This is a genomic window from Streptomyces venezuelae (assembly GCF_008642315.1).
In the GTDB taxonomy this organism is placed as follows: Bacteria; Actinomycetota; Actinomycetes; order Streptomycetales; family Streptomycetaceae; genus Streptomyces; species Streptomyces venezuelae_D.
In genome coordinates this window covers 6539433-6654512 of sequence record NZ_CP029192.1, presented here as the reverse complement: position 1 = coordinate 6654512, position 115080 = coordinate 6539433, and the positions used below count along the sequence as shown (strand labels likewise).

General features: G+C 71.4%; 110 protein-coding genes and 1 riboswitch (2 of these 111 running past the window's edge). Of the genes, 39 read left to right on the top strand and 71 right to left on the bottom strand.

From position 1 onward, the window contains the following. Positions 1–147, bottom strand: the 5' portion of a protein-coding gene (locus DEJ48_RS29245) for a cold-shock protein (RefSeq protein WP_030362889.1). It extends 57 nt beyond the left edge of the window; only the first 147 of its 204 coding nucleotides appear in the window; it begins with the start codon at positions 145–147; its stop codon lies beyond the left edge, outside the window. A 288-nt stretch (positions 148–435) separates the two neighbouring features. On the opposite strand from DEJ48_RS29245, the gene DEJ48_RS29240 reads away from it, so the two are divergent. Beyond that, the gene (locus DEJ48_RS29240) at positions 436–1368 is read left to right on the top strand and encodes a tyrosine-protein phosphatase (protein WP_150219198.1); all 933 of its coding nucleotides are present in this window, start codon (positions 436–438) and stop codon (positions 1366–1368) included. On the opposite strand, the gene DEJ48_RS29235 is transcribed toward DEJ48_RS29240, so the two are convergent. Then, complete coding sequence (locus DEJ48_RS29235) at positions 1365–2099, bottom strand: VWA domain-containing protein (protein WP_150219197.1); 735 nt, start codon at positions 2097–2099, stop codon at positions 1365–1367. The two genes, DEJ48_RS29240 and DEJ48_RS29235, sit on opposite strands and share 4 nt — an antisense overlap. Positions 2100–2180: 81 nt before the next feature. Here DEJ48_RS29235 and DEJ48_RS29230 point away from each other — a divergent pair, with 81 nt between their 5' ends. Further along, positions 2181–2912, top strand: a complete 732-nt coding sequence (locus DEJ48_RS29230) for an SDR family NAD(P)-dependent oxidoreductase (protein WP_150219196.1) — start codon at positions 2181–2183, stop codon at positions 2910–2912. A 12-nt stretch (positions 2913–2924) separates the two neighbouring features. Here the strand turns inward: DEJ48_RS29230 and DEJ48_RS29225 are convergent, their stop codons facing one another. From DEJ48_RS29225 to DEJ48_RS29185, 9 genes are all read right to left on the bottom strand, one after another. Then, a complete protein-coding gene (locus DEJ48_RS29225; protein ID WP_150219195.1) occupies positions 2925–3281 on the bottom strand; it encodes a hypothetical protein in 357 nt (118 codons plus the stop codon). Positions 3282–3920: 639 nt separating this feature from the next. Continuing rightward, positions 3921–5024: a hypothetical protein gene (locus DEJ48_RS29220; RefSeq protein WP_150219194.1), complete on the bottom strand. Its 1104-nt coding sequence runs from the start codon at positions 5022–5024 to the stop codon at positions 3921–3923. 36 nt (positions 5025–5060) lie between these two features. Continuing rightward, positions 5061–5288 (bottom strand): hypothetical protein, encoded by a 228-nt coding sequence (locus DEJ48_RS29215; protein ID WP_150219193.1) that lies wholly within the window; start codon positions 5286–5288, stop codon positions 5061–5063. Positions 5289–5389: 101 nt separating this feature from the next. Beyond that, positions 5390–6223: a carbohydrate ABC transporter permease gene (locus DEJ48_RS29210; protein ID WP_150219192.1), complete on the bottom strand. Its 834-nt coding sequence runs from the start codon at positions 6221–6223 to the stop codon at positions 5390–5392. Next, positions 6220–7179, bottom strand: a complete 960-nt coding sequence (locus tag DEJ48_RS29205) for a carbohydrate ABC transporter permease (protein WP_150221469.1) — start codon at positions 7177–7179, stop codon at positions 6220–6222. Before DEJ48_RS29205 ends, DEJ48_RS29210 begins: the two co-directional genes overlap by 4 nt. Before the next feature lie 70 nt (positions 7180–7249). Further along, positions 7250–8551: a sugar ABC transporter substrate-binding protein gene (locus tag DEJ48_RS29200; protein WP_150219191.1), complete on the bottom strand. Its 1302-nt coding sequence runs from the start codon at positions 8549–8551 to the stop codon at positions 7250–7252. Positions 8552–8839: 288 nt separating this feature from the next. Beyond that, a complete protein-coding gene (locus DEJ48_RS29195) occupies positions 8840–10300 on the bottom strand; it encodes a glutamate synthase subunit beta (protein ID WP_150219190.1) in 1461 nt (486 codons plus the stop codon). Beyond that, entirely contained in the window at positions 10293–14867 is a 4575-nt protein-coding gene (gene gltB, locus DEJ48_RS29190) for a glutamate synthase large subunit (RefSeq protein ID WP_150219189.1), read from the bottom strand. Before gltB ends, DEJ48_RS29195 begins: the two co-directional genes overlap by 8 nt. Positions 14868–15174: 307 nt before the next feature. Further along, positions 15175–15906, bottom strand: a complete 732-nt coding sequence (locus tag DEJ48_RS29185; protein WP_150219188.1) for a VIT1/CCC1 transporter family protein — start codon at positions 15904–15906, stop codon at positions 15175–15177. Between the two features lie 294 nt (positions 15907–16200). Here DEJ48_RS29185 and DEJ48_RS29180 point away from each other — a divergent pair, with 294 nt between their 5' ends. The 8 genes from DEJ48_RS29180 to DEJ48_RS29150 are packed head-to-tail and all read left to right on the top strand — an operon-like array spanning position 16201 to position 24190. Next, the gene (locus DEJ48_RS29180; RefSeq protein ID WP_150219187.1) at positions 16201–17208 is read left to right on the top strand and encodes an ADP-ribosylglycohydrolase family protein; all 1008 of its coding nucleotides are present in this window, start codon (positions 16201–16203) and stop codon (positions 17206–17208) included. Then, positions 17205–18584, top strand: a complete 1380-nt coding sequence (locus DEJ48_RS29175; protein ID WP_411757493.1) for an ADP-ribosylglycohydrolase family protein — start codon at positions 17205–17207, stop codon at positions 18582–18584. Before DEJ48_RS29180 ends, DEJ48_RS29175 begins: the two co-directional genes overlap by 4 nt. Continuing rightward, positions 18532–19746, top strand: coding sequence for an ADP-ribosylglycohydrolase family protein (locus DEJ48_RS29170; RefSeq protein WP_190538072.1), 1215 nt, complete (start codon positions 18532–18534; stop codon positions 19744–19746). The genes DEJ48_RS29175 and DEJ48_RS29170 overlap by 53 nt, the downstream gene beginning before the upstream one ends. Then, positions 19743–21104: an ADP-ribosylglycohydrolase family protein gene (locus tag DEJ48_RS29165; RefSeq protein WP_150219185.1), complete on the top strand. Its 1362-nt coding sequence runs from the start codon at positions 19743–19745 to the stop codon at positions 21102–21104. Before DEJ48_RS29170 ends, DEJ48_RS29165 begins: the two co-directional genes overlap by 4 nt. Then, on the top strand, positions 21101–22012 hold the full coding sequence (gene rbsK / locus DEJ48_RS29160) for a ribokinase (RefSeq protein ID WP_150219184.1): 912 nt from the start codon (positions 21101–21103) through the stop codon (positions 22010–22012). The genes DEJ48_RS29165 and rbsK overlap by 4 nt, the downstream gene beginning before the upstream one ends. Next, positions 22009–23217: a CaiB/BaiF CoA transferase family protein gene (locus DEJ48_RS29155; protein ID WP_150219183.1), complete on the top strand. Its 1209-nt coding sequence runs from the start codon at positions 22009–22011 to the stop codon at positions 23215–23217. The genes rbsK and DEJ48_RS29155 overlap by 4 nt, the downstream gene beginning before the upstream one ends. After that, positions 23214–23360, top strand: a complete 147-nt coding sequence (locus DEJ48_RS39865; protein WP_190537667.1) for a hypothetical protein — start codon at positions 23214–23216, stop codon at positions 23358–23360. The genes DEJ48_RS29155 and DEJ48_RS39865 overlap by 4 nt, the downstream gene beginning before the upstream one ends. Next, a complete protein-coding gene (locus DEJ48_RS29150) occupies positions 23357–24190 on the top strand; it encodes an HpcH/HpaI aldolase/citrate lyase family protein (RefSeq protein ID WP_150219182.1) in 834 nt (277 codons plus the stop codon). The genes DEJ48_RS39865 and DEJ48_RS29150 overlap by 4 nt, the downstream gene beginning before the upstream one ends. Positions 24191–24272: 82 nt before the next feature. On the opposite strand, the gene lgt is transcribed toward DEJ48_RS29150, so the two are convergent. The 11 genes from lgt to hisI all read right to left on the bottom strand — a co-directional run bounded on the left by lgt (position 24273) and on the right by hisI (position 33061). Further along, positions 24273–25280, bottom strand: coding sequence for a prolipoprotein diacylglyceryl transferase (gene lgt, locus DEJ48_RS29145; protein WP_150219181.1), 1008 nt, complete (start codon positions 25278–25280; stop codon positions 24273–24275). A gap of 97 nt (positions 25281–25377) precedes the next feature. Further along, complete coding sequence (locus tag DEJ48_RS29140; protein WP_150219180.1) at positions 25378–26157, bottom strand: DsbA family protein; 780 nt, start codon at positions 26155–26157, stop codon at positions 25378–25380. Positions 26158–26234: 77 nt separating this feature from the next. Beyond that, entirely contained in the window at positions 26235–27050 is an 816-nt protein-coding gene (gene trpA / locus DEJ48_RS29135) for a tryptophan synthase subunit alpha (protein ID WP_150219179.1), read from the bottom strand. Next, a complete protein-coding gene (gene trpB / locus DEJ48_RS29130) occupies positions 27047–28333 on the bottom strand; it encodes a tryptophan synthase subunit beta (RefSeq protein ID WP_150219178.1) in 1287 nt (428 codons plus the stop codon). The genes trpA and trpB overlap by 4 nt, the downstream gene beginning before the upstream one ends. 151 nt (positions 28334–28484) lie before the next feature. Continuing rightward, entirely contained in the window at positions 28485–28631 is a 147-nt protein-coding gene (gene trpM, locus DEJ48_RS41120; RefSeq protein ID WP_399535074.1) for a tryptophan biosynthesis modulator TrpM, read from the bottom strand. Between the two features lie 8 nt (positions 28632–28639). Beyond that, positions 28640–29449: an indole-3-glycerol phosphate synthase TrpC gene (trpC, locus tag DEJ48_RS29125; protein ID WP_150166735.1), complete on the bottom strand. Its 810-nt coding sequence runs from the start codon at positions 29447–29449 to the stop codon at positions 28640–28642. 139 nt (positions 29450–29588) lie between these two features. Beyond that, the gene (locus DEJ48_RS29120) at positions 29589–30014 is read right to left on the bottom strand and encodes a DUF2752 domain-containing protein (RefSeq protein ID WP_150219177.1); all 426 of its coding nucleotides are present in this window, start codon (positions 30012–30014) and stop codon (positions 29589–29591) included. A gap of 146 nt (positions 30015–30160) precedes the next feature. Beyond that, positions 30161–30385 carry an HGxxPAAW family protein gene (locus DEJ48_RS29115; protein ID WP_150219176.1) on the bottom strand — a complete coding sequence of 75 codons (225 nt, stop codon included), beginning with the start codon at positions 30383–30385 and terminating at the stop codon, positions 30161–30163. A gap of 105 nt (positions 30386–30490) precedes the next feature. After that, on the bottom strand, positions 30491–31138 hold the full coding sequence (locus DEJ48_RS29110; RefSeq protein ID WP_150219175.1) for a TIGR02234 family membrane protein: 648 nt from the start codon (positions 31136–31138) through the stop codon (positions 30491–30493). A gap of 7 nt (positions 31139–31145) precedes the next feature. Further along, on the bottom strand, positions 31146–32654 hold the full coding sequence (locus DEJ48_RS29105; protein ID WP_150219174.1) for an anthranilate synthase component I: 1509 nt from the start codon (positions 32652–32654) through the stop codon (positions 31146–31148). 11 nt (positions 32655–32665) lie between these two features. Next, positions 32666–33061 (bottom strand): phosphoribosyl-AMP cyclohydrolase, encoded by a 396-nt coding sequence (gene hisI / locus DEJ48_RS29100; RefSeq protein WP_150219173.1) that lies wholly within the window; start codon positions 33059–33061, stop codon positions 32666–32668. An 81-nt stretch (positions 33062–33142) separates the two neighbouring features. Between hisI and DEJ48_RS29095 the strand changes: the two genes are divergently transcribed. Then, entirely contained in the window at positions 33143–33778 is a 636-nt protein-coding gene (locus tag DEJ48_RS29095; protein WP_150219172.1) for a TIGR03085 family metal-binding protein, read from the top strand. A gap of 21 nt (positions 33779–33799) precedes the next feature. Here the strand turns inward: DEJ48_RS29095 and DEJ48_RS29090 are convergent, their stop codons facing one another. The 10 genes from DEJ48_RS29090 to hisD all read right to left on the bottom strand — a co-directional run bounded on the left by DEJ48_RS29090 (position 33800) and on the right by hisD (position 41496). Then, complete coding sequence (locus DEJ48_RS29090) at positions 33800–35044, bottom strand: MFS transporter (RefSeq protein WP_223832241.1); 1245 nt, start codon at positions 35042–35044, stop codon at positions 33800–33802. A gap of 11 nt (positions 35045–35055) precedes the next feature. Next, positions 35056–35637 (bottom strand): ArsR/SmtB family transcription factor, encoded by a 582-nt coding sequence (locus tag DEJ48_RS29085; RefSeq protein ID WP_150219171.1) that lies wholly within the window; start codon positions 35635–35637, stop codon positions 35056–35058. A gap of 127 nt (positions 35638–35764) precedes the next feature. Then, positions 35765–36520 (bottom strand): imidazole glycerol phosphate synthase subunit HisF, encoded by a 756-nt coding sequence (gene hisF, locus DEJ48_RS29080; RefSeq protein ID WP_150219170.1) that lies wholly within the window; start codon positions 36518–36520, stop codon positions 35765–35767. Further along, positions 36517–36912, bottom strand: a complete 396-nt coding sequence (locus tag DEJ48_RS29075) for a RidA family protein (protein WP_150219169.1) — start codon at positions 36910–36912, stop codon at positions 36517–36519. Before DEJ48_RS29075 ends, hisF begins: the two co-directional genes overlap by 4 nt. Further along, positions 36909–37634, bottom strand: a complete 726-nt coding sequence (gene priA / locus DEJ48_RS29070; protein ID WP_150219168.1) for a bifunctional 1-(5-phosphoribosyl)-5-((5-phosphoribosylamino)methylideneamino)imidazole-4-carboxamide isomerase/phosphoribosylanthranilate isomerase PriA — start codon at positions 37632–37634, stop codon at positions 36909–36911. Before priA ends, DEJ48_RS29075 begins: the two co-directional genes overlap by 4 nt. Next, positions 37631–38272 carry an imidazole glycerol phosphate synthase subunit HisH gene (gene hisH / locus DEJ48_RS29065; protein ID WP_150219167.1) on the bottom strand — a complete coding sequence of 214 codons (642 nt, stop codon included), beginning with the start codon at positions 38270–38272 and terminating at the stop codon, positions 37631–37633. The genes priA and hisH overlap by 4 nt, the downstream gene beginning before the upstream one ends. 16 nt (positions 38273–38288) lie before the next feature. After that, positions 38289–38453: a hypothetical protein gene (locus DEJ48_RS39860; RefSeq protein WP_055563286.1), complete on the bottom strand. Its 165-nt coding sequence runs from the start codon at positions 38451–38453 to the stop codon at positions 38289–38291. A gap of 3 nt (positions 38454–38456) precedes the next feature. Next, positions 38457–39059, bottom strand: a complete 603-nt coding sequence (gene hisB, locus DEJ48_RS29060; RefSeq protein ID WP_055563285.1) for an imidazoleglycerol-phosphate dehydratase HisB — start codon at positions 39057–39059, stop codon at positions 38457–38459. Beyond that, positions 39056–40168 (bottom strand): histidinol-phosphate transaminase, encoded by a 1113-nt coding sequence (locus DEJ48_RS29055; protein WP_150219166.1) that lies wholly within the window; start codon positions 40166–40168, stop codon positions 39056–39058. Before DEJ48_RS29055 ends, hisB begins: the two co-directional genes overlap by 4 nt. Continuing rightward, positions 40165–41496, bottom strand: a complete 1332-nt coding sequence (gene hisD / locus DEJ48_RS29050; RefSeq protein ID WP_150219165.1) for a histidinol dehydrogenase — start codon at positions 41494–41496, stop codon at positions 40165–40167. Before hisD ends, DEJ48_RS29055 begins: the two co-directional genes overlap by 4 nt. A gap of 232 nt (positions 41497–41728) precedes the next feature. Here hisD and DEJ48_RS29045 point away from each other — a divergent pair, with 232 nt between their 5' ends. The 5 genes from DEJ48_RS29045 to DEJ48_RS40815 all read left to right on the top strand — a co-directional run bounded on the left by DEJ48_RS29045 (position 41729) and on the right by DEJ48_RS40815 (position 45842). Then, positions 41729–43243: an oxidoreductase gene (locus tag DEJ48_RS29045; protein WP_223832523.1), complete on the top strand. Its 1515-nt coding sequence runs from the start codon at positions 41729–41731 to the stop codon at positions 43241–43243. Between the two features lie 209 nt (positions 43244–43452). After that, positions 43453–44424: a hypothetical protein gene (locus tag DEJ48_RS29040; protein WP_150221466.1), complete on the top strand. Its 972-nt coding sequence runs from the start codon at positions 43453–43455 to the stop codon at positions 44422–44424. 2 nt (positions 44425–44426) lie between these two features. Next, positions 44427–45173, top strand: a complete 747-nt coding sequence (locus DEJ48_RS29035; RefSeq protein WP_150219163.1) for an LON peptidase substrate-binding domain-containing protein — start codon at positions 44427–44429, stop codon at positions 45171–45173. Positions 45174–45190: 17 nt separating this feature from the next. After that, positions 45191–45697, top strand: coding sequence for a Cys-tRNA(Pro) deacylase (gene ybaK, locus DEJ48_RS29030; RefSeq protein ID WP_150219162.1), 507 nt, complete (start codon positions 45191–45193; stop codon positions 45695–45697). Between the two features lie 22 nt (positions 45698–45719). Next, positions 45720–45842, top strand: coding sequence for a hypothetical protein (locus DEJ48_RS40815; RefSeq protein ID WP_263399466.1), 123 nt, complete (start codon positions 45720–45722; stop codon positions 45840–45842). Positions 45843–45869: 27 nt separating this feature from the next. Here the strand turns inward: DEJ48_RS40815 and DEJ48_RS29025 are convergent, their stop codons facing one another. The 4 genes from DEJ48_RS29025 to DEJ48_RS29010 all read right to left on the bottom strand — a co-directional run bounded on the left by DEJ48_RS29025 (position 45870) and on the right by DEJ48_RS29010 (position 49753). Next, entirely contained in the window at positions 45870–46517 is a 648-nt protein-coding gene (locus tag DEJ48_RS29025) for a DUF2567 domain-containing protein (protein ID WP_150219161.1), read from the bottom strand. Positions 46518–46551: 34 nt separating this feature from the next. After that, complete coding sequence (locus DEJ48_RS29020; protein ID WP_150219160.1) at positions 46552–47373, bottom strand: ABC transporter permease; 822 nt, start codon at positions 47371–47373, stop codon at positions 46552–46554. A gap of 43 nt (positions 47374–47416) precedes the next feature. Next, a complete protein-coding gene (locus DEJ48_RS29015; protein WP_190538067.1) occupies positions 47417–48379 on the bottom strand; it encodes an ABC transporter ATP-binding protein in 963 nt (320 codons plus the stop codon). A 135-nt stretch (positions 48380–48514) separates the two neighbouring features. Then, positions 48515–49753, bottom strand: coding sequence for an NYN domain-containing protein (locus DEJ48_RS29010; protein WP_150219158.1), 1239 nt, complete (start codon positions 49751–49753; stop codon positions 48515–48517). 337 nt (positions 49754–50090) lie between these two features. Between DEJ48_RS29010 and DEJ48_RS29005 the strand changes: the two genes are divergently transcribed. Then, positions 50091–50270 carry a hypothetical protein gene (locus tag DEJ48_RS29005; protein WP_150219157.1) on the top strand — a complete coding sequence of 60 codons (180 nt, stop codon included), beginning with the start codon at positions 50091–50093 and terminating at the stop codon, positions 50268–50270. A gap of 88 nt (positions 50271–50358) precedes the next feature. Here the strand turns inward: DEJ48_RS29005 and DEJ48_RS29000 are convergent, their stop codons facing one another. Further along, on the bottom strand, positions 50359–50604 hold the full coding sequence (locus DEJ48_RS29000; RefSeq protein ID WP_150219156.1) for a hypothetical protein: 246 nt from the start codon (positions 50602–50604) through the stop codon (positions 50359–50361). A gap of 98 nt (positions 50605–50702) precedes the next feature. Further along, positions 50703–54245 carry a DNA polymerase III subunit alpha gene (dnaE, locus tag DEJ48_RS28995; protein ID WP_150219155.1) on the bottom strand — a complete coding sequence of 1181 codons (3543 nt, stop codon included), beginning with the start codon at positions 54243–54245 and terminating at the stop codon, positions 50703–50705. 201 nt (positions 54246–54446) lie between these two features. Here dnaE and DEJ48_RS28990 point away from each other — a divergent pair, with 201 nt between their 5' ends. The 4 genes from DEJ48_RS28990 (at position 54447) to DEJ48_RS28975 (ending at position 59096) form a co-directional block, all read left to right on the top strand. After that, positions 54447–55775: a DUF2252 domain-containing protein gene (locus DEJ48_RS28990; protein WP_150219154.1), complete on the top strand. Its 1329-nt coding sequence runs from the start codon at positions 54447–54449 to the stop codon at positions 55773–55775. Positions 55776–55812: 37 nt separating this feature from the next. Beyond that, the gene (locus tag DEJ48_RS28985; RefSeq protein ID WP_150221465.1) at positions 55813–56499 is read left to right on the top strand and encodes a hypothetical protein; all 687 of its coding nucleotides are present in this window, start codon (positions 55813–55815) and stop codon (positions 56497–56499) included. A 43-nt stretch (positions 56500–56542) separates the two neighbouring features. After that, positions 56543–57343: a DsbA family protein gene (locus DEJ48_RS28980; RefSeq protein WP_150219153.1), complete on the top strand. Its 801-nt coding sequence runs from the start codon at positions 56543–56545 to the stop codon at positions 57341–57343. 91 nt (positions 57344–57434) lie between these two features. Beyond that, positions 57435–59096, top strand: a complete 1662-nt coding sequence (locus DEJ48_RS28975) for an alkaline phosphatase D family protein (protein ID WP_150219152.1) — start codon at positions 57435–57437, stop codon at positions 59094–59096. A 16-nt stretch (positions 59097–59112) separates the two neighbouring features. Here DEJ48_RS28975 and DEJ48_RS28970 read toward each other — a convergent pair whose 3' ends face one another. Next, a complete protein-coding gene (locus tag DEJ48_RS28970; RefSeq protein WP_150219151.1) occupies positions 59113–59682 on the bottom strand; it encodes a dienelactone hydrolase family protein in 570 nt (189 codons plus the stop codon). A 43-nt stretch (positions 59683–59725) separates the two neighbouring features. Between DEJ48_RS28970 and DEJ48_RS28965 the strand changes: the two genes are divergently transcribed. Beyond that, complete coding sequence (locus DEJ48_RS28965) at positions 59726–60823, top strand: mechanosensitive ion channel family protein (protein ID WP_150219150.1); 1098 nt, start codon at positions 59726–59728, stop codon at positions 60821–60823. A gap of 26 nt (positions 60824–60849) precedes the next feature. Here the strand turns inward: DEJ48_RS28965 and DEJ48_RS28960 are convergent, their stop codons facing one another. From DEJ48_RS28960 to DEJ48_RS28940, 5 genes are all read right to left on the bottom strand, one after another. Beyond that, on the bottom strand, positions 60850–62436 hold the full coding sequence (locus tag DEJ48_RS28960; protein ID WP_150219149.1) for a Na+/H+ antiporter: 1587 nt from the start codon (positions 62434–62436) through the stop codon (positions 60850–60852). Between the two features lie 92 nt (positions 62437–62528). Further along, a complete protein-coding gene (locus tag DEJ48_RS28955) occupies positions 62529–62996 on the bottom strand; it encodes a GNAT family N-acetyltransferase (RefSeq protein WP_150219148.1) in 468 nt (155 codons plus the stop codon). Continuing rightward, a complete protein-coding gene (locus DEJ48_RS28950) occupies positions 62993–63934 on the bottom strand; it encodes an RluA family pseudouridine synthase (protein ID WP_150219147.1) in 942 nt (313 codons plus the stop codon). Before DEJ48_RS28950 ends, DEJ48_RS28955 begins: the two co-directional genes overlap by 4 nt. Positions 63935–64006: 72 nt before the next feature. Beyond that, positions 64007–64678: a signal peptidase II gene (gene lspA, locus DEJ48_RS28945; RefSeq protein WP_150219146.1), complete on the bottom strand. Its 672-nt coding sequence runs from the start codon at positions 64676–64678 to the stop codon at positions 64007–64009. A 78-nt stretch (positions 64679–64756) separates the two neighbouring features. After that, entirely contained in the window at positions 64757–65890 is a 1134-nt protein-coding gene (locus DEJ48_RS28940) for a TraR/DksA family transcriptional regulator (RefSeq protein ID WP_150219145.1), read from the bottom strand. 593 nt (positions 65891–66483) lie between these two features. On the opposite strand from DEJ48_RS28940, the gene ileS reads away from it, so the two are divergent. Further along, complete coding sequence (ileS, locus tag DEJ48_RS28930; RefSeq protein ID WP_150219144.1) at positions 66484–69627, top strand: isoleucine--tRNA ligase; 3144 nt, start codon at positions 66484–66486, stop codon at positions 69625–69627. A 160-nt stretch (positions 69628–69787) separates the two neighbouring features. Here the strand turns inward: ileS and DEJ48_RS28925 are convergent, their stop codons facing one another. From DEJ48_RS28925 to rsmH, 16 genes are all read right to left on the bottom strand, one after another. Further along, a complete protein-coding gene (locus DEJ48_RS28925; RefSeq protein WP_190537660.1) occupies positions 69788–70888 on the bottom strand; it encodes a DivIVA domain-containing protein in 1101 nt (366 codons plus the stop codon). A gap of 58 nt (positions 70889–70946) precedes the next feature. Beyond that, positions 70947–71231, bottom strand: coding sequence for a YggT family protein (locus DEJ48_RS28920; RefSeq protein ID WP_150166801.1), 285 nt, complete (start codon positions 71229–71231; stop codon positions 70947–70949). A gap of 80 nt (positions 71232–71311) precedes the next feature. Beyond that, positions 71312–71947, bottom strand: a complete 636-nt coding sequence (locus DEJ48_RS28915) for a cell division protein SepF (RefSeq protein ID WP_150219143.1) — start codon at positions 71945–71947, stop codon at positions 71312–71314. A 124-nt stretch (positions 71948–72071) separates the two neighbouring features. Next, positions 72072–72791 carry a YggS family pyridoxal phosphate-dependent enzyme gene (locus tag DEJ48_RS28910; protein WP_150219142.1) on the bottom strand — a complete coding sequence of 240 codons (720 nt, stop codon included), beginning with the start codon at positions 72789–72791 and terminating at the stop codon, positions 72072–72074. 6 nt (positions 72792–72797) lie between these two features. Next, positions 72798–73508: a peptidoglycan editing factor PgeF gene (pgeF, locus tag DEJ48_RS28905; RefSeq protein WP_190537658.1), complete on the bottom strand. Its 711-nt coding sequence runs from the start codon at positions 73506–73508 to the stop codon at positions 72798–72800. A 17-nt stretch (positions 73509–73525) separates the two neighbouring features. Then, positions 73526–74755 (bottom strand): cell division protein FtsZ, encoded by a 1230-nt coding sequence (ftsZ, locus tag DEJ48_RS28900; RefSeq protein ID WP_150219140.1) that lies wholly within the window; start codon positions 74753–74755, stop codon positions 73526–73528. A 275-nt stretch (positions 74756–75030) separates the two neighbouring features. After that, positions 75031–75822 (bottom strand): cell division protein FtsQ/DivIB, encoded by a 792-nt coding sequence (locus DEJ48_RS28890; protein ID WP_150219138.1) that lies wholly within the window; start codon positions 75820–75822, stop codon positions 75031–75033. Positions 75823–75836: 14 nt separating this feature from the next. Further along, positions 75837–76931: an undecaprenyldiphospho-muramoylpentapeptide beta-N-acetylglucosaminyltransferase gene (murG, locus tag DEJ48_RS28885; protein ID WP_098241961.1), complete on the bottom strand. Its 1095-nt coding sequence runs from the start codon at positions 76929–76931 to the stop codon at positions 75837–75839. A 6-nt stretch (positions 76932–76937) separates the two neighbouring features. Beyond that, positions 76938–78233 (bottom strand): putative lipid II flippase FtsW, encoded by a 1296-nt coding sequence (gene ftsW / locus DEJ48_RS28880; RefSeq protein WP_411757550.1) that lies wholly within the window; start codon positions 78231–78233, stop codon positions 76938–76940. 64 nt (positions 78234–78297) lie between these two features. Further along, complete coding sequence (murD, locus tag DEJ48_RS28875) at positions 78298–79713, bottom strand: UDP-N-acetylmuramoyl-L-alanine--D-glutamate ligase (RefSeq protein ID WP_411757549.1); 1416 nt, start codon at positions 79711–79713, stop codon at positions 78298–78300. 5 nt (positions 79714–79718) lie between these two features. Continuing rightward, positions 79719–80789 (bottom strand): phospho-N-acetylmuramoyl-pentapeptide-transferase, encoded by a 1071-nt coding sequence (mraY, locus tag DEJ48_RS28870; RefSeq protein ID WP_055565239.1) that lies wholly within the window; start codon positions 80787–80789, stop codon positions 79719–79721. Then, positions 80786–82216 (bottom strand): UDP-N-acetylmuramoyl-tripeptide--D-alanyl-D-alanine ligase, encoded by a 1431-nt coding sequence (locus DEJ48_RS28865; protein ID WP_150219135.1) that lies wholly within the window; start codon positions 82214–82216, stop codon positions 80786–80788. The genes mraY and DEJ48_RS28865 overlap by 4 nt, the downstream gene beginning before the upstream one ends. A 4-nt stretch (positions 82217–82220) precedes the next feature. Further along, positions 82221–83873, bottom strand: a complete 1653-nt coding sequence (locus tag DEJ48_RS28860; protein ID WP_150219134.1) for a UDP-N-acetylmuramoyl-L-alanyl-D-glutamate--2,6-diaminopimelate ligase — start codon at positions 83871–83873, stop codon at positions 82221–82223. Between the two features lie 19 nt (positions 83874–83892). Beyond that, positions 83893–85857, bottom strand: coding sequence for a peptidoglycan D,D-transpeptidase FtsI family protein (locus DEJ48_RS28855; RefSeq protein ID WP_317850935.1), 1965 nt, complete (start codon positions 85855–85857; stop codon positions 83893–83895). 5 nt (positions 85858–85862) lie between these two features. After that, positions 85863–86459, bottom strand: a complete 597-nt coding sequence (locus tag DEJ48_RS28850; protein WP_150219132.1) for a septum formation initiator family protein — start codon at positions 86457–86459, stop codon at positions 85863–85865. A gap of 48 nt (positions 86460–86507) precedes the next feature. Continuing rightward, complete coding sequence (rsmH, locus tag DEJ48_RS28845; RefSeq protein WP_150219131.1) at positions 86508–87467, bottom strand: 16S rRNA (cytosine(1402)-N(4))-methyltransferase RsmH; 960 nt, start codon at positions 87465–87467, stop codon at positions 86508–86510. Between the two features lie 421 nt (positions 87468–87888). Here rsmH and DEJ48_RS28840 point away from each other — a divergent pair, with 421 nt between their 5' ends. The 4 genes from DEJ48_RS28840 to DEJ48_RS28825 all read left to right on the top strand — a co-directional run bounded on the left by DEJ48_RS28840 (position 87889) and on the right by DEJ48_RS28825 (position 93548). Beyond that, positions 87889–88443, top strand: coding sequence for a beta-class carbonic anhydrase (locus DEJ48_RS28840; RefSeq protein ID WP_190537653.1), 555 nt, complete (start codon positions 87889–87891; stop codon positions 88441–88443). Positions 88444–88682: 239 nt separating this feature from the next. Beyond that, positions 88683–89705, top strand: coding sequence for an AAA family ATPase (locus DEJ48_RS28835; RefSeq protein WP_150219129.1), 1023 nt, complete (start codon positions 88683–88685; stop codon positions 89703–89705). Then, positions 89705–91072, top strand: a complete 1368-nt coding sequence (locus tag DEJ48_RS28830) for a DUF58 domain-containing protein (protein ID WP_150219128.1) — start codon at positions 89705–89707, stop codon at positions 91070–91072. Before DEJ48_RS28835 ends, DEJ48_RS28830 begins: the two co-directional genes overlap by 1 nt. A 49-nt stretch (positions 91073–91121) precedes the next feature. Then, positions 91122–93548, top strand: coding sequence for a DUF3488 and DUF4129 domain-containing transglutaminase family protein (locus DEJ48_RS28825; protein ID WP_150219127.1), 2427 nt, complete (start codon positions 91122–91124; stop codon positions 93546–93548). A gap of 183 nt (positions 93549–93731) precedes the next feature. Here DEJ48_RS28825 and DEJ48_RS28820 read toward each other — a convergent pair whose 3' ends face one another. From DEJ48_RS28820 to DEJ48_RS28810, 3 genes are all read right to left on the bottom strand, one after another. Then, positions 93732–94145 (bottom strand): DUF3040 domain-containing protein, encoded by a 414-nt coding sequence (locus DEJ48_RS28820; protein WP_150166839.1) that lies wholly within the window; start codon positions 94143–94145, stop codon positions 93732–93734. Between the two features lie 275 nt (positions 94146–94420). Beyond that, on the bottom strand, positions 94421–95254 hold the full coding sequence (locus DEJ48_RS28815; protein ID WP_190537652.1) for a methyltransferase: 834 nt from the start codon (positions 95252–95254) through the stop codon (positions 94421–94423). A gap of 99 nt (positions 95255–95353) precedes the next feature. Continuing rightward, entirely contained in the window at positions 95354–95902 is a 549-nt protein-coding gene (locus DEJ48_RS28810) for an SAV_6107 family HEPN domain-containing protein (protein WP_150219126.1), read from the bottom strand. 187 nt (positions 95903–96089) lie between these two features. Between DEJ48_RS28810 and DEJ48_RS28805 the strand changes: the two genes are divergently transcribed. The 5 genes from DEJ48_RS28805 to DEJ48_RS28785 all read left to right on the top strand — a co-directional run bounded on the left by DEJ48_RS28805 (position 96090) and on the right by DEJ48_RS28785 (position 102197). Further along, complete coding sequence (locus DEJ48_RS28805) at positions 96090–96929, top strand: ATP-binding cassette domain-containing protein (protein WP_223832240.1); 840 nt, start codon at positions 96090–96092, stop codon at positions 96927–96929. After that, a complete protein-coding gene (locus tag DEJ48_RS28800; RefSeq protein ID WP_150219125.1) occupies positions 96901–98985 on the top strand; it encodes a YhgE/Pip domain-containing protein in 2085 nt (694 codons plus the stop codon). The genes DEJ48_RS28805 and DEJ48_RS28800 overlap by 29 nt, the downstream gene beginning before the upstream one ends. A 65-nt stretch (positions 98986–99050) precedes the next feature. Then, on the top strand, positions 99051–99671 hold the full coding sequence (locus tag DEJ48_RS28795) for a TetR/AcrR family transcriptional regulator (protein ID WP_150219124.1): 621 nt from the start codon (positions 99051–99053) through the stop codon (positions 99669–99671). A 365-nt stretch (positions 99672–100036) separates the two neighbouring features. Continuing rightward, entirely contained in the window at positions 100037–100651 is a 615-nt protein-coding gene (locus DEJ48_RS28790) for a DUF4126 domain-containing protein (protein WP_150219123.1), read from the top strand. 46 nt (positions 100652–100697) lie between these two features. Further along, a complete protein-coding gene (locus tag DEJ48_RS28785) occupies positions 100698–102197 on the top strand; it encodes a phytoene desaturase family protein (protein ID WP_150219122.1) in 1500 nt (499 codons plus the stop codon). Between the two features lie 7 nt (positions 102198–102204). Here the strand turns inward: DEJ48_RS28785 and DEJ48_RS28780 are convergent, their stop codons facing one another. From DEJ48_RS28780 to DEJ48_RS28760, 5 genes are all read right to left on the bottom strand, one after another. Further along, positions 102205–103092: a hypothetical protein gene (locus DEJ48_RS28780; protein WP_150219121.1), complete on the bottom strand. Its 888-nt coding sequence runs from the start codon at positions 103090–103092 to the stop codon at positions 102205–102207. 54 nt (positions 103093–103146) lie between these two features. Then, positions 103147–104064, bottom strand: a complete 918-nt coding sequence (metF, locus tag DEJ48_RS28775) for a methylenetetrahydrofolate reductase [NAD(P)H] (RefSeq protein WP_150219120.1) — start codon at positions 104062–104064, stop codon at positions 103147–103149. Between the two features lie 102 nt (positions 104065–104166). Then, on the bottom strand, positions 104167–104814 hold the full coding sequence (thiE, locus tag DEJ48_RS28770; RefSeq protein WP_150219119.1) for a thiamine phosphate synthase: 648 nt from the start codon (positions 104812–104814) through the stop codon (positions 104167–104169). A 36-nt stretch (positions 104815–104850) separates the two neighbouring features. After that, positions 104851–105216, bottom strand: coding sequence for an Rv2175c family DNA-binding protein (locus DEJ48_RS28765; RefSeq protein ID WP_150166859.1), 366 nt, complete (start codon positions 105214–105216; stop codon positions 104851–104853). Between the two features lie 63 nt (positions 105217–105279). Further along, a complete protein-coding gene (locus DEJ48_RS28760) occupies positions 105280–106443 on the bottom strand; it encodes an NAD(P)/FAD-dependent oxidoreductase (protein ID WP_263399487.1) in 1164 nt (387 codons plus the stop codon). 256 nt (positions 106444–106699) lie between these two features. Then, positions 106700–106813, top strand: a riboswitch (TPP riboswitch). Here DEJ48_RS28760 and thiO point away from each other — a divergent pair. From thiO to DEJ48_RS28730, 6 genes are all read left to right on the top strand, one after another. Further along, positions 106811–108025 carry a glycine oxidase ThiO gene (gene thiO / locus DEJ48_RS28755; protein WP_150219117.1) on the top strand — a complete coding sequence of 405 codons (1215 nt, stop codon included), beginning with the start codon at positions 106811–106813 and terminating at the stop codon, positions 108023–108025. Its footprint overlaps the riboswitch before it by 3 nt. Beyond that, positions 108022–108234, top strand: a complete 213-nt coding sequence (thiS, locus tag DEJ48_RS28750; protein ID WP_150219116.1) for a sulfur carrier protein ThiS — start codon at positions 108022–108024, stop codon at positions 108232–108234. Before thiO ends, thiS begins: the two co-directional genes overlap by 4 nt. A 5-nt stretch (positions 108235–108239) precedes the next feature. Next, on the top strand, positions 108240–109043 hold the full coding sequence (locus DEJ48_RS28745) for a thiazole synthase (protein WP_150219115.1): 804 nt from the start codon (positions 108240–108242) through the stop codon (positions 109041–109043). Positions 109044–109216: 173 nt separating this feature from the next. Beyond that, positions 109217–111193 carry a Stk1 family PASTA domain-containing Ser/Thr kinase gene (gene pknB, locus DEJ48_RS28740; protein ID WP_150219114.1) on the top strand — a complete coding sequence of 659 codons (1977 nt, stop codon included), beginning with the start codon at positions 109217–109219 and terminating at the stop codon, positions 111191–111193. Between the two features lie 84 nt (positions 111194–111277). Continuing rightward, a complete protein-coding gene (locus tag DEJ48_RS28735; RefSeq protein ID WP_150219113.1) occupies positions 111278–112192 on the top strand; it encodes a deoxyribonuclease IV in 915 nt (304 codons plus the stop codon). A 79-nt stretch (positions 112193–112271) separates the two neighbouring features. Continuing rightward, a complete protein-coding gene (locus tag DEJ48_RS28730; RefSeq protein WP_150219112.1) occupies positions 112272–112784 on the top strand; it encodes a DUF4396 domain-containing protein in 513 nt (170 codons plus the stop codon). A gap of 19 nt (positions 112785–112803) precedes the next feature. On the opposite strand, the gene DEJ48_RS28725 is transcribed toward DEJ48_RS28730, so the two are convergent. Further along, the gene (locus tag DEJ48_RS28725) at positions 112804–113436 is read right to left on the bottom strand and encodes a sulfite oxidase-like oxidoreductase (RefSeq protein ID WP_150219111.1); all 633 of its coding nucleotides are present in this window, start codon (positions 113434–113436) and stop codon (positions 112804–112806) included. A gap of 166 nt (positions 113437–113602) precedes the next feature. Between DEJ48_RS28725 and bfr the strand changes: the two genes are divergently transcribed. Next, positions 113603–114082 carry a bacterioferritin gene (bfr, locus tag DEJ48_RS28720; RefSeq protein ID WP_150219110.1) on the top strand — a complete coding sequence of 160 codons (480 nt, stop codon included), beginning with the start codon at positions 113603–113605 and terminating at the stop codon, positions 114080–114082. Between the two features lie 15 nt (positions 114083–114097). Here the strand turns inward: bfr and DEJ48_RS28715 are convergent, their stop codons facing one another. Both DEJ48_RS28715 and DEJ48_RS28710 read right to left on the bottom strand, forming a co-directional pair. Continuing rightward, complete coding sequence (locus DEJ48_RS28715; protein ID WP_150219109.1) at positions 114098–114364, bottom strand: bacterioferritin-associated ferredoxin; 267 nt, start codon at positions 114362–114364, stop codon at positions 114098–114100. A 136-nt stretch (positions 114365–114500) separates the two neighbouring features. Then, a protein-coding gene (locus DEJ48_RS28710) for a class II 3-deoxy-7-phosphoheptulonate synthase (protein ID WP_150219108.1) crosses the window boundary here: on the bottom strand, positions 114501–115080 show its 3' end. The gene runs 773 nt beyond the window's last position; 580 of the gene's 1353 nt are visible here — the last part of the coding sequence; its start codon lies beyond the right edge, outside the window — the gene reads right to left on this strand; its stop codon occupies positions 114501–114503.

Here is a 115080-nt window from a genome sequence, read left to right as displayed (position 1 = left end):
GGAGACCTTCTGGCCCTCGAGGAGCTCACGGAAGCCCGAGGACGCGATGTTCGAGTAGTGGGCGAAGACGTCGGGGCCGCCGCCGTCCTGCTCGATGAAGCCGAAGCCCTTTTCCGAGTTGAACCACTTAACGGTGCCGGTTGCCATGTCAATCTCCTCAACAGGGGCAGTGAATGGAGAAACACCGAATTGCGAATCTCCAGCGCTGCAATGACCCCCATACCGGAGAGAACCGGAAAAACAATAATGCGCCCTCGGAGCATTCCCGTCAGGCGCACATAAAGTTCATGGGTACCAAAACTGCAACACATAACCCTAACATGCTCACGGCCCCGCTCGCACGGCACCTCTTCGCGCACGCCCCTTCCCCCCTCAAGATCACATCGCTACCTTCGGCCAAACAATCGCTTGGTAGGCCGTTGGGAAGGCGAACCGATGCGTATCTCCCGTGCTCGTACCCGTACCGCAACCGGACTGGCGATCTCCGCGCTCGCCCTGGGCACGCTGCCCGCCTGGGCAGCCCCCTCGGAAGCCGCGGCGCCCACGGCGCCCCGCCACACGGCCGCCGCCTCCGTGGCCGCCGACCGCCAGATCCCCCTCCAGGGCGCGGTCAACGTCCGGGACGTCGGTGGATACCGGACGTACGACGGAGAGCGCGTCGGCGAAGGACGCGTCTTCCGCGCCGACGGCCTCAGCAAGCTCACCGACGCCGACCTCGGCACGGTCGCGAAGCTCGGCCTGACCAAGGTCATCGACTTCCGGGTGCCCGCCGAGGTGAGTTACGACGGGGTGGACCGGCTGCCCGCCGGGCTCTCCCCCACCTCGCGGCCGATCACCGACAACGGCCTGTTCACCCAGCTCCTCACCGCCATCGGCTCCCGGGACCCGGTCAAGCAGGAGGAGATGCTCGGCAACGGAAAGGCGGCCGCGTTCATGCGCGACGTCTACCGCACCTTCGTCACCGACGCCGCCAACCGCGCGCAGTTCGCGGCGACCCTGCGCGACATCGCCGCGAGCCGCTCGCCGCTGCTCTACCACTGCACCTCCGGCAAGGACCGCACCGGCTGGACGACGTACCTGCTGCTGCGTCTCGTGGGCGTCCCCGAGCGGACCGCCGCAGGCGACTACCTGGCCTCCAACACCTACCGGGCCGCGTACGACGCGAAGCTCCGCGAGGCGCTGAAGCAGGGCGGGCTGATGCAGAATCCGGACCTGATCATCCCGCTCCAGGAGGTCCGCGCCGACTACCTCGACACGGCCCTCACCGAGGCGACGCAGCGGTACGGCGGTTTCTCCGGCTATCTGGCCAAGGGACTCGGGCTCGACGCCCGCACGATCCTGCAACTGCGCGACCGCATGGTGGACTAGGGCCCCACGATCCCGTTCGCCCGCGCCGCGGCCAGCCACGCGGGGAACTCGCCCACGAGCCGGTCGTAGAGCTCGTCGTCCGGCACCGCGAGCGGGTCCTCCCCCACGTGGAAGAAGCCCGCGTTGTCCACCGGGCGCTTGGCGGGGACGGCCAGTTCGTCGAGCTTGCGCAGATAGTCGAACTGTTTGCTCGTCGGGTCGCCGAAGCCGATGAACTGCCAGAACAGGGGAAGCCTCGCCGCCTTGCACAGATAGCGCTCGGCGGCGAGCTTGTTGATGGGGCCTCCGTCGGTCTGGAAGACGACGAGGGCGGGCGCGGTGGAACCGCCGGCACAGCTGTCCACGTAGTGGTCGATCACGGCGTCCATCGCCAGGTGATAACTGGTCTTCCCCATGTGTCCGAGCCCGGCGACGATCTCGTCGACCCGGCCGCGGTGGTTGTCCAGCGCGATGTCCGTGACCGCGTCGACATCGGTCGAGAAGAAGACGGTGGGCACGACCCCGTCGTCGTCCAGGTGCGCGGAGAGGCCGAGAACGCGGTCGGCGAGCGCCTGGACGCTGCCGTCCTTGTAGTACGGCTTCATGGAACCGGAGTAGTCGACGACGAGGTAGACGGCGGCCCGCGCCCCGTCCAGGCCGTGTTTGCGCAGGGAGACCCCGGCGCTCTTGTACAGGCTGACCAGAGCCGGCGCCGAGTCCTCCACCTTGCGCAGACTGATCGCGGATCCCATGTCCCGCCCCGCCCTTCCACCTTGCACATATGACTGCTAGACACATGCCGATTCGGCACGTACGGACGTACGGAGGATGGCATGAACCACGGCCTGGACGGCAAGGTCGTCCTCATCACCGGGGCGGGCCGCGGGCAGGGGGCCGCGGAGGCGCGGCTCTTCGCGGCGGCCGGGGCGCGGGTCGTGGTGACGGACGTACGGGAGGAGGAGGGCCGCGAGGTCGCCGGATCCCTGGGCGGGCAGGGGCTGTTCGTACGTCACGACGTCACGGGCGCGGAGAGCTGGGCGTCGGCCGTGGCGGGGGCGCTCGGTGCGTTCGGGCGGCTCGACGTCCTGGTGAACAACGCCGCGCTGTGGCGGACGGCGTCCGTGGAGGACGAGACGTACGAGAACTTCGAGACCCTGATCCGGGTCAATCTCCTGGGGCCGTTCCTGGGCATCCAGGCGGTGCTGCCCGCGCTGAGGGAGGCGGGCGGCGGGTCGGTCGTGAACGTGTCGTCGACGGCGGGGCTCGTCGGCATTCCTGGGCACGCGGCGTACGGGTCGACGAAGTTCGGTCTTCGGGGGCTGACCCGCTCCGCCGCACTGGACCTGGCGAAGTACCGGGTGCGGGTCAACTCCGTGCATCCGGGGGCGGTCGACACCCCGATGATCTCCGCCGCCTCCGCCGGGCGGGACTGGTCGCATCTGCCGCTCGGCAGGATGGGCCGCCCGGAGGAGGTCGGGGAGCTGGTGCTGTTCCTCGCGTCGGACGCGTCGTCGTACGTCACGGGGGCGGAGTTCACCGTGGACGGCGGGTCGACGACGGGGTGAGGGCCCTTTGGCTCAGTGGCGGTCGGTGAAGTACACCGAGCGCAGCTTGAGGCGGTCCGTGGCGGGGTGCCCGTGCGGGCGCAGCGTCCAGGAGTCGCCGGTGCAGTCCGACTCGGTGAACACCATCACCCAGGTGTCGGTGTCGTTGTGCGGGGCGAACGCGGGCGCGGAGGCGTCCGGGTCGGCGACCTCGGCGAGCGTGACGCAACCGGGGCTCTCCGGGTCGTGGAGGGTGGCCGACTGAGGCGTGCCGTCGGGTCCTGTGAACTTGTAGGAGAAGTCGCCGTCGGCGGCGGTCGCGGAGGTCGGCAGGGTGACGACGAGGGCGAGCGCGCCGAGGGTGGCGGCGAGGGTGTGGCGGAGGCGCATGGATTCCGTTTCCGTGTGGCGCCGGACGCGGGGGGCGTCCGGTGGCGGGGTGGTGCCGGACCCGTCGGTGGGTGACGGGCCCGGCACGGCTCTCCCCGTCCGGTGCGCCGGGCATGCGCGGTGTCACCCGCGCGGGGCCGCGGAATCGATCCGGCAGCCGCCGGTCGGCCTACCGTGGGGGCTCTTCCGGGTGCGGGTGCGTCGTGGCTGGTCGCGCAGTTCCCCGCGCCCCTGAGGTAGGGCCCGCCTGCCCGCGATGACCGGCCGGGCCAGGTACGCCTCTGTCCGCCGGCGAGCCGACGCATTCGAGTGCGGCTGCGTCGTGGCCGGGCGCGCAGTTCCCCGCGCCCCTGAGGCACGACCCGCCTGCCCGCGATGACCCCCTAGGCCGACCCCGCCTCTGTCCGCCGACCAGCCGACGCATTCGAGTGCGGCTGCGTCGTGGCCGGGCGCGCAGTTCCCCGCGCCCCTGAGGTGGGGCCCGCCTGCCCGCGATGACCCCCTAGGCCGACCCCGCCTCTGTCCGCCGGCGAGCCGACGCATTCGAGTGCGGGTGCGTCGTGGCCGGGCGCGCAGTTCCCCGCGCCCCTGAGGTGGGGCCCGCCTGCCCGCGATGATCTGTAGGCCCTGAGGGGGTCTCTACGGCTCCGGATGGTCCTGGAATGCCGGTAGCGCGAAGATGCGGGTCTTCGCGGCGTCGTCCATCAGCTCTACGAGTGGCATGACCAGGTCCCAGAGGTCCTGTTTGTCGACCTCGCGGGCCAGGGCGTCCAGGTCGGGGGCGGGCAGTGTGCCCGCTGTGTCGGCGACGGTCTTGCGGGAGTCGGCCGGCAGCGCGTGCACGAGGGGCAGGAACTCCGCCCACAGGGCCGTGGCGACGACCGCGCGGACCAGGCCGCCCAGGACGTCCTCGCCTCGTAGCGACGGCAGTTCGGCCACTGTGCGTCGTTCTTCCGGGTCGAGCAGGGCGACCAAGGGCAGCAGGGACTCCCACAGGTCCTGCTCCGCCACCGTGCGGACGAGCGTGTCCAGGTGGTCTTGCGGCTGGGCCGCGGTGAGCGAGGCGATGCGGGCGCGTTGGGCGCCGGTCACCATGCCTGCGACAGCCAGTGCTTCGGGCCACAGGCCCTGTGCGGACGCGGAGGCGATGATCGATGCCAGGCGTTCCTCGCCCAGGAGGTCGATGATGTGGCCGAGCCGTTCGGGGGCGTCGATCACGTATCCCGTGCCGAGCACGGCCGCGTCGTCGACCTGCGGCAGGATGCGGCGCAGCGCGGCGTCGGAAAGGTGGCCGACGAAGCGGCCCATCGTGAGGTGGTCGCCGCGTTCGGCGAGGGCGACGGCGATGCGGACGACCAGGTTCTCGTCGAGGCGGGTCACGATGCCCTCGATGCGGCGCGGATCGAGATGGGCGCAGGACTCGGCGGTGAACGTCACCGGGAGTTTCTCGATGATGTCGGCGGCGCGTGCGGGTTCGAGGCGTCCGGCGACGGCGGCGGCCAGGCGCGGGCCGAGGGCTTTCTGGGAGATGGCGGCCGCGACTCCGGCGGGCACGAGCTTGGTCGCCGACGCGATGCGGTCGAGCATCTCGGGGGCCCGGTCGAAGAGGGCCGCGACGGTCTGGGTGCGGAAGCGGCGTACGTCCTCGACGGGGAGGTCCTGGAGGAAGGTGAGAGTGCCGGGTTCGACGTCGAGCAGGTGGGCGATCTTCAGGGTCTCGGCCTTGCCGCGCAGCTTGTCCATGCTGACTCCTGACTCCTGGCTTCTCGCGTTGCCCGGCTAGCGGAAGAGGATGCGGCGGACAGGGCCGCGGGCGAGGGCGGGCACGAGTTTGAGTGCCTCCTCGGCCGCCTCGCTGAGTCCCGCGGCGCGGCTCTCGCGCTGCCGCTCCAGTGCGTCGGCCAGCACCGCGAGCTGCTGGGGGGCCAGCCGCTCGAAGGCCGGTGGTGGCGCGTCACGCAGTGCGGAGCCGAGTCGCTCGTACGGTGCCCGTGCTTCGGTGCTCACTTCGCCTCCCGGAAGGGCGTGTCGGCCGGGTACGGAACCAGAGAGTGGCGCCGCTTTGACTAATAGTCAATAGCGGCGCCACTCCGGCGGCGGAGCATGCCTCAGCCCTTGACCGCTCCCGCCGCCAGGCCCGAGCCGAGCTTCCGGTGGACGATCACGAAGAAGATCATCACCGGCACGGTCACCAGCGTGGAGCTGGCCATGACCGGACCCCAGGCCGTGGAGTTCTCACCGAAGAACTGGTAGATGCCCACGGCCGCCGTGTACTTGTCGCTGCCCTTCATGAACGTGTACGCGAACACGAACTCGTTCCACGCCGTGATGAACGCGAAGATGGACGTGGCGACGAGCCCCGGGGCGACCAGGGGCAGCAGCACCGACCAGAACATCCGCGGCCAGGACGCCCCGTCGATGTACGCGGCCTCCTCGACCTCCTTGGGGACGGTGGCGACGAAGCCGCGCAGCGTCCAGATCGCGAAGGGGAGCGAGAGGGCGATGTAGACGATGCTCAGGCCGAGCAGGGAGTTGAGCATGTCGTAGTCCCGCATCTGGATGAAGAGCGGGATGACGAGCGCCTCCAGCGGCACCATCTGCACGATCAGGATCATGATCAGCACGGAGGTGCGGAAGCGGAACTTGAACCGGGCCACCGCGATGGCGGCGAAGAGCGAGAGCAGCGCGGCCGCGACGATCGTGGTGAGGCCGACGATCGCCGAGTTCATCAGGTACGTGCCGAAGTTGCCCTTGTCGAAGACGAACTCGAAGTGCTCGAAGCTGATGCCGCTGGGCAGGACGTCCGAGCCGCGCAGCGACGCCTTCGGGTCGAGCGCCGTGGAGACCATCCAGTAGACCGGGAACAGGGTGAAGAGGAGGAGCCCGACGACCGCGGCCGGCAGGCCGATGCGCGAGGCGAGCGTGGTGCGGCGGGTCGTCACAGGTCCTCCTCCCCCTGGCGGAACAGCGTGCGGATGTAGACGACGGTGATGATCAGGAGCAGCACGGTCAGCAGGACCGCGGCCGCGGCGCCCGTGCCGTAGTCGTTCTTGGCGAAGGCCTGGATGTACGAGAAGACGCCCAGGTTGTAGACCTCTTCGTTGGAGCCGTCGCCGCCGGGTTGCAGGTACACCTGGGTGAAGACCTTGAAGTCCCAGATCGTGGAGAGGATGGTCACCACGAGGAAGACGGGCTTGATGGTCGGCACGGTGATGTTCCAGAACCGCTGCCAGGCGTTGGCACCGTCCAGTTCCCCGGCTTCGTAGAGCTCCTTGGGGATCGTCAGCAGTCCCGCGAAGACGGTGATGGCGACGAACGGGAAACCGTGGTGGATGACGTTGAGCGTGGCGATGGCATAGAACGGGACGCGCTCGGTGAACCAGTTGGTGGTCTCCGGGTCGATCAGGCCGACCGATCCCGCGATCTGGCTGACCATGCCGTCCTGCGGCTGGAAGAGCCAGATCCACACGTACGTGCCCGTCACCGCCGGCATGGCCCAGGCGGCGAGGATCGCGATGGAGCAGATCATCCGCCAGGTGGCGCCGAGGCGGTTGAGGAGCAGTGCGACGAGGGTGCCGAGCGCGACGGTGAGGCCGACGCAGGCGAAGGCGAAGAAGACGGTGTTGGGCAGGACGGTCTTCCACAGCAGGCTGCTGGTGAGCAGGTCGCTGTAGTGGTCGAAGCCGGTGAACGTGGCCTCGCCGCCGCCGAACTTGACCTTGTAGTCCTGCAGGGAGAGTTTGCCGACCTGGATCAGCGGCCACAGGAGCAGGCCCGCGAGGACCACGAGGGAGGGCGCGAGGAGGAGCCAGGGGCGGGTGAGGGTGATGAGCTTCTTGCGACGGCGGGCCGATTCGGCGGCGCCGTCGGGCTGCCGGGGGCCGCGGGGGGCCGGGATCTTCTTCGGCCCCCCGCTGACGAGCGTGTCTTTCACGGTAAGTCCTTCACAGTGCCGAACTCGCCCTTTTCTACTCGTCCTTGGCGAAGATCGCGTCCATGTCCTTGGCCGCCTTGTCCGCGGCTTCCTTCACGGACGCCTTGCCGGTGAGGATCGACTGGACCATGCCGGGGATGACCTTGGAGGCCTGGATCTCGCCGTACGACTTCGTCTTCGGGACGGTCGCGCCGGCTTCCAGCATCTGCTTGGCGAAGGGCTCGACGAGCGGGTCCTTCTTCGCCTCGATCTTCTTCAGTTCGGAGTTCTGGCCGGGGAAGTAGTTGGTCTCCTCGGCCCACTTGGCGGCGAACTCGCCGGTGGTCAGCATCTTCACGAACTCCCAGGCGAGGTCCTTCTTGTCCGTGTTGAAGGTGGACAGGTAGGAGCCGCCGAGGAACGACTTGCTCATGCCGCCGTTCTGGCCCGGGATCGGCACCGCGCCGAGCTTGCCCTTGAGGTCCGGGTTGTTGTCGACGATGGCCTTCGGCGTCCAGTTGCCGCCGATGGCCATGGCGATCTCACCCTTGTTCCAGGCGTCGCCGACCTCCTTCTCGGTCCAGGTGTTGACCTTGGCCGGGGAGACCTTGTCCTTGGTGGCGAGGCCCGTGTAGAACTCGATGCCCTTGATGGCGTCGGGCGAGTTGATGCCTGACTTCCACTTGCCGCCGGACTCGGTGGCGAGTTCACCGCCCGCGCCCCAGATGAAGGGGGCCGCGAACATCTCCGCGCCGCCCGCCACCGGGAAGGAGACGAGCTTCGGCTCCTTCTCCTTGAGCGTCTTGGCGGTCTCCTGGAGCTCCTTCCACGTGGTCGGGGGCTTCAGGTCGTGCTTCTCGAAGATGTCCTTGCGGTAGACGATCGAGCGGACGCCCGCGTACCAGGGCATGCCGTACTGCTTGCCGTCGAGCGTGCCCGCGTCCTTGAGGCCCTCGACGAGGTCGTCGTTCAGGCCGGACTTCTTCACTTCGTCCGTGACGTCGACGAGGGCGTCGGTCTCGGCGAACTGCGGCACCCAGGTGGTGCCGACCTCGGCGACGTCGGGCACCTGGTCCGCGCCGCCCTCGATGGCGGTCGTGAACTTCTTCTGGGCGCTGGCCCACTGCTGGTACTCGACCTTGATCTTGGCGCCGGTCTTCTTGGTGAAGGCCTTCTCGGCCTCCTCGAAGAAGGGGCGCGCGTCGGGGTTGGTCCCCTCCATGATCCACACGGTGAGGGTCTTGCCCTTGCCGTCGGTGGCCTTGTCGCCCGAGTCGCCGTCATCCCCACCGCACGCCGTGGCGGTCAGTCCGAGACTCATGGCGATACAACCAGCGGCGATGACACGTCGATTCATGCCGGCCCCCTCCAGGTTCCGATTGGTGGGAGCGATTGTGGTCACACCAGACGGGGGCGGTCTAGACCCATTGGTATAAGCGGCCGAACCGTAATGAGGGTTGCGGGTGACGCAACATACGCTCATAGCATTGCGCACCACGCAACGCTCTGGTCGCACAAACAGCCCCAAACGCCACGACGCCCGCCTCGGGTCCGGTCGGGGACGAGGCGGGCGTCGCTCAGTTCCGTACGCCGTTGTACGGGACGTATATGGGGTCGTACGGGATCAACCGTACGGGGTGGTCCGTCAGACCGTCAGGGCGCGGTCCGTGGGGCGGATCGGGGCCGGCAGGTCGCTGGCGCCGGTGAGGAAGCGGTCCACGCCGCGCGCCGCCGAGCGGCCCTCGGCGATCGCCCAGACGATGAGCGACTGGCCGCGGCCCGCGTCACCGGCGACGAAGACACCGGGGACGTTCGTCTGGAACTCGCCGTCGCGCGCGACGTTGCCGCGCTCGTCGAGCTCCAGGGCGAACTGGTCCACGAGGCCGTTCTCGCGGTCGGTGCCGGTGAAGCCCATCGCGAGGGTGACGAGCTGCGCGGGGATCTTCCGCTCGGTGCCGGGCTTCGGGGTCGGCCTGCCCTCGATGAACTCCACCTCGACGAGGTGCAGCGCCTGGACGTTGCCGTCCTCGTCGCCCTCGAAGTGGGTGGTGTTGACGGCGTAGACCCGCTCACCGCCCTCCTCGTGCGCGGAGGTGACCTTGTACAGCATGGGGAAGGTCGGCCACGGCTGGTGCGGGGCACGGTCCTCGCCCGGCTTCGGCATGATCTCCAGCTGCGTCACGGAGGCCGCGCCCTGGCGGTGGGCGGTGCCCACGCAGTCGGCGCCCGTGTCGCCGCCGCCGATGACGACGACGTGCTTGCCCTCGGCGGAGACGGGTGTGGTGACGTAGTCGCCCTCCTGGACCTTGTTGGCCAGGGGCAGGTACTCCATCGCCTGGTAGATGCCCTTGAGCTCACGGCCGGGGACGGGCAGGTCGCGGGCTGTGGTGGAGCCGGCGGCGATGACCACCGCGTCGTAGCGCCTGCGGAGCTTCGCCGCGTCGATGTCGCGGCCGATCTCCACGCCGGTGCGGAACTTGGTGCCCTCCGCGCGCATCTGCTCGATGCGGCGGTTGATGTGCCGCTTCTCCATCTTGAACTCGGGGATGCCGTAGCGGAGCAGGCCGCCGATGCGGTCGGCGCGCTCGTACACGGCGACGGTGTGGCCCGCCCGGGTCAGCTGCTGGGCGGCGGCGAGACCCGCCGGGCCCGAGCCGATGACGGCGACGGTCTTGCCGGAGAGCCGCTCGGGCGCCTGCGGCTTGACGTCGTTGGCGTCCCACGCCTTGTCGATGATGGAGACTTCGACGTTCTTGATGGTGACGGCCGGCTGGTTGATGCCGAGCACGCACGCCGACTCGCAGGGCGCCGGGCAGAGCCGACCCGTGAACTCCGGGAAGTTGTTCGTGGCGTGCAGGCGCTCGGAGGCCGCCGACCAGTCCTCGCGGTACGCGTAGTCGTTCCACTCCGGGATCAGGTTCCCGAGCGGGCAGCCGTTGTGGCAGAACGGGATGCCGCAGTCCATGCAGCGCGAGGCCTGCTTGGAGATGATCGGGAGGAGCGAGCCGGGAACGTAGACCTCGTTCCAGTCCTGGACGCGCTCGCCGACCGGGCGGGTCTGCGCGACCTCGCGGCCGTGGTTAAGGAAGCCCTTGGGATCAGCCATTGGTCGCCGCCTCCATCATCTTCTCGGTGATCTCGGTCTCGGAGAGACCGGCTCGCTCGGCGGCGTCCTTGGCGGCGAGCACTGCCTTGTACGTACTGGGGATGATCCTGCTGAAGCGATCCACCGCGGTGTCCCACTCGGCCAGGAGCTTCTCGGCGACGGTCGAGCCCGTCTCCTCCTGGTGGCGGCGCACGACGTCGTGCAGCCACTGCTTGTCGGTCTCGTCAAGGGGTTCGACGGCCGCCAGGTTCCCGGCGTTGACGTTGTCGCGGTCGAGGTCGATCACGTACGCGATGCCGCCCGACATGCCGGCCGCGAAGTTGCGGCCCGTCTCGCCGAGGACCACCGCGTGGCCGCCGGTCATGTACTCGCAGCCGTGGTCGCCCACGCCCTCCGAGACCACGGTCGCACCCGAGTTGCGGACGCAGAAGCGCTCACCGGTGCGGCCGCGCAGGAACAGCTCGCCGCCGGTCGCGCCGTACGCGATGGTGTTGCCCGCGATCGTCGAGTACTCGGCGAGGTGGTCGGCGCCCCGGTCCGGGCGGACGATGATCCGGCCGCCGGACAGGCCCTTGCCGACGTAGTCGTTGGCGTCGCCCTCCAGGCGCAGCGTCACACCGCGCGGCACGAACGCGCCGAAGGACTGGCCCGCCGAGCCGGTGAAGGTGATGTCGACGGTGTCGTCGGGCAGGCCCGCGCCGCCGAACTTCTTCGTCACCTCGTGGCCGAGCATGGTGCCGACCGTGCGGTTGATGTTGCGGATGGCGACCTGCGCGCGGACCGGGTGGGCGTCCGTCGCGCTGGACGCGGCGAGGGCGTCGGCGGCGAGCTTGATCAGCTCGTTGTCGAGCGCCTTCTCCAGGCCGTGGTCCTGGACGGTGACCTGGTGCCGGACGGCGCCCGCGGGCAGCGCGGGCACGTGGAACAGCGGCTCCAGGTCGAGGCCCTGCGCCTTCCAGTGGCTGACGGCCTTCTCGGTGTCGAGGAGCTCGGCGTGGCCGACGGCCTCCTCGATGGAGCGGAAGCCGAGCTCGGCGAGGAGCTCGCGGACCTCTTCGGCGATGAACTCGAAGAAGTTGACGATGTACTCGGCCTTGCCGGAGAAGCGCTCGCGCAGCGCCGGGTTCTGCGTGGCGATGCCGACCGGGCAGGTGTCCAGGTGGCAGACGCGCATCATGACGCAGCCGGAGACGACGAGCGGCGCGGTCGCGAAACCGAACTCCTCGGCGCCGAGCAGCGCGGCGATGACGACGTCGCGGCCGGTCTTCAGCTGGCCGTCGGTCTGCACGACGATGCGGTCGCGCAGGCCGTTGAGCAGCAGGGTCTGCTGGGTCTCGGCGAGGCCGAGCTCCCAGGGGCCGCCCGCGTGCTTCAGCGAGGTCAGCGGGGAGGCGCCGGTGCCGCCGTCGTGGCCGGAGATGAGCACCACGTCGGCGTGGGCCTTGGAGACGCCCGCGGCGACCGTGCCGACGCCGACCTCGGAGACCAGCTTCACGTGAATCCGCGCCTGCGGGTTCGCGTTCTTCAGGTCGTGGATCAGCTGGGCGAGGTCCTCGATGGAGTAGATGTCGTGGTGCGGCGGCGGCGAGATGAGGCCGACGCCGGGCGTCGAGTGACGCGTCTTGGCGACCCACGGGTAGACCTTGTGGCCGGGCAACTGGCCGCCCTCGCCGGGCTTGGCGCCCTGCGCCATCTTGATCTGGATGTCGTCGGCGTTGACGAGGTACTCGCTGGTCACGCCGAAGCGGCCGGAGGCGACCTGCTTGATGGAGGAGCGGCGCGCCGGGTCGTACAGGCGCTCCGGGTCCTCGCCCCCCTCACCGGTGTTGGACTTGCCGCCCAGCTGGTTCATGGCGATGGCGAGGGTCTCGTGCGCCTCGCGGGAGATCGAGCCGTACGACATGGCGCCGGTCGAGAACCGCTTGACGATCTCCGAGACGGGCTCGACCTCGTCGATGGAGATCGGCTGGCGGCCCGACTTGAAGCCGAAGAGCCCGCGGAGCGTCATCAGGCGCTCGGACTGCTCGTTCACGCGGCCCGTGTACTGCTTGAAGATGTCGTAGCGGCGACCGCGCGTGGAGTGCTGGAGGCGGAAGACCGTCTCCGGGTCGAACAGGTGCGGCTCGCCCTCGCGGCGCCACTGGTACTCGCCGCCGATCTCCAGCGCGCGGTGCGCGGAGGGGACGCCGGAGGCCGGGTAGGCCTTGGCGTGCCGGGCGGCGACCTCCTGGGCGACGACGTCGAGTCCGGCGCCGCCGATCTTCGTCGTCGTACCGCTGAAGTACCGCTCCACGAAGGACGCTTCGAGACCGACGGCCTCGAAGACCTGCGCGCCGCGGTAGGAGGCGACGGTCGAGATGCCCATCTTGGACATGACCTTCAGGACGCCCTTGCCGAGGGCGTGGATCAGGTTGCGGATGGCCTGCTCGGCGCCGCCGTCGACGGACTCGAGGAACGTGCCCGCGCGGACGAGGTCCTCGACGGACTCCATCGCGAGGTAGGGGTTGACGGCCGCGGCGCCGTAGCCGATGAGGAGGGCCACGTGGTGGACCTCGCGGACGTCGCCCGCCTCGACGAGCAGACCCACCTCGGTGCGCTGCTTGGTGCGGATGAGGTGGTGGTGGACGGCCGCGGTGAGCAGCAGCGACGGGATCGGCGCGTGCTCGGCGTCGGAGTGCCGGTCGGAGAGCACGATCAGGCGGGCGCCGGCCTCGATGGCGGCGTCGGCCTCGGTGCAGATCTCGTCGATGCGGGCGGCGAGGGCGTCGCCGCCGCCGCCGACGCGGTAGAGGCCGGAGAGCGTCGCGGCCTTCATGCCGGGCATGTCGCCGTCGGCGTTGATGTGGATGAGCTTGGCGAGCTCGTCGTTGTCGATCACCGGGAAGGGCAGGGTGACCGAGCGACAGGAGGCCGCCGTCGGGTCGAGCAGGTTGCCCTGCGGGCCCAGCGAGCTGTGCAGCGAGGTGACGAGCTCTTCACGGATGGCGTCCAGCGGCGGGTTGGTGACCTGCGCGAACAGCTGCGTGAAGTAGTCGAAGATCAGCCGCGGGCGGGCGGAGAGGGCCGCGATGGGGGTGTCCGTGCCCATGGAGCCGAGCGGCTCGCCGCCGGTCTTGGCCATCGGCGCGAGGATGATGCGGAGCTCTTCCTCGGTGTAGCCGAAGGTCTGCTGGCGGCGCGTGACGGAGGCGTGCGTGTGCACGATGTGCTCGCGCTCGGGCAGGTCGGACAGCTCGATCTCGCCGGCTTCCAGCCACTCCTGGTACGGCTTCTCGGCGGCGAGGCCCGCCTTGATCTCGTCGTCCTCGACGATGCGGTGCTCGGCGGTGTCGACGAGGAACATGCGGCCGGGCTGGAGGCGGCCCTTGCGGACGACCTTCGCGGGGTCGATGTCGAGGACGCCGACCTCGGAGCCGAGGACGACGAGGCCGTCGTCGGTGACCCAGTAGCGGCCGGGGCGCAGACCGTTGCGGTCGAGAACGGCACCGACCTGCGTGCCGTCGGTGAAGGTGACGCAGGCGGGGCCGTCCCAGGGCTCCATCATCGTGGAGTGGTACTGGTAGAAGGCGCGGCGCGCCGGGTCCATGGAGGCGTGGTTCTCCCAGGCCTCCGGGATCATCATCAGGACCGAGTGCGGAAGCGAACGGCCGCCGAGGTGGAGGAGTTCGAGCACCTCGTCGAAGGACGCGGAGTCGGAGGCGTCGGGCGTGCAGATCGGGAAGATCCGCTCCAGCTTCTCGTTTCCGAAGAGCTCCGAGGCCAGCTGCGACTCGCGGGCCCGCATCCAGTTGCGGTTGCCCTTGACGGTGTTGATCTCGCCGTTGTGCGCGACGAAGCGGTACGGGTGCGCGAGCGGCCAGCTCGGGAACGTGTTCGTCGAGAAGCGGGAGTGGACGAGCGCGACGGCCGTGGCGAAACGGCGGTCGGACAGGTCGGGGAAGAACGGCTCCAGCTGGCCGGTGGTCAGCATGCCCTTGTAGACGATGGTGCGGGACGACAGGGAGGGGAAGTACGTCCCCGCCTCGCGCTCGGCGCGCTTGCGCAGCACGAACGCCTTGCGGTCCAGCTCCAGGCCCTCGGTGTCGCCGTCGGCGACGAAGATCTGCCGGAAGACGGGCATCGTCGAGCGGGCGGTGGCGCCGAGGAGTTCGGGGGCGACGGGCACGTCGCGCCAGCCGAGGACGGTCAGGCCCTCTTCGGAGGCGATCGTCTCGATCTGTGAGACGGCGCCGTCCGTGGTTCCGGCGGTGTCGACCGGCAGGAAGGCGATGCCGACGGCGTAGGCGCCGGCCGCGGGCAGCTCGAATCCGGCCACCTCGCGCAGGAAGGCGTCGGGAACCTGGAGCAGGATGCCCGCGCCGTCACCCGAGTCCGGCTCGGAGCCGGTGGCGCCGCGGTGCTCGAGATTGCGCAGTACGGTCAGCGCCTGTTCGACCAGTTCATGGCTGGGCACACCGGTCAGGGTGGCCACGAATCCGACACCGCAGGCGTCGTGTTCGTTGCGGGGGTCGTACATGCCCTGGGGGGCGGGGCGACCGTCCATGGGCGACCAGGCGTGGGTACGCATCGGCACTCCCGTCGTCGTCGGGGCAACTACATGTGGCAAGGGACGACGTTGGCCCTGGCAAAATTTCGTGCAGATTACATGATGGAACGCTTCTCGAAAAGCGGATAGCTGATTCCACCATGTGGACACCGCTCGTGAAGGTGGGAGCGGTACGAGGGGGACCTCTGCGGGCAGATCCATGACCGAAGGCCCGGCGCGGCACAGGCCTCATTGCCCGCAGCGCTTACGGCTCATGCCCCGTGATCACGGTGTCGAAACCGTCGAGTAACGACTACTTATGCAAGGTCCCGCATAGGCCTGCAATGGCTCATCCTACGGCGGTACCGAACAGGCTGCCCAGGACGTACGTCACACCGGCGGCCGCCCCGCCGAGCGCGAGCTGCCGCAGACCGCTGAACCACCAGGACCTCGCGGTCACCTTGGCCACCACGGCACCGCAGGCGAAGAGCCCGATGAGCGCGAGCAGCAGGGCGGGCCAGAGCACGGTGGCGCCCAGCAGATACGGCAGTACGGGGAGCAGGGCACCCAGCGCGAACGAGCCGAAGGACGACACCGCGGCGACGGTCGGCGAGGGCAGGTCGCCCGGGTCGATGCCGAGCTCCTCGCGGGCGTGGATCTCCAGGGCCTGCTCGGGGTCCTTGGACAGCTGGCGGGCGACCTCGCGGGCCAGGCCGGGCTCGACGCCGCGCGACACGTACAGCTCGGCGAGCTCCCGCTCCTCGTCCTGAGGGTGCTTGCGCAGCTCGCGCCGCTCCACGTCCAGCTCGGCCTGGACGAGCTCGCGCTGCGAGGCCACGGAGGTGTACTCGCCCGCGGCCATGGAGAAGGCGCCTGCGGCGAGCCCGGCCAGCCCGGTGATGACGATGGTCTGCTGCGAGACGGCGCCGCCGGCCACGCCGGTCATCAGCGCGAGGTTGGAGACGAGGCCGTCCATCGCGCCGAAGACCGCCGGGCGCAGCCAGCCGCCGTTCACATCGCGGTGGGTGTGGTTGTCGCGGTGCGCCTCGTGCAGTGCCGCTTCGGTCTCGATGATCGCCATGGTGAGCCCCCTCGTACGTGTTGGACGACCTCGAAAGTACGCGCGAAAAAAATCTCCCGCCAGCAAGGAAGGCCGTACTTACCTGCGAAAACGCGCCGCGGACGAGGGGCGGACGAGGCGGCCAAGGGTCCACCCGGGCACCTCGTTCCGCACCCCCGGGAGGCGCGAAGGGGTGATCTGAGCTCAGGCATGCTCTTTTGAGCGCCCGGCGTGGCAGAGATGCTCCAAGCACCGCTTCCAGCGGTCCGCCCTCAGTCGGCGGCCGCCGCGGTCCGCACCCAAGGGAGGCACGGCATGGCGTCCACCGCATGCGTTCCCTCGGTCCCGGCGCCAGGTGACGCCGACGACCTCCGCGAGCGGGCGCGCGGCGCGCTGCTCGGCCTCGCGGTCGGCGACGCGCTCGGCGCGCCCGCCGAGAACATGAAACCGTCCGAGATCCGCCGCCGCTGGGGCCGCATCACGGGATACGTCGCCGAACACCCGGCGGGCACGGACGACACGGAGTACGCGATCTTCTCCGGCCTGCTCCTCGCCCGGCACGGGTCGGCGCTCACGGTCGCGCACGTCGAGAAGGCGTGGCACCAGTGGATCGCGGACCTGGACGAGGGCCCGTTCCGCGGCGCGGGCTTCAGCGAACGCGGCACCCTGGAGAACCTGCGCAGGGGCCTCGCCGCGCCGATCTCCGCCCAGCACCGGCACGCGTGGAGCGACGGTCTCGCGATGCGGGCCGCGCCCTTCGGCGTCTTCGCCGCGGGCGACCCGCACGAAGCGGCCCGCCTGGTCGCGATCGACGGCTCCGTCAGCCATGACGGCGAGGGGATCTACGGTGGCCGGGCGGTGGCGGCGGGGGTCGCCGCGGCCATGACGGGCGCCCCGGTGGAGGCGGTGGTGGCGGCGGCCCTCGCGGTCATCCCCGAGGACTCCTGGACATCCCGCTCCCTGCGCCGCGCGGTGGCGGTCGCCGACCGCGGCGAACGCGCGGTGCGCTCCGCGGTGGTCATCGGCGGCTACCCCTGGACGGACCTCGCGCCGGAGGCGGTCGGGCTCGCCTTCGGGGCGTACGCGGTGGCGCGCGGGGACTTCGGCGACGCGGTGCTCTGCGCGGTGAACATGGGCCGGGACGCGGACACGACGGCGGCGGTGGCGGGCGCGCTCTCCGGCGCGACGTGCGGCGCCTCGGCGATCCCCCTTGCTTGGTCGACGGCGATCGCCGCGGCGCGGGGCACGTGCTTGCCGTCGATGAGGGGCCACCACGTACTGGACGTGGCGGACCTCTTGACCCCGGACGGAGAGACACGGTGAACGGCCGGCCTGCCGCCGCGACCCCCTCCCCTCTCGGCGGCACCGCCGCTACCACCGCGGCCGGGCAAGCCGCCACCCCTGTGGGCAGGCGTGCCGCAGGGCGATGGGGGTCCCCCCTGCGCGAGCGCGGCCGAGAGCTTGGGGGAGGGTGGGCACAGCCCCCGGTGCCGGCTGCGACATACGGGAGCGCCCCGGAACGCAACGGCTCCCACGCCGAAGCGCTACTGCTGGGCCTGGCCGCGGGCGACGCCGCAGGGTGGCCCGCAGCCCGCCACAGGGCATCCCGCATGCCCGAGTGGACACGGCGACTCACCCGCGAGCTCGACACCTTCGCCGAGCAGAACGCCACGACCACCCTCCCCGTCCCCATCGCCCTGAACCAGCCCCCGGAACCCCTCCGCCTCGGCCCCTCCGACGACGCGGAATGGGCGGCGTTCACCGCGGAGTCCGTACTCCGCGCCGGACCGGGCAACGACCACCTGGACGTACGGACCGCGCTCGACCTCGCCTGGACCACCCTCGCCGCCGAGATCGCCGCCGCCGCGGACCGCGCCCCCGAGGTCGAGTCCGCCGTGCTCCCCCTGCGCGCCCGCATCTCCGTCCGCGCCGGTCTCGGCAACCTCGCCACGGGCCTGCGCCCGCCCGCCACCGGTCACGACAACCCGCACTACTTCGACGACGCGGCCTGCGTACGGGCCTGCGTGCTCGCCCTGGTCCACCCCGGCGACCCCGAACGGGCCGCCGGTCTCGCGGAGTTCGACGCCCGCTACACCCAGGACGGCGACGGTGTGCACGGCGCCCGCGCCATGGCCGCCGCGGTCGCCGCCGCGCTCGGCGGCGCCGACGTCGACACCGCCGTGGACCGCGCGCTCGACCAGCTCCCGGAGCACACGGAGATCGGCAGGAACGCCCGGCACGCCGTGAAGACGGCCCGCGCCCAGCCGGAGGAGGACGGCGCCTTCGCCCTCGTACCGTTCCTGGAGCACCAGATCGTCGACCACGTCTACAGCTACGGCATCGCCGCCGCCGAGACCGTGCCGGTCGCCCTCGCCCTGGCCACCGCGGCGCGCGGCCGCATCGGCGAGGCGGTGCCCGCCGCCGCGTGCCTGTCGCGCGTCGCGGACTCCGCGCCCGCGCTGGCCGGGGCGCTGACCGGCGTCCTCGGCACGGCGGCCGCGATCCCCGCCGCCTGGCGCGACGCCTGCCGCGCCCTGTCGGGCTGCGCGCTCCCCCGGCTCGCCGGCACCGACCTGGTGGAACTCGCCGGGCGCCTCGCAGACGCGGAACGGGCCACCCCAGGTGGACAATCCCGACATGACGTCCATGACAACCAAATCGACCTCACCGGTTCCGGCGGACACGACGGCGCACCCTGAGCCCTCGCTGTCCGACCGCGTCACGGGCTGCCTCGTCGGCGCCGCCGTCGGCGACGCGCTCGGCGGCCCCGTCGAGGGGTACGCGCCCGAGCAGATCGCCGAGCGGCACGGCGGCCGCGTGCACGGCATCGTCGGCCCCTGGAACGGCGACGACTGGCGCACCGCCCGGCCCATCGCGCCGTACCACAAGGGCGACGGACACGTCACCGACGACACCTTGATGACGCACGCGCTGGTCCGCGTGTACGCGACCGTCCGCGACCACCTCGACGCCTACGCCGTGGCCGACCACCTGGTCCCCGACCTGATGACGACCCCGCGCTGGATCCCGGAGCTGGAGGCCGACGCGCTGCCCCTGCACCGGATCTTCCTCGCCGAGAAGTGGCTCGTGGCCCGGCTCCACTACGGCCACGTCGACCCGCGGGAGGCCGGGGCCGGGAACATCGTCAACTGCGGTGCGGCGATGTACATGGCGCCGGTCGGCCTGGTCAACGCCGCCGACCCGAGGGCCGCGTACGGCGAGGCCCTCGACGTCGCGGGCGCCCACCAGTCGTCGTACGGCAGGGAGGCGGCCGGCGTCTTCGCGGCGGCGGTCGCGGCGGCCTGCACGCCGGGCGCCACCCCGGAGTCGGTGGTGGAGGCATGCCTCGCCCTCGCCAAGGACGGCACGCGCGCCGCGATCGAGGCGGTGGCCGAAGTCGCCGTGCGGCACCGGGAGTTCGAGACGGCGCTGGCCCCCGTCCGCGCCGCCGTCGCCCCCTTCGACACCGTCGGCCCGGACTACCGCGCCCCGTCCCTCGGCGCCCGCCGCCCCTCCCGGCTGCACTCCATCGAGGAGCTCCCCGTCGCCCTCGGCATGCTCCTGGTCGGCGGGTCCGACTACCGCCGCACGGTGCTCGGGTCCGTCAACTACGGCCGCGACTGCGACTCCATCGCGACGATGAGCGGCGCGATCGTGGGCGCGCTGCACGGCGAGGAGGCGGTGCCCGACGACTGGTCCGTGCGGGTCGCCGAGGCCAGCCGCCTCGACCTGCGCGCACCGGCGGCGGCCCTGACCGAGGTGGCGCGGGAGATCTTCGCCCGTGACACCGGGCGGCGCCGCGCCCACGAGGCGGCCTTCGCGGCCCTGACGGCCGGCGCCCCCGCGGGGGCCGAACGGTGATCCGCCTGACCTGGGTCCAGCCGGAGGACCTCGTCGGCCACGAGCTGCGCCAGGCGGAGCTGGAGGGGCGCGACGTGGCGGCGGTGCGCTGCCGCTGGCTGACGGCGGGCGGCGAGAGGGCCCCGGCGACCGCGGGCGCGTCCCCGGCTCCGGCACCGGCCCGCCTCCGCCTCCTCGCCGAGCGGCTCCTGGACGAGCTGCGCCCTCCCCCGTGGCACGGCGGGCCGGACATCCCCGTGCCGAACGCCGAACCCGGACCCGGCCCCACGGCCGGGGCGTCGGAGGCGGCCGGACTGCGCGACCGCCTGCACGCCGCCTGGCTCGGCAGGGCCGCGGGCTGCCTCCTCGGCAAACCCGTGGAGAAGCTCCCCCTCGACGGCATCCGAAGCCTCGCCAAGGCCACCGGCAACTGGCCGCTCACCACCTGGTTCACGGAGCGCGGCGTCCCGCCGAGGCTCAAGGCCGCGTACCCCTGGAACCGCCGCTCCGCGCCGACCTCCCTCGCCGAGAACATCGACGGCATGCCCGAGGACGACGACCTCAACTTCCCGCTCCTCAACCTCGTCCTGCTCCAGCGCCACGGCAAGGGCTTCACCACCGACGACGTGGCGCGGCTCTGGCTCGACGAACTCCCCGCCGGCCGCACCTTCACCGCCGAACGCGTCGCCTACCGCAACCTTCTCCAGGGCATCGAGCCCCCGCACACCGCCACCCACCGCAATCCGTTCCGCGAGTGGATCGGCGCCCTGATCCGCGCCGACGTGCACGGCTGGACCAACCCCGGGGCGCCCGGCGCGGCCGCCGGACAGGCCCGCCGCGACGCCGTGCTCAGCCACACGGAGAACGGCGTGTACGGCGCCATGTTCACCGCGGCCACGATCGCGGCGGCGGCGGGCGGCCGCGCCGACGTCCACGCCTGCCTGGACGCGGGCCTCTCCGTCGTACCGGCCGAGTCGCGGCTGGCCCACGCGGTCCGCCACGCAGTCCGACTCGCGCACGACACCGCGGACTTCGACGACGTCGTGGACGACCTCCACGCCCGCCACGGCACCCACCACTGGGTCCACGTCGTCCCCAACGCCGCCCTGCTCGCCGCCGCGCTCACCCACGCCGACGGCGACTTCACCGGCTCCATCACCCGCGCGGTGTCCGGCGGCTGGGACACCGACTCCAACGGCGCGACCGCGGGCTCCGTCGCCGGGCTGCTCGCCGGCCGCGCCGACGCGCTCCCCGACCGGTGGACGGCGCCCCTCAAGAACCGGCTCGCCACCTCCGTGGGCGACTTCAACGGCATCGGCTTCGACGCCCTGGCAGACCTCACCACCGAACTCTCCACACGGGAGGCACCCCCCTCATGACCCCCACGCCCCACATCGCCGTCCTCGGCAGCGCCAACATGGATCTCGTCGCGTACGTCACCGAGGCACCGCGGCGCGGCGAGACCGTGACGGGCCGCGAGTTCCGCACCGTCCCCGGCGGCAAGGGCGCCAACCAGGCCGTCGCGGCGGCCCGCGCGGGCGCCACCGTCTCGATGATCGGAGCCGTCGGCAACGACGCGTACGGCGCGCAGCTCAGGTCCGCCCTCGAACACTCCGGCATCGAGACCGACTCCCTGCGCACCGTCGAGGCGCCCACCGGCACCGCGCACATCGTCGTCGACGACGAGGGCGGCAACGCGATCGTCGTGATCCCCGGCGCCAACGGCACCGTCACCGCGCTCGCCCCCGGCGACGAGGGCCTGATCGCCTCCGCCGACGCGCTGATGCTTCAGCTGGAGGTGCCGCTCGACGGGGTGCTCGCCGCCGCGCGGGCCGCCCGGAGCCACGGCGTCCGTACCATCCTCACGCCCGCACCCGCCCAGCCCCTGCCGCCCGAACTCCTCGCCGCGGTCGACCTGTTGCTCCCCAACGAACACGAGGCCGCCACCCTCACCGGCATCGCCGACGACCCGCACGCCGCCGCGCGCGCACTGCTCTCCCAGGTGCCCGAGGTCGTCGTCACCCTCGGCTCGCGCGGCAGCCTGTACGCCTCGCGCGACACCGAGCCCGTGACGGTGCCCGCCCGACAGGTCGCGGCGGTCGACACCACGGGCGCGGGCGACACGTTCGCGGGCGCGCTCGCCGTGGCGCTCGCCGAGGGCAACTCCGTTGCGGAGGCGCTGGGTTGGGCGTCCGCGGCGGCGGCACTCTCGGTACAGCGCCCGGGGGCATCGGCGTCCATGCCGTGCCGCAAGGAGATCGACGACGAGGCAGGCACGACATCATGACCACCCATACGGCCCCCGAACCCGCCCCTCTCACCGGGCTCCGCGTCCTCGACCTCGCCACGCTCTTCGCGGGCCCCCTCGCCGCCACGATGCTCGGCGACTTCGGCGCGGAGGTCATCAAGGTCGAACACCCCACGCGCCCCGACCCCTCCCGAGGCCACGGCCCCTCCAAGGACGGCGTCGGCCTGTGGTGGAAGCTGCTGGGCCGCAACAAGCGCACGACGACCCTCGACCTGTCCACGCCCGGCGGCCGCGCCACCCTGCTGCGCCTGGCCGCCACCAGCGACGTGATCGTCGAGAACTTCCGCCCCGGCACGCTGGAGAAGTGGGGACTGGGCTGGGAGGAGCTGAGCGCGGCCAACCCGCGCCTCGTCCTCGCCCGCGTCACCGGGTTCGGCCAGTTCGGCCCGTACTCGCGCCGTCCCGGCTTCGGCACGCTCGCCGAGGCCATGAGCGGCTTCGCGGCGATCACGGGTGAGCCGGACGGGCCGCCGACCCTGCCGCCGTTCGGCCTCGCCGACTCGATCGCGGGCCTCGCGACGGCGTACGCGGTGATGACGGCCCTCGCCGCCCGCGACCGCACCGGCGAGGGCCAGGTGGTCGACATGGCGATCATCGAGCCGATCCTCACGGTCCTCGGCCCGCAGCCGCTCTGGTACGACCAGCTGGGCCACGTACAGCCCCGCACCGGCAACCGCTCCACCAACAACGCGCCGCGCAACACCTACCGCACGGCGGACGACAAGTGGGTCGCCGTCTCCACCTCGGCCCAGTCGATCGCGGAACGGCTCATGCGTCTGGTCGGGCGCCCGGACCTGATCGCGGAGCCGTGGTTCGCGACGGGGGCGGAGCGGGCCCGCCACGCGGACGTCCTGGACGGGGCGGTCGGCGCGTGGATCGCGCAGCACAGCCGCGCCGAGGTGATCGAGGCCTTCGAGGCGGCGGAGGCGGCGGTCGCCCCCATCCAGGACGTACGCGAGGTCATGGCCGATCCCCAGTACGCGGCCCTCGACACCCTCACGACGGTCGACGACCCGGAACTCGGCCCCCTGCGCATGCAGAACGTCCTCTTCCGCCTCTCCGCGACCCCCGGCGCGATCCACTGGGCCGGCCGCCCCCACGGCGCCGACACGGAAGCGGTCCTCACGGAACTGGGCCTGACCCCCGACGACATCACCACCCTCCGCAAGGAGGGCGCCCTATGACCACCCCCTCCCCGCACGCCAGGCCGCACGCCCCCGATGACCACCCCGAGACGACCACCAGGGCCGACCGCGCAAGGGCCGACGCAAAGGCCGCCGCACCGAACAACACCACCGCCCCACCCCGCAAGGAGGGCGCCCCATGACCACCCCCTCCCCCCTCACCTGGCTCTACGCCCCCGGCGACCGCCCCGACGTCGTCGCCAAGGCCCTCCTCGCAGGGGCCGACGCCGTCATCGTCGACCTGGAGGACGCCGTCGCCCCCGACCGCAAGGAGTACGCACGCGCCGCGACCGTCGAGTTCCTCTCGTCGCCGCAGCCGCTGCCCGTCCACGTGCGCGTGAACGCCCTGGACGGGCCCCTCGCCGAGGCCGACCTGCGCGCCATCGCCCCGCTTCCGGGCGTGGCCGGGCTGCGGCTGCCCAAGGTCACCACCCGCGCCGAGGTCATCCGCGTCGCCGAACGCGCCGTCCCCGCCGACGGCGGCGCCCCCGCCCTGCACGCCCTCGTCGAGTCCGCACTCGGCCTGGAGCACGCCTTCGCCATCGCCACCGCGCACCCCGCCCTGCGCGGCATCTCCATCGGCGAGGCCGATCTCCGCGCCGACCTGGGCGTACGCGACGACACGGGCCTCGACTGGGCCCGCTCCCGCGTCGTGGTCGCCGCACGGGCGGCAGGTCTCGCGCCGCCCGCGCAGTCGGTCCACCCGGACATCCGCGACCTCGCCGGACTCGCCGCGTCCTGCGCCCGGGGCCGCACCCTCGGCTTCCTCGGCCGCGCGGCGATCCACCCGCGTCAGCTCCCCGTGATCGAGCGGGCCTACCTCCCCACCCCCGCGGAGATCGAGCGGGCGGAGGAGATCACCAAGGCGGCCGCGTCGGACGAGGGCGCCCTGGCCCTGCCGGACGGCCGCTTCGTGGACAAGGCGGTGGTGGAGGGGGCCCGGCGGGTCCTGGCACTGGCGCGCAGGAAGTGACCGTGTCGCGGCCGGGCCCGGGAACGCGAAGGGCCGCCGGATCACGTGATCCGGCGGCCCTTCGGCGTACGACCGATGAACGTCAGCTCTTCTTCGCCGACCCGGCTCCCTCGTCGGACGCCGCGGACTTGGCGTCGACCTTCGAAGCGTCGGCCTTGGCAGCGTCGGCCTCGGAGGACTTGTCCTCCGAAGACTTGGCCTCGGAGGACTTGTCCTCGGACTTCGTGAGCTTCGGGGAGTCCGTGGCGCTCCCGGCGGCCGACGCGGACGCCTCGTCCTCCGGCTCCACGATCTCCTCGCGCCCGGGGTGCTTCTTCGCCGACACCACGAGGTACGCGACCGCGAGCAGGAACACCACGATGGCGGTCCACACGTTCAGACGCAGGCCGAGCACGTGGTGCGCGTCGTCGACCCGCATGTACTCGATCCAGCCGCGCCCCGCGCAGTACGCGGCGACGTACAGCGCGAACGCCCGGCCGTGGCCGAGCTTGAAGCGGCGGTCGGCCCAGATCACCAGGGCGGCGACGCCGATGCACCACAGCGACTCGTACAGGAACGTCGGGTGGTACGTGCCGGGAACCCGGCCGTCCTCCGCCGACGTGATCTTGAGCGCCCAGGGAACGTCCGTGGCCTTGCCGTACAGCTCCTGGTTGAACCAGTTGCCCCACCGGCCGATGGCCTGAGCGAGGGCGATGCCCGGGGCCAGCGCGTCGGCCCAGGCCGGCAGCGGAATCCCGCGGCGGCGACAGCCGATCCACGCACCGACCGCGCCGAGCGCGATCGCGCCCCAGATGCCGAGGCCGCCCTCCCAGATCTTGAAGGCGTCCACCCAGTCACGGCCGTCGCTGAAGTACAGCTGGTAGTCCGTGATCACGTGGTAGAGGCGTCCGCCGACGAGGCCGAACGGCACGGCCCACACGGCGATGTCGGCCACGGTGCCTGACCGGCCCCCGCGAGCGATCCACCGCTTGTTGCCGAGCCAGACGGCTACGAAGACGCCGATGATGATGCAGAACGCGTAGCCGCGCAACGGGATGGGTCCTAGTTCGACCACACCGCGCGACGGACTGGGAATGAAGGCAAGGTCCATGACACGACCGACGCTACCGTGCCGGGCAGCGGGGGCGGCAACCGGTCCGGCTACGGGTCCATAACAGCCCGTGCCGTTCCGGTCGCCGCTCCGCGCGTCAGTTCCGGTTCGCCTCTTCGACCTTCTGCTTCAGTTTCTGCGGCGACAGCGGGTTGTTCTGGTCGCCGAAGATGTCCTTGCCGTTGAGCCGCACCGTGGGCGTGCCCCGCAGCTTCGCGTCCTGGAACGCCTTGTTGGACTTGTCGACCCAGCTGTCGTGCTTGCCGTCCTCGACGCACTTCTTGAAGGAGTCGCCGTCCAGGCCGTCCACCTGCCCGGCGAGCTCGATCAGCTTGCTGTTCTTGCTGAACGCGTCGTCCGTCTCGGCGGGCTGGTTCTTGAACAGCACGTCGTGGTACGGCAGGAACTTGCCCGCGTCCTGGGCGCAGGCCGCTGCGTTGGCCGCGCGCTTGGAGCCGCTGCCGCCCATGTTCCCGTCGATGAGCGTGGCCAGGTGATACTCGATCTTGAGCTGCCCCTTGTCGGCGAGCTCGTGGATCGTCGAGCGATAGCCGTCCTCGAAGCCCTTGCAGGCCGGGCAGCGGAAGTCCTCCCAGATGGTGAGGGTGGACTTGGCGCTGTCCTTGCCGACGGGGATCGCGGGCCCGTCCTTGTCACTCGCCCCCTCGGGCGCGACCACCGGGCCCGCCGTGTCGCTCTTGTCGTCGCCGGAATTGGCGGCGAGCAGCCCCACCACGGCGGCGAGTCCGAGGACGCCGACCACCGCGGCGCCCACGATCAGTGCCCGGCGCTGCTTCTCGCGCGCCTTCTGCCGATCTCGCTCTTCCGCCAGCCGCTCACGGGCCGATCGTTTTCCCTCACGGTTCTTCTCGCTCACACCCCGCCAAACGAACCGGGGAGGCACGAGCGTGCCTCCCCGGTCCATGTCCACCCGTACGAGTTACGGGCCTGTCGTCACGCCTTCCCGCGGACCCCGTCCGCGAGCTCACCGGCGAGCGCGCGCACGGCGGCGAGCCCGGCGGCCTCGTCCGGCGCGTCGAGCATCCGCTGCACGAACGCGGAGCCGACGATCACGCCGTCGGCGAAGCCAGCGACCTCGACGGCCTGGCGTGCGTTGGAGACGCCGAGGCCGACGCAGACCGGCAGTTCGGTGGTGGCCTTGGTGCGCCGCACCAGGTCCTGCGCCTGCGCGCCCACCGACTCACGGGTGCCGGTGACGCCCATCAGGGACGCCGCGTAGACGAAGCCGGAGCCCGCCGCGGTGATCGTGGCGAGCCGCTCGTCCTTGCTGCTCGGCGCGACGACGAAGACCGTCGCCAGGTCGTGCTTCTCGGCGTGCTCCCGCCACAGCGCGGACTCTTGGACGGGCAGGTCCGGCAGGATGCAGCCCGCGCCGCCCGCCTCGGCGAGCTCGGCGGTGAAGCGCTCCACGCCGTAGCGGTCGATCGGGTTCCAGTACGTCATGACGAGCACCGGCTTGCCGGTCGCCGCGTGGGCCTCGCGGACGGTGCGCATGACGTCGCGGATCTTGAGGCCGCCGCGCAGCGCGATGTCGTCGGCGGTCTGGATGACCGGGCCGTCGAGCACCGGGTCGGAGTGCGGCAGGCCGACCTCGACCACGTCGGCGCCGCCGTCGAAGACCGCCTTGACGGCCGCGATGCCGCCGTCGACGGTGGGGAAGCCCGCGGGCAGGTAGGCGATGAGGGCGGCGCGGCCCTCGGCCTTCGCGCCGGCGAGGGCGTCGTTCAACAGCTGGATGTTGCCGCTCACTTGGCGTCCCCCTCGATCTCCGCGCCGGTGCCGGGCTCGTCCGCCTCGACGACGGCGTCCGTGTCGTACAGGCCGAAGTAGCGTGCGGCCGTGTCCATGTCCTTGTCGCCCCGCCCGGACAGGTTGACGACGATCAGGCCGTCCTTGCCGAGCTCCTTGCCGACCTCCAGGGCGCCGGCGAGCGCGTGGGCGCTCTCGATGGCCGGGATGATGCCCTCGGTGCGCGACAGGAGGCGCAGGGCCTGCATCGCGGCGTCGTCGGTGACCGCGCGGTACTCGCCGCGGCCGCTGTCCTTCAGGTAGGCGTGCTCGGGGCCGATGCCGGGGTAGTCGAGTCCCGCGGAGATCGAGTAGGGCTCGGTGATCTGGCCCTCCTCGTCCTGGAGGACGTACGACCGCGACCCGTGCAGGATGCCGGGCTCGCCCGCCGTCAGGGTGGCCGCGTGCTCGCCGGTCTCCACGCCGTGCCCCGCGGGCTCGCAGCCGATCAGGCGCACGTCCGCGTCCGGGATGAAGGCGTGGAAGAGGCCGATGGCGTTGGATCCGCCGCCGACGCAGGCGACGGCGGCGTCGGGCAGGCGTCCCGCGCGCTCCAGGATCTGCCGCCTGGCCTCGACGCCGATGACGCGGTGGAAGTCGCGCACCATGGCGGGGAAGGGGTGCGGTCCCGCCACGGTCCCGAAGAGGTAGTGGGTGCGGTCGACGTTGGCGACCCAGTCGCGGAACGCCTCGTTGATGGCGTCCTTGAGGGTGCGGCTGCCGGACTTCACGGCGACGACCTCGGCGCCGAGCATCCGCATGCGGGCGACGTTGAGGGCCTGGCGCTGGGTGTCGATCTCGCCCATGTAGATGGTGCATTCGAGGCCGAAGAGCGCGCAGGCGGTGGCCGTGGCGACGCCGTGCTGGCCGGCGCCGGTCTCGGCGATGACGCGGGTCTTGCCCATGCGCTTGGTGAGCAGGGCCTGGCCGAGCACGTTGTTGATCTTGTGCGAGCCGGTGTGGTTCAGGTCCTCGCGCTTGAGGAAGACGCGGGCGCCGCCGGCGTGCGTCGCGAACCGGGGCACCTCGGTGAGGCTGCTGGGCCTGCCGGTGTAGTGCACGAGCAGGTCGTCGAGCTCGGCGGCGAAGGCGGGGTCGCTCTTGGCCTTGTCGTACTCGACGGCGACCTCGTCCACGGCGGCGACGAGGGCCTCCGGGATGAACGTGCCGCCGAACGCGCCGAAGTAGCCTTCGGCGCTGGGAATCCGACCCTCCGGGTCGGGGATGAAGTACTCGCTGGACATGACAGATCCTTGTCAGAGCTGACGATGCGGACGGGTGCTGGGCGCGCCTCTCACGGGCGCGAGGAACTGCGCGACAAGCCCACGACGGGCCGCGGTCGCGACGAAAACCCCGGCCGACAACGGCGGGAGGGTTCTTCAGTTCACGCGGCGCTCAGGCGCCGCCCTGCCATCGCATCCCAGGAATCTGGCCCGGCTCCGAGCCGATGTGGTACCGCACCCGCCTGCCCCGCACCCGCCGCGCGGGCGCCCGGCAGCCGCGGGGGCGGCAGCCGGGTGCGAGGCGGGCGGAGATCGACATGGGGAGGGTCAGCTCCGTCCGTGACGGAGCGCCGGGTGCGTGCCCGCGGCGACGAGGTCGGCGACCGCGCCCTTCGGGTCGCGGCCGGTGACCAGGGACTCGCCCACGAGCACCGCGTCGGCGCCCGCGTTGGCGAACGCGATGAGGTCGTGCGGGCCGCGCACACCGGACTCGGCGATCTTGACGACGCCGTCCGGCAGCTCGGGCGCGACGCGCTCGAAGGTGGAACGGTCGACCTTGAGGGTCTTGAGGTCACGGTTGTTGACACCGATGACGCGGGCGCCCGCGTCGACGGCGCGCTCGGCCTCGTCCTCGTCGTGCACCTCGACGATCGGCGTGAGGCCGATCGACTCGGCGCGCTCGATGAGGGACTCCAGGGCGGGCTGCTCCAGGGCGGCCACGATCAGCAGGGCGAGGTCGGCGCCGTACGCCCTGGCCTCCCACAGCTGGTACGAGGTGACGATGAAGTCCTTGCGGAGCACCGGGATGTCGACCTTGGCGCGGACGGCCTCCAGGTCGGCGAGCGAACCGCCGAAGCGGCGCTCCTCGGTGAGCACGGAGATGACGGCGGCGCCGCCCGCTTCGTAGTCGGCGGCGAGACCCGCCGGGTCGGCGATCGCGGCGAGCGCGCCCTTGGAGGGGCTGGAGCGCTTCACCTCGCAGATGACCTTGACGCCGTCGCCGCGCAGGGCCGCCGCGCCGTCCTTGGCCGCGGGAGCCTTGGCCGCACGCTCCTTGAGCTCGTCGAGGCTGACGCGTGCCTGCCGCTCCGCGAGGTCGGCACGGACTCCGTCGATGATCTCGTCGAGCACACTCACGCGAGCGGCCCCCTTCCTGACGGTTGAGCTGACGTTCAAGCTGGTCACTGCGATGGTATCCGCAGGAGGGCGAAGGGCTCGCATCCGGTTGACGCCCGTCCCACGACCTGGACAGGCGGCGGGCCCGCTGCCTGCGGTTTCAGGGATGCAGCCATGACCCGAACGGCAGATTGCGCGCCACGGTGAACACGGCGATGACGGCGCCCAGACCCCACAGCTGCGCGGGCCCCAACGTGATCCGCAGTGGCCGCCCGCGCACCGCCGCGGCCACCCACACGGTCCACACGACGGCGAAGACGACGTACCCGGCGACGGCGAGCGCGTTGGCGCCGAGGGCCGCCGTGAGATCGCCGTGCACGAAGGCGTGCGCGCTGCGCAGGCCGCCGCAGCCGGGGCAGTAGATGCCGGTGAGGCGCAGCAGCGGGCAGGCGGGGTAGTGGCCGGGTTCGTTCGGGTCGACGGCGCCGACGTAGGCGAAGGCTCCGGCGACCGAGGCGAGCAGTCCCGCGGGGACGAGCAGGCGGGTCAGGAGGGCGGGCGCGGCGCTCTCGGGTTCGGCGGTCACCCGTGCATTGTGCCGCGCGGCCGGGCGCGTCGCCCGGTGGCCGGGCCGGGGAGCTCGGGCACGCCCGTTCCGGCCCCCCGTACGCGGAAGAGGCGGCCCCGGCACCCGCCGGATCCGCCTCTCGTCACACTCCTCGTCCGGCGAGGTCAGCTCCGGGCACTCGCCGCCTGGCGGTGCGGACGCTTCTCCTTGCCGAGGCCCGCGAGGCGCATGGCGCCGCCCACGAGGGCACCGATGGCGATGATCGCCATGCCGGCCCAGAAGCCGGGGACGTTGGCCATCACCATGAAGACGCCCGCGACGCAGAAGCCGACGAAGGCGATGATGGAACCGGTCCAGGCAGCCGGGGTGTGTCCGTGGTCATGCGCCATGAAAGTGCTCCTTGTTGCTGTGTGCGCGGCAGTTGCTGGGAGCCCGCCGCGCGTCGGACGCTCACTGCATTGTCCCGTACTCGCGCGCGAGCCCCGAGCGCGGGGTCATGTTCCGTGCGTCGGGTCCTCGCCGCGGTCGAGGGCCTTCCACAGCTCCTCGGGCCGCTCCGGGTCCGGGGCGCGGCGCGCCTTGCGCGGGCTGGGGGTGCCGTCGCGTTCGTAGCGCCCCGACATGGCGGGCCACGAGCGGCCGTAGGTGAGGGCGAGAAGTCCGGCGAGGAGGATCAGCGCGCCCGCGGCGGCCGCGGCGTACGGCCAGCCGGTGTGCGACAGGTCGCCGATGGTGGTGGCGGCGTCGCCGGAGGCGGTGGCGGCCTTCTCGTCGAGGGCGTCCCTGTCCTCGGCGCCGAGGAGGGCGGCGGCCACGATGCCGGCGCCGCTGAGCGTCAGCAGCAGGGAGACGAGGAAGCGTCCGGCGCGGCGGACCGCGAAGACCGCGACGAGGGCGGCGAGGCCCACTATGGCGAGGGCCGCGGGGACGCCCGTGACGTCGCTGCCCTTGGCGGTCAGCGGCAGCTCGCCGCCGGCCACCGACGCGGTGCCGTGGGCCCAGGCCTGGCGGGACGCGAGGAGCGCGAGGGCCGCGCCGACGGCGCCGAGCAGCAGCGCGGCGGCGATGCTGCGTCTGCTGCTGCGCTGGGCCGGGCTCTCGGGCGTGTCCTCGGTACGGGGCGGAGGTACGGCTGAAGTCACCTGTCCACTATCCCTCACCGCTCGAACGGTCGTGCAAGCGGTTCGCCGTGTGGATGGCGCGGAGCACCGCGGCGGCCTTGTTGCGGCACTCGGTGTCCTCGGCGACGGGGTCCGAGTCGGCGACGACCCCGGCTCCGGCCTGCACGTACGCCGTGCCGTCGCGGAGCAGGGCGGTGCGGATGGCGATGGCGGTGTCGGAGTCGCCCGCGAAGTCGAGGTAGCCGACGCAGCCGCCGTAGAGCCCGCGGCGGGACGGCTCCAGCTCGTCGATGATCTGCATGGCGCGGGGCTTGGGGGCGCCGGAGAGAGTGCCCGCGGGGAAGCAGGCGGTGAGCACGTCGAAGGCGGTGCGGCCCTGGGCGACCTGTCCGGTGACCGTCGACACGATGTGCATGACGTGGGAGTACTTCTCGATCGACATGAAGTCGACGACCTCGACGGAGCCCGGCTCGCAGACCCGGCCCAGGTCGTTGCGGCCGAGGTCGACGAGCATCAGGTGCTCGGCGCGCTCCTTGGGGTCGGCGAGCAGCTCGTCGGCGAGTGCGGTGTCCTCCTGCGGGGTGGCGCCGCGGTGCCGGGTCCCGGCGATGGGGTGGACCATGGCGCGTCCGTCCTCGACCTTGACGAGGGCCTCGGGCGAGGAGCCGACGACGTCGAACCCGTCGAAGCGGAAGAGGTACATGTACGGCGAGGGGTTGGTGGCGCGCAGGACGCGGTAGACGTCCAGGGCGCCGGCCGTGCACGGGGTCTCGAAGCGCTGCGAGGGCACGACCTGGAAGGCCTCGCCGGCCCGGATGCGCTCCTTGATGTCCTCGACGGCCTCCTGGTACTGCTCGCCGCCCCACAGGGCGGTGTATTCGGGGAGCTCGGAGGGCGGCAGGGCGGCCGGGGGCTGGGAGACGGGCCGGGAGAGGTCGGTCTCCATGGCGTCGAGGCGGGCGACCGCGTCGGCGTACGCCTCGTCGATCCCCGTCTCCAGGTCGTTGTGGTTGATCGCGTTGGCGATCAGGAGCACCGAGCCGTCCCAGTGGTCGAGGACGGCGAGGTCGCTGGTGAGCAGCATGGTCAGCTCGGGCAGCTGCAGGTCGTCCCGCTCCCCCGGGCCGATCTTCTCCAGGCGCCGCACGATGTCGTAGCCGAGGTAGCCGACCATGCCGCCGGTGAAGGGCGGCAGGCCGTCGGCGCTGACGACGTCGCGGGGGGTGTGCAGTATCCCGATGGTGGCGCGCAGCGCGGCGAGCGGGTCGCCGGAGGTGGGCACGCCGACGGGCGGGGTGCCGAGCCAGTGCGCCTCGCCGTCGCGGACGGTGAGGGCGGCGGCGCTGCGGACGCCGACGAAGGAGTACCGGGACCACGAGCGCCCGTTCTCCGCGGATTCGAGGAGGAACGTGCCGGGGCGTTCGGCGGCGAGCTTGCGGTAGAGGCCGACGGGGGTGTCGCCGTCCGCGAGGAGCTTGCGGCTGACGGGGATGACGCGGCGGTCGGACGCCAGCTTGCGGAAGGTCTCGAGGTCCATGTCAGCCGACCCTACTGACCGGGGGCGGGTGCGCCGGGCACGGGCACCACGGGCAGCACGTCGGTGTCGAAGCAGGTGCGGGTGCCGGTGTGGCAGGCCGCGCCGATCTGGTCGACCTGGACGAGGACGGTGTCCGCGTCGCAGTCGAGCGCGACCTCCTTGACGTACTGGAAGTGCCCCGAGGTGTCGCCCTTGACCCAGTACTCCTGGCGGCTGCGCGACCAGTAGGTGCAGCGGCCCGTGGTGAGGGTGCGATGCAGCGCCTCGTCGTCCATCCAGCCGAGCATGAGCACCTCACCGGTGTCGTACTGCTGGGCGATGGCGGGGACGAGCCCGTCGGCGCTGCGCCTGAGGCGCGCGGCGATGTCCGGGTCGAGGCTGCTGCTGGGCGGAGGCACGCTGGTCATGGGCCCATTGTGCCGCGCCGGGCGGGCCGTCCCCGGCGGCGTCCACTGTCCGGACCCCGCGGCCGGTCGTAGGGTGGCTGCATGTCGACCCATGCGAAGCGTGAACGACTTCTCCTTGCCGATCTGTTGGAAGCGGAGGGCCCGGAGGCGCCCACCCTGTGCGAGGGCTGGAGGACGCGTGACCTGGCGGCCCACGTGGTGGTGCGCGAGCGCCGCGCGGACGCGGCGGGCGGGCTCCTGATCAAGCAGCTCGCGCCGCGCCTGGAACGGGTGCAGGCCGAGTTCGCCGCGAAGCCGTACGAGGAACTGATCCAGCTGATCCGTACGGGCCCGCCGCGGTTCTCGCCCTTCTCCCTCAAGCAGATCGACGAGCTGTCGAACGCCGTCGAGTTCTACATCCACACGGAGGACGTGCGGCGCGCGCGGCCCGGCTGGACGCCGCGCGAGCTCGACCCGGTCTTCTCGGACACCCTCTGGTCGCGCCTGGAGCGCTCGGCCCGCCTGGTCGGCCGCAAGGCCCCGGTGGGCCTGGTGCTGCGCCGCCCGGACGGGCAGACGGCGGTGGCGCACCGGGGCGCGCCGGTGGTGACGGTGACCGGTGAGCCGTCGGAGCTGCTGATGTACGTGTACGGCAGGCAGGAGGTGGCGGACGTGGAGCTGGACGGCGACAAGCAGGCGATCGCCTCGCTGCACGATTCGAAGCAGCTGGGACTGTGACGGCTGGGTGAACTCCCGTGATCAACGCGGGAGTTCGGCTCGGCGCAAGGTGCCCGAGCAGAGGCCGATGACGCCGCCCGCCGCACTGAGCGCGGCGCACACGGCGTACACCGGCTCGACGCCCCATGCCCCGATCGCGGCCCCCACGACCGGATAGCAGAGCGGTGCGACGCCCATGGTGAACAGGGTGGCGACGGAGGTGACGCGCCCGAGGTAGGCGGGGTCGGCGGCGGTCTGCATCAGGGCCGCGATCAGGGCGCCGCCCAGCCCGGTGCACAGCCCCACGCAGAGCCCGGCGGCGGTGGCCGCCGCGACCGAGGGCGCGAAGCCGATGCCGGCCAGGGCGACGGAACCGAGGACGACGCCCGCGGACAGCACCACCCCGGCCCGGGGTATCCGGCCGCGCACGGCGAGCAGGAGGGCGGCGAGCCCCGCGCCGACGCCGAATCCCGCGATGATCCAGCCCATCCCGGTGGCGCCCCAGCCGCGCCGGTCGGCGAGGAGCACCAGGCCGATGTTGGCGGGCCCCGCGAAGCCGAGCTCCGTCACCGCGGCGACGAGCGTCAGCGGGGCGAGGAGCCGGTGCCCGCGGATGTACCGCAGCCCGTCGGCGAGTTGTCGCACGGCCGGGTCGCCGCGCCTCGCGTCGTCGTCGGCGGGCAGCGGGCGCAGGCGTACGGCCGTGAGCAGCACCAACGAGACGACGAACAGCGCGCCACCGACGGCGAACGCGGCCGACGGCCCGCCGAGCGCCACGGCGAGGCCGCCGAGCGGCGCCGCGACGACGGTGGCGACGCGCTGGGCCAGGCCCCGCATGCCCTGGACCCGGCCGAGCTGGTCCGGCGCGGTAATGCGGGGCGGCAGCGCGCCCACGCTCGGCAGGAACAGGGCGTCGACGGCGCCGAAGACGAGGGCGAGACAGGCGAGCAGCCAGATGCCGGGCGAGGAGACGAGGAGCAGCAGGGCGGCCGCGAGGAGCACGGCGCAGCGGACTGTGTCGCTGCCGATGACGACGCGGCGCGGGCCGAGGCGGTCGGCGACGACTCCCCCGCCGAGCATGAGGACGGCGCGGGGCACGGCGCCGACGGCGAGGACGAGACCGGCCTGTCCGGCGCTGCCGCTGCGGGCCGCGGCCCAGGACAGCGCGACGAAGTAGATCCCGTCGCCGACCATCGACGTGGTGTACGCGCCGAGCCAGCGCAGGACGTTGGGGTCGCGGTGGGCGGGGCGGGCCGGTGCGACGACGGGGGCGGTCGTGGTGGTCACGGCGTGGCCTCTCAGAGCCGGAACGGGAAGCTGGCCAGGTGCACGGCGACGTTCTCCCGGCCCTCGGTGTCCCCCGCGGTCTCGGCGGCCTTGCCGCGTTCCGTGTACGCCTGGACGAGGGCGTGGATCTCGCCGTTGAGGGCCGTGAGTTCGGCGGGGGTGAGGCGGGCGAGGAAGTCCGACTGGTCGGCTGCCTTGCGCCACTCGGCACCCCAGGCCGCCTGCTGGTCGAGGTACGTCTCGTACTGCTCCCTGCGGTGGGCGATCAGGCCGCGGATGACGGCGGCGTGTGTGGCCGCCCCCTCCGGCGTGTCCTTGAAGTCCTCGTGGCGGAAGCTCAGCGTGTCCTGCGCGGCCTGCCACCAGCGCTCCCGCGCGTCCTCGCTCTGCGCGTCCGCCTCCTCGATGAGGCCGTGCTCGGCGAGTTTGCGCAGGTGGTAGCTGACGAGCGAGACGGCCTCGTCGACCTGCGCGGCCAGATGCGAGGCGGTCGCGGGGCCGCCCACGCGCAACGTGCTGTACAGCTTCATGCGCAGCGGGTTGCCGAAGGCCTTCAGAGTGCCCAGGTCCGTGATCCGGCGTCGGTTCTCCATACCCCCACCGTAGATACGAAAGAAAAGTTGCACAACATTTATTGCGAAACTTTCCCTTCGCATCTGCCCAAGGAGAAGCCCCGGCCACCCCACCGGATGACCGGGGCCCAGAAGATCCGACCGACCGCTAGCGGACCGGGTGCCCGGCCTGCCGCAGCGTCTCCTTCACCTCACCGATCCGCAGGTCACCGAAGTGGAAGACGGACGCCGCGAGCACCGCGTCCGCGCCCGCCGCGACGGCCGGCGGGAAGTGCTCCAGGCGGCCCGCGCCACCGGAGGCGATCACCGGAACGGTCACGTGCTTGCGTACCGCCGAGATCATCTCGATGTCGTAGCCGTCCTTCGTGCCGTCCGCGTCCATCGAGTTGAGCAGGATCTCCCCCGCGCCGAGTTCCGCGGCCCGGTGCGCCCACTCGACCGCGTCGATCCCCGCGGACTTGCGGCCGCCGTGGGTCGTGACCTCGAAGCTCCCGGAGGGAGTGCGCCGCGCGTCCACGGAGAGGACGAGCACCTGGCGGCCGAACCGCTCCGCGATCTCGCGGATCAGCTCGGGCCGCGCGATCGCCGCCGTGTTGACGCCGACCTTGTCCGCGCCCGCGCGCAGCAGCTTGTCGACGTCCTCGGCGGTGCGGACGCCGCCGCCCACCGTGAGCGGGATGAAGACCTGCTCGGCGGTGCGGCGGACCACGTCGTACGTCGTCTCGCGGTTGCCGGACGACGCGGTGATGTCCAGGAAGGTGAGCTCGTCGGCGCCCTCGGCGTCGTACACCTTGGCCATCTCGACGGGGTCGCCCGCGTCGCGCAGGTTCTGGAAGTTGACGCCCTTGACGACGCGGCCGTTGTCCACGTCGAGGCAGGGGATCACGCGTACCGCGAGCGTCATGCGGGGGCTCCTCGGAAGGCTTCCAGTTCCACTTCGACCAGGATGCGCGGGTCGACGAAGCCGGAGACGACCGCCATGGTCATCACCGGACGCACGGCGTCGAAGACCTCCTTGTGGGCGCGGCCCACCTCGTCGACGTCGCGCGCGTGGGTCAGGAATATGCGGACGCGGATCACGGACTCGGCTCCGACGCCGAGTTCGCCGATCGCCTCCAGCGCGTTGGCGATGGCGACCCGCGTCTGTTCGTAGGGGTCGCCCTCGCCGTACAGGACGTCGCCCTTGAAGGAGGTGGTGCCGCCGACCACGACCCGGTCGCCCGCCTGGACGGCGCGGGCGAAGCCGAAGGCCTCCTCCCAGGGACTGCCGCTCTGCACTCGTCGCACGTCGGTCATCGCGACACGGCCTCCAGCGCTTCCTCCAGCGTGAACGCCTTCGCGTACAGCGCCTTGCCGACGATGGAGCCCTCGACGCCCTGCGGGACGAGCTCGGCGATGGCGCGCAGGTCGTCGAGGCTGCTCACCCCGCCGGAGGCGACCACAGGGCGGTCCGTCACCGCGCAGACGTTCTTCAGGAGCTCCAGGTTGGGACCCTGCAGCGTGCCGTCCTTGGCGATGTCGGTGACGACGTAGCGCGCGCAGCCCTCGGCGTTGAGGCGCTCCAGGGTCTCGTAGAGGTCGCCGCCGTCGCGGGTCCAGCCGCGGCCGCGCAGCGTCGTGCCGCGTACGTCGAGACCGACCGCGATCTTGTCGCCGTGCTCGGCGATGACCTTGGCGACCCACTCCGGCGTCTCCAGGGCGGCCGTGCCCAGGTTGACGCGGGTGCAGCCGGTGGCGAGCGCGGCGGCCAGCGAGGCGTCGTCGCGGATGCCGCCCGACAGCTCGACCTTGATGTCCATGGCGCCGGCGACCTCGGCGATGAGGGCGCGGTTGTCGCCGGTGCCGAACGCGGCGTCCAGGTCGACCAGGTGCAGCCACTCGGCGCCCGACCGCTGCCAGGCGAGGGCGGCCTCCAGCGGGGAGCCGTAGGAGGTCTCCGTGCCGGACTCGCCGTGGACGAGGCGTACGGCCTGGCCGTCGCGGACGTCGACGGCGGGAAGGAGTTCGAGGGTGCTCACAGGGTTCCGATCCAGTTGGTGAGGAGCTGGGCGCCGGCGTCGCCGGACTTCTCGGGGTGGAACTGGGTGGCGCTCAGGGCGCCGTTCTCGACGGCCGCCACGAAGGGCTCGCCGTGCATGGACCAGTGCACGTAGGGGGCGCGCATCGCCGGGTTCACGACCTCCAGGGACCAGTCGTGGACCGCGTAGGAGTGCACGAAGTAGAAACGCGCCTCGTCGTCCAGGTCCTTGAAGAGCGGTGATCCCGCGGACGCCTGGACCGTGTTCCAGCCCATGTGCGGCACGATCTCGGCCTTCAGCGGCTCGACCGTGCCGGGCCACTCGTCGAGGCCCTCGGTCTCCACGCCGTGCTCGATGCCGCGCGCGAAGAGGATCTGCATGCCGACGCAGATGCCCATCACGGGGCGCCCGCCGGACAGGCGACGGCCCACGATCCAGTCGCCGCGCGCCTCCTTGAGCCCCTGCATGCAGGCGGCGAAGGCACCGACGCCGGGCACGAGCAGGCCGTCGGCGTTCATGGCCCTGTCGTAGTCACGGGTGATCTCGACGTCGGCGCCCGCGCGCGCGAGGGCGCGCTCGGCGGAGCGCACGTTGCCGAAGCCGTAGTCGAAGACGACGACCTTCTTGGGAGTGCTCATACGCGTACGCCTCCCGTCAGTTCCAGTAGTCGAGCCGCAGGATGCCCGCGGCCAGACACATCGCGGCGCCGATGGAGAGCAGCGTGATGAGGCTCTTGGGCATGCCCTGCTTGACGAAGGAGATGATGCCGCCGATCAGGAAGAGACCGACGACGATGAGGATGGTGTTGAGCCCGGTCATGGGTTACAGCGCGCCCTTCGTGGAGGGAAGGATGCCCTCGGCGCGCGGGTCGCGCTCCGAGGCGTACCGCAGGGCGCGGGCCAGGGCCTTGAACTGGCACTCCACGATGTGGTGGGCGTTGCGCCCGTACGGCACGTGGACGTGCAGCGCGATCTGGGCCTGCGCGACGAAGGACTCCAGGATGTGCCGGGTCATCGTCGTGTCGTAGGCACCGATCATGGGCGCCATGTTCTCGGGCTCGGTGTGCACGAGGTACGGGCGGCCGGACAGGTCGACGGTCACCTGGGCGAGCGACTCGTCCAGCGGGACGGTGCAGTTGCCGAAGCGGTAGATGCCGACCTTGTCGCCGAGCGCCTGCTTGAAGGCGGCGCCGAGGGCGAGCGCGGTGTCCTCGATGGTGTGGTGCGAGTCGATGTGCAGGTCGCCGTCGGTCTTGACCGTCAGGTCGAAGAGGCCGTGGCGGCCGAGCTGGTCGAGCATGTGGTCGTAGAAGCCGACCCCGGTCGACACGTCGACCTTGCCGGTGCCGTCGAGGTCGATCTCGACGACGACGGAGGTCTCCTTGGTGGTCCGCTCGATTCTTCCGACGCGGCCTTCGCGAGTCATGCGCTCTGCTCCTTCTTGAGTTCGCGTACCGCATCGAGGAACGCGTCGTTTTCGTCGGGGGTCCCGGTGGACACGCGCAGCCATCCCGGCACGCCGTTGTCCCGCACCAGGACACCCCGGTCGAGGATCCGCCGCCACACCTCATGAGAGTCCGGGAACCGCCCGAACTGTACGAAGTTGGCGTCGGAGTCGGTCACTTCGTACCCCATCGCGCGCAGCTCGGTGACGATGCGGTCGCGCTCGCCCTTGAGCTGCTCGACGTACTTCAGCAGCGTGTCGGTGTGCTCCAGGGCGGCGAGCGCGGTGGCCTGGGTGACGGCCGACAGGTGGTAGGGCAGGCGTACGAGCTGCACCGCGTCGACGACCGCCGGGTCGGCGGCGAGGTAGCCGAGGCGGAGCCCGGCCGCGCCGAACGCCTTCGACATGGTGCGGGAGACGACGAGGTTCGGCCGCCCCTCGATCAGCGGGAGCAGCGAGTCGCCGTGGCTGAACTCCACGTACGCCTCGTCGATCACGACGAGGGACGGCTTCGCGGCCTGCGCCGCCTCGTACAGGGCGAGGACGGCGTCGGCCGGGACGGCGTTGCCCGTGGGGTTGTTGGGCGTGGTGATGAAGACGACGTCCGGGCGGTGCTCGGCGATGGCCCGCCTGGCCGCGTCGACGTCGATGGTGAAGTCGTCGTGGCGCGGTCCCGGGATCCAGCCGGTGCCGGTGCCGCGGGCGATGAGGCCGTGCATCGAGTACGAGGGCTCGAAGCCGATGGCCGTGCGGCCCGGCCCGCCGAAGGTCTGGAGCAGCTGCTGGATGACCTCGTTGGAGCCGTTGGCCGCCCACACGTGGGCGCGCGTCACCTCGTGCCCGCCGGTGCGGGTGAGGTAGCGGGCGAGCTCGGTGCGCAACTCGACGGCGTCCCGGTCGGGGTAGCGGTTGAGGTCGCGGGCGGCCTCGCGGACCCGCTCGGCGATGCGCTCGACGAGGGGTTCGGGCAGCGGGTAGGGGTTCTCGTTGGTGTTGAGGCGCACGGGCACGTCGAGCTGGGGTGCGCCGTAGGGGGACTTGCCGCGCAGCTCGTCGCGGACGGGCAGGTCGTCGATGCGTACGTCGCTCACTGGCCCGGCACCTCCCACCCGAACCGGGCCTTGACCGCCGCCCCGTGTGCGGGCAGGTCCTCCGCCTCGGCAAGCGTCACGACGTGGTGCGCGACGTCGGCGAGGGCCTCGCGGGAGTAGTCCACGATGTGGATGCCGCGCAGGAACGACTGGACGCTGAGCCCCGAGGAGTGGCAGGCGCAGCCGCCGGTCGGCAGGACGTGGTTGGAGCCCGCGCAGTAGTCGCCGAGGGAGACGGGCGCCCACGGGCCGACGAAGATCGCACCGGCGTTCTTGACGCGCCCCGCGACGGCGGCCGCGTCACCGGTCTGGATCTCCAGGTGCTCCGCGCCGTACGCGTCGACGACCTGGAGGCCCTCCTCCAGCCCGTCGACCAGGACGATCGCGGACTGGCGGCCGCTCAGCGCGGGCACGATGCGGTCCTCGACGTGCTTGGTGGCGGCGACCTGCGGTGCCAGTTCCTTCTCGACGGCGTCCGCGAGCGCCACGGAGTCCGTGACGAGGACGGCGGCCGCGAGCGGGTCGTGCTCGGCCTGGCTGATCAGGTCGGACGCGACGTGCGCCGGGTCGGCGGTGTCGTCGGCGAGGACCGCGATCTCGGTGGGGCCCGCCTCGGTGTCGATGCCGATGCGGCCGGTGAAGTAGCGCTTGGCGGCCGCGACCCAGATGTTGCCGGGGCCCGTGACCATGTTGGCGGGGGCGCAGGTCTTGGTGCCGTACGCGAACATCGCGACGGCCTGGGCGCCGCCGACCGCGTACACCTCGTCGATGCCGAGGAGGGCGCAGGCGGCGAGGATCGTGGGGTGCGGGAGGCCCCCGAAGTCGGCCTGCGGCGGGGACGCGAGCGCCATCGACTCGACGCCGGCCTCCTGCGCCGGGACGGCGTTCATGATCACGGAGGAGGGGTAGACGGACCGGCCGCCCGGTGCGTAGAGCCCGACGCGCTCGACGGGCACCCACTTCTCGGTGACGGTGCCGCCGGGGACGACCTGCGTGGTGTGCGGGGAGCGGCGCTGCTCGCGGTGGACGGTGCGGGCACGGCGGATGGACTCCTCCAGGGCCGCGCGCACGGCCGGGTCGAGGCCGTCGAGGGCCTCGGTGAGGGCGGCGGCGGGGACGCGGACCTGGTCCAGGCGCACGCCGTCGAACTTCTCCGCGTAGTCGATCAGGGCCGCGTCGCCACGATGATGCACGTCCTCGCAGATGGGCCGCACCTTCTCCAGGGCGGCCGCGACATCGAAGTCGGCACGGGGCAGCAGGGCGCGCAGGGCGGCCCCCGACGGAAACTCCGTGAGGGCATCGCCGCGCAGATCGATTCGAGAGATCACATGGCCAATTCTCTCAGACCTTCATTCGACGCCGGACGCGCGTATCACTGGCTGATATGAACCCCGCCGCACCCCGTTGACCACTAGGGTCTCGCTGGCTTTCAGCGGGTCGCCCAGCGGGCATGAAACAGGTGTACGAGAGACGTGCGCCGCAGGACGGAGGGCATCAGCAGTGGTCGACGATCCCGGCACCGGGGATCCGCCGGACGGACTGACCGCCGCGGAGATCGGCATGTGGCAGGCCTTCCGCAACGGCAGTGTGTACGACCTCAGATCGGGCGATCCGGCCGTCGACGATCCGCACGGCGGGCACCCCTGGGGTCCCGAGCGGAGCGTGCGGGCCCGCATCGTGTGCTGGCTGCTGCTCGACGGCCCGCCGGCGCTCGCGGGCCGCGTCTCGTCCCTGAAGCTGGCGGGCGTGCAGATCATCGACCCGCTCGACCTCGCGGGCGGCACGGTCGTCCCGTATACCGAGATGAAGCACTGCCGCTTCGAGAAGGAGGTCCTCCTTCCCGAGGCCCGCTTCGCGACGCTGCGGCTCGTCGACTGCTCGATCCCGCGCGTCGAGGCGGCCCGCCTGCACACCGAGGGCGACCTGCACCTGCCGCGCTGCCGCATCCACAACGGCATCCGCCTCACCGACGCCCACATCGGCACCGACCTGCTCCTGAACCAGGCGGTGGTCTACCGCGACCGGCGCAGCCACTCCATCACCGGCGACGGCCTCACCGTCGGCCAGGACCTCCAGGCCGAGATGATGGAGTCGCACGGCGAGCTGAGCCTGCGCGGCGCGAAGATCGGCGTGTCCCTGAGCCTGCGCGGCAGCAGGCTCGTGAACCAGTACGGCAGACACGCGCTGAACGCCCCGCAGATGACCGTCGAGCGCACTCTCTATCTGACCCCGGCCGCCGTCGGCAATCCCCCGCAGACCAGCGGCACCACACCGGCCCGCGGCACCCGCGTGCAGCGCTTCGAGTGCGAGGGCGGCATCCGGCTCGACGACGGCCGCTTCGGCGACGCCATCGACTTCGCGCACGCCCGCTTCACGCTCCAGAACGACCAGGAGATCTCGCTGCGCCGCGTCCAGACGCCCGAGCTCCGCTTCCTCGGCGAGGCGCCGCAGCGCGGGAAGGTCGTCCTGTCCGGCGCCCGGGTCGTCAACCTCATCGACCGGGCGTCGAGCTGGCCCGGGCCCGGCGGCCTCCAGATGGGCGGCTTCACGTACGAGAACCTCGTGCCGCAGGGCAGCTTCCCGCTCTCCCGGCGGCTGAGCTGGGTGATGGCGGCGACCGCCGAGTACAACCCGGAGCCGTACGAGAAGCTCGCCACCGTCCTGCGCAACGGCGGCGAGGACGCCGACGCCCGCGAGGTGCTCCTCGCCAAGCAGCGGCGGCGCCGCGAGACCCTGCCCCTCGCCGCGAAACTCTGGGGGTACGCGCAGGACTGGACCGTCGCCTACGGCTACCGGCCGGGGCGGGCCGCGGTCTGGATGGCCGTGCTCTGGGCGGTCAGCGCGGTGGCGTTCTCACGCGCCGAACACCCCGCGATCAAACCGGGCGAGCACCCGAACTGGAACCCCGCCCTGTTCTCCCTCGACCTGCTGCTGCCCGTCATCAACCTCGGACAGGACACCTACTGGCAGCTCAACGGCGGCTGGCAGTGGTTCTCGACCGCGCTGATCCTGCTCGGCTGGATCCTGGCGACCACGGTGGCGGCCGGGGCCACGCGGCTCCTGCGGCGCAGCTGAGCCGCAGGACGCCCGCACGTCTTACGCCGCGGCCGGATCCAGCCGTGTTCGGCCGAACCGTTACGCAACCTCGGGCAACCATCCCCCGCCGTGGGCCGTCATCCCTGCGACCGACGAACAACCACAACGGTGACCGGCCCCGCGCGAGCGGCGCCGGTCGATGCGCAAAGGAGGGCACGGTGCTGCGTGCCTTCATCCGTACCGCCCGCATGGTCCGGCACACCCCACGGCTCGCCGACGGGCTGCCGCCGGACGACGAGGTGCTCCTCGACGTGCCCGACGAGCGGCTCGCCCCGGCTCTGGTGGCCGCGGGACGCGGTGACCACGGCCCGGCCTCGAAGCTCCTCGCCACCACCCGCGAGGCCGCCGAGTGGGAGAACCGCGACCGCTACACCACACGGCTCGCCGCCTTCGCCCGCTCCCGCCCCGAGTGGTTCGACGACTGGCTCGGCGCGTCCCCGCACGACCCGGACGCCCTGCTCGTCAAGGCCGAGCTCGCGGTGGTGCGCGGCTGGGAGTCGCCGGCCCGCGCCGAGCTCCTGCGCGAGTCGGGCCCACTGCTCACCGCGGCCGCCGAGGCCGACCCGCGCGACCCGGTGCCGTGGCGGATCGCCCTCGACCACGCCCGCGGCACGCACGCCTCGCACACCGTGTTCGAGCAGCTGTGGGAGGAGGCGGTGCGCCGCTCCTCGTACCACTACGGCTGTCATGCCTCGGCCCTGCAGTACCTGTCGGCCGCCTGGTACGGCTCGCACCGCGAGTGCTTCGACTTCGCCGAGCGCGCCGCGGCCGACGCACTGCCCGGCTCGTTGATACAGGTCCTTCCGGCGCGGGCCGCCTTCGCCTACCTGACGAGCCCGTCGGGGAACCTGCCGCGCGAGCGTCTGGACGCGGCGGCCGACCTCGCGATCGCCCTGTCGCGGGAGTACGCCGCCGGGGACCCGTGGCCCGCGGAGGTCCGCAACCTCCTCACCTACGTCCTGGTCCGCCTGGAGCGGTGGGACGACGCCCTGGAGCAGCTGCGCCTGATCGGTCCTTACGCGACGTCGTTCCCCTGGGACCGGATGGCGGACGATCCGCTCGGCCAGTTCCTGGAGCTGCGCGACGGCGTGCGCATCGAAGTGGCGTCGCGGACCCCGCTGCGCGGTCCGCGGGGACGCGACCGCTCCGGCGACCATTAGGCTTGCCGGTCGTGACCACCCGGCTTCCGCTCTTTCCGCTCAACTCGGTGCTGTTCCCCGGCCTCGTGCTGCCGCTGAACGTCTTCGAGGAGCGATATCGCGCCATGATGCGCGAGCTGCTCAAGACCCCCGAGGAGGAGCCGCGCCAGTTCGCCGTCGTCGCGATCCGCGACGGCCAGGAAGTGGCGCCCAGCTCACCCGGCCTCCCCGACCCGACGGCGCTGCCCGAGCACGGCCCCGCCGCGGGGTTCGGCGACGATCCGCTCAAGGCCTTCCACACCATGGGCTGCGTGGCGGACGCCGCGACGATCAGGGAGCGCGAGGACGGCGGCTTCGAGGTCCTCGCGACCGGCACGACACGGGTGCGCATCACCTCCGTCGACGCCTCGGGGCCGTTCCTCACCGCCGAGGTCGAGGAGGTGCCGGAGGAGTCCGGCGAGGGCGCGGGCACGCTCGCCGAGGGCGTCCTGCGTGCCTTCCGCTCGTACCAGAAGCGGCTGGCCGGGGCACGGGAGCGGTCCCTGTCGACGGGCGCGGAGCTGCCCGACGACCCGTCCGTCGTCTCGTACCTGGTCGCCGCCGCTGCCGTCCTGGACACCGGCACGAAGCAGCGGCTCCTGGAGGCGGGGGACACGGCGGCGCGGCTGCGTGACGAGCTGACCCTGCTGCGCTCCGAGACCGCGATCATCCGCAATCTGCCCTCGCTGCCCGCGACGGACCTGACGCGCGGGACGACGAGCCTCAACTGACGTAAGGCACGAGCACCTTGGCGAAGAAGCAGAAGAAGCAGCCGGCCCAGGCCGGAGGGACGCCCGCGACGGTCGCCCTCACCGCGGCCGGCACGTCCTTCACGGTCCACTCCTACGACCACGACCCGTCCCACCCCTCTTACGGCGAGGAGGCCGCCGAGGCGATGGGCGTGTCGCCCGACCGGGTCTTCAAGACGCTGGTCGCCGAGGTCGACGGCGCGCTCACCGTGGCGATCGTCCCGGTGGCGGGCTCCCTCGACCTGAAGGCGCTGGCCGCCGCGGTCTCCGGCAAGAAGGCCGTGATGGCCGACCCGGCGGCCGCCGAGCGCACCACGGGCTACGTACGGGGCGGCATCTCCCCGCTGGGCCAGCGCAAGAAGCTGCGCACGGTCCTGGACGAGTCGGCGTCGGCACACCCCACGATCTGCGTCTCGGCGGGCCGCAGGGGCCTTGAGGTGGAGCTTGCGCCGGGCGACCTGGCGTCGCTCACGGACGCGGTGCTGGCGCCCATCGGCCGGGCGTAGGGCCGCCGCCCGTGAGGTCGACGTGAAAGCGCCCTCGACACCCGTCCCGCACGGGACTAGTACCGAGGGCATGTCGAAGAAGACGCGCATGCGGAAGTGGCGGGCCAAGAAGCGCAAGGCCAACCACGGCAAACGTCCCGCCTAGGGCCCGGGGCCCTGAGGGCCTGTGTCCTCAGGCCCCCGGGTACGGCTCCGGATCCTGCAGGTAGGGCTCCGGGTCCCGCGGGCCGAACAGTCCCGTGAGGCCGAGGTGCACGGCCAGCGCGGCCACCGGCCAGGCGAGGACCGTGCCCATCGCCTTGAGTTCCAGCGGCGCGTCGAAGACGACGCCCTTGCCGACGGACTTGGCGTGCGCCACCACGTCCGTCTCGGGTCCGAGGAAGATGCCGACCCGCCATGCGAGCAGCGCGCCGAGCAGGCTGCCCACGGCGAGGCCCGCGACCAGCGGGATCCCGCCGCGCTTGCGGAGCAGGAAGACGACGACGCCGCTGACCAGGCCGAAGCCGAGCGACAGCAGGGTGAACGTTCCGTCTGTGGCGATGGCCTGCTCGCCCTCGGTGTCCTTCAGGTACACCGCCTTGCCGTCCGAGACGAGCGGCACCCGCGGCGCGAGCCACATCCACAGCGCGCCGAGCAGCACGCCGGCCACGGCCACCGCGACCATGACCACCGCGGCCTGCACCACTTCGGCCCGCAGGCCGTCACCGTCCCGCCCGTACCCGTGGGGAGACGTCGCTCCCGAGGGCTGCGCGGGGGTCTGCCAGGGGCCGTGCGGGGGTTGTTCGTCCGGCGGTGGGGAGGGTGTCAACGGTGCGGTCACCCCCACATCGTGCCAGCACACCCTGTGCGGCGCGTCACCGGACGGCCGCCCGGCGGAACGCCCACGTGGCGACGGCCAGCGAGACGACGCCGACGCCCGCGCAGACCGCGAGGTCCAGGGCGACGACGGCCCAGTCCGGATCGGGCCCGAACGTGCGGGCGAAGGCCTCCACGCCGTACGTCGACGGCAGCAGGTCACGCGCGTACTGCAGCACGGCCGGCATCCGGTCGGCCGGGAGCACACCGAGCAGCAGCGCCGCCGACATGCCCATCTGGCCGAGCAGGGTGGCCAGTTCGGGCCGCGGCGCGAGCAGGCCGAGGGCCGCGCCGAGTCCCGCGAGGGCGGCGCCGGCCAGCGGGATCACCGCGAGCAGGACCCACAGGTGGGTGAAGGGGAGCCCGAAGAGCCCGCACCCGACGATCGCCGTCACGAACGTCCCGGGCACCGTGAACGAGGCGTACGCCGCCGCGGCACCCAGGACCACGGCCGCGGGCGGCACGGGAAGCGTGGCGTAGTGGTCGAGCCCGCCGTCGGAGCGGAGCTGACCGAAGTACTGGGCGAGCAGGTTGAGGGCGACGAACGCGACGACGAGCACGGAGGACCCGGCGACGACGGCCCGCGCCTCACCGCCCCCGTCGACGACGCCGCGCATCAGGATCATGATGCCGACGGACTGGAAGGTCGCGACGAAGAGCAGCGGGATGCGGGCGACCCTGGCCCGTGAGAGCTGGGCTCGGTAGACCGCCGAGAGCGCCGGAAGCAGCCGGGCCGGCGGCCCGAGGGGCGCCGGGGCTGGATCGGCCGCCTCGGCGGGCCCGTCGGCCCGCACCACGGCTTCGAGGGGAACGGCACTCACCGGGCAACCCTTCTGTCGCTGTTCCTACGCACTGTGCTCGGTGTCACGCCTTCACCAGCCCCCGTCCGCTGCCGCCCAGGGCGAGGTAGACGTCCTCCAGGCTGGGTGTGGCCAGCGTGAAGTCGTCGAGCGCGGCGAACGCGGCACCGCCGGTGACGGCCGCGACGGCGGCCCGCGCCTCGTCCGGGGCGAGCCGCAGGGACCACCGGCGCCCCGACTCGACCGCGGAGGACCGCAGCGCGGCCACCTCCGGCACGTCGAGCGGCGCCCGCTCCCGCCACACCAGTTCCACCCTGACCTCGTCCGCGACCTTCTCCTTGAGTCCGGCCGGGCTGTCGCAGGCGATGACCTTGCCCTGGTCGAGCACGGCGACGCGGTCGAGGACGGTCTCGGCCTCGATGACGTTGTGGGTCACGAGGACCACCGTCGTGCCGCGCTCGGCCCTGCGCCAGTCGATGGCCGCCCAGACGGCGCGCCGCGCGACCGGGTCCATGCCGGTGGTCGGTTCGTCGAGGACGAGCAGCTGCCGCTCCCCCACCAGCGCGGTGGCGAAGCAGGCGAGCCTGCGCTGCCCGCCGGAGAGCTTCTTCAACGGCCGTGCGGCCAGCTCCGTGAGCCCGAGCTCCTCGAGGACCGCGTCCCGCTCGGCCCGCGCGCGCGGCACGTCGAGCCCGCGCAGCCGTCCGGTCGTCTCGACGGCGAGCGACACGGTCAGCTCGTCGAGGGCGGTGGACTCCTGGCCGAGGTAGGCGAGGATGCGCGCGGCCCGCTCGGGGTGGCGCACGATGTCGTGGCCGAGGATCTCGACGCTGCCGCTGTCGGGCCGCATCAGGCCGGTCAGCTGGCGTACGAGGGTGGACTTGCCGGCGCCGTTGGGGCCGAGCAGACCGAAGATCTCGCCGCGTTCGACCGTCAGACGGATCCCGTCGGTGGCGCGGACCTCGGGGGTCGCGGGCCTGCCGCGCCGGGCGCGGGCGGCGGGATAGGTCTTCACCAGGTCGCGCACCGCGCAGACGGCGTCGTTGCCGTGTTCCTGACGGAGTCCCTGTCGGACTGCCGGTGTCGGGCGCGTACTCACGAAGGACGAGCCTACGGGGTCGGCGGGCGCGGACTGCGCCCGGGGCGCCCCGTACGTCCCTTCTCAGTCACCCGCGCGGTCCCCCGCGGGCGCGTGCTCGGCGGCGGTGCGCGCGTCGACCTCACGCCAGAAACCGGCCCTGATCGCGTACCGGTCGTGCTCGTCGATCTGGTCGTCCTTGTGCGCGAGCAGGCCGAACCGCGCGGCGTAGCGGAGCAGCTCGCCGTCGACGCGGTGCGGGATGCGCGGGTACATCGTCGACAGCTTCTGCAGGCTGTGCTGTTCGGGGAGCCGCGCCATCCAGCGCCGCGCGAACACCTGACCGACCTCGAAGGGGTCGCCGCCGACGGTGGTGATGTCCTCCTCGCGGTCGGCCCAGCGCTGCTCGGCCGTGGTCAGCTGGGCGAGGGTGGGCAGCGCGGCGGCCTCGGCGCCCTCGGCGGCGGCACCCGGGCGCTCGACCCAGCCCTTGTCGGAGGACCAGCGCAGCGTCGCGTTGGCGGGGTGCTGCGCGGGCTGGGTGCCGGGGCCGCGCAGGGCGGCCAGGTCCTTGGGGGTGGGCACGCCCTTGCCGGGCGGCATGCGGTGCTCGTCGGGCTGCCTGCCGTTGGCGGCGGGCTCGGGGTGGTGGTCCTGGACCTCTTCCTCGGTGCGCTGCGCGGCGGCGGCGAGCGCGGACTCCGGCAGGGGGGCGGAGAGGATCGCGGCGATCTCGGGGCGCGGCACGGGCGGGGGCGCGCAGATGCCGGTGAGCTCCTTGGGGCGGACGGCCTTGGTGATCCAGGCGCGGTCGAGGACGCGGCGCTCGTCGGCCTCCGCGACGAGGTCCTCGGACTGGTTGTAGTCGCCGTCGGCGGCCTGCACGGCCCACAGGTGGACGGCGACGCCGTGTTCCTTGGCGGCCATCATGCCGGGCAGCAGATCGCCGTCCCCGGTGACGAGCACGACGTCGGAACAGGCGCGGTTGCGGGCCAGTTCGGTCAGTTCGGCGTGCATCGCGGCGTCGACGCCCTTCTGCGCCCACCGGCCGTCGCTGCGGGTCAGGGCACCCAGGCGGACGGTGACGCGCGGCATGACGCGCAGCCGTCGGTGTTCGGGCTGGGGAACGCGGTCGGGGGCCCCGTCGAACCAGTAGATGCGCAGGAGGGGGCGCTCGGTGTCGGCTTCCGCCCGCTCGCGCAGTCCCTGGATGAGGGCGGAGTGATCGACGGTGATCCGGGACCTGGACGGTTCGCCGGCGAGGAGACTCGCGGCGGCACCCAGCAGATAACCGGCGTCCACCAGGACGATGCAGCGATCCACGCGGTCCACCCTCTTTCCCTGGAGGTTCCCTGACGTGCCTGGAGGTTCCAGGACGGTGCTACGTGCCTGGAGGTCTCTGGACGTTCCCTCGATGGCCCACGAAGACACCCTGTCCGGCCGACGAATCAGGGGTGCGGGTCCGCGTCGGGTTCTCTTCGAGTCTGCCCGACCCGGCGGAGGTTAACGGCCGGAACTCGATCTTCGGCGTGGCGCATCGGCGGATCGCTCCCCGACAGGCCTTATTACGCACGGTAATTCTCCGAAATGCACACTTTGCCGCCATATGTGAATCTGGTCGCGTCCTGGCCCCCAGATCCCCCTCAGGAGGAAGATCACCATGGCCAAGAACAAGAACCGCAAGCAGGGCAGCGAGCAGAACCGCGCCTCGCAGGCCGAGCAGGCGCAGGAGCAGGCCAAGTCGACCGCCACGGAGGCCCAGTCCCCGCTGCAGTCGCAGGCCCAGGGCAGCCCTGCTGATGTTGCCCGTAAGCACCAGCGACGCTTCGGTCACAACTGACGCACACCCAGGCACACATGGCACGCGCGAGGGGCGCACCCGGTTCGGGTGCGCCCCTCATCGCTTGCGCCGGTTCCCGGCACGCGCGTCAGTCCGTGAAGCCGTGCCGCTCGTGCGCGACCATGAACGAACTCGGCTTCTCCAGCTCGGAGAGGCCCGGCCGCACGACCGTGCGGCCACCCTGGATGACGGCGTACGCGGCGCGCACGTGCCGCACCCGGTCGGTGAACTCCATCCGCGGGAAGTAGTCCCGCAGCGCCCGGCGGGTCGCCTCCGGGGACTGGTGCGTCTCACGCATCAGAAATACGGCCTTGTCGACAGCGGCACCATTCACGGCACTCCACCCTCACACGCGAGAAGAATTAGATGCACTATGCATCTTACTCTCTCGCGTGTCCGATATGGATAAGTAAAGGGCGGATCAGCCCGGCCTCATCCCGCCAGGCAGGACGGGCCGAGCAGCACCTTGAGGTCACCGAAGAGCGCCGGGTCCGGCTTCACGCGGTGCCGGTCGAGCCGCAGCACGGTGGTCTTCTGCGCCCCCTGGAGCTTGATCCGCACCTCGCTGTTGCCGCGGTGGTGGCTGAGGACCTCCCCGAGGCGGGTGATCATCGGCGGGCTCACCTTCACCGTCGGAATGGTGATGATCACGGGCGCGTTGGTGCCCGCGTTCGACAGGTCGGGGACCTGCATCTCCATCGCGACGAGCCGCGGCACGTCCTCGCGCTTGTCGAGGCGTCCCTTGACGAACACCACGGCGTCCTCGACGAGTTGCGTCGACACCAGCTGGTACGTGGCCGGGAAGAACATGCACTCGATGGAGCCGGCGAGATCCTCGACCGTGGCGATCGCCCAGGCGTTGCCCTGCTTGGTCATCTTGCGCTGCAGGCCCGAGATGATGCCGCCGATGGTCACGACCGACCCGTCGGAGAAGTCACCGCCGGTGAGCTGCCCGATGCCCGCGTCCGCCTTGTCGGACAGCACGTGCTCCAGGCCGAAGAGCGGGTGGTCGGAGACGTACAGACCGAGCATCTCGCGCTCCTGGGCGAGCAGGTAGGTCTTCTCCCACTCGTCCTCGGAGAACTCCACGTCGAGCCCGAAGCCCGGCTCGTCGCCGCCGGACTCGTCGCCCATCCCTCCGAAGAGGTCGAACTGCCCCTCGGCCTCCTTGCGCTTGACCGCGACCACGTTGTCGATCATCGGTTCGTACTGCGCGGTGAGGCCCTTGCGGGTGTGCCCCATCGTGTCGAAGGCGCCCGCCTTGATCAGCGACTCCGTGGTGCGCTTGTTGCAGGCGGCGGCCTCGACCTTGTCCAGGTAGTCCGGGAAGGAGGTGAACTTCCCCTTCGCCTTGCGGGACCGGATGATCGACTCGACCACGTTCGTGCCGACGTTGCGCACGGCCTCCAGGCCGAAGAGGATCTCGTCGTCGCCCTGGGCGGCGAAGTTGTGCACCGACTCGTTCACGTTCGGCGGGAGCACCTTGATGCCCATGCGACGGCACTCGTTCAGATAGACGGCCGACTTGTCCTTGTCGTCCTTCACCGAGGTGAGCAGCGCGGCCATGTACTCGGCCGGGTAGTTCGCCTTCAGGTAGGCGGTCCAGTAGGTGACCAGGCCGTACGCGGAGGAGTGCGCCTTGTTGAACGCGTATCCGGCGAAGGGCACCAGGACGTCCCACAGGGCCTGGATCGCCGCGTCCGAGTAGCCGTTCTTCCGGGCGCCCGCCTGGAAGAGGACGAAGTTCTTCTCCAGCTCCTCGGGCTTCTTCTTGCCCATCACGCGGCGCAGGATGTCGGCTTCGCCGAGCGAGTAGCCCGCGATGATCTGCGCGGCCTTCTGCACCTGCTCCTGGTACACGATGAGGCCGTAGGTGAGGCCGAGCGTCTCCTTCAGGGGCTCTTCGAGCTCCGGGTGGATCGGCGTGATCTCCTGGCGGCCGTTCTTGCGCTCGGCGTAGTTCGTGTGCGAGTTCATGCCCATCGGGCCCGGCCGGTACAGGGCCGAGACGGCGGAAATGTCCTCGAAGTTGTCGGGCTGCATCTGGCGCAGCAGCGAGCGCATCGGGCCGCCGTCGAACTGGAAGACGCCGAGCGTGTCACCGCGGCAGAGCAGTTCGAAGGTCTTCGGGTCGTCGAGCGGCAGCGAGAGCATCTCCAGGTCGATGCCCTTGTCGTTGCGCACCATCTTGACGGCGTCGTCCATGATGGTGAGGTTGCGCAGGCCCAGGAAGTCCATCTTGAGCAGGCCGAGCGATTCGCACTGGGGGTAGTCCCACTGCGTGATGGTCACGCCGTCGGTGTGCCGCGTCCAGAGCGGGGCGTGGTCGACGATGGGCTCGCTGGACATGATCACGCCGGCCGCGTGCACACCCATCTGCCGGACCAGGCCCTCCACGCCCTTGGCGGTGTCGATGACCTTCTTCACGTCGGGCTCGTTCTCGTACATCCCCCGGATCTCGCCCGCCTCGCTGTAGCGCGGGTGCTTGGGGTCGGTGATGCCGGAGAGGTCGATGCCCTTGCCCAGGACGTCGGCGGGCATGGCCTTGGTGAGGCGGTCGCCCATCGCGTACGGATAGCCGAGCACACGCGCGGAGTCCTTGATCGCGTTCTTGGCCTTGATCTTGCCGTACGTGCCGATCATGGCGACCTTGTCGGCGCCGTACTTCTCCGTCACGTACCTGATCACTTCGACGCGCCTGCGCTCGTCGAAGTCGATGTCGACATCGGGCATGGAGACGCGCTCGGGGTTGAGGAACCGCTCGAAGATCAGTCCGTGCGTGATCGGGTCGAGGTCGGTGATGCCCATCGCGTACGCCACGATCGAACCGGCCGCGGAGCCTCGGCCCGGGCCGACCGCGATGCCGTTGTTCTTGGCCCACATGATGAAGTCGGCGACGACCAGGAAGTACCCCGGGAACCCCATCTGGATGATGATGTCCATCTCGTACTCGGCCTGCTTCTGCCGGTCCTCGGGGACGCCGCCCGGGTAGCGGCGCTCCATGCCGACCCGGACCTCCTCCTGGAACCAGGTGACCTCGGTGAAGCCCTCCGGGATCTCGAACTTCGGCATCAGGTCGCGCTTCTCGAACATGCCCGTGGTGTCGATCTGCTCGGCGACCAGGAGCGTGTTGCGGCAGCCCTCCTGCCACGCGTCCGAGGAGTCGATGGCGTACATCTCGTCCGTGGACTTCAGGTAGTAGCCCGTGCCGTCGAAGCGGAAGCGGTCCGGGTCCGAGAGGTTCTTGCCGGTCTGGATGCAGAGCAGCGCGTCGTGCGCCACGGACTCGTGCGCGTACGTGTAGTGCGAGTCGTTCGTCACCAGGGGCGGGATGCCGAGCTTCTTGCCGACCCGCAGGAGGTCGTCACGGACCCGGCGCTCGATGTCGATGCCGTGGTCCATCAGCTCCAGGAAATACCGGTCCTTGCCGAAGATGTCCTGGTAGTCCGACGCCGCCTGCACCGCCTCGTCGAACTGGCCGAGCCGCAGCCGCGTCTGCAGCTCGCCCGAGGGGCAGCCGGTGGAGGCGATGAGACCCTCCGACCACTGGGAGATGGTCTCCTTGTCCATGCGGGGCCACTTCTGCAGCCAGCCCTCCGCATAGGCGTCCGAGGAGAGCCGGAAGAGGTTGTGCAGCCCCGTGTGGTTCGCCGCCCAGATCGTCTTGTGGGTGTAACCACCCGAACCGGACACGTCGTCGCGCTTCTGGTGCGGCTGGCCCCACTTGATCTTGCGCTTGTTGCGGCGCGACTCCGGCGCCACGTACGCCTCGATGCCGATGATCGGCGTCACGCCCGCCTTCTGCGCCGAGTGGAAGAAGTCGTACGCACCGTGCAGGTTGCCGTGGTCGGACATGGCGATATGCGTCATGCCCATCTCATTGGCCGCGTTGAACATGTCCTTGAGCCGCGCGGCACCGTCAAGCAGCGAGTACTGGGTGTGCACGTGCAGGTGCGTGAAGGGCGGCTTGGTCACGGTGGAAGGCCTCCGGAGAACGGCGGGCGTCAGGCTGCGGACAGTCTGGGGGGACAGCGTGGAAGTCTAATCCGGAGCGCTGACAGCCGACGGGCACTCGGGGGTACGGTCGAGCGTTGGAAGGGACACAAGCCGGTCCCCGAAGGGCGGAACATCCGCCCCCATGTCACGTACCACCCCTGTACCAGGAGGCACCCAGCGATGTCGGTCCCGCAGCCCACGGCTGAGCAGCGCGGCGAGGAGATCCTCGCCGTCTTCGACACCGCGTTCGGCGAGCTGCTCGCCGCGGACCCCGCCGCGTTCCGGGTGAAGTTCCGGAAGATGGCCTCCTCCGCCTTCGCGTTCTACCGGGGGACGGCCTGTCTGTTCTACGGCGACCTGGAGCGCGAGCAGCACGGCGGGCCCTACCTCGACGACCGCACGGGCCGGGTGTGGATCCACGGCGACCTGCACGCCGAGAACTTCGGTACGTACATGGACGCGCAGGGCCGCCTGATCTTCAACGTGAACGACTTCGACGAGGCGTACGTGGGCCCCTTCACCTGGGACCTGAAGCGCTTCGCCGCCTCCGTGGCCCTGATCGGGTACACGAAGGCGCTGGGCGACGACCAGATCACCGACCTCGTGCGGACGTACGCGGCGGCGTACCGCGAGCGGATCCACGACCTGGCGACCGGCGCCAAGAGCGACGAGGTGCCGCCCTTCACGCTGGACACCGCCCAGGGCCCCCTCCTGGACGCGCTGCGCGACGCCCGCTCCCTGACCCGCTTCGGGCTGCTCGACTCGATGACCGAGATCCGCGACTTCGAGCGCCGCTTCGCGGCCGGCGGCGGCTCCATCGAGCTCGACGCCGCCACGCGGTACAAGGTCCTCGCCGCGTTCGACGGCTATCTGGAGACGCTGCCGGAGTCCTCGCTCACCCGCCCCGACTCGTACCGCGTGAAGGACGTCGTGGGCCGTCGCGGCATCGGCATCGGCTCCGCGGGCCTCCCGTCGTACAACATCCTCCTGGAGGGCAACAGCGACGCCCTGGAGAACGACGTCGTGATCTATCTCAAGCAGGCGCAGACCCCCGCCGTCTCGCGCCACATCACGGACCCGGCCGTCCGGGGGTACTTCCAGCACGAGGGCCACCGCACGGTCATCTCGCAGCGCGCGCTCCAGGCCCACGCCGACCCGTGGCTCGGCTGGACCGAGCTGGACGGCGCGGGCCAGCTGGTCGCCGAGGTCTCGCCGTACGCGGTGGACCTGGACTGGTCGGACATCGACGAGATCGACGAGATCTCCTCGGTCGTCGCCGACCTGGGCCGCGCCACGGCCACGATGCACGCCGCCGCGGACGACGAGAGCGGCCACTCCGACCTGGTGCCGTTCTCCACGGAGCGTGCCATCGACGCCGCGATCGCCGCGGACGAGGACGGCTTCGCGGAGCTGCTCGTCGACTTCGCGCACTCGTACGGCGCACGCGCGCGTGCGGACCACCAGATCTTCGTCGACCTGTTCCGCAACGGCCGGATCCCGGGGCTGTAGGCACCGCCCACAGGAACACATGGCACACTCCTCCGCGATGGACATATCCGGGATTCAGCTCAGAGTGGTGCGCGCGGCGCTCTTCACGGCACTCGTCGTGACGCTGTCCGCCGCGTCGCACGTGCTGCTGTCCCGCGTCCCCCTGCCGCTGACCACCGTCGCGGCGATCGCCGCCGCCGTCTTCGCCGTCGCGTACGCGACGGCGGGGCGCGAGCGCGGGTACGGACGGATCGCGGCCCTGCTGATTCCGCTGGAGCTGGCCGCCGACACGGTGTTCACCGCGGGTCAGCACGTCTGTTACGGCGAGGCGGGCGGCCCCGTCGCGGGCCCGTTGCGCGCCGTCGGCTTCGACGTGCTGTGCGGCGGGGCACCCGTGGGGACCCCGCTGGCCAGGATGACCGCCGAGGGGCACGGCGGCGCCGCCGCGCTCCTCGCCGACGTGGACCCGGCCGCGGCCTGGCTGCTGCTCGGGGCGCACGTCGGGGTGGGTCTCCTCGCGGCGGCCTGGCTGCGGCGCGGCGAGCGGGCGCTGGCCCAGCTGCTCCGCGCGGTCGCCGCCGCGACGTTCCGGCCCCTGCTGATCGCGGTCACCGCGGTCACCACCTCCCGTATGCCACTACGCCGCCTGCCGCGCCCCGCGCGCCGGGTGCGTGCGGTGCGCACGCGGCTTCTCGTGCACTTCGTGGGGCGGCGTGGACCGCCGTGCTCGGCCGTCCTCGTCTGAGCACAGCTCCCCCACGCAGTTCGTCCACACGGAGAAGAAGATCATGAGCAAGCGCAACAGCCAGGCCGCCAAGTCCGCAGCGCGCGAGCGCATCCGCGCCCAGCAGGAGGCCGAGCGCAAGCGCGAGAAGCGCAAGCGGGGCGCCATCGTCGCCGGCGCGATCGTCGGCGTCCTCGCGATAGCCGGCGGCGTCGGCTACGCCGTCATGCAGTCCAACGCCCCCTCGAAGTGGGAGGAGGCCGCCGACGCCAAGGTGGTCGTCCCGGCGAACACCGCCGGCAAGGACGGCACGACCGTCACGATCGGCAAGTCCGACAACAAGAACACGGTCCACCTCTACGAGGACCCGCGCTGCCCCGGTTGCGCGGCCATGGAGCAGTCCATCGGCTCCGCCGTCGACAAGGGCATGAAGGACGGCGACTACAAACTGACCTTCACCATCGGCACGTTCCTCGACAACAACCTCCAGGGTGAGGGCTCGAAGAACGCCCTCAGCGCGCTCGGCGCGGCCCTGGACGTCAGCCCCGACGCGTTCCTGGAGTACAAGACCGCGCTGTACTCGGCGAAGTACCACCCCTCGGAGTCCACCGACGACTTCGCGAAGGACGAGTACCTGATCAAGGTCGCGAACACCGTGGACGCCCTCAAGGACAACAAGAAGTTCAAGAGCGCCGTCGAGAAGGGGAAGTTCGACCCCTGGGCCATGAAGATGAGCGACTCCTTCCAGTCGGCGAAGGGCGTGGAGTCCACCCCGACCATCAAGATCAACGACAAGGTCGTCGAGACGCCGAAGACCCCCGACGCCTGGAAGGCCGCCCTGAAGAAGGCGGGCGTCACGAAGTAACGCGCTGATCACCCACTGATCACCCAAGAGGGGGGCGAACTTGTCGAGTTCGCCCCCCTCTTGCGAATACCGCTCAGTATCGTGATCGCCCGTGACCAGTCGAAACGATCTTCAGCCGTCGCTCAACTCCCCGGCACCCAGCCGCCGTACGGTCGTCAAGGCCGCGGCCGCCACCGCCGCGCTCGGCGCCCCCCTCGCCGCCGCGATACCCGCCCATGCGGCCGAGAGACCCGCCTTCCACCACGGAGTCGCCTCCGGCGACCCGCTGCCCGACGGCGTCCTGCTGTGGACCCGTGTGACGCCCGTACCCGACGCCGTGCCCGGCTCCGGCAAGGGCCCCGACACCGAGGTGAGCTGGGAGGTGGCCGAGGACAAGGGGTTCACCCGGGTCGTCGGCCGCGGCAGCACCACCGCACGGGCGGAGTCGGACCACACCGTCAAGGCCGACGTAAGGGGCCTGCACCAGGCGACCACCTATTACTTCCGCTTCTCCGTGGGAGAGGCGCACTCCCCCGTGGGCCGCACCCGCACCACCCCCGCGCACGACGCCTCCGCGCACGGCGTCCGCTTCGGAGTGGTGTCCTGCGCCAACTGGGAGGCCGGCCACTTCTCCCCGTACCGCCACCTCGCGGCCCGCACCGAACTCGACGCGGTCCTCCACCTCGGCGACTACATCTACGAGTACCAGAGCGGCGAGTACCCCTCCGCCGAGTACGTCGTACGGCAGCACGAACCGAAGCACGAGATCAGGACGCTCGCCGACTACCGCACCCGGCACGGCGTCCACAAGACCGACCCCGACGCGCAGGCGATGCACGCCACGCACCCCGTCATCGCGATCTGGGACGACCACGAGTTCGCCGACAACGCCTGGTCGGGCGGGGCCGTGAACCACTCGCCGGAGACCGAGGGCGACTGGGCGGCCCGCATGGCGGCGGCGAAGCGGGCGTACTTCGAGTGGATGCCCGTGCGACCCTCCACCGAGGGCACCGTCTACCGCCGCGTCCGCTTCGGCAGGCTGGCCGATCTGCACCTGCTCGACCTGCGGTCCTTCCGCTCCGAGCAGGCCGGGTTCGGCAGCGGCGCAGTCGACGACCCGGACCGCACGATCACCGGCCGCGCACAGCTCGACTGGCTGAAGTCGGGCCTTGCCGCCTCCGACGCGGCCTGGAAGCTGGTCGGCACCTCGGTGATGATCACGCCGGTCGCCTTCGGCTCCCTGCCCGCCCATCTCCTCAAGCCCCTCGCGGAGTTGCTCGGGCTGCCCGGCGAGGGCCTGGCCATCAACACCGACCAGTGGGACGGCTACACGGACGACCGCAAGGAACTCATCGCCCACCTGCGCGACAACAAGATCCACAACACCGTCTTCCTGACCGGTGACATCCACATGGCCTGGGCGAACGACGTGCCGGTCAAGGCCGCCACGTACCCCTTGTCGGCGTCCGCGGCGACCGAGTTCGTCGTCACGTCGGTGAGCTCCGACAACATCGACGACATGCTCCACGTCGCCCCGCACACGGTCTCCCTCGTGGCGGCGGCCGCCCTCAAGGCCGCCAACCGCCACGTGAAGTGGCTCGACATGGACTCGCACGGCTACGGAGTCCTCGACGTCACGGCCGAGCGCTCGCAGATGGACTACTACGTCGTCTCGGACCGGACCGACCCGGCGGCCACCTCGTCCTGGGCCCGTTCCTACCGCACGCTCAACGGCACGCAGAAGGTCGAGCGCGTCCACGCCCCGGTCCGCTGACCGTCCGGAGCAGGGGCTAGAGCGTCTCCAGGAAGCCGAGCGCCGTGCGCCACGTCGCCTCCGTGGCCTCGGCGTCGTAGTCGTCGAGGTCCGGGTCGGTGTAGAGGTGCCCGGCGCCCGCGTACCGGTAGATCTCCACGTCGGCGCCCGCCCGGCCCATCCGCAGGTACCAGGCGCTCAGCCAGTCGTCCGACTCGAACGGGTCGGGCTCGGCGACGTGCAGCTGCACGGGCAGCTCGTCCACGGCCGCGTTCTCGGCGATGTCGGACGTGCCGTGCAGGAGCAGCAGCCCGCGCGCCTTCTCGTCGCCGAGGGCGAGGGTCTGTGCGGTGGCGGCACCGAGCGCGAAGCCCGCGTAGACGAGTCCGCGCTCCGAGTAGGGCGCGGCGGCGAGGATCGCGCGCTTCAGGATCTCGTCCTTGCCGAGCTCGTCCTGGTAGGTCCTGCCTTCCTCGACGCTGTCGAAGACGCGGCCCTCGAAGAGGTCCGGGGTCCACACCTCGTGCCCGGCGGCACGCAGCCGGTCGGCCGCCGCGTGCACCGCGGGCCGCAGACCGTACGTCGAATGGAAAAGCACGATGTTCATGGGGCCATCGTGCCATCCGGGCCGTACCCCTACCCTCGGAGGCATGGAGAACGTACTGCGTCCGTTGATCGTGGTCGGCGGCTCGGTCGTGCTCACGGTGGTCGTCGGCTGGCTGGTCGACGTACTGCTGCGCCGGGCCGACGAGCGGCACCACGAGACCCCGCTGTGGGGGCTGTTGCGCCGCTGCCGCGTACCGCTGCAAGTCGTCCTGTGCACCGCGATCCTGAGAGGCTCCTTCGAACAAGCGAAGATCGCCAAGGACCACTCGGCGGTCATCGGCCGTACGCTCACCCTCGTCCTCATCGGCTCCACCGCCTGGCTCGTCGTGCGGATCGCGGCGGCGATAGTCGAATCGTCGTACGCGCGCTACGCGGCCATGCACCGCGATCCGGCCCGCGTCCGCCGGGTCCGCACGCAGGTGACTCTGATCCAGCGGGTGGTCACCGCGATCGTCGGTGTCGTGGCCGTCGCCGCGATGCTCCTGACGTTCCCCGCCATGCAGGCCGCGGGCGCCTCACTGCTCGCCTCCGCCGGCATTCTCGGCATCGTCGCCGGTGTCGCGGCACAGTCCACCCTCGGCAACCTCTTCGCGGGGCTGCAGATCGCCTTCGGCGACATGGTGCGGCTCGGCGACACGGTGGTCGTGGACGGCGAGTGGGGCACGGTCGACGAGATCACGCTGACCTTCCTGACCGTCCGCACCTGGGACGAGCGCCGGATCACCATGCCCGTGTCGTACTTCACGTCGAAGCCGTTCGAGAACTGGTCGCGGGGCGGCGCCGAGATGACCGGCACGGTCTTCTTCCAGCTGGACCACGCGGCGCCGATCGCGCTGATGCGCGACCGGCTCCACGACATCCTGCGCGACTGCGCGGCGTGGGACGGCAGGGACTGGGGCCTCGCGGTCACGGACACCACGCCGACGACGATCCAGGTCCGCGCCCTGGTCACCGCGAAGGACGCGGACGACATATGGACGGTGCGGGTCACGGTGCGCGAACAGATGATCCGCTGGCTCACCGACCACCACGCCTACGCGCTGCCGCGGGTCACCACCGGCACCGCCGAACCGGCGCCGAACGGGCACCGCCCGCACTTCGAGAAGTTCACGCCGGACGCGCCCCGCACGGGACGCGGCTGAGCCGAGGGGCGCCCCGTTCCATCGGCTCAGCGCAGGCTGCGTACGTCGAGGTGGTGCAGGACCCGGTCGACGACCTCGGGGTCGGCGCCGGGTTCGCTGCGCGCGGCGAGCACTTCGTGGCGGGCGGCGGACATCATCTCGCGCTGGATGCGCTGGACCGCCTTCCACCGGTCGACGCGCTTGGCGTACCGCTCGCGGCGCTCGTCGTCGACCAGATCCGGGCTGATCCGGGCCCCGATGTCGAACGCCCCGCGCAGCAGCCGCTCGGTGACGTCCTCGGGGAGTTCCTCGACCTCCTCGATCTCCTTGAGGCGGCGCTTGGCTGCCTTGGCGGCGCGCAGGGCGAGCGTGCGCTCCAGCTCGCGCTCCTTGTCGGCGTCGGCGCGCACCCCGAGCCTGCGCACCAGCCAGGGCAGGGTGAGCCCCTGCGCGATGAGGGTCGCCATGATGACGCAGAACGCGATGAAGATGATCTCGTCGCGGGCCGGGAACGGACTCCCGTCCTCCGTCTTGAGCGGAATGGCGAGCGCCAGCGCCACCGACGCCACGCCCCGCATCCCCGACCACCACATGACGACGGTCTCGCGCCAGGTGGTCGGGATCTCCTCGTCGACGTCGCGCAGCTTGTGCAGCCGCTTGGCCAGCCAGGTCGCGGGCAGCAGCCACAGCAGGCGTACGCCGACGACGACGGCGACGATCGCCGCGCCCCAGCCGAACATCTGCCACTGGTGCCCCTTCGCGATGCCGAAGACGTTGTGCAGCTCCAGGCCGATGAGGCCGAAGGCGATGCCGGTGACCAGGGTGTCGACGATCTGCCAGAACGTCTGCCCGGTGATCCGGCCGAGCACGTCGTCGGCGTCGACGGCGTTCTCCGCCAAATAGAGCGCGGTGACGAGGACCGCGAGCACTCCGGAGCCTTCCAGTTCCTCGGCGAGCACGTAGCTGACGAACGGCACGAGGAGGGTCAGGCCGGTCTGCAGGGTGGCGTCGCCGAGGAGCCCCATGAGCTTGTTGGTGAGCCAGCCGAGCACGAGGCCCACGGCGACGGCGACCACGGCCGACAGGACGAGGAGCCCCACGGCGGAGGGCCAGGAGAAGGAGCCGCTCACCGCCGCCGTGATCGCCACGTGGTAGAGCACGATGGCCGTGACGTCGTTGAAGAGCCCCTCGCCCTCCAGAATCGACACGAGCCTGCGCGGCAGCCCGAGCGACCCGGCGACCGCGGTCGCGGCGACGGGGTCGGGCGGTGCGACGAGCGCCCCCAGCGCCACGGCCGCCGCGATCGGCAGCCCCGGCACGAACGAGTTGGCGACCGCCGCGACCGCCGCGGTCGTCACGAAGACCAGAGCCACGGCGAGCAGCAGGATGGGGCGGATGTTGGCCGTGAACTGCCGCCAGGACGTGCGCTGCACGGCGGCGTAGAGCAGCGGCGGGAGCACCAGCGGAAGGATGTAGTCCGGCGGGATCTCCACATTGGGCACGAACGGCAGCAGCGCCATGCCGATGCCCGCCAACGTCATCAGGACCGGCGCGGGCAGCCCGAGCCGGTCCCCCAGGGGCACGGTGACCACGGCACCGAGCAGCAAGATGAGCACCAGCGCCAGTTGATCCACGTGTGCACTCCGGCGGTCGAGACTTGGACGATCAAGACCTCAACCCTGCCACGCCGGCACCGACAACCGGAGCAGCGCACTCACCGGGCTGCCTAGGTCAGTGACTTCCGCATCGCGCGGTGCGGGATGCCGGCGTCGGGGAACTCCGGTCCGTACACCTCGTACCCCAGGCGTTCGTAGAAGCCCAGGGCGTGCGTCTGCGCGTGCAGATCGACCGCGCTCAGGCCACGCGCGCGTGCCGTGTCCTCGATGGCACGGACCAGGGCGGCGCCCACACCGAGCCCGCGTGCGGCCCGTGTCACCGCGAGCCTGCCGAGCGCGCCCACGGTGGTGTCCCCGCCGTTCTTGGCGGCCGCGGCGGATCCGGTCAGGAGCCGGCCCGTGCCGAGCGGGACGCCGTCCTCGCGGACGGCCAGGACGTGCACGGCCCGGGCGTCGTACTCGTCGTACTCCAGCTCCTCGGGGACCTGCTGCTCGGTCACGAAGACGTCCTTGCGGACGGCGAAGCAGGCCTCCACGTCGTCGGTGTGCTCGGCGACCCGCACCGTCACACCCGTCACGAGCTCTCCGCCCGGACGCGGTCGAGCGCCTTCTGGAGGTCCTCGGGATAGCCGCTCTCGTACTCCACCCACTGGCCGTCGCCCGGGTGCTCGAAGCCGAGCCGGACGGCGTGCAGCCACTGGCGGGTGAGGCCGAGGCGCTTGGCGAGGGTCGGATCCGCGCCGTACGTCAGGTCGCCCACGCACGGGTGGCGGTGGGCCGACATGTGCACCCGGATCTGGTGCGTGCGGCCCGTCTCCAGCTTGATGTCGAGCAGGGAGGCGGCGCGGAAGGCCTCGATGAGGTCGTAGTGCGTCACGGAGGGCTTGCCGTCGGCGGTGACCGCCCACTTGTAGTCGTGGTTCGGGTGGCGGCCGATGGGGGCGTCGATGGTGCCGCTCATCGGGTCGGGGTGGCCCTGGACCAGCGCGTTGTAGCGCTTGTCGACCGTGCGCTCCTTGAACTGGCGCTTCAGGGAGGTGTACGCACGCTCCGACTTGGCGACGACCATCAGGCCGGACGTGCCGACGTCGAGGCGGTGCACGATGCCCTGGCGCTCGGCCGCGCCGGAGGTGGAGATCCGGTACCCGGCCGCCGCGAGGCCGCCGATCACGGTCGTGCCCGTCCAGCCGGGGCTCGGGTGCGCGGCCACGCCGACCGGCTTGACGATCACGACGATGTCGTCGTCGTCATGCACGATCTCCATGCCCTCGACGGGCTCGGCGACGATCTGCACCGGAGCGGGCGCCTGCGGCATCTCCACTTCCAGCCAGGCGCCGCCGTGCACCCGCTCGGACTTTCCGACCACCGAGCCGTCGACCGAGACCTTCCCCGCCGCGGCGAGCTCGGCGGCCTTCGTACGGGAGAACCCGAACATGCGCGAGATGGCGGCGTCGACGCGCTCGCCCTCCAGGCCGTCCGGCACGGGCAGGGTACGGATCTCGGGAATCGTGCTCACCCATTGAGTATGCAGGAGCGCACCGACACTCCCGCACCACAGGGTTCCCGCCCGCGCCCGGACGGTCGGCCCTCAGTCCTTGTGGACGGTGCCGTCCGGGTCCAGGCCGCGGAAGGAGAGCAGCACGATCAGGATGCCGCCGCAGACGATCGCCGAGTCCGCGAGGTTGAAGACCGCGAAGCCCTTCGGTGCGATGAAGTCGACGACCGCGCCCTCGAAGACGCCGGGCGAGCGGAAGAGCCGGTCGGTGAGGTTGCCCAGGGCGCCGCCGAGCAGCAGGCCCAGGGCGATCGCCCACGGCAGGCTGTACAGCTTGCGGGCGAGCCGGGCGATCACCACGATGACCGCCGCGGCGATGCACGTGAAGATGATGGTGAAGGCCTCGCCGAAGCCGAAGGCGGCACCCGCGTTGCGGATCGCGGAGAGCCGGAGCCACTCGCCGACCAGCTCGATCGGCTCGTGGTGCTCCAGCTTGGCGACCACGATCATCTTGCTGATCAGGTCGAGGGCGTACGCGACGACGGCCACCGCGAAGAGCACGGCGATCTTGCGCTTGCCCTTGCCGGCGCTCCCGGCCTCGGCCTCTGCCTCTGCCTCTGCCGCACCGTCGGGCTCGCTCCCGGGCCGCTGCCCGTCCTGCTCGGCCGCCGCCGTCTCCTCCGAGTCCGGACCGGACTGCTCCGGCCCGTCCCCGGCCGCCTCAGGGATGTCCGGCGTACCGATGATGCGCTCCGCCTCTGCCACGTGAGTCCCTCAACCTAGGTACCTGACTGGGGACGAGAGTACGGCACACACGTACGGTCCCCGGCGCCCAGGCCGCGCTCAGTAGCGGCGTTCCTGCTTCTGCTTGCACTCCACGCACAGCGTCGCGCGTGGGAAGGCCTGCATCCTGGCCTTGCCGATCGCGTTGCCGCAGTTCTCGCAGAGTCCGTACGTCCCCGCGTCGAGGCGCTCCAGGGCGCGCTCGGTCTGCAGGAGCATCTCGCGCGCGTTGGCGGCCAGCGCCATCTCGTGCTCCCGCGTGATGTTCTTCGTGCCGGTGTCCGCGTCGTCGTCGCCCGCCCCGTCCCCGGAGTCCCGCATCAGCCCCGCCAGGGCGTCCTCGGAGGACGCGATCTCGCTGCGCAGGCGCAGCACCTCGCTCTGCAGCTCCGTACGGGCCTCGGCGACCTCCGCCGGGGTCCAGGGGTCCTCCCCGGGCCGGACCGCGAGCTCGCCGGGTGCCGCCGCGGCGGCACGCGCCTTGGGCACCTCGGTCGGCTGCTTCGCCGCTGTCGCCGTGCCCGGAGTCTTCTTCGCAACCACCGTCGTGGCTCCCGTCGTCTCCGCGGCCTCAGCCGCACCCTCGGCCGCGGACGCGACCGCCTTCTTGCCCGTGCTCTTCTTGGCCGTGCTCGCGCTCTTCCGCGCGGTGCTCTTCTTGGCAGCCGCCTTCGCCGCGGGCGCGTCCTCGCCGCTGCCGGCGTCCGGAGCGTCCGCCTTCGCGTCGCCCGCCTCACCGGCGGTCTTCGCGGCAGTGGCTTTCTTGCCCGTGGCCTTCTTGGCTGCCGTCTTCCTGGCTGCCGTCTTCTTGCCACCGGCCTTCTCGGCCGCCCCGGCGACGTCGCCCTCGGTGGCCGCGCTCTTGGACGCCGTGGCCTTGCTCTTGGCCGCCGTGGTCCTGGTCGACGTGCGCTTGGTGGCCGTGGTCCCGGCCGACGTGCCCTCCGCTTCGGTGCTGCCCGGGGCCGCGGCCCCGGTCGAGGTGCGCTTGGAGCCCGTGCTCTTGGCCGCCGTGGCCTTGGCCGCCGTCCTCGGCGCCGCCTCCGACGCCGTCGCCTTGGCCGACGCCGTCTTCGGCGCCGAGGTCCTGGCGCCCGCTCCCGTGGTCGCCCCGGCGGCCGGGGCCTTCCCCGCGGCCGCGCCTGTGGATCTGCCGGACGCCGACTGCTGTACGGCGGTCTTCTTCGCCACCATGGCCGCGGCCCCTTCACATATTGTGATCTTGCTCGCGAATCGTGCTGGGACGATAAATCGACTCCAGGCCCGCGGCAACGGGGCACGCCGCCCGATTCCCCCGCCCCACGGGTGCCGCGCGGCGAGTCTGCATGCGTTGTGCCCAACTCCCTGCCGGGTAATCCGCAGGACGGAACACGCCCGGAACCGCTCGCCCCGCATGTCGCCATTCGGGTCAGTCGCCGCCTCCTCCCCCGCCCGCCGCGGGGGCCCCGGAAAACCGGTCGGAGTCGCCTCCTCGCGCGCCGTACACTGGACTGCAGCGAGAAGCGTGGATGGGGACGAGTAGCGGCGTACGCAGCCATGAGCGACCCGGGGACGGTGCGAGCCCGGGGGCCGGCGCGACGTGAAGATCACCCCGGAGCCACCGGAAGAACGCCGGAGCATCCCAGCCGAGGCAAGTAGACCCGGTATCGCGACCCCAATGAGGGGGCTCACCGGCGCGGATTCCGTTCCGGAGGGCCAAGGAGGGTGGTACCGCGGGAGCGCGCCGCACCAGGCGCACACGGCTCTCGTCCCTCCGACGGAAGGCAACACATCCGCCGGAGGACTCGTTGAATACGCCGCAGTACCGACAGGTGCCCGCCCAGGTCGACCTGCCCGCCCTCGAGCACGCCGTGCTCGACTTCTGGCGCGAGCAGAAGATCTTCGCCCGGAGCCTCGAGCAGTCCGAGGGCCGCCCCGAGTGGGTGTTCTACGAGGGCCCGCCCACCGCCAACGGCATGCCGGGCGCCCACCACATCGAGGCCCGCGTCTTCAAGGACGTCTTCCCGCGCTTCCGCACCATGCGGGGCTACCACGTGGCCCGCAAGGCCGGCTGGGACTGCCACGGCCTGCCCGTGGAGCTCGCGGTCGAGAAGGAGCTCGGGTTCAACGGCAAGAAGGACATCGAGGCGTACGGCATCGCCGAGTTCAACGCCAAGTGCCGCGAGTCCGTGACCCGGCACACCGACGCCTTCGCCGAGCTCACGACCCGCATGGGGTACTGGGTCGACCTCGACGACGCGTACCGCACGATGGACCCCGAGTACGTCGAATCGGTCTGGTGGTCGCTGAAGGAGATCTTCGACAAGGACCTCCTCGTCCAGGACCACCGCGTCGCCCCGTGGTGCCCGCGCTGCGGCACGGGCCTCTCGGACCACGAGCTTGCGCAGGGCTACGAGACGGTCGTCGACCCTTCCGTCTACGTCCGTTTCCCCCTCACCTCCGGACCTCTCGCGGGCGAAGCCGCCCTGCTGGTCTGGACGACGACCCCGTGGACCCTCGTCTCCAACACCGCCGTCGCCGCGCACCCCGACGTCACCTACGTCGTCGCGACGGACGGCGAGGAGAAGCTGGTCGTCGCCCAGCCGCTCGTCGAGAAGGCCCTCGGCGAGGGATGGGAGACCACCGGCGAGACCTTCACCGGCGCCGAGATGGAGCGCTGGAACTACCAACGTCCCTTCGACCTCGTCGAGTTCCCGGCTCCGGCGCATTACGTGGTGAACGCCGAGTACGTGACGACGGAGGACGGCACCGGTCTCGTCCACCAGTCCCCCGCCTTCGGTGAGGACGACCTCAAGGTCTGCCGTGCGTACGGCCTGCCGGTCGTCAACCCGGTCCGCCCGGACGGCACCTTCGAGGAGGACATCCCGCTCGTGGGCGGTGTCTTCTTCAAGAAGGCCGACGAAAGCCTGACCAAGGACCTCGACGACCGCGGTCTGCTCTTCAAGCACATCGCCTACGAGCACAGCTACCCGCACTGCTGGCGCTGCCACACGGCCCTGCTCTACTACGCGCAGCCGTCCTGGTACATCCGCACCACGGCCATCAAGGACCGCCTCCTCCAGGAGAACGAGAAGACCAACTGGTTCCCGGAGTCGGTCAAGCACGGCCGCTTCGGCGACTGGCTGACCAACAACGTCGACTGGGCGCTCTCCCGCAACCGCTACTGGGGCACCCCGCTGCCCATCTGGCGCTGCGAGGAGGACCACCTCACCTGCGTCGGCTCCCGCGCCGAGCTCTCCGAGCTGACGGGCACCGACCAGTCGGACCTGGACCCGCACCGCCCGTTCATCGACGCGGTCACCTTCGCCTGCCCGCAGGAGGGCTGCGGAGCGACGGCCACGCGCGTGCCGGAGGTCATCGACGCCTGGTACGACTCGGGCTCGATGCCGTTCGCGCAGTGGGGATACCCGCACAAGAACAAGGAGCTCTTCGAGAGCCGCTACCCCGCGCAGTTCATCTCGGAGGCCATCGACCAGACCCGTGGCTGGTTCTACACGCTGATGGCCGTCGGCACCCTGGTCTTCGACAAGTCGTCCTACGAGAACGTGGTCTGTCTCGGCCACATCCTCGCCGAGGACGGCCGCAAGATGTCCAAGCACCTGGGCAACACCCTGGACCCGGTCCCGCTCATGGACCAGCACGGCGCCGACGCGGTCCGCTGGTTCATGGCGGCCGGCGGCTCCCCCTGGGCGGCCCGCCGCGTCGGCCACGGCACCATCCAGGAAGTCGTCCGCAAGACCCTCCTCACGTACTGGAACACGGTCGCCTTCCAGGCGCTCTACGCCCGTACGTCGAAGTGGGCCCCCGGCGACGCCGACCCGGCGCCCGCCGACCGCCCGCTCCTGGACCGCTGGCTGCTCAGCGAGCTGCACGCACTGACCGATCAGGTCACCCAGGCCATGGAGAGCTACGACACCCAGCGTGCGGGCAAGCTCCTCTCCGTCTTCGTCGACAACCTCTCGAACTGGTACGTCCGCCGCTCCCGCCGCCGCTTCTGGCAGGGCGACAAGGCGGCCCTGCGCACCCTCCACGAGGTCGTCGAGACGGTCACGCGCCTGCTGGCCCCGCTCACGCCGTTCATCACGGAGCGTGTCTGGCAGGACCTGATCGTGCCCGTGACGCCCGGCGCCCCGGAGTCGGTGCACCTGTCCACCTGGCCGGAGGCGGACCTCTCCGCCATCGACCCGGACCTGTCCCAGCAGATGGTGCTCGTACGCCGTCTCGTCGAGCTCGGCCGCGCCACGCGCGCGGAGTCGGGCGTCAAGACCCGCCAGCCGCTGTCCCGCGCGCTGATCGCGGCGACGGGCTTCGAGTCGCTCAACCCGGAGCTGCACACCCAGATCACCGAGGAGCTCAACGTCTCCTCGCTGGCGTCGCTCTCCGAGGTCGGCGGCTCACTGGTCGACACCACGGCCAAGGCCAACTTCCGTGCACTCGGCAAGCGGTTCGGCAAGGGCGTCCAGGCGGTCGCCAAGGCCGTCGCCGAGGCGGACGCCGCCGCGCTGTCCCTCGCCCTGCGCGAGGGCACGGCCTCCGTCGAGGTCGACGGCGAGACGGTGACGCTGGCCCCGGACGAGGTCATCATCACGGAGACCCCCCGCGAGGGCTGGTCGGTGGCGTCCGAGTCCGGCGCCACGGTCGCCCTGGACCTGGAGATCACCGACGAGCTGCGCCGGGCCGGCCTGGCCCGTGACGCGATCCGCCTGATCCAGGAGGCCCGCAAGAACAGCGGCCTGGACGTGGCGGACCGGATCGCCCTGCGCTGGACCTCGGCGGACGAGGCGGTCTCCACCGCCCTGGCCGAGCACGCCGGGCTGATCGCGGACGAGGTCCTCGCGACGGACTTCGCCCAGGGCGAGGCGGACAGCAGCTACGGAGACTCGTTCACGGACGACTCCCTGAAGCTGACCTTCCGCCTCCGGAAGGTCTGACAGGCGTAACCGAAGGCCCGGCCCCCTGGGGCCGGGCCTTTCGCGCACCCCGCCCCGGGCACAGGCACACAAGGCGCAGGCACACAAAAGGGCCGGGCCCCCAGAGAATCTGGGGGCCCGGCCCTGAACGCTGCCGACGCCTAGGGCGTGCTCACGCCCGTCAGTTGTCGTCCTCGTCGATGAGGAAGCCGCGCATCGGCGACGGAGCCTGCTGCATCGGGGCGGGGCCCTGCGGCCGCACCGGCGCCATCGGCTGCGTCATCGCGGGAGACATCTGCTGCTGGCCGCCGTAGGACGGGCCGCCGTTGGGCTGGTTGTTGCCGCCCATCGACTGGTTGCCGCCGTAGGACGGGGCCCCCGCACCGGCCGGAGCCATCGACGGCGCCGGGGACGGCGGCAGCGAGGCGGTGGCCGGAGTGCGCGGCGGGGCCAGCGAGTCGTCGGCCTGGGTCTCCAGCTGACGCAGCTGCGACTCCAGGTACGACTTCAGACGCGTGCGGTACTCGCGCTCGAAGCCGCGCAGGTCCTCGACCTTGCGCTCCAGCGTGGCGCGAGCGGACTCCAGGGAGCCCATCGCGACGCGGTGCTTCTCCTGCGCGTCCCGCTCCAGGGCGTCGGCCTTGGCGCGGGCGTCACGCTCGAGGCCCTCGGCGCGCGAACGGGCCTCGCCGACGATCTTGTTGGCCTCGGAACGGGCCTCCGCGATCGCCTGGTCGGCGGTCTGCTGCGCAAGGGAGAGCACACGGGCGGCGCTGTCGCCACCGGGGCCCTGACCGGGCTGCGGCATCTGCGGGCCGTGGCCGCCCATCGGACCGCCCATGGGGCCACCCATCGGACCCTGACCCATCGGGCCGGGACCCTGCGGGCCGCCCTGCGGACCGTGTCCACTGGGGCCTGCGGGCAGCTGCGGAGCGCCACCGGGCAGCTGCGGCGGGCCGCCCATGGGGCCACCCATCTGCTGCTGCGGCGGGACCGGCTGCGGACCCGATATTGCGGCGGGCACGGGGGCACCGGGACCGCGCTGGTCCTGGGGGCCGGGGCCGTCGGGGCCCTTGCGCATCCCGCCCTGCTGCTGGTTCTGCGCGGCGGCACGGGTGGCCGCGGCGAGCTTGGCACGCAGGTCCTCGTTCTCACGGAGGAGCCGCGTCAGTTCGGCTTCGACCTCATCGAGGAAGGCATCGACCTCGTCCTCGTCATAGCCTTCTCGGAGGCGGACGGTCGTGAACTGTTTGTTCCGCACGTCCTCGGGGGTCAACGGCATCTCTTCACCTCAACGTAGTCGTCGGCATTCGGCAAGACCGTATTAGACATCGCACTCATCACAGCTGACTCACGATGTGGATCAGGATGTAGACGATGATCATCAGTACGAAGAAGGACAGGTCGAGCGCCACGCCCCCGAGACGCAGCGGCGGAATGAACCGCCGCAGGAGCTTGAGCGGTGGATCAGTGACAGTGTAGGTGGCCTCCAGAACGACCACCATCGGCTTGCCGGGTTGCCATGAGCGGGCGAACTGGAAGACGTAGTCCATGACCAGCCGGAAGATCAGCACGATGAGGAAGCACATCAGCGCGATGTAAAGCACCTGCACGACCACGCTCATGTTCGCGGTTCCCTCTCCCCTGTTACTCGTACTTCGTCGTTCCGGTACTGCGTCTACGGCAACTACTGCATCACTGCGTCTCAGCTCTGGTTGAAGAACCCGCCCTCTGCGATGCGAGCCTTGTCCTCCGCCGTTACATCGACGTTAGCAGGCGACAACAGGAACACCTTCTGCGTCACTCGCTCAATGCTGCCATGCAGGCCGAAGACCAGACCGGCGGCAAAGTCGACAAGTCGCTTCGCATCCGTGTCGTCCATCTCCGTCAGATTCATGATCACCGGAGTGCCTTCACGGAAGTGTTCCCCGATGGTACGGGCCTCGTTGTAGGTCCGGGGGTGCAATGTGGTGATGCGGTAGGGCTCCCGCTCGGACACGACCTTGGGCATGATCACCGGTGCGTTCTTCTCCAGGCTCTGGCGTTCAGGTGTGATGGATGCCACGGGGGCGATTCGTGCCGGACGTCCGGATTCCGCGGCTGGTGAAGCGGAATGGGCCGCCGGCTCGCGCGGGGCGGGCGGCTGCACCACTCGCACCGATTCGTCCCTTTGTGACTGGTGGGACTGGTGCGACTGATGCGACGGTTCGTGCCTTCTGCGGTCACGCTCCGGCTCCGGCTCGGGTTCGAACTCGTCATCGGGGTCGAACCCCGGACCGTCGTACCCATCGTCCTCCACGAGGCCGAGGTAGACCGCCATCTTGCGCATCGCGCCGGCCATGCTCTGAGTCCTCCGCTCTGTGGTGGATCGGCTGTCGTCACCAACTGCTCGCGATCCACTAGGTATCCCCGCCCAACAGCGAGAATGACCATATTTTCTGCTGTGGTCCGACTTCTTGGCGACGTTACCCGAGCCCGGGTCGGACTCCGAGTACCGCCGTTCCGACGCGCACATGTGTCGCCCCGGCCGCAACAGCCTGTTCGAGGTCCGCACTCATCCCTGCCGACACCATGTTCGCAGCAGGATGAGCCGCGCGCATGAGGGTTGAGAATTCCATCAACCGCTCGAACGCCGCCTGTTGCCGGCCCGCGTACGGTCCGGTCAGCGGCGCGACGGTCATCAGACCGTCGAGCCGCAGTCCCGGCGCACCGGCCACGAGACCGGCCAACTCTTCGATTCCGCCCGGCCCGATGCCCCCGCGCTCGCCCCGGCCGTTCTCCTCCGCGTCGAGCGCGACCTGGATCAGACAGCCGAGCTCGCGCTCCGCGCGCACCGCGCCCGCCGACAGAGCTGTGACGAGTTTGGGACGATCGACGGACTGCACCAGATCGGCATAACCGACCACGGAACGGACCTTATTGGTCTGCAACTGGCCGACGAAGTGCCAGGTGAGAGGGAGATCCGCGCACTCGGCGGCCTTCGGCGCCGCGTCCTGGTCGCGGTTCTCCGCGACGTGCCGCACGCCGAGTTCGGAGAGGATCCGCACATCGCTGGCGGGGTAGGTCTTCGTGACCACGATCAGGGTCACTTCTTCCCGCTTGCGCCCGGCCGCGGCGCACGCCGCGGCGATGCGCTCCTCGACCTGCGCGAGGTTCGCGGCCAGTTGGGACTTTCGCTCCGTCATGCCGTATCAGTCCAGCCAGACATAGCCCGCGAGACGACCGGTGGTCCGGTCGCGGCGGTACGAGAAATGGTCACCGGATTCCAGGGTGCACACCGGCGACTGCTCCCGGTCGCGCACCCCGAGCCGCTCCAGCTGGGCGTGCACCCCGGCGGTCACGTCGACCGCGGGCGTGCCCCAACTCGTCTCGGCGTACGCCGCGGGCTCGATCGCGGCGGCGTCGGCGCGCATCGCCTCCGGCACTTCGTAACAACGCCCGCAGACCGCGGGACCGGTGCGGGCGACGATGCGACCGGGCTCCGCGCCGAGCTGCACCATGGCCTCGACGGCGGCGGGAACGACGCCCGCCAGCATGCCGGGGCGGCCCGCGTGGGCCGCGGCCGCCACCCCGGCGACCGGGTCGGCGAGCAGAACGGGCGTGCAGTCGGCGGTGAGGACCGCGAGGGCGAGGCCCGCGCGGGTGGTCACCACCGCGTCGACGGCCGGGATCTCGGCGTCCGGAGCCCAGGGCTCCTCGACCACCGCGACATCGCGGCCGTGCACCTGGTTCATCCAGACGACGCGGACCGGGTCGAGGTCCAGGGACTTGGCGGCGAGCGTGCGGTTGGTGCGCACGGACTCGGGGTCGTCGCCGACCGCGCCGCCCAGGTTGAGCTCTTCGTACGGAACGGCGCTCACCCCGCCCCACCTGTCGGTGAAGGCGAAGTGCGCGCCGCTCACGGTGCTGTGCTTGCTTATCACTTCAAGAAGTCCGGCACGTCCAGCTCTTCGGCCTGGCTGTCCTGGTAGGGACGGGCCGGCGGAACCTGCGGCGGGGCCGAGGGCGCGGACGGGGTCTCGCTCACCGGGGCCGCCTCCGCGGGCTCCGGGGTGGCGGGCTCGTCGCGCGGGGTGACGGAGCCGAGTCCGCCGAAGGCCGGACGGGACGATTCGGCAGGCCGGGCGGGCGTCGCGGGCTCTTCCCGCTTGGCCTGGCCGGACGATGCCGAGCCGAGCACGTTGTCGCGCTTGGACGGTGGCTGCCCGCCGTCGAAGCCCGCCGCGATGACGGTGACCCGGACCTCGTCGCCGAGCGCGTCGTCGATGACGGCGCCGAAGATGATGTTGGCCTCGGGGTGCGCGGCCTCGCTGACCAGCTGGGCCGCTTCGTTGATCTCGAAGAGGCCGAGGTCCGAGCCGCCGGAGATGGAGAGCAGCACGCCGCGGGCGCCGTCGATGGACGCCTCCAGGAGCGGCGAGGAGATCGCCATCTCGGCCGCGGCCACCGCGCGGTCGTCGCCGCGGGCCGAGCCGATGCCCATGAGCGCCGAACCGGCCTCGGACATGACCGACTTGACGTCGGCGAAGTCGAGGTTGATCAGGCCGGGCGTGGTGATGAGGTCGGTGATGCCCTGGACACCGGAGAGCAGGACCTGGTCCGCCGACTTGAAGGCGTCGAGGACGGAGACCTGGCGGTCCGAGATGGACAGGAGCCGGTCGTTGGGGATGACGATGAGGGTGTCGACCTCTTCGCGCAGCTCGGCGATGCCGTCCTCGGCCTGGTTGGCGCGGCGGCGGCCCTCGAAGGTGAAGGGCCGGGTGACCACGCCGATGGTGAGGGCGCCGAGCGAGCGCGCGATGTTGGCGACGACGGGTGCGCCGCCGGTGCCGGTGCCGCCGCCTTCGCCGGCGGTGACGAAGACCATGTCGGCCCCCTTGAGGACCTCCTCGATCTCCTCGCGGTGGTCCTCTGCGGCCTTGCGGCCGACGGCCGGGTTGGCGCCGGCGCCGAGTCCGCGGGTGAGTTCACGGCCCACGTCGAGCTTGACGTCGGCGTCGCTCATCAACAGGGCTTGCGCGTCGGTGTTGATGGCGATGAACTCGACGCCCTTGAGACCGACCTCGATCATCCGGTTGATGGCATTGACACCACCGCCGCCGACACCGATGACTTTGATGACTGCGAGGTAGTTCTGCGGTGCTGCCACGTCGAAGGCCTCTCGCCTCGAGTTACGTGTCGCCGTTTCGCATCGATGCGATGCGGCGACTGATGCCGAATGGGACGGTCCGAACGCCGACCCGAACCCTAACGCTGAAGTTTAGGGTTACCAGTGTGTCTGTTCCTTGGACTCTTCCGAACAGGACACTAAGTCGACAAGTGGCGCACGTTCAACGAACACGCCGAACCTCCCGTTTTTCTTTTCACCCTATGTGATCAGCCATAGCGCTGCCGAACCAGGGTGCTGGCCTGCGGCGATATGCGTCAACTTCCGGACGATGCGGGCGCGGTGGGGACGCTCACGTCGAAGTGCCGTGCCTTGGGTGCCGCTTTCATGAGCGCGGTGAGGGTAGTGGCCTTGGAACGCCCCTTCTCGCCGCTGCCCCAGTCGACGGTTCGTCCGCCCTTCAACTCCAGGGAGATGGAGTCGTACGAACGGACCTTGACGTTCCGGGTATCGCGGGCGACCGCTTCGGGGAGGTCACCGGCGACCCGCACCGCCTCGCGGAGCAGCCGGTCGGTGCCGAAGCGGCGCAGGCTGGCCGCCGCGCCGTCCCGGTCCACCCGCAATTCGAGCTTCGGAACTCCGCCGGGCGCGCGTCCGACCGTGGCGAATCGCACTCCCTTGGCGTCCACTTCGACGAACTTTCCGCCCTTTTCGATGAGGAGAACCGGCTTGCGCTCCGTCACTTTGAGCCCGATTCCGTGCGGCCAGGAGCGGACGACGTCAACCGAGTCAATTCGGGGCAATTTTGCGCGCAGCCGGCCTTCGAGCGCATCCGTGTCGACCGAAATCAGTGGTGTCCCGACGGGGGCGTCGGCCGCCTCGCGGACTTCTTCGGGCGTCAGGACGCGCGTTCCCGACGTCTTCACGGTCTCGAGACGCAGCCACTGCGAGCCGTAGAGCAACCAGACCGCCCCGGCGCCGAGCAGTACGACGAGCACCGAAACGATGATCACAGTGCGCGAACGCGGCAGCCGGGGGCGGCGGATGCGCTGCGGGCGGGGCGGGCCGGACTTCTTCTGCTGCCGTTCGGCGGTGGTCGGTCCGGCCACGGTCCCCTGCCTTCTCACGCGTTGCGGCGTGACGCAATCGCCTCGTACACCATGCCGACGAGCAGCTCGTCGGCGTCCCTGCGGCCGAACTCCGAGGCCGCGCGGGACATCTCGTACAGCCGGTGCGGGTCGGCGAGCACGGGCAGCACATTGCCCTGGACCCACTCGGGCGTCAGTTCCGCGTCGTCGACCAGCAGTCCGCCGCCGGCCTTCACCACCGGCTGGGCGTTGAGCCGCTGTTCGCCGTTGCCGATCGGCAGCGGGACGTAGGCGGCGGGCAACCCGACGGCGGAGAGTTCGGCCACGGTCATCGCGCCCGCGCGGCAGAGCATCATGTCGGCAGCGGCGTACGCGAGGTCCATCCTGTCCACGTACGGTACCGGGATGTAGGGGGGCATCCCCGGCATCTGCTGCACCTGCGGCAATTCGTTCTTCGGACCGACCGCGTGCAGGATCTGGATGCCCGCGCGTTGCAGGACCGGAGCGACCTGCTGGACGACCTCGTTGAGGCGCCGGGCGCCCTGCGAGCCGCCGGAGACGAGCAGCGTCGGCAGGTTGGGGTCGAGGCCGAAGGCGGCGCGCGCCTCGGGGCGGACCCGGGCCCGGTCCAGCGTGGCGATGGTGTGCCGCAACGGGATGCCGATGTAGCGGGAGTTGCGCAGCTTGCTGTCGGGGGTGGCGACGGCCACCCCGGAGGCGTACCGCGAACCGATCTTGTTGGCGAGTCCGGGGCGCGCGTTGGCCTCGTGCACGACGATCGGCGTCCCCGTCCGCTTGGCCGCGAGGTAGCCGGGCAGGGCCACGTAGCCGCCGAAGCCGACGACGCAGTCCGCCTTGGTGCGCTCCAGGATCTGCTCGGCCGCCTTGATGGTGCCGCGCAGCCGCCCCGGGACGGTGATCAGTTCAGGGGTGGGCTTGCGCGGCAGCGGGACGGCCGGGATCAGCGCGAGTTCGTAGCCCCGCTCGGGTACGAGCCGGGTCTCGAGTCCACGCTCCGTGCCCAGGGCCGTGATGCCCACGGTCGGGTCCTGCCTCCGCAGGGCGTCCGCGAGGGCGAGCGCGGGCTCGATGTGGCCGGCGGTCCCCCCACCGGCGAGTACGACATGCACCGAAATTCACCGCTCTCCGGACGAACGCGCCTTGACGCGCCGTCGCATCGTGTTCCATCTCACCCGAGGTTGCCGCATGGCCAGGGCCGCCTTCGCCGCCGGGTCCGATCGCGCGAAGGCGATGAGGAGTCCGATGGCGAACATGGTCGGCAGCAGGGCCGAACCCCCGTAGGAGAACAGCGGGAGCGGGACACCGGCGATCGGCAGCAGACCGAGCACCGCACCGACGTTGATCACGGCCTGCGCCGTGATCCAGGTGGTCACGCCTCCCGCGGCATACCGTACGAAGGGGTCCTCCGTGCGTCCGGCCACGCGGATACCCGCATAGCCTAGAGCCGCGAACAGGGCGAGCACCGACAGTGTCCCTGCCAGGCCGAGTTCCTCCCCGGTGATGGCGAAGATGAAGTCGGTGTGCGGTTCAGGCAGTTGACCCCATTTTTCCACACTCGCGCCGAGTCCGGAACCGAAGAATCCGCCGGAGGCCAGGGCGTAGATGCCGTGCACGGCCTGCCAGCACTGGTCGCCGGGGCCCGGATCCGTCGCGCCGATGCAGGCGAGCCTGGCCATGCGGTTGGGGCTGGTCTTGATGAGGATCACACCGAGGAGCGCCGCGATGCTGAGCACCCCCGCGAAGAGCCGGGTGGGCGCTCCGGCCAGCCAGAGCAGCCCGAAGAGGATCGCGGTGAGGATGATCGCCGTGCCCATGTCGCCGCCGAGCATGATGAGTCCGAGCAGCATGAAGGCGACCGGGACGAGCGGCACCAGCATGTGCTTCCACTGGGCCAGGAGCCGCTTGTCGTGCTTGCGCGCGAGCAGGTCGGCGCCCCACAGGACCAGGGCGAGCTTGCCGAACTCGCTGGGCTGGAGCTGGAACGGGCCGCCCAGGTAGATCCAGTTCTGGTTGCCGTTGACGCTGCGCCCTATCCCCGGGATCTGCACGAGGGCCATCAGGAAGACGGTCACCGCGAGGATCGGGTAGGCGAGCGCGCGGTGCAGCTTGATCGGCATCCGCATGGCGACCAGGAGCAGGATGGTGCCGAGCACGGCCGCCACGAACTGCTTGCGGAAGAAGTACGAGGCGGGCAGGTTCAGCTGCAGCGCCTGGATCATCGAGGCCGAGTAGACCATCACCAGGCCGAGCACGGTGATGAGCAGGCTGCTGCCGAAAATCAGGTAGTACGCGGTGAGCGGCCTGTCCCAGGCCTTGCGGGCCCTGTTGAGGAGCCGCCTGGGCCCGCTCTCGCCCGGAGGCTGGGAGGCTCCTCTGGCGCGTACCGGAGCCGGTCGTCTGGCGACCCGCACGGATGACCTGGCCACGTTCCCCTCCCAAGGGTGTGCCCGGCGCCCCGCCGGGCGGAAAGCCCGGTCAGGCGCTCGTGGAGCCGAGCTCGCGGACGGCGTCCGCGAACGCTTCACCACGCTTGTTGTAGTTGGTGAACATGTCCATCGACGCACAGGCCGGAGCCATCAGCACGGTGTCCCCCGGCTGGGCAAGATCCGCCGCCCGGCGTACCGCTTCGGACATCGCACCAGTGTCGGTCCAGTCGAGGTCGACGACCGGGACCTCGGGCGCGTGTCGCGCGAGGGCTTCCCGGATCAGCTCGCGGTCGGCGCCGATGAGGACGGCGCCGCGCAGCCGCTTCGCCGCGTTCTTGACGAGTTCGTCGAAGGTGGCGCCCTTGGCGAGGCCGCCCGCGATCCACACGATCGACTCGTACGCCGCCAACGACGCCTCGGCGGCGTGGGTGTTGGTGGCCTTGGAGTCGTCGACGTACGCGACGCCCTCGACGTCGGCGACGTGTTCGATGCGGTGGGCGTCCGGGCGGAAGGCCCGCAGACCGTCGCGGACGGCCGTCGCCTGCACGCCGAAGGCGCGGGCGAGGGCCGCCGCGGCCAGCGCGTTGGCGATGTTGTGCGGCGCGGGCGGCTGGACGTCGGAGATCTCGGCGAGCTCCTGGGCCTGCTTCTGGCGGTCCGGCACGAAGGCACGGTCGACCAGGATGCCGTCCACGACGCCCAGTTGCGAGGGCGCGGGCGCGTTCAGCGTGAAACCGATGGCGCGGCAGCCCTCTTCGACGTCGGCCTCACGGACCAGGTCCTCGGTCGCCTTGTCGGCGACGTTGTAGACGCAGGCGATCGTGTTGCCCTCGTAGATCCGCCCCTTGTCGGCGCTGTACGCCTCCATGGAGCCGTGCCAGTCCAGGTGGTCCGGCGCGAGGTTGAGGACCGTCGCGGAGTGGGCGCGCACCGAGGGCGCCCAGTGCAGCTGGTACGAGGAGAGCTCGACGGCGAGCACGTCGTACGCGTCGTCGCCCTCCAGGATCACGTCCACGATCGGGGTGCCGATGTTGCCGACGGCCGCCGTGCGCAGGCCGCCCGCCGTCAGGATCGAGGCGAGCATCTGCGTGGTCGTGGTCTTGCCGTTGGTGCCCGTGATGGCGAGCCAGGGTGCCGCGTCGGGGCCGCGCAGGCGCCAGGCGATCTCGACGTCGCCGACGACGTCCACGCCCGCTTCCGCGGCCGCCGCGAACAGCGGCGAGGTGGGCTTCCAGCCGGGCGAGGTGACCACGAGGTCGGTGCCCGCGGGCAGCGTCTGCGCGTCCCCCAGCCGTACGGAGATGCCCTCGTCCTCCAGAGAGGCGGCACGCTCCCGGTGCGCCTCTGAGGAGCCGCCGTCCACGACGGTGACGCTCGCGCCGAGGCCGGCCAGGGCGCGGGCGGCGCTGATGCCGCTCACGCCGAGACCGGCGACGGTGATGTTCTTGCCCTGCCACTCGGACACAGTGGTCACTTTTCGGCTGCCCATCCCGCGTAGAAGAGTCCGAGGCCGACGATCACGCACATGCCCTGGATGATCCAGAAGCGGACCACCACAAGGACCTCGGACCACCCCTTGAGTTCGAAGTGGTGCTGGAGCGGCGCCATCCGGAAGACGCGCTTGCCGGTCAGCTTGAACGAGCCGACCTGGATGACGACCGACATGGTGATCATCACGAAGAGGCCGCCGAGGAGCGCGAGGAGCAGCTCCGTGCGGGAGCAGATCGCGAGTCCTGCGAGCGCGCCGCCGAGGGCCAGCGATCCGGTGTCACCCATGAAGATCTTGGCGGGCGAGGTGTTCCACCACAGGAAGCCGAAGCAGGCGCCCATGAGCGCGGAGGCGACCACCGCGAGGTCGAGCGGGTCTCTCACCTCGAAGCACGCCTGGGGGTTGGTCAGGGTGACCGCGTTGGCGCAGGACTCCTGGTACTGCCAGACGCCGATGAAGGTGTAGGCGCCGAAGACCATCACGGAGGCGCCGGTGGCGAGGCCGTCCAGACCGTCGGTGAGGTTCACGCCGTTCGACATCGCGAGGATCATGAACAGCGCCCAGACCACGAACAGGACCGGCCCGATCGACCAGCCGAAGTCCGTGACGAACGACAGCTTGGTGGAGGCCGGGGTCTGGTTGCGGTTGTCCGGCCAGTTCAGCGCGAGCACGGCGAAGCCGATGCCGACGATCAGCTGACCGGCCATCTTCGCCTTGGCTCGCAGACCGAGCGAGCGCTGCTTGACGATCTTGATGTAGTCGTCGAGGAAGCCGACGAGGCCCATGCCCGCCATCAGGAAGAGCACCAGCAGCCCGGAGAGCGTCGTCTCCGTGCCGGTGATGACCTTCGTGAGGAAGTACGCGATGAGCGTGGCCAGGATGAAGGCGATACCACCCATGGTCGGCGTACCGCGCTTGCTGTGGTGCTCGCGCGGGCCGTCGTCCCGGATGAACTGGCCGTAGCCCTTGCGGGCCAGGAGCTTGATCAGCAGCGGGGTACCGACCAGGGTCAGGAAGAGCCCGATCACACCCGCGAAGAGGATCTGCCTCATCGGCCGGAGACCTGCCCCTCAGAAGACACCGCGGCGTCGTCGAGAAGCGCCGTGGCGACCTTCTCGAGACCGACCGATCTGGACGCCTTCACCAGTACGACGTCTCCCGCGCGCAGCTCGCTGCGCAGCAGGTCGATCGCCGCCTGTGCGTCGGACACGTGCACCGACTCCTCACCCCACGAACCCTCGTTGTATGCGCCCAGTTGGAGCCAGGACGCTTCCCTGCCCCCGACTGCCACGAGCTTGCTCACGTTGAGCCGGACGGCAAGGCGTCCGACCGCGTCGTGCTCGGCGAGCCCCTCGTCCCCGAGCTCGGCCATGTGGCCGAGCACCGCCCACGTACGGCCCCCCTTTGCCTGTGAGGCTTTGCCCATGGCCACGAGCGCGCGCAGGGCGGCTCGCATGGACTCGGGGTTCGCGTTGTAGGCGTCGTTGACGACCGTCACGCCGTCGGGGCGCTCGGTGACCTCCATCCGCCAGCGGGACAGCGTGCCCGCCTCGGAGAGCGCGAGGGCGATCTCGTCCACGGACATGCCCAGCTCATGGGCGACGGCGGCCGCGGCAAGCGCGTTCGACACGTGGTGCTCACCGTACAGCCGCAAGGTCACGTCGCTGCACCCGGAGGGTGTGTGCAGCGTAAAAGCAGGCTGTCCGTTCTCTGTGAGCCGGACATTTTCCGCCCGTACGTCGGCGTCGTCGGACTCCCCGAAGAGGAGGACGCGGGCCTTCGTGCGGGAAGCCATGGCGCGGACGAGCGGGTCGTCGGCGTTGAGGATCGCGGCCCCGTCCGCGGGCAGCGACTCCACCAGCTCACCCTTCGCGACCGCGATCTGCTCGCGGCCGCCGAACTCGCCGATGTGGGCGGTGCCGACGTTCAGGACGAGCCCGATCTTCGGCGGGGTGAGTCCGGTGAGGTACCGGATGTGGCCGATTCCGCGCGCTCCCATCTCCAGGATGAGGAAGCGCGTCTCGTCGGTGGCGCTGAGCGCGGTCAGCGGGAGGCCGATCTCGTTGTTGAACGAGCCGGGGGTGTAGACCGTGGGCGCCTTGCGCTGGAGCACCTGCGCGAGGAGGTCCTTGGAGCTGGTCTTGCCGACCGAGCCCGTCAGCGCCACCGTGACGGCGCCGAGCCGCTCCACGACGTGGCGCGCGAGGGCTCCGATGGCCGCCTGCACGTCGTCGACGACGACGGCGGGCACGCCGACGGGGCGCGACGCGAGCACGGCGACGGCGCCCGCGGCGACCACGTCGGCCGCGTAGTCGTGGCCGTCGACGCGCTCGCCGACGAAGGCGACGAAGAGGCTGCCGGGCTCCACCTCACGGGAGTCCCGGACGACGGGCCCGGTGACCTGGACGGCCGGATCCGGTATGTCGTACGTCTGCCCGCCGACGACGTCTGCGATCTCGGCGAGGGAGAGGGCGATCACAACTTCATCCCTGGGTTTGCTGGATAGCTTCGCGAAGCACCTGGCGGTCGTCGAAGGGACGCACCACCCCGGCGATGTCCTGTCCCTGCTCGTGGCCCTTGCCCGCGACCAGGACGGTGTCGCCCGGCTGCGCACGGCGGACGGCGGCGCGGATGGCGGCGGCCCGGTCCTCGAAGACGGCGACGTCGCCGCGCTCGTGGGCCGGCACGTCGGCGGCGCCGGCGAGCATCGTGGCGAGGATCGCGAGGGGGTCCTCGCCACGCGGGTTGTCCGATGTCAGTACGGCGGTGTCGGCGAGGCGGGCCGCGGCCGCGCCCATCGGCATCCGCTTGGTCTTGTCGCGGTCGCCGCCGCAGCCGAGCACGATGTGCAGCTTGCCCTCGGTGACCTTGCGCAGCGCGCGCAGGACCGATTCGACGGCGTCCGTCTTGTGCGCGTAGTCGACGACGGCGAGGTAGGGCTGGCCCGCGTCGATGCGCTCCAGGCGGCCGGGCACGCCGGGCACCGCGGCGACGCCGTCGGCGGCCTGCTGGGGGTCGATCCCCGCGACGGCCAGCGAGACGATCGCGGCGAGGGTGTTGGCGACGTTGAAGGGGCCCGCGAGCGGCGACTTGGCGTTGATCCGCTCGCCCTTGGGTCCGACGGCGACGAACGTCGAGTCGAGCGGCCCGACCTCGACGTCCTCGGCACGCCAGTCGGCGTCGGGGTGGCCCTCGGCGGAGAAGGTGGTGACGGGCACCTCCGACTCGGTGATGAGCCTGCGCCCGTACTCGTCGTCGAAGTTGACCACGCCGACCCGGGAGCGCAGCTTGGTGAACAGCTGCGCCTTGGCCTGGAAGTAGTCCTCCATGCCGGAGTGGAACTCCATGTGCTCCGGGCTGAGGTTGTTGAAGACGGCGACGTCGAAGACGCAGCCGTCCACCCGGCCGAGCACCAGCGCGTGGCTGGAGACCTCCATGGCGACCGCCTCGACGCCGCGTTCGCGCATCACCGCGAACAGCGCCTGGAGGTCGGTGGCTTCGGGGGTCGTCCGCTCCGACTTGATGCGCTCGTCGCCGATGCGCATCTCGACCGTGCCGATGAGCCCCGTCGAGCGCACGCCCTTGAGACCGCCCTCGATGAGGTACGCGGTCGTGGTCTTGCCGGACGTGCCGGTGATGCCGATCTGCAGGAGGTCGCGTCCTGGGTGGCCGTAGACCGTCGCGGCGAGCTCGCCCATGACGGCGCGCGGGTCGTCGACGACCAGGACCGGCAGGCCGGTGGCGGCCGCGCGCTCGGCACCCGTCGGGTCGGTGAGCACCGCGGCGGCGCCGAGGTCGGCGGCCTGCGCGACGAAGTCGGCGCCGTGCATGCGGGCGCCGGGCAGCGCGGCGTAGATGTCGCCCGGGCGGACGGCGCGCGAATCGTGCGTGATGCCCGTGATCTGCGCGCTGCCCGGGTCGGCGACGCCCAGCCGGCCGGCGAGGTCGGTCAGCGAGGTCGGCGAGACCCGGTCCGGCCGCGGCGGTCCCGGATAGGTCACGGGAGCGCCCTTCTGGGTGGTTTGGGACTGATCAGCGTGTGGCACGGCGGTGAGCGTACCGGGCGTACCCCTCTCGGAGCGAAGTGAGGGGCGTGCCGGGGGGCGGTTCCCCGGGTCGGGGGTGATCGTTGTCACGGGTGGTTCCTGGTCGGTCTCAGGGCTTGAAGGTCACCGGCAGACGGGCCGGGCCGGTTCCGGTGGGCGGGACTTGGAGCGTCTTGAGGGCGAACTCCATGACCTCCTTGTAGATGGGACCGCAGATCTGGCCGCCGAAGTAGCTGCCCTTGGTGGCGTTCTGGATCGCGCAATAGACCGTCACGCGCGGCTTGTCGGCGGGGGCGAAGCCGGCGAACGACGACGTGTAGCCCTTGTAGCGGCCGGTCTCGGGATCGACCCGGTTGGCCGTACCGGTCTTGCCCGCGACGCGGTAGCCGGGGATGCGGGCCTTGGTGCCGGTCCCCTCCTCGTCGTCGACGACGGACTCCAGCATCTGCGCCACGGTCTTCGCGGTCTTCTCACTGACGACCCGGTTCTTCTTCGGCTTGGGCGCCGGCGTGAAGCGGCCGTCCGCGCCCTTCGTGCCGCGCACCAGGGTGGGTTCGATGCGTACGCCCCCGTTGGCGATGGTCGAGTAGACGGAGGCGGCCTGCATGGCGTTGAGGGAGAAGCCCTGGCCGAAGGGGATCGTGAACTGCTGCGAGGTGGACCACTTGGCGGGGCGCGCGAGGATGCCGGACGTCTCGCCGGGGAAGTCGAGCCCGGACTCCTTGCCGAGGCCGAACTCGCGCAGGTACTTGTAGAGGACCTTGTTGACGTCCTTCTGCGTCTTGCCCAGTTCCCCGGTGGCGAGGATCGTGCCGATGTTGGACGACTTGGCGAGGACGCCGTTGAGCGTCAGGTGCCAGGTGGGGTGGTCGATGTCGTCCTGGAAGAGGCGGTCGCCGCGGTGCAGCCGGTTGGGCACCGTCACGCGCGTACCGGGCGTCGCCGCCTCCTCCTCAAGGACGGCGGCCATCGACATGACCTTGGCGGTGGAGCCGGGCTCGAAGGCGTCCTGGAGCGCGGCGTTGCCGAGGGCCGCGCCGTTGGCCTGCGAGAGGTCGTTCGGGTCGAAGCCGGGGGCGTTGGCCATGGCCAGGACCTCGCCGGTCCGGGTGTCCTGCACTATCACGTAGCCACGGTCGGCCCTGGACTTCTTGACCTGCTCGCTGATCGCGTTCTGCGCGGCCCACTGGATGTCGCGGTCGATGGTGAGCTCGACGTCGGAGCCGGGCACGGCGGGCGTCTCCGTGGAGCCCGCGGTCGGCACCCGGCGGCCGCCGGACTGGGCGTAGCGGATCTTGCCGTCCTCGCCCGCCAGCTGCTTGTCGAGCTGCGCCTCCAGGCCGCCCGCGCCCTTGCCGTCGGAGTTGACCCAGCCCAGTATCCCGGCGCCCAGCTCGTCGTTCGGGTAGACCCGCTTGCTGCTCGGGTCGGCCAGGACGCCGGCCAGCACGTTCGGGGAGGCCGGGTCGGCGCCCGCCCGCTCGGCGAGCGCGCCGCGCAGGTCCTTGATCTGCTTCCACACCTGCGGGGTCTGGCGGCGGGCGAGCAGGACGTAGCGGGTGTCGGGGGTCTTGAGCTTCTTGGTGAGCTCGGCGGTGTCCTTGCCGAGGATGGGGGCCAGGAGCGCGGCCGCCTGTTCGGGCGCGTCCTTGGTCTTGGCCTCCTTCGGCGTGAAGAGGGTGGGGTCCGCCGTGATGTCGTACGCGTCGACGCTGGCGGCCATCTCGACGCCGCCGCGGTCGGTGATGCGCCCGCGCTCGGCGGCGAGGGTGTGGGTGAAGTAGCGGTTCTTCTCGGCCTTGGCGGCGTACGCGCTCGCGTCGACGGCCTGCACCTGAAGGAGCCGTACGACGAAGGCCAGCATCACCAGCGTGAGGCCGAGGCTGACCATGCGCAGGCGCGGCCGGGGGCTGCCCAGGCGGATGGTGCGGGCCTTGGTCCTTCCCTTGGCCGCGGGGCGGCGGGCGGCGGGGCGGCCGCCCGGTGCCGGTCGGCGCGGCGCGCCGGACCGTGCGGGCCTGACGGGCCTCGCGGGTCCTGGCACCCGGCGCCGCGGGGGTTCCCTGTCGGACACTTGCGTCACCTGCCGGAGGTCGTCGTGGGCCGGGGAGTCGTGGGGGCCTGGGCAGCAGGCGTCTCGGCGGGCTGCGCGGGCGTCTGGGCGGGCTGCTCGGGCGGCGGTGCGGCGGAGGACGAGAGGGCCGGGTCCGGGGCCGCGGGTGACGCCGGGGGCGTGACCGGGACGGAGACGGAGGCGGCGGGGGACGCGACCTCCTGCGGGCGGGGCGCGGGGTACGACAGCGAGGAGGGGCGGGCCGCGGTGCCGGGGACGCCGCGCACGGTGCCGTCGGGGTTCAGGAAGGCCGGGTCGCCGCCGGGGACCATGCCGAGCTCCTGGGCGCGGCGCTGCAGGGCGTCGGGGGCGGCATAGCCGTCGACCTCCCGCTGGAGCTCCTGCTCCTCCTCGGTGAGGTCCTTGGTCTCCTTCTTCAGCTCGCTCAGCTGGAACGAGCCCTCGTTGAGGGAGGAGTTCAGGATGAGCAGCGCGATCAGGCCGCCGCCGAGGAGCAGGACGACGAGGAGCACGAAGGGAGTCCGTGCGGCCTGGCTCGGGCCCTGGGGCAGCAGCCGCGCGAGGCGGGCGGCCCTCCCCCGCAGCTCGGGCTTCTTGCTCATGGAGCCTCCTCGCGGCCTGAAGATCAGCGGGTTCTGCGCGGAGCAGGGCTATCCGACGTCTTCGCGGATGCGCTGGGCGCCCCGCAGCCGGGCCGGCGCCGCCCTGCGGTTCTCGGCGACCTCCTCCTCGGTGGGGAGTTCGGCACCTCGGGTCAGGAGCTTGAGCCGCGGCTGGTAGCGCTCGGGGACGACGGGCAGGCCGGGCGGCGCGGTCGTGGCGGCGCCGGCCGCGAACACCTGCTTGACGAGGCGGTCCTCCAGCGAGTGGTACGAGAGGACGGCGATCCTGCCGCCGACGGCGAGCGACTTCACGGCCGCGGGGACGGCCCGCTCCAGGACGCTCAGCTCGCCGTTGACCTCGATGCGCAGGGCCTGGAAGGTGCGCTTGGCGGGGTTGCCGCCGGTGCGCTTGGCGGCCTGCGGCAGGGAGTCGCGGATGAGCTCGACAAGCCGTGCGCTGTTGCTGAACGGCTCCTTCTCGCGCTCGCGCACGACGGCGCTCACGATGCGCTTGGCCTGCTTCTCCTCGCCGTACGCCCGCAGGATCCGCACCAGTTCGCCCGGCGCGTAGGTGTTGAGCACCTCGGCCGCGCTGACGCCGGTCGTCTGGTCCATGCGCATGTCGAGGGGGGCGTCCTGGGCGTACGCGAAGCCGCGGTCCGCCTCGTCGAGCTGCATGGAGGAGACGCCGAGGTCGAAGAGGACGCCCTGGACGCGCGGGATGTCGAGGCGGTCGAGCACGTCGGGGAGTTCGTCGTAGACCGCGTGGACCAGGGTGGCCCGGTCGCCGTAGGGGGCGAGGCGTTCGCCGGACAGGCGCAGCGCCTCCTTGTCGCGGTCCAGGGCGACGAGGCGGACCGAGGGGAAGGTGGCGAGGAGGGCCTCGCTGTGGCCGCCGAGGCCCAGGGTGCAGTCGACGACGACGGCGCCCGGCTCGGCGAGCGCGGGGGCCAGCATGTCCAGGCACCTCTGAAGCATCACCGGGACGTGTCGGCTGTTGTCGCTCAAGGGGCCCTCTCAGGTCCGGCGCGGCGTGCGTACGCACCGCCGGGCCCCCACCCGCTCCGTGAAGGGGAATGGACTGCTGGCGCCGGGGAAGTGGCGTCAGCCGACCGGGAGCGGGAGGAGGCCGAGCCGTACGTACGCGCCGCGCACGTGGGGGGATTCAGGGAATCCCCGGGATGTGCGGTCCAGCAGGGAGCAGGTCACGTCTCCCGCTTCGCGTCACTTTAGTCCACCGTGTCTCCCGGTCAATCAACCGGCCTGCGCGTCGCGGCGGGGTCCCCGACGGGGGGACGAGAACCGGCTGGACCACCCGTTCGGCCGCATCCTCCACGCCCTGTGGGTTAGCTCACAACAAGAGTCTTTGACGTTCTTTGTCCCTCCTCACAGCGGGCCCGGACGATCAGCGCGCATTAACGTCATAGCCATGTCGACTTCCGCAGCCTCCCCGGACCGCACGCCCGACACGCCAGACGCCATAGGCGCCGGAGACGTCACCGACCGCCTCGTCGAAGCCAACGGAAAATACGCCTCCCGGTTCACCGACCCCGGCATGGACGCCCGCCCCGTCCTGCAGGTCGCCGTCGTCGCGTGCATGGACGCCCGTCTCGACCTGCACGGTGCCCTCGGTCTCGAACTCGGTGACTGTCACACCATCCGCAACGCGGGCGGCGTGGTGACCGACGACGTCATCCGCTCCCTGACCATCAGCCAGCGCGCGCTCGGCACCCGCAGCGTCGTGCTGATCCACCACACCACCTGCGGCCTCGAGTCCCTCACCGAGGAGTTCCGGCACGACCTGGAGATGGAGGTCGGACAGCGCCCCTCCTGGGCGGTGGAGGCCTTCCGCGACGTGGACCAGGACGTGCGGCAGTCGATGGAGCGCGTGCGGACCTCGCCGTTCCTGCTGCACACGGACGACGTCCGGGGTTTTGTGTTCGACGTGAAGACAGGGTTGCTGCGGGAGATCGACCCCGCCTGACCGACAAAGGGCGTGACTGACAAAGGGCCGCAAGGTCCGGCAAATCGCCGCCAGTTATCCACAGGCGAGTGACACGACCCGGTATGCCCAACAACAATGCGGGGGTGGCATCACGCGGAACCATTCCCGCGTGCTGCCGATGAATTCTGGGTGGACCGGGTCGTGCGCGCGAGCGTCCGGCCCGGACATGGGGTATCCCCTGCTCCTCGTGAGCTCGGGGAAGGGCCGAGGAGGGCCGGGTGACGACCTATGACGATCGAGCGAGCCTCACAGATCTGACCACGACCGCGGAGCGTGTCCGCAGGTCGGTGGAGGGTGTGATCGAGGGCAAGCCAGAGGTCGTACGGCTTTCGCTGACTGTGCTCCTGGCGGAGGGGCACCTGCTCATCGAGGATGTGCCGGGCGTGGGCAAGACCATGCTCGCCAAGGCACTCGCGCGGTCCATCGACTGCTCCGTGCGGCGGATCCAGTTCACACCGGATCTGCTGCCGTCGGACATCACCGGGGTGTCCATCTTCGATCAGCAGCGCAGGGACTTCGAGTTCAAACCGGGGGCGATCTTCGCGCAGATCGTGATCGGCGACGAGATCAACCGCGCGTCTCCGAAGACGCAGTCCGCGCTCCTGGAGTCCATGGAGGAGCGCCAGGTCACCATCGACGGGCAGACGTACGAACTGCCGAGTCCCTTCATGGTGGTGGCCACGCAGAACCCCGTGGAGATGGAGGGGACCTACCCCCTGCCCGAGGCGCAGCGCGACCGCTTCATGGCGCGCGTCTCGATCGGCTATCCGGGGCCGGAGGCCGAGCTGCAGATGCTCGACGTCCACGGCGGTGTCTCGCCCCTGGACGACCTCCAGCCGGTGGCGCACGCGCACGAGATCGTGAAGCTCATCGACGCGGTGCGCACGGTCCACGTGGCCGAGCCCGTGCGCAGGTACGCGGTGGACCTGGTCGGCGCGACCCGCAACCACCCGGACCTGAGACTCGGGGCGTCTCCGCGCGCGACGCTGCACCTGCTGCGCGCGGCCAAGGCCTCCGCCGCCCTCAGCGGCCGTGAGTTCGCGCTGCCGGACGATGTGCAGGCCCTGGCCGTCGCGGTCCTCGCGCACCGTCTGCTGCCCACGGCGCAGGCCCAGTTGAACCGGCGCACCGCCGAATCCGTCGTCCAGGAGATCCTGCAGCACACCCCGGTGCCCGCCGCGGTGCAGCCCGGTCCGGGCGCCTACTTCAACCAGCAGCCGCCCGGCGCCCGGAGGCTGTGATGACGGCCGGGGGGAGGCCGGCGGGCCCCGCCGAGGGCGAGAAGGGCGGGGTGCGCACGGCTCTCGCGGGACTGACCACCCGCGGCCGCTCCTTCCTCGCGGCCGGCGTCGCCGCCGCCATCTGTGCCTATGTGCTCGGCCAGAGCGACCTGCTGCGCGTCGGGCTGCTGCTCGCCGTACTGCCCCTGGTGTGCGCCACCGTCCTGTTCCGCACCCGGTACCGCGTGGCGGGCAGCCGCAGGCTGTCCCCCGCGCGCGTGCCCGCCGGTTCGGAGGCCCGCGTCCATCTGCGGATGGACAACGTCTCGCGGCTGCCCACCGGGCTGCTGATGCTCCAGGACCGGGTGCCCTACGTGCTCGGGCCGCGGCCCCGGTTCGTCCTGGACCGCGTGGAGGCGGGCGGACGGCGCGAGGTGTCCTACCGCGTCCGCTCCGACCTGCGCGGCCGCTATCCGCTGGGCCCGCTGCAGCTGCGCCTGACGGACCCGTTCGGCATGTGCGAACTGACGCGCTCCTTCTCGACGTACGACACCCTGACGGTCATCCCGCGCGTGGAGGCACTGCCTCCGGTGCGGCTGACCGGCGAGGCGAAGGGGTACGGCGACGGGCGCAACCGCTCGCTGGCCCTGGCCGGCGAGGACGACGTCATCCCGCGCGGCTACCGACACGGCGACGACCTGCGCCGGGTCCACTGGCGCTCCACGGCGCGCTACGGCGAGCTGATGGTGCGCCGCGAGGAACAGCCGCAGCGCGCCCGCTGCACGGTGCTCCTGGACACCCGGAGCGCCGGGTTCCGGGGCGCGGGGCCCGACTCGGCCTTCGAGTGGGCGGTCTCGGGCACGGCGTCGACCCTGGTGCACATGCTCGAACGGGGCTTCTCGGTGCGCCTGCTGACCGACACGGGCGCCTCGGTGCCGGGCGAGGGCTCGGACGGGTTCGCGGGGGCCAGCCAGGAGTCGGCGGACGCGGCCGGACTGATGATGGACACCCTCGCGGTGGTCGACCACTCGGACGGCGCCGGGCTCTCCCGGGCGTACGACGTGCTGCGCGGCGGGAACGAAGGGCTCCTCGTCGCCTTCCTCGGCGACCTGGACGAGGAGCAGGCCGCGGTGGTCGCCAAGATGCGCAGGCGCAGCGGCTCCGCCGTCGCGTTCGTACTGGACAGCACGGCGTGGGCGCAGGGCCAGGGTGCTCTGCCGTCCGCTGCGGGTGAGTCGTGCGTGCAGATGCTCCGGGAGGCGGGCTGGGCGGCGCTGTCGGTGCCGCCGGGGGCGGGCTTCGCTGACCTGTGGCGGCAGGCGGACCACGCCCGCTCGGCCGCGGGCCCGGCTCCCGCGGCGGGCACGACGACCGGGGGTTGGGCATGAACGGCCGGGGCCGTTGGACCGTGGAGAACAGTGACATGGGGGAACTTTCATGAGCGGACGCGCGCGGCTCGCGGTCTGCGCCACGGCGGCCACGCTGATGGCGTCGGGCTCGCTGCTGCCGCTCGTCGATCCGGCGACGTGGTTCCTGCAGGCGATCGTCCTGCTCGTACTGCAGAGCGGGGTGGGCGCGCTGGCCCGGCGGGTGCCGCTGGCCAGGCCGCTCACGGTGGCGGTACAGGCGCTGGTGTCGCTGTTCCTGCTGACGCTGGTGTTCGCCCGGGAACAGGCGCCGGCGGGCATCGTGCCGGGACCGGACGTGTTCCGCCGGTTCGGCCTGCTTCTGGAGGCGGGCGGCAACGACGTCAGTCAGTACATGATCCCGGCGCCGCTGAGCGACGGCATCCGGCTGATGCTGGTCGGCGGCGTGCTGGTGATCGGCCTCGCGGTGGACGCGCTCGCGGTGACCTTCCGTACGGCGGCACCCGCCGGACTTCCGCTGCTCGCCCTCTACTCGGTCGCGGCGGGCCTCTCCGACGGCGGCGCCGGGTGGCTGTGGTTCCTGCTGGCCGCCGCCGGGTATCTGCTGCTGCTCCTGGCCGAGGGCCGGGACCGGCTCTCGCAGTGGGGCCGTGTCTTCGGCGGCGCGGCGCGCACGCCGGGGCGGGTCACCGGAGGCCTGGAGAGCAACAGCGGCGCGCTCGCCCCGGTCCGCACGGGGCGCCGCATCGGGGCGGTCGCCCTCGGCATCGCCCTGGTGGTGCCGCTCGCGCTGCCCGCCCTGGACGGCGGTCTGCTCGACGGCTCCGGCGGCGCGGGCGGTGACGGTTCGGGCGGCGGCGGAACGATCTCGGCGGTCAATCCGCTGGTGGCCCTCCAGGACAGCCTGAACCAGCCGGAGGACCGCGAGGTCCTGTCGTACCGCACGAACGCCGAGACGACCGACGAGATGTATCTGCGGATCGTCTCGCTCGACCAGTTCGACGGCACGACGTGGAAGACCACCGTCCGGCGCATCCAGGACGTGCCGTCACCGCTGGAGACCCCCCAGGGCCTGCGTCCCGACGTCCGCAGGACCGAGATCCAGACGAACATCGCGGCCGCCGACAGCTACGCGCAGAACTGGCTCCCGATGCCGTTCCCCGCCAGCCAGGTGGAGATCGACGGCCGCTGGCGGTACGAGCCGGTGGGCCGCGCCCTCGTCGGCGACCGGGGCCAGACCACGCGAGGCGCGCAGTACAAGGTGAAGAGCCTGGTCGTGGAGCCCACGGCCGAGCAGCTCGCGGCCGCGCCGGAGCCGCCCGACGATCTGCGGCGCGAGTTCACGAAGGTGCCGGACTCGCTGCCTCAGCTGGTCGCGGAGCGGGCCCGGCAGGTCACCAAGGGCGCCGGGAACCAGTACGAGCAGGCGGTCAAGCTCCAGGACTACTTCGCCTCGGACGGCGGGTTCACGTACAACACCCAGGTACGCGCGGGCAGCGGCCCCTCGGCGATCGAGCGGTTCCTGAAGCAGAAGGAGGGCTTCTGCGTCCACTTCTCCTTCGCGATGGCCTCCATGGCGCGGACGCTGGGGATACCGGCGCGGGTCGCGGTGGGCTTCACCCCTGGCACCGCCGCGGGGGACGGTTCGATGTCGGTCGGGCTGCGCGACGCGCACGCCTGGCCCGAGCTGTACTTCGAGGGCGTGGGCTGGACCCGTTTCGAGCCGACGCCGAGCCGCGGCACGGTGCCGGACTACACACGCGCGGACGTCCCCTCCGGTGACACGGACGACCCGGACGCCCCGGAACCCACCACCTCGTCCGAGCCCTCCACGGCGCCGTCCGCCTCGGACACCTGCCCGCCCGACCAGAAGAAGCAGGGCGGCTGCGCGAGCATCGCTCCGGCGATCGCGACCGGATCCGGCGGTGACGGTTCGCCCATCCTGATGATCGTGGGCATCGGCCTGGCGGCGCTCCTCGTCCTCGCTCTGCCGCTGCTGCCGTTGCTGTGGCGGACCAGGGTCCGGGCCGCGCGCCTGGGGTCGGGGGCGCGCACCCCGGCGGAGGCGGCGGCGCGGACGCTGGCCGCCTGGCTGGAAGTGACCGATTCGGCCTGGGACCACGGCATTGCGCCGGACGAGTCACAGACCCCCCGGAAGGCCGCCGCGCGGATCGTCCGCGTGGGGCAGCTGACCAGCGGTCCCGCGGAGGCCGTCCACCGGGTGGCGGCCGCGGTGGAGCAGGTGCTGTACGCGCCGAACCCGCAGCCCGTGGCGGGGCTCGCCGAGGACGTCCGGCGCGTCCATGACGGCCTGAACGCTTCGGTGAGCCGGCTGACGCGACTGCGTGTGACGCTCGCGCCGCGTTCGGCCGCACGGGTGGTGTGGGCTGTCTCGGACCGGTGGACCGCGTTCGGTGAGCGCTGGCGCGAGCGGGCGACCAAGCGGTGGTCGGTGCTCGCACGGAAGCTGCCGCGACGGGCCGGCCAGCAGGGCTGAGCCCGTCGGCCGGGAAGGCTGAGGCCGTCGGACCGGGACGGCCGAGGCCCGGGTTTCACCCGTGTGAGGCCCGGGCCGTGCATGCGTGAGGCCGATCCGTACATGCGTGAGGGGCGGCCACCCGGTGGGTGGCCGCCCCTCACGCATACCTACGTCTGTTCGGTCAGTCGTGAACCGCCGGGCTCACTGACCGCCCTGCTGTTCGTCGCGGCGACGCTGCCATCGCTGCTCGATACGGTTCATGACGGAGCGGCGCTGCCTCGCCTGCCGCGGGGCCGCGGCCCCGCCTGGCGCGGCGGCCGTGCCCGAAGCCTGCTCGCCCGGTTTGGGCGCCTTGCGCCAGCCGGTGACGGCGAGCACCGCGCAGCCCAGCATGACGAGGAACCCCACCACGCTGATCCAGATCTGCTGGGCGACCATTCCGGACATGAGAAGGGCGATGCCCACAAGGAAGCCCACGACCGCTTGGTAGACCCGCTTCCGGGTGTACGTGCGCAGCCCGCTTCCCTCAAGCGCTGTCGCGAACTTGGGATCTTCGGCGTACAGCGCTCGCTCCATTTGCTCGAGCATGCGCTGCTCGTGCTCCGAGAGCGGCACGGAGTCCTCCTCATCGTGCAGTCGCCGGGGCGACCGGGGGTCCCCTTCAGGATAGGCAGGGAATCGCCCCCGTGAAACCCGCCCCTCTACGCCAACTTCGCCAAACCGGACCTTCACTCCGCTCCGGCTCGCTGAAGCGTGCATTCCCCAGCGGCCGAACCGTCATGCAGAACGGTGTCCCTCGATCATACGGCGCCCGTAGCCCGTTCGGGGGGCCTGTGGCGTACTCCATGTGCGGCTGCGTCCCTGATCAGCAGGTGAGCCACGGCAGCAGCTCAGGCCCCGGACGCCTCCCGCGCCTCACCGAGCACGTGCAGCTGAGTGGCCACGGCATGGAAAGCGGGCAGCTCGGCCGCGGCGGCCTCCAGCTGCAGGAGGGCCTCCATGGCGCCCGGCTCGGTGTCCACGAGGACGCCGGGGACCAGGTCGGCGAAGACCCGGACGCCGTGCACCGCGTCGACGCGCACGCCCGCGGACTCGACGAGCGCGGTGAGCTGCTCGGCGGTGAACCGCCTCGGCACGGGGTCGCCCGCGCCCCAGCGCCCCGCCGGGTCGGCGAGCGCGGTCTGCGCCTCCTTGAAGTGCCCGGCGAGGGCCCGGGCGAGGACGGCGCCGCCGAGGCCCGCCCCGAGCAGGCTGAGGATGCCGGCGGGGCGGAGCGCGTCGACGGCGAGGCGCACGCCCTCGGCCGGGTCGTCCACGTACTCCAGGACGCCGTGGCACAGGACCGCGTCGAAGCCGCCCCGCTCGACGACGTCGAAGAGGCCGAGGACGTCGCCCTGGACGCCGCGCACCCGGTCGGCGACGCCGGCCTCGGCGGCCCTGCGCTCCAGCGCGAACAGCGCGTTCGGGCTGGGGTCGACGACCGTGACGCGGTGGCCGAGTTGGGCGACGGGCACGGCGAAGTTGCCGCTGCCGCCGCCGGTGTCGAGCACGTCGAGCTCGGTGCGCGACTCCCTGCCGGTCACCTTGACCCGGCGGTCGAGGGCGTCCTTCAGGACGTCCCAGACCACTGCCGTACGAAGAGCGGCACGCGGACGAGGGGTGTCGGAGCGCAGCGACGCCGTCTGCGGGTGATGGGAGGCGGATGGGCGCATCGGGTCCGACACGGCAGGTGACTCCTCGGCGCATGGGGTGCGGATATGTCTCCACCTTATTGCCTGCGCCGTGGTGCCCCGGTCACGTGTCCCACCGTGCGGACGCGCCGGTCAGCCCGCGTCCGGCGGCTCCCGGCCCGCGTCCTGGGACTCCTGCCGGGGCTGGGGCAGCACGGGCTGGAGCACGAGCATCCGCTCGACGATGCGCAGGAACATCGCGACGTCGCGGAGCAGGTCGTCGGCGTCGCGTGCGGTGGCGGCGGCCGCTATGCCCGCCTCGGCGCGTGCCCTGCGGGCGGCGCCGGAGGCGAACAGGGCGCTCCACTCGGTCAGTTCGGGGGCTATCTCGGGGAGGACTTCCCAGGCGCTGCGGATGCGCTGCCTGCGGCGCGCGGTCGTCTCGGGGCGGCCGCGGGCGGCGAGGACGGCGGCCGCGGTGCGCAGGGCGGCGAGGTGTGCGGTGGCGTACCGCTCGTGCGGGGCTTCCAGGCGGGCGGCCTCGTCGAGTCCGGCGCGGGCCTGGGCGAGCAGTTCGAGGGCGGCGGGCGGGGCGGTCGCGCGGCGCAGGACGGGGTGGACATCGCTCGCCGGGCCGGTCAGTGAGGGAGCAGGGCCGACGGCGCGGTGCCGGCGGGCGGCTGCTGCGGAAGTGCTGGCCATGACGAACCTCCTGTCGTCGTGTGACGGCGCAGTGGCCGTATGTGCCCATCGTGGAGTACGCCACTGACAATCGGCTCTGAACTGGGCCTTTGCCTCGATCGCGGGTTCGGGCTTACTTTTGTACTGACCAGTCAGTTCAAAAGCCGGTGCGCGATGCGCCCGGTGCGACGAAGGGGCAGGGGGGACTGTGGACGGTCCGACCGACGGCGTGCGGGGAGCCGCCGTCACCGCCGAGGACTTCGGACTCAAGGGTCCGCGCGGCTGGGCGTTCCGCGGCATCGGGTTCCGTGCGGAGCCCGGGTCGCTGATCGCGCTGGAGGGCCCTTCGGGGTCGGGCCGCACGTGTCTACTGCTCGCGCTGACGGGACGTATGCGTGCCACCGAGGGCAGCGCGTCAGTGGGCCGCTTCCGGCTGCCGAAGCAGCTGGCCGCGGTGCGCGGGATCAGCGGGCTCGGGCCGGTGCCCGGTGTCACCGACCTCGACCCGGCCCTGACCGTCGCCGAGCACCTGCACGAACGCGCGCTCCTGGAGCGGCGGTTCGGGGGATCGCTGCGCGGGCTGCTGCGGCCGCGCGCCGAGCGACGGAACGAGACGCGGCTGCGTGTCGACGCCGCGCTGGCCGCCGCCGGGCTCGACCTGGAGTCGCTGCCCAAGGGGCGCCGGACCGCCGTGCGCGACCTGGAGAGGCTCGAAGTGCTGCGGCTGTCCGTGGCGCTGGCCCTGATCGGCCGCCCGCGCGTGCTGGGCGTCGACGACACCGACCTGAAGCTCTCCGACGCCGAACGGGCCGAGGCCTGGGGCATGCTGACGTCCCTCACGGACCAGGGCACGACCGTCGTGGCGGTGTGCAGCGAGGCGCCCGACGGCGCGGTCGTGGTCCGCACCGGCGCGCGTCCCGACGAGGCCCGGCGCGGCTCATCCGAAGACCCGGGCGACGCCCGACCCGACGACGACCGACTCGGCGACGACCGCCCCGACGACGACAAGGAGACGGCGGATGCGCTCGCCGAAGCTCGCCGCGCTTGAACTCAGGCGCTTCGGCAGGGGGAAGCTGCCGCGCGCCGCGCTCGTCGCGCTCCTGCTGCTGCCGCTGCTGTACGGAGCCCTGTACCTGTGGTCCTTCTGGGATCCCTACGGCCGCCTCGACCGCATCCCCGTGGCGCTCGTCAACGACGACAAGGGAGCCACCGCCCAGGGCAAGAAGGTCACGGCGGGCGACAACATCGTCGAGGGGCTGCGCGACAGCAAGACCTTCGAGTGGCACGAGGTGAGCGACACCGAGGCGCGCAAGGGCGTCGAGGACGGCACGTACTACCTGTCCCTGACGATGCCCACGGACTTCAGCAAGCGCATCGCGTCGAGTTCGGGGGACTCTCCGGAGACGGGCGCCCTGCGGGTCCGTACGAACGACGCCAACAACTACATCGTCGGGCAGATCTCGCGGACGGTCTTCTCCGAGGTGCGCTCCGCCGCGTCCACGAAGGCATCGCGCTCGTTCCTCGACAAGATCTTCATCTCGTTCTCCGACATCCACGGGGCGACGCAGAAGGCCGCCGACGGCGCCGACAAGCTGGACAGCGGCATCGGCAGGGCGAAGAAGGGCTCCAAGGACCTCGCGAACGGCCTCGGCGACGCCAAGGAGGGCAGCGGCAAGCTGGCCGACGGGATCGAGAAGCTCGACAAGGGCGCGGGCAGGCTCCAGACCGGCTCGAAGAAGGTCGCGGACGGCACGCAGAAGCTGGCCGACAAGGTCAACGGGACTGCGGACCAGGTGCGGCCCTTCCTGAAGGACAACGGCAAGACGATCGGGGACACGGCGCAGCTCGTCGCCGACTCCTCCAAGGCGATGCGCCGCAACCTGTCCACCTGGGTCAAGCTGGCGCCCGCGGCGGCCGAAGGTGCCAAGGACGGCTCCCGGATCATCGGCGACTTCTACCGCGAGCAGTGCGAGAAGGCCCCCGTCCCCGACCCCCACTGCGCACGGTTCAAGAAGGCCAAGACGGCCGCCGAGAACGTCTCGACCATCGCGGACGACATGAACGCCGTGATCAAGGACCAGAACAGCGACGTCAAGCAGCTCGACAAGCACCTGGCCACGCTGCAGAAGAAGTCCCAGGCGCTCGCCGACCGCGCCCCGCACCTCGACGAGGACCTCGACACCGCCGTCACTCAGATCAACGACCTCAACAAGGGCGCGGGCGAGGTCGCCAAGGGCGCCAAGAAGATCCACACGGGTCTCGGCACCGCCCACACCGGCGCCACCGACCTCGACACGGGCATCGGCAAGCTGGAGACCGGCGCCGATGACCTCAAGGGCGGCATGTTCAAGCTGGCCGACGGCTCGTCGAAGCTGTCGGGCGGGCTGCACGACGGCGTCAAGAAGATCCCGGACTACGACAAGAAGGACCGCGACGAGCGCACCGGCGTCATGGCCGACCCCGTGCAGCTCGCCTCCCAGTCGCTGCACAAGGCGCCCAACTACGGCACCGGATTCGCCCCCTACTTCATCCCGCTCTCCCTGTGGGTCGGCGCGATGGTGGCGTACATGTTGATCCAGCCGCTCAACCGGCGCGCGCTCGCCGCGGGCGCCTCCGCGTGGCGCATCGCGCTCGCCGGCTGGCTTCCGGTGGCCGCCCTGGGGGTGCTCCAGACCGCGGCCCTGCTCTCCGTACTGCACTGGGGCATCGGTCTGCAGATGGAGCGGGCGGCAGGCACGGTGGGCTTCCTCTGCCTCGTGACGGCGTGCTTCGCGGCGATCGTGCAGTGGCTCAACGCCCGCTTCGGAGCGGCCGGACGGATCCTCGTCCTCGCGGTGCTGATGCTGCAGCTGACGTCGGCGGGCGGTACGTACCCCGTTCAGACGAGCCCCGGCTTCTTCAGCGCGATCCATCCCTTCCTGCCCATGAGTTACGTCGTCGAGGCTCTCCGGAGACTCATCACGGGCGGCGGACTCGGTCCCGTCTGGCAGGGCTGCGCGGTCCTGACCGCCTTCACCCTGGGCGCCCTCGCACTGACCGCGCTCTCCGCGCGCCGCAAGCAGGTGTGGACCCTCGACCGGCTGCACCCGGAGCTGACGCTGTGAGCGGGGCCGACCCGCTCAGCACGGCGGGGCCGGGCCGCCCGGCGCGACCTGTGAGAATCAGGACCATGGACAGCAGTGCGGGCAGCACCCGCCGCGAGGCGACCCGGCAGAAGCTCTACGAGGCCGCCGTCACCCTCATCGCGGAACAGGGCTTCTCGGCCACGACGGTCGACGAGATCGCCGAGCGGGCCGGAGTCGCGAAGGGCACCGTCTACTACAACTTCGCGAGCAAATCGGTCCTCTTCGAAGAGCTGCTGCGGCACGGTGTCGGCCTGCTGACCGCCTCCCTGAAGGAGGCCTCCGAGGACGTGGCGCGGAACGGCGGCAGCAGGGTCGACGCCCTCGACGCGATGATCCGGGCCGGCCTGGTCTTCATCAACCGCTATCCGGCCTTCACCCAGCTGTACGTGGCCGAGCTGTGGCGGACCAACCGCGCCTGGCAGTCCACTCTGCTCGTGGTCAGGCAGCAGGCCGTCGCGGTGGTCGAGGACGTCCTGCGGGCGGGGGTGGAGAGCGGCGAGCTCAGCGACGAGATCGACATCCCGCTGACGGCCGCCGCGCTCGTCGGCATGGTGCTGGTCGCCGCGCTTGACTGGCAGGCCTTCCAGCCGCAGCGCTCGCTCGACGACGTGCACGCGGCGCTGTCGCGGCTGCTGCAGGGCCGGGTCAGCGGCACGCGCGCGTAGACCGCGCACAAAGACGCGTAGACCGCGCACGAAGGCGCCGGTGCGGTGCCCCCTGTTCCCGGGCGGGCGCCGCACCGGCGCGTTCTCCGTGTCCCCCCGGTGACCCCCGTGTGGTCGTCCCCCCGAGTCACCCCCGTACCTCGCGTCCGCCGTGCGGCGGACGGAGCGGCCAAGGGCGCGGCGCCGTTCCGCCGCCCCGTGTCGGCGGTACCGGCCCCGCGCCCTTCTCCGTGCCCCACACTCTTCCGTCTCCGCAGGTGGGGGCCTATCCGCGCGGGTACTCATCTCACTCACTAGGTACGGATACTCAGACGTCCGTGCTCATCCCCAGGCCGATACGTTCACAAATGGTTACGATCACGTCCGTGTCCGTACTCCCCCTGGTGTTCACCAGCGGCTGGGCCAGCGGGATCAACGCGTACGCCGTGGTCCTGCTGCTCGGCATCTTCGGCGCGACCGGTGTGAGCGACGAGGTCCCCGAGGCGCTCCAGCGGCCCGACGTCCTGATCGCGGCCGGCGTGCTCTTCCTGTGCGAGGCCGTCGCCGACAAGATCCCGTACGTCGACTCGGTCTGGGACACCGTGCACACCGTGATCCGGCCGGTGTCCGGCGCCGTGGTGGGGGCGCTCCTCGCGGGTCAGACCGGGTCCCTCTCGGATCTGGCGGCGGGCGCGGTGGGCGGTACGACCGCGCTGGCCAGCCATGCGGTGAAGTCGGGGACGCGGATGGCGATCAACACGTCGCCGGAGCCGTTCAGCAACTTCGCGATGAGCACGGCCGAGGATCTCGGGGTCGGCGGCCTCATCAGCTTCGCGATGTTCTACCCGGAGGCCGCGGCGATCATCGCGGCGGTGCTGCTGGTGATCGGGCTTCTCCTGCTGTTCTTCCTCGTCTCGCGGATCCGCCGGTTCCTGCGGCGCAGGGCGCAGCGGCGCGAGGAGAAGCGCCTCGCGGAGCGGGCGGGGGCGCCGCCGCCCTGACCGGCCGCCGCCCCGGCTGTCAGTGGCTGCCGATAAAGTCCCTGGCATGGCACGGATTGTGGTGATCGGGGCAGGTCTCGGCGCGATGTCGGCGGCCGCCCGGCTGGCCGTCGCGGGCCACCGGGTGGTGGTGTACGAACGCGGGCAGACGTTCGGCGGCGCGGTGGGCCGCGTGGCGCGGGACGGCTTCTCCTTCGACACGGGCCCGGGGCTGCTGCACCTCCCCGCGGTGTACCGCGACTTGTTCGTCAAGACGGGCAAGGAGCCCCTGGAGAAGTGCGTCGAGCTGTCCCAGGTGGAGCCCGCCGTGCGCCACGTCTTCGCGGACGGCACGACGGCCGACCTGCCGAACGCCTCGCGCGCCGGGGTGGGCGAGGCCCTGGACACGGCTCTCGGCGCGGGCGCGGGCGCACGCTGGTCGGCGTTCATGAACCGTGCCAGGGAGGCCTGGGACCGCACCCGTCGCCCCCTCCTCGAAGAGCCCCTGTGGCCGAACTGGGAGGTGCTCGCCGAGCGCGAGCCCTACCCCTCGGTGCCGCTGAAGCGCCTGCTGCGCCGCGAGCGCAGGGCGGCCACGCTCGGCGAGGTCGGCGAGCTGGAACTGGGCGGTGACGCACGCCTCGTCGCGCTGCTGGAGCAGTTCGCGCTGGCACAGGGCCTCGATCCCCGTACGACTCCGGCGAGCGCCGCGATCCTGCCCTACCTGGAGCAGACGTTCGGCACCTGGTCGGCGCGGGGCGGCATGCGTGCCCTGGCCCGCGCGGTGTACGAGCGGTGCGTGGCCCGGCGGGTCGAGTTCGTGTTCGGGGCCGCGGTGACGCGGATCGTCGAGAAGGACGGCAAAGCGGCGGGCGTGGAGCTCGCGGACGGCACCACCGCGGACGCGGACTTCGTGGTCGCCGGTGTCGCGCCCTCGGTTCTGGACGGGATGCTGTCCGGTGTGAACATACGGGCGGAGGGTGACGTTCCGGCGCGTTCCGGTCTGCCGAGCCGTCTGACGATCTTCCTGGCCCTGTCCGGCGCGCGCCCCGAGGGCACCCCGTTGCGCACGGTGCTGCACTCGGCCGACCGTCAGGACGAGCTCGGCCGTCTCTTCGGCGAGCGGCCCGGACTGCCCGCCTCCCCCACGCTCTCGGTGCTGCGCCCCGACGACCCGGAGCTGACGCCGGACGCCGCGCACGAGGCGGTGACGCTCACGGCGACGGTCCCCGCCCACCTGGAGGTCACCGCCGAGGACGTGCAGCGGGTGATCACCCGCGCCGAGGCCGTGGTCCCTGAGCTGCGGAGCCGTCTGCTGTGGCACGAGGTCCGCACCCCCGCCGATGTCGCGGAGGCCACCGGCGCGCACGGCGGCGCCGTCCCCGCTCCGGCGCTCGCCGCGGCCGGCGGGAGGCTCCTGCAGCCGTCCAACAGCACCCGTCTGCCGGGGCTCTTCGCGGTCGGCGGCTGGGCCCACCCCGGTGGCGGCCTGCCCCACGCGGGCATGTCGGGCACGCTGGTGGCGGGGCTGATCGTCGAGGGGCCGGAGTTCCGCGGCTCGCAGTGACCCGAGTTCAGTAGCGGTACTGCTGCTCGTTGTAGCCCGAGCCGTCGTGGTGGTCGCCCGCGTGCCCGCCCTGGTAGGGGTAGTGCTGCTCCGGCGGGAGTTCGCCGCTGTACTGGTCGTCGGTGGTGCGCTGCTGGGGCACCCAGACGCCGCCGGGCGGCGTGTCGGTGTACGTGCTGTCGCTGTACGTCCCGTCGAGCCCGCCGCTGTACGTGTCGCCTCCGTAGGGGGCGTACTGCTGCTGGTCGCCGTAGGTGTCGTAGCTCTGCCGGGCGCCGTAGGTCTGCGTGCCGATGTACGGGTCGGAGTACGCGGCGTACTGCTGCCCGCCCGTTTCGTCGTAGCCGTAGTTCTGCTGGTCGTAGCCGCCGCCGAAGGGCGCCGCGTCGTAGCCGTAGCCTTCGCCGCGGTGGGCGTCGCCCGCGGTGGGCGGGGCGTAGGCCGCGTCGTCGTACACGCCGTACTGGCCGGTGTCGTCGGGCATCGGCTCCGGCTCGTACACCCCGTCGCCGGGGATTTCGGGGCCATGTGCGGGCGGCGGCGGGACCTGCTCGTACTCCAGGTCGGAGACCTGAAGCGTCGGCTCCTCCTTGGCCGTCGTGTCCCGCCCGGACGCCCTGCGGCGCTTGCTCAGGCCGGGCCGACCGCCGAGCGCCCAGCCGGTGGAGAAGCCCTTGCGGAACGACAGCGTCACGTACGTCTGGCCCGTGGCGAAGGCGATGGCACCGAGCCCGATGATCCACACCGACGGAATCAGCACACCGACGACGACGCCGAGGAAGCCGACGAAGGCCAGCAGGCGCCAGCGCAGCCTGGCCTTGTACTGCAGCAGCACCTCGCCGAGCAGCCACAGCGCGACGAATCCGAACGCGATGTAGAGGACCGTCCAGCCCATGTACGCCCCTCTCCCCTGCGGCCGCCCGCGGGTACGGGTACGGGTACGGCCGTTTCAGGCCTGGTGGTGCAGGCCCAGATTCTCGTAGATTTCCAGCGTCGCCGTGGAGTTGTTGAGCGTGATGAAGTGCAGCCCAGGCACACCTTCGGCCAGCAGCCGCGCGCAGAACTCCGTCGCGAACTCGATGCCAATGGAGCGTACAGCGGCGGGATCGTCTTTGACCGCGAGGATCCTCTCTTTCAGCTCGGCCGGGAACACGGCGTTGCTGAGCTGCGGCAGCCGGTCGAGCTGGCGGACGTTGGTGACCGGCATCATCTCGGGGATGATCGGCGTCGCGCAGCCCGCGGCCTCGACGCGGTCGCGCAGCCGCAGGTACTCCTCCGGGTCGAAGAACATCTGCGTGATCGCGTAGTCCGCGCCGGCCCGGCACTTGTCGATGAAGTGCCGGGTGTCGGAGTCCCAGTCGGGCGAGCGCGGGTGCATCGCCGGGAAGGCGGCGACGCCCACGCAGAAGTCACCGGACTCCTTGATGAGCTCGACCAGTTCGGCGGCGTACGTGAGGCCCTCGGGATGGGCGATCCAGTCGCCGAGCGGATCGCCGGGCGGGTCGCCGCGGACCGCGAGCATGTTCCTGATGCCCGCGTCCGCGTACTGCCCGATGATGTTGCGCAGCTCGGCCACGGAGTGGTCGACCGCGGTCAGGTGCGCGACGGGCGTCAGCGTCGTGTCGGCGACGATCTGCTGGGTCTCCTTGACCGTGCCGGTGCGGGTGGAGCCACCCGCTCCGTAGGTCACGGAGACGAAGTCCGGGGCCACCGCCTCGACCCTGCGCAGCGCGTTCCAGAGGTTCCGCTCCCCCTTCGGGGTTTTCGGTGCGGAGAACTCGAACGAGAACGTCGTCTTACCGGTCGCGAGCATGTCGCGAACCGTGCGCGCGCGGTCAGTCCTGGTCGAAGCTGTGCCTAGGGCCATATGGGCAGGTTAGCCAGGCACGGGCGGTCCCCCAACCGGGCCCGGGAGTTTTGGCCGGTTTGCCGGTTTCTTGTCCACGGATCGGACACTCCCGGGCATGCCTCACCCGGCGCTGCGCAGCCGCTTCGCGAACTCCGCGGCCGCCGCCCCGGGGTCGTCGGCCTCGGTGATCGCCCGCACGACGACGACGCGCCGCGCGCCCGCCTCGAGCACCTCGTCGAGGTTGCCCGCGTCGATGCCACCGATGGCGAACCAGGGGCGGTCCGTGCCGAGCGAGGCCGTGTACCGGACCAGGTCGAGGCCGGGGGCGTGCCGGCCCGGCTTGGTGGGCGTGGGCCAGCAGGGGCCCGTGCAGAAGTAGTCCACGCCCTCCTGGACTGCGGCCGCGGCGGCCTCCGACTCGGCGTGCGTGGAGCGGCCGATCAGCACGTCGTCGCTGCCGCCGAGGATGGCGCGGGCGGCGGGCACCGGCAGGTCGCCCTGGCCGAGGTGCAGCACGTCGGCACCGATGGCGTGGGCGACGTCCGCGCGGTCGTTCACGGCGAAGAGCTTGCCGTGCCTGCGGGCGGCGTCCGCGAAGACCTGGAGGTGCTCCAGCTCCTCGCCGGCCTCCATGCCCTTGTCGCGCAGCTGCACGATGTCGACGCCGCCCGCGAGGACGGCGTCGAGGAACTCGGGGAGATCCCCCTGGCGCCTGCGGGCGTCCGTGCACAGATAGAGCCGGGCGTCGGCGAGCCGGTCTGCGGCCATGGAGAAATCCCCCCGTTGTTCGATGGTGTGGTCAGGTCAGACGGCCAGCGCCTGGGCGCGGCGCTTCACCTCCGTGCCGCGATTCTCGCTCAGCGCCTGCGCGGGGGTGCCGGGCAGGCTCGGGTCGGGGGTGAAGAGCCATTCGAGCATCTCTTCGTCGGAGAAACCGTCGTCCCGCAGGAGCGTCAGAGTGCCGCTCAGGCCCTTGACGACCTTGTCGCCGTCGATGAAGGCGGCCGGCACCTGGAGCGCCCGGTTCTCACCGCGGCGCACGGCGATCAGCTGGCCCTCCTTGACCAGCTGGCGCACGCGGGTCACCTCGATGTCGAGCATCTCCGCGATGTCGGGGAGGTGCAGCCACTCGGGGACGAGAGCATCGGTCTTTGCGTCAATCTCGGTCACGGGACAAGGGTATCTCCGGCCACTGACAGCCACCGGATGGCACCGTCCCGTCGCGGGGCCCCGCTACAGCACCGCCTTCTTGAGCGGCACCGACGGGTCCGCCGTCAGCGCCGGGTCGAGCCGCGCGCCCGACTCGATCAGCCGGCGGCCCTGGGCCAGGTCCCTGGGGCGGCCCACGGCGAGGACCGCGACCAGGGCGCCGTCCCGCAGCCAGCACACCGACCAGGCCATGCCGTCCGGGTCCCCGCGCCACACCAGCTCGTCGGCACCGGCGTGGTGACCCGCGTACTGCACGAAGCGGCCGAACTGCTCCGACCAGAAGTACGGCACGGGGTCGTACGCGGCCGGGGTCTCGCCGATGATGTTCGCCGCCACCGTGCGCGGCCCCTGGAGGGCGTTGTCCCAGTGGTGCACGAGGAGCCGCTCGCCGTACCGGCCCGAGGGGAACGAGGAGCAGTCCCCGACCGCGTACACGTCGGGGGCCGACGTGCGCAGGCCCTCGTCGGTGACGACCTCGCGGTGCGCGCCCAGCTCGATGCCGGAGTCCGCGAGCCAGCCGGTCGCGGGCCGCGCCCCGATGCCGACGACGACGGCGGTGGCGGGCAGCGTGGTCCCGTCGGAGAGGACGACGGCGCCGGGTTCGACGCGCTCCACGCGCGCGTGGGTGCGCAGGACCGCTCCGGAGTCCGCGTACCAGCCCGCCATGGGGGCCGCGACCTCCTCGGGGAGCGCCCCCGCGAGCGGCCGGCCCGCGGCCTCGACGACGGTGACCGAGCAGCCCGCCTCGCGCGCCGCGGTCGCGAACTCCGCGCCGATCCAGCCCGCCCCGACGACCACCACGTCGTGCTGCCCCGCGAGGACGGGGCGCAGCCGCTCGGCGTCGTCCAGGGTGCGCAGGAGGTGCACGCCGGGGATGCCCTCGGTGCCGGGCAGGCGAATCGGTTCGGCGCCGGTCGCGAGGACCAGGACGTCGTACGCGACGGGCCCGTCCGCGGTGTCCAGCTCGTGGTCGGCGGGGCGCACGCCGGTGACCTCGCGGCCCAGGTTCAGCTCGATGCCGAGCGCCTCGAAGTCGATGTCGAAGGCCGAGCCCTCCGCCTTGCCGAGCAGCACCGCCTTGGACAGCGGCGGCCTGTCGTACGGCGGGTGCGGCTCGGCGCCGACGATCGTCACCCGGCCCGTGAAGCCCTGCTCGCGCAGGGCCACCGCGGTCTGCACGCCGGCCATCCCCGCGCCCACGATCACGACGCGACGCTCCGCCTGCTGCTGCTTGCCGCCCTGCCCGTGCTGTTCGCCCCGGCCGTGCCACTCGCTCCGGCCCTGCTGCTCGCTCTGGCTCTGCTGCTCGCTCACCCGATCACTGTAGGACGGTTGTCGAGACCGCCTTCAGGTGTGGTCGGGGAGATCTCTGACACACAGTCATCGCCCATACCCGGACAGCTCCCCTACTGTCGCGCGAAGCGACGGGCTAGGGTGGCCCGTGCAGAGCACTCGCGGGAGCCCGGACGCACCGGGCTGAGAGGGAGGCTGGGACGGCCTCCGACCGTACGAACCTGATCCGGGTCATGCCGGCGAAGGGAGGGGCTGGACGCCCATGCATCCACGTACGACATCACCATCCGCCACCTCCGACGTCCTGATCGTCGGAGGCGGCATCATCGGCCTGGTCACGGCCTGGCGGACCGCGCAGCGCGGACTCTCCGTGGCGGTCGTGGACCCCGAGCCGGGCGGCGGCGCCGCCCAGGTCGCGGCGGGCATGCTGGCCGCCGTCACCGAACTCCACTACGGCGAGCAGACACTGCTCGGCCTCAACATCGCGTCCGCGCGGCGCTATCCGGCCTTCGCCGACGAGCTGACGGAAGCGACCGGCCACGATCTCGGCTACCGCGCGTGCGGCACGCTCGCCGTCGCGCTGGACTCCGACGACCGCGCCCACCTGCGCGAACTGCACGCCCTGCAACAGCGTTCGGGCCTGGAGTCCGAGTGGCTGAGCGGCCGCGAGTGCCGTCGCCTGGAGCCGATGCTCGCGCCGGGCGTGCGCGGCGGGCTGCGGGTCGACGGCGATCACCAGATCGACCCGCGCCGGCTCGCGGGCGCCCTCGTGACGGCCTGCGAGCGGGCCGGTGTGGTCTTCCACCGCGCCTGGGCGGAGCGCTTCTCGGTCGTACGCGACCGGGCGCACGGCGTCCTCCTCGCGCACGGCACCGAGCTGACCGCGGGCCTGACCGTCCTCGCGGCGGGCAGCCTCAGCGGCCGCCTCGCGGGCGTCCCCGACGACGTCCTGCCGCCCGTGCGCCCCGTGAAGGGCCAGGTCCTGCGTCTGTCGGTGCCGAAGGCGTACGCCCCGTTCCTGAGCCGCACCGTGCGGGCCGTGGTGCGCGGCAGCCACGTCTACCTCGTGCCGCGCGAGAACGGCGAGCTCGTCGTCGGCGCGACCAGCGAGGAGCTCGGCTGGGACACCACGGTCACCGCGGGCGGCGTGTACGAACTCCTGCGGGACGCGCACGAGCTCGTGCCCGGCATCACCGAGCTGCCGCTGACCGAGACCCGCGCGGGTCTGCGCCCCGGCTCCCCCGACAACGCGCCGATGCTCGGCCCGACGCGGCTCGCCGGGCTCCACCTGGCCACCGGGCACTACCGCAACGGCGTCCTCCTGACGCCCGTCACGGGGGACGTCATGGCGCATGCCCTGACCACCGGCGAGCTCCCGGACGAGGCACGCGACTTCACCCCGCGCCGCTTCGACGGCGCGTCCCCCGAGATCCCCGCCCCGACCCGCACGCAGCACGACACGGAGCAGCCCGCATGAGCACACCCTTCGCCGTCTCCGTCAACGGGGAGGAACGCGATGTGGCCTCGGGCACCACGCTCGAAGCCCTCGTGGCCACCCTCTCCTCGGCGCACTCCGGTGTCGCCGCCGCCGTCAACGAAACCGTCGTCCCGCGCGCGCAGTGGCCCACCACGGCCCTTTCCGCGGGTGACCGCGTCGAAGTACTCACCGCCGTACAGGGAGGCTGAACACCATGGCAGACGACCCCTTCGTCATCGGCGGGCTCACCCTCTCCTCGCGCCTGATCATGGGCACCGGCGGAGCACCGAGTCTCGACGTCCTGGAGCGGTCCCTCGTCGCGTCCGGCACCGAGCTGACCACGGTCGCGATGCGCCGCCTCGACCCGGGCGTCCAGGGATCCGTGCTCTCGGTGCTCGACCGGCTCGGCATCCGCGTCCTGCCCAACACCGCGGGCTGCTTCACGGCGGGCGAGGCCGTCCTCACCGCCCGTCTCGCGCGGGAGGCGCTCGGCACGGACCTGGTGAAGCTGGAGGTGATCGCCGACGAGCGCACCCTGCTGCCCGATCCGGTCGAGCTCCTGGACGCCGCCGAGACCCTGGTGGACGACGGTTTCACCGTCCTGCCGTACACGAACGACGATCCGGTGCTCGCGCGGAAGCTGGAGGACGTGGGCTGCGCGGCGATCATGCCGCTCGGCTCGCCCATCGGCTCCGGTCTCGGCATCCGCAATCCGCACAACTTCCAGCTGATCGTGGAGCACGCGCGCGTGCCGGTGATCCTCGACGCGGGCGCGGGCACGGCGTCCGACGCGGCGATCGCGATGGAGCTGGGGTGCGCGGGCGTGATGCTCGCCTCCGCGGTGACGCGGGCGCAGGAGCCGGTCCTGATGGCCGAGGCCATGCGGTGCGGCGTGGAGGCCGGGCGGCTCGCGCACCGGGCGGGGCGGATTCCGCGCCGCCACTTCGCCGAGGCGTCCTCTCCCGCGGAGGGCATGGCCCGGCTCGATCCGGAGCGGCCGGCCTTCGGGGCGCCGTAGAAGGTGCGGGGTTCCGTCCGTTCGCGGCTCACCGCCGGTGGGGGCTTGTCGCGCAGTTCCCCGCGTCCCTGACGGGGCGGCCCGTGCCGTCGCCTGTCACAGCTCGGCTGCAGTAGCGCCGTGAGCGTGCCCGGGCCGACCGGCGTGTCGGTGGCTGCTCGTAGACTCCCCCTGTGGACACGACCCTTCAGGACCCGCTCGTCGGGCAGCTGCTCGACAGCCGTTACCGCATCGACGGGCGCATCGCGGTCGGCGGGATGGCCACGGTCTACCGGGCCGTGGACACCCGCCTCGACCGCGTGCTCGCGCTCAAGGTGATGCATCCGACGCTGGCGGCGGACGCCTCCTTCGTCGACCGCTTCATCCGCGAGGCCAAGTCGGTGGCCCGCCTCTCCCACCCGAACGTGGTCGGCGTCTTCGACCAGGGCACGGACGGGTCGTACGTCTACCTCGCGATGGAATACATCGCGGGCTGCACCCTGCGCGACGTGCTGCGCGAGCGCGGGGCGCTGCAGCCGCGGGCCGCGCTCGACATCCTGGAGCCGGTCCTCGCCGCGCTCGGCGCCGCGCACCGCGCGGGCTTCGTGCACCGCGACATGAAGCCGGAGAACGTCCTCATAGGGGACGACGGCCGCGTGAAGGTCGCCGACTTCGGGCTCGTCCGCGCGGTGGACACCGTCACGAACACGACGGGCACCGTCCTCGGCACCGTCTCCTACCTGGCCCCCGAGCAGATCGAGCACGGCACGGCGGACACCCGCGTGGACGTGTACGCGTGCGGGGTCGTGCTCTACGAAATGCTGACCGGCGCCAAGCCGCACTCCGGGGACTCCCCCGCCCAGGTCCTCTATCAGCACCTCAACGAGGACGTGCCGCCCCCGTCGGCGGCCGTCCCCGGCCTCGCGTTCGCGCTCGACGAGCTGGTCGCCTCCGCCACGGCGCGCCATCCCGACATCCGTCCGTACGACGCGGTGGCGCTCCTCGCCCAGGCCAGGGAGGCGCGTGCCGCCCTGACCGAGGAGCAGCTCGACGCGGTGCCGCCGCAGGCCCACCCGGCGGACCACGACGGCTCCGAGGACCGTACGAGCGTCATCCCGCGCGCGGCGCGCGCCGTCCAGCTCCCGCTGCCCGCCGAGGGCGAGCGGAGCGGCGGGCACGGCGCGGGCGGCGAGGACGCGCTGAACCGCACCAGCATCCTGGCGACCCCGCCGCCCGGACCGCCCGCTCCGCCCAACTCCGGCCGGGCCTCCCGCAGGCGGTTCGACCCGCGCCGCCGCACGCTCGTGGTCATAGCCGGCGTCCTGCTCGTCCTCGGCATCGGCACCGGCGTCTGGTACATCAACTCGGGCCAGTTCACGGAGGTCCCGCCGCTCCTCGCCAAGACCGAGGCGCAGGCGAAGCAGCGGCTCGACGACGCCGGGCTCGACGTGAAGGACATCAAGCGCACCTACAGCGACACGGACAAGCGCGGCACGGTCATGAAGACCGACCCGGCATCGGGTGACCGCATCCGGCAGAACGACGGCGTGACGCTGACCATCTCGCTGGGCCCGGAGACCGTGAAGGTCCCCGACGTCAAGGGCATCCCCCTGGCCAAGGCGAAGAAGGAGCTCCAGAACTCCGGACTCGAACCGGGCATGGTCACCAAGAGCTTCGACCATTCCGTCGACAAGGGCTCCGTGATCAGCACGGACCCGCGGGCGGGCTTCACCCGCAAGGCGGGCTCGGCCGTCGCCCTGGTCGTCAGCAAGGGCCGCCCGGTCGAGGTCCCCGACGTCACCGGCGAGTCCGAGGACGACGCGCGGGCCGACCTGGAGGACGCCGGGCTCAAGGTGAAGATCGCCCCGTCGCGGGTCAACTCCGACGAGGACAAGGGCAACGTCGCCGCGCAGTCGCCCAAGGCCGACAAGACGATCGCCGAGGGCGACACGGTCGAGCTGACGATCTCCAAGGGCCCGCCGATGGTCGAGGTCCCCGACGTCACCGGGATGAGCGTCGACGAGGCCAAGGACAAGCTGGAGGGCGCGGGCTTCGAGGTCGACGAGGACCGCGGCCTGCTGGGGATCTTCGGGGACACGGTGAAGAAGCAGTCGGTGGACGGCGGCGACACGGCGCCCAAGAACTCGACGATCACCATCACGATCCGCTGAACCCGCGCTCCGGCCACCGCGCTCCGGCCTCCACGCCCGGGACCCCCGACGGGGCACTCCCGGGCGCGTGCCACCCTTGACGGCGTGAGCAGCAACAACTCCCCCAGCACCACGCCCCTCGGCGACACGGCCCCCGGCGCCGCGTCCCGCAACCCGGTGGGCGGTCACGTCCCCGTGGCCGGCGGGCTCGCCTCCGTCGGCCTCTCCTACGCCAGGGACCTCGGCGCCGAGACCGTCCAGGTCTTCGTCGCCAACCCGCGCGGCTGGGCCACCCCGCCCGGCAACCCGAGACAGGACGAGGCGTTCCGCGCGGCCTGTGCCGCCGAGAACATCCCCGCGTACGTCCACGCGCCGTACCTCATCAACTTCGGCTCGCACACCGAGGCGACCGTCGACAAGTCCGTGGACTCCCTGCGCCACTCGCTGCGCAGGGCACGCGAGATCGGCGCGCTCGGCGTCGTCGTGCACACCGGGTCGGCGACCGGCGGCCGGGAGCGTGCCGTCGCCCTGGAGCAGGTGCGCGAGCGCATGCTGCCGCTCCTGGACGAGCTGACGCACGACGACGACCCGTTCCTGCTCCTGGAGTCGACCGCGGGCCAGGGCGCCTCGCTCTGCTCCCGCACGTGGGACTTCGGCCCGTACTTCGAGGCGCTGGACTCGCACCCCAAGCTGGGGATCTGTCTGGACACCTGCCACATCTTCGCGGCGGGGCACGACCTGACCGGTCCGAGCGGCATGAAGCAGACCCTGGACCTCCTCGTCGACACGGTCGGCGAGGGCCGTCTGAAGCTCGTGCACGCCAATGACTCCAAGGACGTCGTCGGCGCCCACAAGGACCGCCACGAGAACATCGGCACCGGCCACATCGGCGAGGAGGCCTTCCGCGAGCTGATGCTCCACCCGGCCACGGAGGGCGTCCCCCTGATCATCGAGACCCCCGGCGGCAAGGAGGGACACGCCGCGGACGTGGCGCGTCTGAAGGAGCTGAGGAGCATCTAGCGACTCTTGAGGAATACCCCTGGGGGGTATACGGTTCTTGTCGAGCGGCAGGAACCGCCATCCGACGTTGGGGGACCTCATGCAGCACGACGCGCACACGCACCACCAGCACCAGCACCAGCACCAGCACCAGCACCACGACAGCGATCACGGCAAGGTCAGCTGGCGCGTGGCGGCGCAGGCCACCCTCCACTGCCTCACCGGCTGCGCCATCGGCGAAGTGCTCGGCATGATCATCGGCACCGCGCTCGGGTGGGGGAACATGCCGACGATGGCCCTGGCGATCGTCCTGGCCTTCGGATTCGGCTACGCCCTGACGCTGCGCGGCATCCTCAAGGCCGACGTCGATTTCCGGACGGCCTTCCGGGTCGCGCTCGCCGCCGACACCCTGTCCATCGCCGTCATGGAGCTGATCGACAACGGCGTGATCGCGCTCTGGCCGGGCGCCATGGACGCGCACCTGACGGACGCGATGTTCTGGTGGATCCTCGCCCTCGCGCTGGCCGCCGCGTTCGTGATCACCACACCGGTGAACAAGTGGATGATCGGCCGCGGCAAGGGCCACGCGGTCGTGCACCAGTACCACCACTGAAGCCGGTGACGGCGCGGGATCAGAGCTCGGGGCCGTCCCCGGGCTCTTCCTGGTACGAGTAGCGCTGCTCCAGCCAGGGGTCGCCGAGGTTGTGGTAGCCGCGCTCCTCCCAGAAGCCCCGGCGGTCCGCCGTCATGTACTCGACGCCGCGGACCCACTTGGGGCCCTTCCAGGCGTACAGGTGGGGCACCACGAGCCGGAGCGGGAACCCGTGCTCCGCGGTGAGCAGTTCGCCGCCTTTGTGCGTGGCGAGAATCGAGCGGTCGGAGGCGAAGTCCGACATCCGCATGTTCGAGCTGAAGCCGTACTCGGCCCAGACCATGACGTGGGTGGCGTCGGCCGCCGGCGGCGCGAGTTCCAGGAGCTTGCGGGCCGGGAGGCCGCCCCACTCCGCACCCAGCATGCTGAACTTCGTCACGCAGTGCAGATCCGCGACAACGGTGTCGTAGGGCAGTGCGGAGAACTCCTCGTGCGACCAGCAGTGCTTCTCGCCGTCCGCCGTGGCCCCGAAAACCCTGAACTCCCAGCGCTCGGGGCGGAACTTCGGCACCGGCCCGTAGTGCGTGACCGGCCAGCCGCGCTGCAGCCGCTGACCCGGCGGAAGCTCCGGCTCCGCCGCCTGTCGAGATGCGCGTTCCGCCGGCTGACCCATGGCTCCATCCTGACAGACCCGGGACGGTGGACGTGACCAGCCGGAGCCCCGGGCGGCACCGATCGGGGCAACTCCTACTAAGCGTGCACTTACTGGACGCCCTCCGAACACCGGTGCAAGGATGCGCGCTACCTGCCCAGTCACTCGTGCGGAAGGAGCCTCTGCGATGCAGGGCGACCCCGAGGTCATTGAATTTCTCAACGAGCAGCTGACCGCCGAACTCACGGCGATCAATCAATACTTTCTCCACGCCAAGATGCAGGAAAACTTCGGCTGGACGAAGCTCGCGAAGTACACCCGTGCCGAGTCGTTCGACGAGATGAAGCACGCGGAGGTGCTGACCGACCGGATCCTGTTCCTCGACGGTCTGCCCAACTACCAGCGGCTCTTCCATGTGCGCGTGGGCCAGACGGTCACCGAGATGTTCCAGGCCGACCGGCAGGTCGAGGTGGAGGCGATCGACCGCCTCCGGCGCGGGATCGAGGTGATGCGCGCCAAGGGCGACATCACGTCCGCAAATATCTTCGAGTCGATCCTTGAGGACGAGGAGCACCACATCGACTATCTCGACACGCAGCTCGAGCTCGTCGAGAAGCTGGGTGAGGCGCTCTACATCGCGCAGCTCATCGAGCAGCCGGAGGGCTGAACCCGCCCCTGAGGGCTAGGCCGCCTCGGGGAGCTCCGCCTCGGGAGCCAGCGCCACAGCCGGTTCTCCCTGGTCCACGAGGTCACGGCGGGGGCACGCGCCCCGGCCGAGCAGCGCCTGGATGCGGCGTACGCACGAACCACAGTCCGTGCCCGCCTTGCAGGCCGACGCTATCTGGCGGGGGGTGCAGGCTCCGTCCGCCGCGTGCTTCTTCACCTGCGCCTCGGTGACCCCGAAGCAGTTGCAGACGTACACGCGGTTCACCTCCCGGACAGGACTCATCGGTAGCGCCGTCCCGATTGATCGGTGAGGCTAACCTAACCTTACCCGCGACGTCCTGCCCACAAAAGCCCCGGATACGCCGGTGGGGCGCGGATCACACGGATCCGCGCCCCACGCGCACGTACAGAGGGAACAACTACTGGTCGCGGTACATCTCCGCCACCAGGAACGCCAGGTCGAGCGACTGGCTGCGGTTGAGCCGCGGGTCGCAGGCCGTCTCGTAGCGCTGGTGGAGGTCGTCGACGAAGATCTCGTCGCCGCCGCCCACGCACTCGGTGACGTCGTCACCGGTGAGCTCGACGTGGATGCCGCCCGGGTGGGTGCCGAGGGCCTTGTGGACCTCGAAGAAGCCCTTGACCTCGTCGAGCACGTCGTCGAAGCGGCGGGTCTTGTGGCCCGAGGCCGCCTCGTAGGTGTTGCCGTGCATCGGGTCGGTGATCCAGGCGACGGTCGCACCGGAGGCGGTGACCTTCTCCACGAGCTCGGGCAGCTTGTCGCGGACCTTGTCGGCGCCCATGCGGACGATGAAGGTCAGCCGGCCGGGCTCGCGGTCGGGGTCGAGACGCTCGATGTACTGGAGCGCCTCCTCGGCCGTCGTGGTCGGGCCGAGCTTGACGCCGATGGGGTTGCGCACCTGGGAGGCGAACTCGATGTGCGCGTGGTCCAGTTGGCGGGTGCGCTCACCGATCCAGACCATGTGGCCCGAGGTGTCGTAC

Coding starts and splice junctions, on each gene's coding strand:
- DEJ48_RS28785 (WP_150219122.1), top strand. CDS start 100,698: ATGGCACGGATTGTGGTGATCGGGGCAGGTCTCGGCGCGATGTCGGCG.
- DEJ48_RS28965 (WP_150219150.1), top strand. CDS start 59,726: ATGGAGAACGTACTGCGTCCGTTGATCGTGGTCGGCGGCTCGGTCGTG.
- DEJ48_RS28980 (WP_150219153.1), top strand. CDS start 56,543: ATGAGCAAGCGCAACAGCCAGGCCGCCAAGTCCGCAGCGCGCGAGCGC.
- lgt (WP_150219181.1), bottom strand. CDS start 25,280: ATGGACCTTGCCTTCATTCCCAGTCCGTCGCGCGGTGTGGTCGAACTA.
- rbsK (WP_150219184.1), top strand. CDS start 21,101: ATGACCCCCACGCCCCACATCGCCGTCCTCGGCAGCGCCAACATGGAT.
- DEJ48_RS28840 (WP_190537653.1), top strand. CDS start 87,889: ATGTCGACTTCCGCAGCCTCCCCGGACCGCACGCCCGACACGCCAGAC.
- DEJ48_RS28725 (WP_150219111.1), bottom strand. CDS start 113,436: ATGGGTCAGCCGGCGGAACGCGCATCTCGACAGGCGGCGGAGCCGGAG.
- DEJ48_RS39860 (WP_055563286.1), bottom strand. CDS start 38,453: ATGACCGGGCTCAACACCATCCTCATCGTCGTCGGTCTCTTCCTGATC.
- DEJ48_RS28940 (WP_150219145.1), bottom strand. CDS start 65,890: ATGGTGGCGAAGAAGACCGCCGTACAGCAGTCGGCGTCCGGCAGATCC.
- DEJ48_RS28730 (WP_150219112.1), top strand. CDS start 112,272: ATGCAGCACGACGCGCACACGCACCACCAGCACCAGCACCAGCACCAG.
- DEJ48_RS29180 (WP_150219187.1), top strand. CDS start 16,201: ATGGCGTCCACCGCATGCGTTCCCTCGGTCCCGGCGCCAGGTGACGCC.
- hisH (WP_150219167.1), bottom strand. CDS start 38,272: ATGAGCACTCCCAAGAAGGTCGTCGTCTTCGACTACGGCTTCGGCAAC.
- gltB (WP_150219189.1), bottom strand. CDS start 14,867: ATGCGTACCCACGCCTGGTCGCCCATGGACGGTCGCCCCGCCCCCCAG.
- hisF (WP_150219170.1), bottom strand. CDS start 36,520: ATGACGCTCGCGGTACGCGTGATCCCCTGCCTCGACGTGGACAACGGC.
- DEJ48_RS29185 (WP_150219188.1), bottom strand. CDS start 15,906: ATGGCGATCATCGAGACCGAAGCGGCACTGCACGAGGCGCACCGCGAC.
- trpB (WP_150219178.1), bottom strand. CDS start 28,333: ATGTCCAGCGAGTACTTCATCCCCGACCCGGAGGGTCGGATTCCCAGC.
- DEJ48_RS29235 (WP_150219197.1), bottom strand. CDS start 2,099: ATGGGATCCGCGATCAGTCTGCGCAAGGTGGAGGACTCGGCGCCGGCT.
- bfr (WP_150219110.1), top strand. CDS start 113,603: ATGCAGGGCGACCCCGAGGTCATTGAATTTCTCAACGAGCAGCTGACC.
- DEJ48_RS29095 (WP_150219172.1), top strand. CDS start 33,143: ATGTCGACCCATGCGAAGCGTGAACGACTTCTCCTTGCCGATCTGTTG.
- DEJ48_RS28715 (WP_150219109.1), bottom strand. CDS start 114,364: ATGAGTCCTGTCCGGGAGGTGAACCGCGTGTACGTCTGCAACTGCTTC.
- DEJ48_RS29045 (WP_223832523.1), top strand. CDS start 41,729: ATGTGGCAGGCCTTCCGCAACGGCAGTGTGTACGACCTCAGATCGGGC.
- DEJ48_RS28985 (WP_150221465.1), top strand. CDS start 55,813: ATGGACATATCCGGGATTCAGCTCAGAGTGGTGCGCGCGGCGCTCTTC.
- DEJ48_RS29200 (WP_150219191.1), bottom strand. CDS start 8,551: ATGAATCGACGTGTCATCGCCGCTGGTTGTATCGCCATGAGTCTCGGA.
- DEJ48_RS29150 (WP_150219182.1), top strand. CDS start 23,357: ATGACCACCCCCTCCCCCCTCACCTGGCTCTACGCCCCCGGCGACCGC.
- DEJ48_RS29170 (WP_190538072.1), top strand. CDS start 18,532: ATGACAACCAAATCGACCTCACCGGTTCCGGCGGACACGACGGCGCAC.
- DEJ48_RS29220 (WP_150219194.1), bottom strand. CDS start 5,024: ATGGACAAGCTGCGCGGCAAGGCCGAGACCCTGAAGATCGCCCACCTG.
- trpM (WP_399535074.1), bottom strand. CDS start 28,631: ATGTCGATCTCCGCCCGCCTCGCACCCGGCTGCCGCCCCCGCGGCTGC.
- DEJ48_RS28830 (WP_150219128.1), top strand. CDS start 89,705: ATGACGGCCGGGGGGAGGCCGGCGGGCCCCGCCGAGGGCGAGAAGGGC.
- DEJ48_RS29230 (WP_150219196.1), top strand. CDS start 2,181: ATGAACCACGGCCTGGACGGCAAGGTCGTCCTCATCACCGGGGCGGGC.
- DEJ48_RS28760 (WP_263399487.1), bottom strand. CDS start 106,443: ATGGCCGGCGTGCAGACCGCGGTGGCCCTGCGCGAGCAGGGCTTCACG.
- DEJ48_RS29085 (WP_150219171.1), bottom strand. CDS start 35,637: ATGGAGAACCGACGCCGGATCACGGACCTGGGCACTCTGAAGGCCTTC.
- DEJ48_RS29115 (WP_150219176.1), bottom strand. CDS start 30,385: ATGGCGCATGACCACGGACACACCCCGGCTGCCTGGACCGGTTCCATC.
- DEJ48_RS29105 (WP_150219174.1), bottom strand. CDS start 32,654: ATGGACCTCGAGACCTTCCGCAAGCTGGCGTCCGACCGCCGCGTCATC.
- DEJ48_RS28745 (WP_150219115.1), top strand. CDS start 108,240: ATGGCAGACGACCCCTTCGTCATCGGCGGGCTCACCCTCTCCTCGCGC.
- DEJ48_RS28795 (WP_150219124.1), top strand. CDS start 99,051: ATGGACAGCAGTGCGGGCAGCACCCGCCGCGAGGCGACCCGGCAGAAG.
- DEJ48_RS29075 (WP_150219169.1), bottom strand. CDS start 36,912: ATGACCGACGTGCGACGAGTGCAGAGCGGCAGTCCCTGGGAGGAGGCC.
- DEJ48_RS29005 (WP_150219157.1), top strand. CDS start 50,091: ATGGCCAAGAACAAGAACCGCAAGCAGGGCAGCGAGCAGAACCGCGCC.
- DEJ48_RS29040 (WP_150221466.1), top strand. CDS start 43,453: ATGGTCCGGCACACCCCACGGCTCGCCGACGGGCTGCCGCCGGACGAC.
- thiO (WP_150219117.1), top strand. CDS start 106,811: ATGCATCCACGTACGACATCACCATCCGCCACCTCCGACGTCCTGATC.
- DEJ48_RS28800 (WP_150219125.1), top strand. CDS start 96,901: ATGCGCTCGCCGAAGCTCGCCGCGCTTGAACTCAGGCGCTTCGGCAGG.
- DEJ48_RS29155 (WP_150219183.1), top strand. CDS start 22,009: ATGACCACCCATACGGCCCCCGAACCCGCCCCTCTCACCGGGCTCCGC.
- DEJ48_RS28970 (WP_150219151.1), bottom strand. CDS start 59,682: ATGAACATCGTGCTTTTCCATTCGACGTACGGTCTGCGGCCCGCGGTG.
- thiE (WP_150219119.1), bottom strand. CDS start 104,814: ATGGCCGCAGACCGGCTCGCCGACGCCCGGCTCTATCTGTGCACGGAC.
- DEJ48_RS28780 (WP_150219121.1), bottom strand. CDS start 103,092: ATGGGCTGGACGGTCCTCTACATCGCGTTCGGATTCGTCGCGCTGTGG.
- thiS (WP_150219116.1), top strand. CDS start 108,022: ATGAGCACACCCTTCGCCGTCTCCGTCAACGGGGAGGAACGCGATGTG.
- mraY (WP_055565239.1), bottom strand. CDS start 80,789: ATGAGGCAGATCCTCTTCGCGGGTGTGATCGGGCTCTTCCTGACCCTG.
- DEJ48_RS28915 (WP_150219143.1), bottom strand. CDS start 71,947: ATGGCCGGCGCGATGCGCAAGATGGCGGTCTACCTCGGCCTCGTGGAG.
- hisB (WP_055563285.1), bottom strand. CDS start 39,059: ATGACTCGCGAAGGCCGCGTCGGAAGAATCGAGCGGACCACCAAGGAG.
- DEJ48_RS28850 (WP_150219132.1), bottom strand. CDS start 86,459: ATGAGCAAGAAGCCCGAGCTGCGGGGGAGGGCCGCCCGCCTCGCGCGG.
- DEJ48_RS29195 (WP_150219190.1), bottom strand. CDS start 10,300: ATGGCTGATCCCAAGGGCTTCCTTAACCACGGCCGCGAGGTCGCGCAG.
- DEJ48_RS28920 (WP_150166801.1), bottom strand. CDS start 71,231: ATGAGCGTGGTCGTGCAGGTGCTTTACATCGCGCTGATGTGCTTCCTC.
- DEJ48_RS28925 (WP_190537660.1), bottom strand. CDS start 70,888: ATGCCGTTGACCCCCGAGGACGTGCGGAACAAACAGTTCACGACCGTC.
- DEJ48_RS39865 (WP_190537667.1), top strand. CDS start 23,214: ATGACCACCCCCTCCCCGCACGCCAGGCCGCACGCCCCCGATGACCAC.
- DEJ48_RS28810 (WP_150219126.1), bottom strand. CDS start 95,902: ATGGCCAGCACTTCCGCAGCAGCCGCCCGCCGGCACCGCGCCGTCGGC.
- metF (WP_150219120.1), bottom strand. CDS start 104,064: ATGGCCCTAGGCACAGCTTCGACCAGGACTGACCGCGCGCGCACGGTT.
- DEJ48_RS28825 (WP_150219127.1), top strand. CDS start 91,122: ATGAGCGGACGCGCGCGGCTCGCGGTCTGCGCCACGGCGGCCACGCTG.
- DEJ48_RS28910 (WP_150219142.1), bottom strand. CDS start 72,791: ATGACGGAGCGAAAGTCCCAACTGGCCGCGAACCTCGCGCAGGTCGAG.
- hisI (WP_150219173.1), bottom strand. CDS start 33,061: ATGACCAGCGTGCCTCCGCCCAGCAGCAGCCTCGACCCGGACATCGCC.
- DEJ48_RS28990 (WP_150219154.1), top strand. CDS start 54,447: ATGTCGGTCCCGCAGCCCACGGCTGAGCAGCGCGGCGAGGAGATCCTC.
- DEJ48_RS29240 (WP_150219198.1), top strand. CDS start 436: ATGCGTATCTCCCGTGCTCGTACCCGTACCGCAACCGGACTGGCGATC.
- DEJ48_RS29225 (WP_150219195.1), bottom strand. CDS start 3,281: ATGCGCCTCCGCCACACCCTCGCCGCCACCCTCGGCGCGCTCGCCCTC.